101 protein-coding genes, 1 tRNA gene and 1 riboswitch (1 of these 103 cut by a window edge) are annotated in these 115,343 nt (G+C 60.7%); of the genes, 40 read left to right on the top strand and 62 right to left on the bottom strand.

Annotation, left to right across the window (positions count from 1 at the left end):
* Nucleotides 1-1,219, top strand: partial view of an MGH1-like glycoside hydrolase domain-containing protein gene (locus JK176_RS03905; protein ID WP_211586498.1) — the 3' portion only. Its footprint begins 1,007 nt before the window's first position; 1,219 of the gene's 2,226 nt are visible here — the last part of the coding sequence; the start codon falls outside the window, past its left edge; the stop codon is at nucleotides 1,217-1,219.
* Here the strand turns inward: JK176_RS03905 and JK176_RS03910 are convergent.
* On the bottom strand, nucleotides 1,192-2,178 hold the full coding sequence (locus JK176_RS03910) for a LysR family transcriptional regulator (RefSeq protein WP_211586499.1): 987 nt from the start codon (nucleotides 2,176-2,178) through the stop codon (nucleotides 1,192-1,194). The genes JK176_RS03905 and JK176_RS03910 overlap by 28 nt on opposite strands.
* A 113-nt stretch (nucleotides 2,179-2,291) precedes the next feature.
* Between JK176_RS03910 and JK176_RS03915 the strand changes: the two genes are divergently transcribed.
* Together JK176_RS03915 and acnA are read left to right on the top strand one after the other, a co-directional pair.
* Nucleotides 2,292-3,314 (top strand): isocitrate/isopropylmalate dehydrogenase family protein, encoded by a 1,023-nt coding sequence (locus JK176_RS03915; protein WP_211586500.1) that lies wholly within the window; start codon nucleotides 2,292-2,294, stop codon nucleotides 3,312-3,314.
* A 33-nt stretch (nucleotides 3,315-3,347) separates the two neighbouring features.
* A complete protein-coding gene (gene acnA / locus JK176_RS03920) occupies nucleotides 3,348-6,038 on the top strand; it encodes an aconitate hydratase AcnA (protein WP_211586502.1) in 2,691 nt (896 codons plus the stop codon).
* 42 nt (nucleotides 6,039-6,080) lie between these two features.
* On the opposite strand, the gene JK176_RS03925 is transcribed toward acnA, so the two are convergent.
* From JK176_RS03925 to ahpC, 3 genes are all read right to left on the bottom strand, one after another.
* Nucleotides 6,081-6,713 carry a LysE family translocator gene (locus JK176_RS03925; RefSeq protein ID WP_211586504.1) on the bottom strand — a complete coding sequence of 211 codons (633 nt, stop codon included), beginning with the start codon at nucleotides 6,711-6,713 and terminating at the stop codon, nucleotides 6,081-6,083.
* Between the two features lie 46 nt (nucleotides 6,714-6,759).
* A complete protein-coding gene (gene ahpF, locus JK176_RS03930) occupies nucleotides 6,760-8,331 on the bottom strand; it encodes an alkyl hydroperoxide reductase subunit F (RefSeq protein WP_211586506.1) in 1,572 nt (523 codons plus the stop codon).
* Nucleotides 8,332-8,455: 124 nt separating this feature from the next.
* Nucleotides 8,456-9,019, bottom strand: a complete 564-nt coding sequence (gene ahpC, locus JK176_RS03935; RefSeq protein WP_194261289.1) for an alkyl hydroperoxide reductase subunit C — start codon at nucleotides 9,017-9,019, stop codon at nucleotides 8,456-8,458.
* A 246-nt stretch (nucleotides 9,020-9,265) separates the two neighbouring features.
* Here ahpC and JK176_RS03940 point away from each other — a divergent pair, with 246 nt between their 5' ends.
* Nucleotides 9,266-10,195: a hydrogen peroxide-inducible genes activator gene (locus tag JK176_RS03940; protein ID WP_211586507.1), complete on the top strand. Its 930-nt coding sequence runs from the start codon at nucleotides 9,266-9,268 to the stop codon at nucleotides 10,193-10,195.
* Between the two features lie 7 nt (nucleotides 10,196-10,202).
* Nucleotides 10,203-11,702 carry a hypothetical protein gene (locus tag JK176_RS03945; protein ID WP_211586508.1) on the top strand — a complete coding sequence of 500 codons (1,500 nt, stop codon included), beginning with the start codon at nucleotides 10,203-10,205 and terminating at the stop codon, nucleotides 11,700-11,702.
* 31 nt (nucleotides 11,703-11,733) lie between these two features.
* Here the strand turns inward: JK176_RS03945 and JK176_RS03950 are convergent, their stop codons facing one another.
* The 8 genes from JK176_RS03950 to JK176_RS03985 form a co-directional block, all read right to left on the bottom strand.
* A complete protein-coding gene (locus tag JK176_RS03950) occupies nucleotides 11,734-12,192 on the bottom strand; it encodes a hypothetical protein (protein ID WP_211586509.1) in 459 nt (152 codons plus the stop codon).
* Between the two features lie 105 nt (nucleotides 12,193-12,297).
* Nucleotides 12,298-13,572 (bottom strand): sodium:proton antiporter, encoded by a 1,275-nt coding sequence (locus tag JK176_RS03955; protein ID WP_211586808.1) that lies wholly within the window; start codon nucleotides 13,570-13,572, stop codon nucleotides 12,298-12,300.
* A 287-nt stretch (nucleotides 13,573-13,859) separates the two neighbouring features.
* Nucleotides 13,860-14,027: a hypothetical protein gene (locus tag JK176_RS03960; protein WP_211586510.1), complete on the bottom strand. Its 168-nt coding sequence runs from the start codon at nucleotides 14,025-14,027 to the stop codon at nucleotides 13,860-13,862.
* Nucleotides 14,009-14,656 carry a glutathione S-transferase family protein gene (locus JK176_RS03965; protein WP_211586511.1) on the bottom strand — a complete coding sequence of 216 codons (648 nt, stop codon included), beginning with the start codon at nucleotides 14,654-14,656 and terminating at the stop codon, nucleotides 14,009-14,011. The genes JK176_RS03960 and JK176_RS03965 overlap by 19 nt, the downstream gene beginning before the upstream one ends.
* On the bottom strand, nucleotides 14,656-15,741 hold the full coding sequence (gene mnmA / locus JK176_RS03970; RefSeq protein ID WP_194261282.1) for a tRNA 2-thiouridine(34) synthase MnmA: 1,086 nt from the start codon (nucleotides 15,739-15,741) through the stop codon (nucleotides 14,656-14,658). The genes JK176_RS03965 and mnmA overlap by 1 nt, the downstream gene beginning before the upstream one ends.
* Nucleotides 15,742-15,746: 5 nt before the next feature.
* Nucleotides 15,747-16,061, bottom strand: coding sequence for a ferredoxin family 2Fe-2S iron-sulfur cluster binding protein (locus JK176_RS03975; RefSeq protein ID WP_062027361.1), 315 nt, complete (start codon nucleotides 16,059-16,061; stop codon nucleotides 15,747-15,749).
* Nucleotides 16,062-16,082: 21 nt separating this feature from the next.
* On the bottom strand, nucleotides 16,083-17,225 hold the full coding sequence (locus JK176_RS03980) for a cysteine desulfurase family protein (protein ID WP_211586512.1): 1,143 nt from the start codon (nucleotides 17,223-17,225) through the stop codon (nucleotides 16,083-16,085).
* 13 nt (nucleotides 17,226-17,238) lie between these two features.
* Nucleotides 17,239-18,339: a cysteine desulfurase family protein gene (locus tag JK176_RS03985; protein WP_249194180.1), complete on the bottom strand. Its 1,101-nt coding sequence runs from the start codon at nucleotides 18,337-18,339 to the stop codon at nucleotides 17,239-17,241.
* A 136-nt stretch (nucleotides 18,340-18,475) separates the two neighbouring features.
* Here JK176_RS03985 and JK176_RS03990 point away from each other — a divergent pair, with 136 nt between their 5' ends.
* From JK176_RS03990 to JK176_RS04010, 5 genes are all read left to right on the top strand, one after another.
* The gene (locus tag JK176_RS03990; RefSeq protein WP_194261353.1) at nucleotides 18,476-19,141 is read left to right on the top strand and encodes an alpha/beta hydrolase; all 666 of its coding nucleotides are present in this window, start codon (nucleotides 18,476-18,478) and stop codon (nucleotides 19,139-19,141) included.
* A gap of 169 nt (nucleotides 19,142-19,310) precedes the next feature.
* Nucleotides 19,311-20,561: a tyrosine--tRNA ligase gene (gene tyrS, locus JK176_RS03995; protein WP_211586513.1), complete on the top strand. Its 1,251-nt coding sequence runs from the start codon at nucleotides 19,311-19,313 to the stop codon at nucleotides 20,559-20,561.
* 109 nt (nucleotides 20,562-20,670) lie between these two features.
* Complete coding sequence (locus JK176_RS04000) at nucleotides 20,671-21,222, top strand: hypothetical protein (protein WP_211586515.1); 552 nt, start codon at nucleotides 20,671-20,673, stop codon at nucleotides 21,220-21,222.
* On the top strand, nucleotides 21,222-22,346 hold the full coding sequence (locus JK176_RS04005) for a sensor histidine kinase (protein ID WP_211586516.1): 1,125 nt from the start codon (nucleotides 21,222-21,224) through the stop codon (nucleotides 22,344-22,346). The genes JK176_RS04000 and JK176_RS04005 overlap by 1 nt, the downstream gene beginning before the upstream one ends.
* Nucleotides 22,343-22,948: a response regulator transcription factor gene (locus JK176_RS04010; RefSeq protein WP_062028613.1), complete on the top strand. Its 606-nt coding sequence runs from the start codon at nucleotides 22,343-22,345 to the stop codon at nucleotides 22,946-22,948. Before JK176_RS04005 ends, JK176_RS04010 begins: the two co-directional genes overlap by 4 nt.
* A 16-nt stretch (nucleotides 22,949-22,964) precedes the next feature.
* On the opposite strand, the gene JK176_RS04015 is transcribed toward JK176_RS04010, so the two are convergent.
* The 6 genes from JK176_RS04015 to rpe form a co-directional block, all read right to left on the bottom strand.
* Nucleotides 22,965-23,552: an LUD domain-containing protein gene (locus tag JK176_RS04015; RefSeq protein WP_211586518.1), complete on the bottom strand. Its 588-nt coding sequence runs from the start codon at nucleotides 23,550-23,552 to the stop codon at nucleotides 22,965-22,967.
* The gene (locus JK176_RS04020) at nucleotides 23,549-25,084 is read right to left on the bottom strand and encodes a lactate utilization protein B (protein WP_211586519.1); all 1,536 of its coding nucleotides are present in this window, start codon (nucleotides 25,082-25,084) and stop codon (nucleotides 23,549-23,551) included. Before JK176_RS04020 ends, JK176_RS04015 begins: the two co-directional genes overlap by 4 nt.
* Complete coding sequence (locus JK176_RS04025; protein WP_099285848.1) at nucleotides 25,081-25,824, bottom strand: (Fe-S)-binding protein; 744 nt, start codon at nucleotides 25,822-25,824, stop codon at nucleotides 25,081-25,083. Before JK176_RS04025 ends, JK176_RS04020 begins: the two co-directional genes overlap by 4 nt.
* A gap of 200 nt (nucleotides 25,825-26,024) precedes the next feature.
* Entirely contained in the window at nucleotides 26,025-27,170 is a 1,146-nt protein-coding gene (locus JK176_RS04030; RefSeq protein WP_211586522.1) for a glycosyltransferase family 4 protein, read from the bottom strand.
* Nucleotides 27,171-27,195: 25 nt separating this feature from the next.
* Nucleotides 27,196-28,851, bottom strand: a complete 1,656-nt coding sequence (locus tag JK176_RS04035) for a heparinase II/III family protein (protein WP_211586524.1) — start codon at nucleotides 28,849-28,851, stop codon at nucleotides 27,196-27,198.
* Nucleotides 28,848-29,525, bottom strand: a complete 678-nt coding sequence (rpe, locus tag JK176_RS04040) for a ribulose-phosphate 3-epimerase (RefSeq protein ID WP_099285643.1) — start codon at nucleotides 29,523-29,525, stop codon at nucleotides 28,848-28,850. The genes JK176_RS04035 and rpe overlap by 4 nt, the downstream gene beginning before the upstream one ends.
* A 156-nt stretch (nucleotides 29,526-29,681) precedes the next feature.
* Here rpe and JK176_RS04045 point away from each other — a divergent pair, with 156 nt between their 5' ends.
* Nucleotides 29,682-30,941, top strand: coding sequence for an AGE family epimerase/isomerase (locus JK176_RS04045; RefSeq protein WP_211575207.1), 1,260 nt, complete (start codon nucleotides 29,682-29,684; stop codon nucleotides 30,939-30,941).
* 1 nt (nucleotide 30,942) lies between these two features.
* Here the strand turns inward: JK176_RS04045 and JK176_RS04050 are convergent, their stop codons facing one another.
* From JK176_RS04050 to JK176_RS04060, 3 genes are all read right to left on the bottom strand, one after another.
* Nucleotides 30,943-31,518: a YdcF family protein gene (locus JK176_RS04050; protein ID WP_211586525.1), complete on the bottom strand. Its 576-nt coding sequence runs from the start codon at nucleotides 31,516-31,518 to the stop codon at nucleotides 30,943-30,945.
* On the bottom strand, nucleotides 31,518-32,756 hold the full coding sequence (locus tag JK176_RS04055; protein ID WP_211586527.1) for an MFS transporter: 1,239 nt from the start codon (nucleotides 32,754-32,756) through the stop codon (nucleotides 31,518-31,520). The genes JK176_RS04050 and JK176_RS04055 overlap by 1 nt, the downstream gene beginning before the upstream one ends.
* A 127-nt stretch (nucleotides 32,757-32,883) precedes the next feature.
* A complete protein-coding gene (locus tag JK176_RS04060) occupies nucleotides 32,884-34,311 on the bottom strand; it encodes a methyl-accepting chemotaxis protein (protein WP_211586528.1) in 1,428 nt (475 codons plus the stop codon).
* A 187-nt stretch (nucleotides 34,312-34,498) separates the two neighbouring features.
* Nucleotides 34,499-34,628, top strand: a riboswitch (TPP riboswitch).
* Between the two features lie 92 nt (nucleotides 34,629-34,720).
* Here JK176_RS04060 and JK176_RS04065 point away from each other — a divergent pair.
* The 3 genes from JK176_RS04065 to pnuC are packed head-to-tail and all read left to right on the top strand — an operon-like array spanning nucleotide 34,721 to nucleotide 38,888.
* Nucleotides 34,721-37,159, top strand: coding sequence for a TonB-dependent receptor (locus JK176_RS04065; protein ID WP_249194182.1), 2,439 nt, complete (start codon nucleotides 34,721-34,723; stop codon nucleotides 37,157-37,159).
* Nucleotides 37,160-37,161: 2 nt separating this feature from the next.
* Complete coding sequence (locus tag JK176_RS04070; protein WP_211586529.1) at nucleotides 37,162-38,316, top strand: phosphotransferase enzyme family protein; 1,155 nt, start codon at nucleotides 37,162-37,164, stop codon at nucleotides 38,314-38,316.
* Nucleotides 38,307-38,888: a nicotinamide riboside transporter PnuC gene (gene pnuC, locus JK176_RS04075; RefSeq protein ID WP_211586530.1), complete on the top strand. Its 582-nt coding sequence runs from the start codon at nucleotides 38,307-38,309 to the stop codon at nucleotides 38,886-38,888. The genes JK176_RS04070 and pnuC overlap by 10 nt, the downstream gene beginning before the upstream one ends.
* 49 nt (nucleotides 38,889-38,937) lie before the next feature.
* Here the strand turns inward: pnuC and JK176_RS04080 are convergent, their stop codons facing one another.
* From JK176_RS04080 to JK176_RS04095, 4 genes are read right to left on the bottom strand one after another with little or no spacing between them, the layout of a single operon-like run.
* On the bottom strand, nucleotides 38,938-39,285 hold the full coding sequence (locus tag JK176_RS04080) for a hypothetical protein (protein ID WP_211586531.1): 348 nt from the start codon (nucleotides 39,283-39,285) through the stop codon (nucleotides 38,938-38,940).
* Between the two features lie 12 nt (nucleotides 39,286-39,297).
* Nucleotides 39,298-40,764 (bottom strand): efflux transporter outer membrane subunit, encoded by a 1,467-nt coding sequence (locus JK176_RS04085; RefSeq protein ID WP_062108097.1) that lies wholly within the window; start codon nucleotides 40,762-40,764, stop codon nucleotides 39,298-39,300.
* Nucleotides 40,761-43,937, bottom strand: a complete 3,177-nt coding sequence (locus tag JK176_RS04090) for an efflux RND transporter permease subunit (protein WP_283091955.1) — start codon at nucleotides 43,935-43,937, stop codon at nucleotides 40,761-40,763. The genes JK176_RS04085 and JK176_RS04090 overlap by 4 nt, the downstream gene beginning before the upstream one ends.
* 6 nt (nucleotides 43,938-43,943) lie before the next feature.
* Nucleotides 43,944-45,155 (bottom strand): efflux RND transporter periplasmic adaptor subunit, encoded by a 1,212-nt coding sequence (locus JK176_RS04095; RefSeq protein WP_211586532.1) that lies wholly within the window; start codon nucleotides 45,153-45,155, stop codon nucleotides 43,944-43,946.
* Nucleotides 45,156-45,269: 114 nt separating this feature from the next.
* Here JK176_RS04095 and JK176_RS04100 point away from each other — a divergent pair, with 114 nt between their 5' ends.
* Nucleotides 45,270-45,950 (top strand): TetR/AcrR family transcriptional regulator, encoded by a 681-nt coding sequence (locus tag JK176_RS04100; RefSeq protein ID WP_249194184.1) that lies wholly within the window; start codon nucleotides 45,270-45,272, stop codon nucleotides 45,948-45,950.
* On the opposite strand, the gene JK176_RS04105 is transcribed toward JK176_RS04100, so the two are convergent.
* From JK176_RS04105 to JK176_RS04125, 5 genes are read right to left on the bottom strand one after another with little or no spacing between them, the layout of a single operon-like run.
* Entirely contained in the window at nucleotides 45,947-48,496 is a 2,550-nt protein-coding gene (locus JK176_RS04105; RefSeq protein ID WP_211586534.1) for a lipopolysaccharide assembly protein LapB, read from the bottom strand. The genes JK176_RS04100 and JK176_RS04105 overlap by 4 nt on opposite strands.
* Nucleotides 48,493-49,215 carry a MotE family protein gene (locus JK176_RS04110; RefSeq protein ID WP_211586536.1) on the bottom strand — a complete coding sequence of 241 codons (723 nt, stop codon included), beginning with the start codon at nucleotides 49,213-49,215 and terminating at the stop codon, nucleotides 48,493-48,495. The genes JK176_RS04105 and JK176_RS04110 overlap by 4 nt, the downstream gene beginning before the upstream one ends.
* A gap of 7 nt (nucleotides 49,216-49,222) precedes the next feature.
* The gene (locus JK176_RS04115; RefSeq protein ID WP_211586538.1) at nucleotides 49,223-49,711 is read right to left on the bottom strand and encodes a DUF6468 domain-containing protein; all 489 of its coding nucleotides are present in this window, start codon (nucleotides 49,709-49,711) and stop codon (nucleotides 49,223-49,225) included.
* Between the two features lie 14 nt (nucleotides 49,712-49,725).
* Nucleotides 49,726-50,829, bottom strand: coding sequence for a flagellar motor switch protein FliM (fliM, locus tag JK176_RS04120; protein ID WP_211575193.1), 1,104 nt, complete (start codon nucleotides 50,827-50,829; stop codon nucleotides 49,726-49,728).
* Nucleotides 50,826-51,299: a flagellar basal body-associated FliL family protein gene (locus JK176_RS04125; protein ID WP_194261257.1), complete on the bottom strand. Its 474-nt coding sequence runs from the start codon at nucleotides 51,297-51,299 to the stop codon at nucleotides 50,826-50,828. The genes fliM and JK176_RS04125 overlap by 4 nt, the downstream gene beginning before the upstream one ends.
* Nucleotides 51,300-51,404: 105 nt before the next feature.
* Between JK176_RS04125 and JK176_RS04130 the strand changes: the two genes are divergently transcribed.
* Both JK176_RS04130 and JK176_RS04135 read left to right on the top strand, forming a co-directional pair.
* Nucleotides 51,405-52,586 (top strand): transglycosylase SLT domain-containing protein, encoded by a 1,182-nt coding sequence (locus JK176_RS04130; RefSeq protein WP_408874180.1) that lies wholly within the window; start codon nucleotides 51,405-51,407, stop codon nucleotides 52,584-52,586.
* A 192-nt stretch (nucleotides 52,587-52,778) separates the two neighbouring features.
* Nucleotides 52,779-54,197, top strand: coding sequence for an amino acid permease (locus JK176_RS04135; RefSeq protein WP_211586541.1), 1,419 nt, complete (start codon nucleotides 52,779-52,781; stop codon nucleotides 54,195-54,197).
* Between the two features lie 80 nt (nucleotides 54,198-54,277).
* Here JK176_RS04135 and JK176_RS04140 read toward each other — a convergent pair whose 3' ends face one another.
* Genes JK176_RS04140 through pstC form a run of 7 tightly spaced genes read right to left on the bottom strand, consistent with a single transcriptional unit; the run spans nucleotide 54,278 to nucleotide 61,853 of the window.
* Nucleotides 54,278-56,386 carry a prolyl oligopeptidase family serine peptidase gene (locus JK176_RS04140; RefSeq protein WP_349291899.1) on the bottom strand — a complete coding sequence of 703 codons (2,109 nt, stop codon included), beginning with the start codon at nucleotides 56,384-56,386 and terminating at the stop codon, nucleotides 54,278-54,280.
* Between the two features lie 31 nt (nucleotides 56,387-56,417).
* Entirely contained in the window at nucleotides 56,418-57,713 is a 1,296-nt protein-coding gene (locus tag JK176_RS04145; protein WP_349291900.1) for an ATP-binding protein, read from the bottom strand.
* 3 nt (nucleotides 57,714-57,716) lie between these two features.
* On the bottom strand, nucleotides 57,717-58,439 hold the full coding sequence (locus tag JK176_RS04150; protein ID WP_099285662.1) for a response regulator: 723 nt from the start codon (nucleotides 58,437-58,439) through the stop codon (nucleotides 57,717-57,719).
* Nucleotides 58,436-59,170, bottom strand: a complete 735-nt coding sequence (gene phoU, locus JK176_RS04155; protein WP_211586542.1) for a phosphate signaling complex protein PhoU — start codon at nucleotides 59,168-59,170, stop codon at nucleotides 58,436-58,438. Before phoU ends, JK176_RS04150 begins: the two co-directional genes overlap by 4 nt.
* Before the next feature lie 6 nt (nucleotides 59,171-59,176).
* Nucleotides 59,177-59,965, bottom strand: coding sequence for a phosphate ABC transporter ATP-binding protein PstB (gene pstB / locus JK176_RS04160; protein WP_099285664.1), 789 nt, complete (start codon nucleotides 59,963-59,965; stop codon nucleotides 59,177-59,179).
* Between the two features lie 38 nt (nucleotides 59,966-60,003).
* Nucleotides 60,004-60,876, bottom strand: a complete 873-nt coding sequence (gene pstA, locus JK176_RS04165; RefSeq protein ID WP_206034154.1) for a phosphate ABC transporter permease PstA — start codon at nucleotides 60,874-60,876, stop codon at nucleotides 60,004-60,006.
* Complete coding sequence (gene pstC, locus JK176_RS04170) at nucleotides 60,873-61,853, bottom strand: phosphate ABC transporter permease subunit PstC (protein ID WP_211586543.1); 981 nt, start codon at nucleotides 61,851-61,853, stop codon at nucleotides 60,873-60,875. Before pstC ends, pstA begins: the two co-directional genes overlap by 4 nt.
* A gap of 365 nt (nucleotides 61,854-62,218) precedes the next feature.
* On the opposite strand from pstC, the gene dps reads away from it, so the two are divergent.
* Nucleotides 62,219-62,758, top strand: coding sequence for a DNA starvation/stationary phase protection protein Dps (gene dps / locus JK176_RS04175; protein ID WP_194261251.1), 540 nt, complete (start codon nucleotides 62,219-62,221; stop codon nucleotides 62,756-62,758).
* Nucleotides 62,759-62,821: 63 nt separating this feature from the next.
* On the opposite strand, the gene JK176_RS04180 is transcribed toward dps, so the two are convergent.
* From JK176_RS04180 to JK176_RS04215, 8 genes are all read right to left on the bottom strand, one after another.
* On the bottom strand, nucleotides 62,822-63,184 hold the full coding sequence (locus tag JK176_RS04180; RefSeq protein ID WP_211586544.1) for a hypothetical protein: 363 nt from the start codon (nucleotides 63,182-63,184) through the stop codon (nucleotides 62,822-62,824).
* Entirely contained in the window at nucleotides 63,171-64,418 is a 1,248-nt protein-coding gene (locus tag JK176_RS04185; RefSeq protein WP_211586545.1) for a glycosyltransferase family 4 protein, read from the bottom strand. The genes JK176_RS04180 and JK176_RS04185 overlap by 14 nt, the downstream gene beginning before the upstream one ends.
* 133 nt (nucleotides 64,419-64,551) lie before the next feature.
* Nucleotides 64,552-65,553 carry a hypothetical protein gene (locus JK176_RS04190; RefSeq protein WP_211586546.1) on the bottom strand — a complete coding sequence of 334 codons (1,002 nt, stop codon included), beginning with the start codon at nucleotides 65,551-65,553 and terminating at the stop codon, nucleotides 64,552-64,554.
* A gap of 183 nt (nucleotides 65,554-65,736) precedes the next feature.
* Entirely contained in the window at nucleotides 65,737-68,700 is a 2,964-nt protein-coding gene (locus JK176_RS04195; protein ID WP_349291901.1) for a glycosyltransferase, read from the bottom strand.
* A 5-nt stretch (nucleotides 68,701-68,705) separates the two neighbouring features.
* A complete protein-coding gene (locus JK176_RS04200; RefSeq protein ID WP_211586547.1) occupies nucleotides 68,706-70,478 on the bottom strand; it encodes a tetratricopeptide repeat protein in 1,773 nt (590 codons plus the stop codon).
* A gap of 94 nt (nucleotides 70,479-70,572) precedes the next feature.
* Nucleotides 70,573-72,036 carry an HlyD family type I secretion periplasmic adaptor subunit gene (locus JK176_RS04205; protein ID WP_194261246.1) on the bottom strand — a complete coding sequence of 488 codons (1,464 nt, stop codon included), beginning with the start codon at nucleotides 72,034-72,036 and terminating at the stop codon, nucleotides 70,573-70,575.
* Between the two features lie 2 nt (nucleotides 72,037-72,038).
* On the bottom strand, nucleotides 72,039-74,189 hold the full coding sequence (locus JK176_RS04210; protein ID WP_194261348.1) for a peptidase domain-containing ABC transporter: 2,151 nt from the start codon (nucleotides 74,187-74,189) through the stop codon (nucleotides 72,039-72,041).
* A gap of 316 nt (nucleotides 74,190-74,505) precedes the next feature.
* Complete coding sequence (locus JK176_RS04215; RefSeq protein WP_211586548.1) at nucleotides 74,506-75,279, bottom strand: SDR family oxidoreductase; 774 nt, start codon at nucleotides 75,277-75,279, stop codon at nucleotides 74,506-74,508.
* 119 nt (nucleotides 75,280-75,398) lie between these two features.
* Between JK176_RS04215 and JK176_RS04220 the strand changes: the two genes are divergently transcribed.
* Together JK176_RS04220 and JK176_RS04225 are read left to right on the top strand one after the other, a co-directional pair.
* Complete coding sequence (locus JK176_RS04220; RefSeq protein WP_211586549.1) at nucleotides 75,399-76,316, top strand: LysR family transcriptional regulator; 918 nt, start codon at nucleotides 75,399-75,401, stop codon at nucleotides 76,314-76,316.
* A 79-nt stretch (nucleotides 76,317-76,395) separates the two neighbouring features.
* Nucleotides 76,396-77,850 carry a YdiU family protein gene (locus tag JK176_RS04225; protein ID WP_211586550.1) on the top strand — a complete coding sequence of 485 codons (1,455 nt, stop codon included), beginning with the start codon at nucleotides 76,396-76,398 and terminating at the stop codon, nucleotides 77,848-77,850.
* Between the two features lie 18 nt (nucleotides 77,851-77,868).
* Here the strand turns inward: JK176_RS04225 and JK176_RS04230 are convergent, their stop codons facing one another.
* The gene (locus tag JK176_RS04230) at nucleotides 77,869-78,075 is read right to left on the bottom strand and encodes a hypothetical protein (protein ID WP_099285674.1); all 207 of its coding nucleotides are present in this window, start codon (nucleotides 78,073-78,075) and stop codon (nucleotides 77,869-77,871) included.
* A gap of 222 nt (nucleotides 78,076-78,297) precedes the next feature.
* Between JK176_RS04230 and JK176_RS04235 the strand changes: the two genes are divergently transcribed.
* From JK176_RS04235 to mdoH, 7 genes are all read left to right on the top strand, one after another.
* On the top strand, nucleotides 78,298-79,563 hold the full coding sequence (locus tag JK176_RS04235; protein ID WP_211586551.1) for an adenosylmethionine--8-amino-7-oxononanoate transaminase: 1,266 nt from the start codon (nucleotides 78,298-78,300) through the stop codon (nucleotides 79,561-79,563).
* A complete protein-coding gene (locus JK176_RS04240) occupies nucleotides 79,560-80,738 on the top strand; it encodes an 8-amino-7-oxononanoate synthase (RefSeq protein ID WP_211586552.1) in 1,179 nt (392 codons plus the stop codon). Before JK176_RS04235 ends, JK176_RS04240 begins: the two co-directional genes overlap by 4 nt.
* Entirely contained in the window at nucleotides 80,735-81,361 is a 627-nt protein-coding gene (locus tag JK176_RS04245; protein ID WP_211586554.1) for a biotin synthase, read from the top strand. Before JK176_RS04240 ends, JK176_RS04245 begins: the two co-directional genes overlap by 4 nt.
* Nucleotides 81,348-82,142: a methyltransferase domain-containing protein gene (locus tag JK176_RS04250; RefSeq protein ID WP_211586555.1), complete on the top strand. Its 795-nt coding sequence runs from the start codon at nucleotides 81,348-81,350 to the stop codon at nucleotides 82,140-82,142. The genes JK176_RS04245 and JK176_RS04250 overlap by 14 nt, the downstream gene beginning before the upstream one ends.
* A complete protein-coding gene (bioD, locus tag JK176_RS04255) occupies nucleotides 82,139-82,804 on the top strand; it encodes a dethiobiotin synthase (RefSeq protein WP_249194185.1) in 666 nt (221 codons plus the stop codon). The genes JK176_RS04250 and bioD overlap by 4 nt, the downstream gene beginning before the upstream one ends.
* A gap of 162 nt (nucleotides 82,805-82,966) precedes the next feature.
* Nucleotides 82,967-84,547, top strand: a complete 1,581-nt coding sequence (locus JK176_RS04260; RefSeq protein ID WP_211586556.1) for a glucan biosynthesis protein — start codon at nucleotides 82,967-82,969, stop codon at nucleotides 84,545-84,547.
* The gene (gene mdoH, locus JK176_RS04265) at nucleotides 84,523-86,709 is read left to right on the top strand and encodes a glucans biosynthesis glucosyltransferase MdoH (protein WP_211586557.1); all 2,187 of its coding nucleotides are present in this window, start codon (nucleotides 84,523-84,525) and stop codon (nucleotides 86,707-86,709) included. The genes JK176_RS04260 and mdoH overlap by 25 nt, the downstream gene beginning before the upstream one ends.
* A gap of 85 nt (nucleotides 86,710-86,794) precedes the next feature.
* Here mdoH and JK176_RS04270 read toward each other — a convergent pair whose 3' ends face one another.
* On the bottom strand, nucleotides 86,795-87,286 hold the full coding sequence (locus JK176_RS04270; RefSeq protein ID WP_194266898.1) for a DUF2501 domain-containing protein: 492 nt from the start codon (nucleotides 87,284-87,286) through the stop codon (nucleotides 86,795-86,797).
* Between the two features lie 196 nt (nucleotides 87,287-87,482).
* Between JK176_RS04270 and JK176_RS04275 the strand changes: the two genes are divergently transcribed.
* On the top strand, nucleotides 87,483-89,594 hold the full coding sequence (locus JK176_RS04275) for a S9 family peptidase (RefSeq protein ID WP_211586558.1): 2,112 nt from the start codon (nucleotides 87,483-87,485) through the stop codon (nucleotides 89,592-89,594).
* 107 nt (nucleotides 89,595-89,701) lie between these two features.
* On the opposite strand, the gene JK176_RS04280 is transcribed toward JK176_RS04275, so the two are convergent.
* The 4 genes from JK176_RS04280 to JK176_RS04295 form a co-directional block, all read right to left on the bottom strand.
* The gene (locus tag JK176_RS04280; protein ID WP_099285685.1) at nucleotides 89,702-90,652 is read right to left on the bottom strand and encodes an HlyD family secretion protein; all 951 of its coding nucleotides are present in this window, start codon (nucleotides 90,650-90,652) and stop codon (nucleotides 89,702-89,704) included.
* Between the two features lie 39 nt (nucleotides 90,653-90,691).
* On the bottom strand, nucleotides 90,692-90,892 hold the full coding sequence (locus tag JK176_RS04285; RefSeq protein ID WP_062027417.1) for a DUF1656 domain-containing protein: 201 nt from the start codon (nucleotides 90,890-90,892) through the stop codon (nucleotides 90,692-90,694).
* On the bottom strand, nucleotides 90,886-92,895 hold the full coding sequence (locus JK176_RS04290) for an FUSC family protein (protein ID WP_211586559.1): 2,010 nt from the start codon (nucleotides 92,893-92,895) through the stop codon (nucleotides 90,886-90,888). The genes JK176_RS04285 and JK176_RS04290 overlap by 7 nt, the downstream gene beginning before the upstream one ends.
* 167 nt (nucleotides 92,896-93,062) lie before the next feature.
* On the bottom strand, nucleotides 93,063-93,500 hold the full coding sequence (locus JK176_RS04295; RefSeq protein ID WP_194266906.1) for a hypothetical protein: 438 nt from the start codon (nucleotides 93,498-93,500) through the stop codon (nucleotides 93,063-93,065).
* 215 nt (nucleotides 93,501-93,715) lie between these two features.
* Here JK176_RS04295 and ykgO point away from each other — a divergent pair, with 215 nt between their 5' ends.
* From ykgO to JK176_RS04310, 3 genes are all read left to right on the top strand, one after another.
* The gene (ykgO, locus tag JK176_RS04300) at nucleotides 93,716-93,841 is read left to right on the top strand and encodes a type B 50S ribosomal protein L36 (RefSeq protein ID WP_007281615.1); all 126 of its coding nucleotides are present in this window, start codon (nucleotides 93,716-93,718) and stop codon (nucleotides 93,839-93,841) included.
* A gap of 17 nt (nucleotides 93,842-93,858) precedes the next feature.
* On the top strand, nucleotides 93,859-94,512 hold the full coding sequence (locus tag JK176_RS04305; protein WP_249194187.1) for a tetratricopeptide repeat protein: 654 nt from the start codon (nucleotides 93,859-93,861) through the stop codon (nucleotides 94,510-94,512).
* Between the two features lie 92 nt (nucleotides 94,513-94,604).
* Entirely contained in the window at nucleotides 94,605-94,847 is a 243-nt protein-coding gene (locus tag JK176_RS04310; RefSeq protein ID WP_211586560.1) for a hypothetical protein, read from the top strand.
* Between the two features lie 11 nt (nucleotides 94,848-94,858).
* On the opposite strand, the gene JK176_RS04315 is transcribed toward JK176_RS04310, so the two are convergent.
* Complete coding sequence (locus JK176_RS04315; protein WP_211586561.1) at nucleotides 94,859-97,099, bottom strand: primosomal protein N'; 2,241 nt, start codon at nucleotides 97,097-97,099, stop codon at nucleotides 94,859-94,861.
* A gap of 33 nt (nucleotides 97,100-97,132) precedes the next feature.
* Between JK176_RS04315 and JK176_RS04320 the strand changes: the two genes are divergently transcribed.
* Complete coding sequence (locus tag JK176_RS04320) at nucleotides 97,133-98,098, top strand: tyrosine recombinase XerC (RefSeq protein ID WP_211586562.1); 966 nt, start codon at nucleotides 97,133-97,135, stop codon at nucleotides 98,096-98,098.
* The gene (locus JK176_RS04325; protein WP_211586563.1) at nucleotides 98,095-99,009 is read left to right on the top strand and encodes a retroviral-like aspartic protease family protein; all 915 of its coding nucleotides are present in this window, start codon (nucleotides 98,095-98,097) and stop codon (nucleotides 99,007-99,009) included. The genes JK176_RS04320 and JK176_RS04325 overlap by 4 nt, the downstream gene beginning before the upstream one ends.
* Before the next feature lie 15 nt (nucleotides 99,010-99,024).
* On the opposite strand, the gene JK176_RS04330 is transcribed toward JK176_RS04325, so the two are convergent.
* The 5 genes from JK176_RS04330 to JK176_RS04350 all read right to left on the bottom strand — a co-directional run bounded on the left by JK176_RS04330 (nucleotide 99,025) and on the right by JK176_RS04350 (nucleotide 103,397).
* Nucleotides 99,025-99,612: an NMCC_0638 family (lipo)protein gene (locus JK176_RS04330; RefSeq protein WP_211586564.1), complete on the bottom strand. Its 588-nt coding sequence runs from the start codon at nucleotides 99,610-99,612 to the stop codon at nucleotides 99,025-99,027.
* Between the two features lie 191 nt (nucleotides 99,613-99,803).
* A complete protein-coding gene (locus JK176_RS04335) occupies nucleotides 99,804-100,349 on the bottom strand; it encodes a hypothetical protein (RefSeq protein ID WP_211586565.1) in 546 nt (181 codons plus the stop codon).
* Nucleotides 100,350-100,422: 73 nt separating this feature from the next.
* Nucleotides 100,423-101,697, bottom strand: a complete 1,275-nt coding sequence (locus tag JK176_RS04340; RefSeq protein ID WP_211586566.1) for an ammonium transporter — start codon at nucleotides 101,695-101,697, stop codon at nucleotides 100,423-100,425.
* Entirely contained in the window at nucleotides 101,697-102,035 is a 339-nt protein-coding gene (locus JK176_RS04345; protein ID WP_174694216.1) for a P-II family nitrogen regulator, read from the bottom strand. The genes JK176_RS04340 and JK176_RS04345 overlap by 1 nt, the downstream gene beginning before the upstream one ends.
* 138 nt (nucleotides 102,036-102,173) lie before the next feature.
* The gene (locus JK176_RS04350) at nucleotides 102,174-103,397 is read right to left on the bottom strand and encodes a mechanosensitive ion channel family protein (protein WP_194261225.1); all 1,224 of its coding nucleotides are present in this window, start codon (nucleotides 103,395-103,397) and stop codon (nucleotides 102,174-102,176) included.
* 267 nt (nucleotides 103,398-103,664) lie between these two features.
* On the opposite strand from JK176_RS04350, the gene JK176_RS04355 reads away from it, so the two are divergent.
* From JK176_RS04355 to cysE, 3 genes are read left to right on the top strand one after another with little or no spacing between them, the layout of a single operon-like run.
* A complete protein-coding gene (locus JK176_RS04355; RefSeq protein ID WP_211586568.1) occupies nucleotides 103,665-104,342 on the top strand; it encodes a hypothetical protein in 678 nt (225 codons plus the stop codon).
* Between the two features lie 54 nt (nucleotides 104,343-104,396).
* Nucleotides 104,397-105,614, top strand: a complete 1,218-nt coding sequence (locus tag JK176_RS04360) for a UbiH/UbiF/VisC/COQ6 family ubiquinone biosynthesis hydroxylase (RefSeq protein WP_211586570.1) — start codon at nucleotides 104,397-104,399, stop codon at nucleotides 105,612-105,614.
* Nucleotides 105,611-106,390, top strand: coding sequence for a serine O-acetyltransferase (cysE, locus tag JK176_RS04365; RefSeq protein ID WP_211586571.1), 780 nt, complete (start codon nucleotides 105,611-105,613; stop codon nucleotides 106,388-106,390). The genes JK176_RS04360 and cysE overlap by 4 nt, the downstream gene beginning before the upstream one ends.
* 43 nt (nucleotides 106,391-106,433) lie before the next feature.
* On the opposite strand, the gene JK176_RS04370 is transcribed toward cysE, so the two are convergent.
* Entirely contained in the window at nucleotides 106,434-107,594 is a 1,161-nt protein-coding gene (locus JK176_RS04370) for an aldose epimerase family protein (RefSeq protein WP_211586574.1), read from the bottom strand.
* 316 nt (nucleotides 107,595-107,910) lie between these two features.
* Between JK176_RS04370 and JK176_RS04375 the strand changes: the two genes are divergently transcribed.
* Together JK176_RS04375 and JK176_RS04380 are read left to right on the top strand one after the other, a co-directional pair.
* Complete coding sequence (locus tag JK176_RS04375; protein WP_211575164.1) at nucleotides 107,911-108,729, top strand: VacJ family lipoprotein; 819 nt, start codon at nucleotides 107,911-107,913, stop codon at nucleotides 108,727-108,729.
* 10 nt (nucleotides 108,730-108,739) lie between these two features.
* Nucleotides 108,740-109,333, top strand: coding sequence for a phospholipid-binding protein MlaC (locus tag JK176_RS04380; RefSeq protein WP_194261220.1), 594 nt, complete (start codon nucleotides 108,740-108,742; stop codon nucleotides 109,331-109,333).
* A gap of 47 nt (nucleotides 109,334-109,380) precedes the next feature.
* Here JK176_RS04380 and JK176_RS04385 read toward each other — a convergent pair whose 3' ends face one another.
* From JK176_RS04385 to JK176_RS04400, 4 genes are all read right to left on the bottom strand, one after another.
* Nucleotides 109,381-109,713: a pilus assembly protein N-terminal domain-containing protein gene (locus tag JK176_RS04385; RefSeq protein ID WP_211586578.1), complete on the bottom strand. Its 333-nt coding sequence runs from the start codon at nucleotides 109,711-109,713 to the stop codon at nucleotides 109,381-109,383.
* Nucleotides 109,714-109,835: 122 nt separating this feature from the next.
* Nucleotides 109,836-110,333 (bottom strand): GNAT family N-acetyltransferase, encoded by a 498-nt coding sequence (locus tag JK176_RS04390; RefSeq protein WP_194261219.1) that lies wholly within the window; start codon nucleotides 110,331-110,333, stop codon nucleotides 109,836-109,838.
* 75 nt (nucleotides 110,334-110,408) lie between these two features.
* Nucleotides 110,409-112,088, bottom strand: coding sequence for an energy-dependent translational throttle protein EttA (gene ettA, locus JK176_RS04395; protein ID WP_141350458.1), 1,680 nt, complete (start codon nucleotides 112,086-112,088; stop codon nucleotides 110,409-110,411).
* Between the two features lie 78 nt (nucleotides 112,089-112,166).
* Nucleotides 112,167-112,240, bottom strand: a tRNA-Ile gene (locus tag JK176_RS04400).
* A 218-nt stretch (nucleotides 112,241-112,458) separates the two neighbouring features.
* Here JK176_RS04400 and JK176_RS04405 point away from each other — a divergent pair.
* Together JK176_RS04405 and adhS are read left to right on the top strand one after the other, a co-directional pair.
* Nucleotides 112,459-114,627, top strand: coding sequence for an FUSC family protein (locus tag JK176_RS04405; protein WP_211586580.1), 2,169 nt, complete (start codon nucleotides 112,459-112,461; stop codon nucleotides 114,625-114,627).
* A gap of 146 nt (nucleotides 114,628-114,773) precedes the next feature.
* Entirely contained in the window at nucleotides 114,774-115,175 is a 402-nt protein-coding gene (gene adhS / locus JK176_RS04410) for an alcohol dehydrogenase subunit III (protein ID WP_011252329.1), read from the top strand.
* Nucleotides 115,176-115,343 lie beyond the last annotated feature (168 nt).

A 115,343-nucleotide genomic window follows, 5' to 3' on the forward strand; every position in this document is an offset into this window, starting at 1 on the left:
ATTTCTCGAATGCCATTACGAAGCTTTGTCCCGCAACCACACCTGGTGGCGCAGTGAGCGCGACCCGGATGGGATGGGGCTTGTCTCGTGCGGAACATCCAATGTCGGAGAGGCCTTGTACAAAGGCACTCACTTCGGAGCCCGCAATGAGACGGGGATGGACAATTCCCCAACCCATGACGAAGCACTCTACAGCCCCGAAACACGCACGCTGTCATTGCTCGATGTCGGACTCAACTGCTCTCTGGCGCTTGATGCGGAATGTCTGGCGCATATTGCGCGGGAGCTGGGACACACTGAAGACGCACAGACTTTCAATACACTAGCAAACGACACGCGTAGCAAAATCCGGGAACATTTATGGGATCATGAACGCAGCATTTTCGCCAATCGCCAACGTCATGGCGGGTTCGTCAACAGTGTCGGACCCACAAGCTTCTTCCCGCTGATCTGCGGTGCTGCCACGCCGGAACAGGCACAGTCCCTGATCAGACATTTCTCTGATCCGACCCGCTTCGATGGCCCCTATATGATCCCGAATGTCAGCCGGGATGACCCTGCCTCTGCAGATAACGTCTACTGGCGCGGCCGTATCTGGCCAAATGTGAATTATTTTGTGTGGCATGGTCTGCGGCGCTACGGGTTCGTCGCAGAAGCATCCCTGCTCGCCGAGCGCAGCATGGCGCTGTTCAACCAGTCATGGACGGACCGTAGAATCGCCGCAGAAAACTACTCGGCCACAACCGGCGAGGCCAACGACCAACCGGATACGGACCTGTTCTATTCCTGGGGCGCAATGCTGCCCATGCTGGGTGTTGCAGACGTTATGGACATCAACCCCTGGGCGGGCTGGGAACTGCATAATACAGGCGCAGACGTTACACTTGGCCCGATCCACACCCCAATCGGAAAAGTCATCATGACTGTTACGAATGGCCGCATGACGCTCTCCCGTGGGCAGGAAGAAATCCTCTCCTGGACCGGAACAGGCCGCCTTACAGAACTCAAAATCAGCGAAGGGCTCATGAGTTGCTGCATCCATGCTCATGGAGGCCAACAGGGAATTCTGACACCCGGCCCAACCTACGCCGCGCGGATTGTAGAAAGCCGTCTGGATGGCAAACCTCTTCCCGCCGCCCCAAACCAAAACATAGACCTGTCCGATAGTCATTCGGGGCAACGTCTCGATCTTTATCTCGCCCCATTACCCGCGGCATAACCATTCAGACATGGCCCGACTGGCAGACGAGGTTGATCAGAACTTCCATCCACATAAGTCTGCCTGATGCGCCGGGCCTGATGAATGAAATAAAGCTTGGCCCCCGTCATGCGGACAGAACGAAACACCAGATAAAGCGGTGCCGTCAGGGCCGTGCGAGAGGATAGCGGGATATAGACCACCTGTCCGGCATGATGCTGCTGCATGGACTGCGGGACGAGAGAGATTCCCAGTCCCCCGGCAACCAGATTGAGAGCCGCCAGAAGCTGCGGCCCCTTCTGATGGACCCGTGGCGTGAAACCCGCTCCCAGACAGGCATCCACGATCGTTTTGTACAGGCCGTTATTGTATTGGCTCTGATACAGAATGAAGTCCTCATTCTCGAGGTCTGTCAGTTTCAGCCCTGACGCCGGAGCGTCTTTCGCCAGACGGTGCGTTCGAGGAACCGCCACCACCATAGGTTCTTCCACGATCAGTTCGACCACAACATCCGACACATCGGGAATGGACGTCCGCACAAAAGCGACATCCACCGTATCCTCCCGCAAACCTCCCAGAAGCTGGCTGGAATTGCCCTCCGTCAGCGTCAGACCAACATCCGGCCAGGTTTCGCGGAACTGCCCCAGCATGTCCGGCAGACTGGGATGACACAGGGCGGAGTTGGTGAACCCGATCGACAGTTCCCCAGTCTCCCCCCGCACGATCCGGCGGACATCTTCGACGGTCTCATCCATACGCGCGATGACATCATACGCCCCTTTGAGCATGCTCCGTCCTGCGGACGTTAGCCGCATGCCCTTTGCATGACGCTCGAAGAGTTGCACCCCCAGTTCTTGCTCCACTCCCTTAAGCAGCCGCGTCAGCGGGGGCTGCTGAATGCCCAGCCGCTCGGCAGCCCGGGTAAGATTGCGCTCCTCGGCAATGGCGATAACGGCATGGAGGTGTCTGAGTTCGATCATTCCATACCTTTAAAGTATGATGAAACCCCTCTGCAAACATTGGTTCAGACACGGAACTTCTTTAAGGTCCGCCGCGTCACAGACACACCTCTTGCCCCGAACAGGAACGCGCCATGACCAAGACCATTCCCGCCACACTCATCGCCGGTGATGGAATTGGCCCCGAAATCATGCAGTCGGTCACGACCGTCATGGACGCCCTCGACGCCCCCTTCCTCTGGGACCACCAGAGCGCAGGCGTCGGCGCGTTCGAGCAGCACGGAACCGCTCTCCCCGAGGCTACGCTCGACAGTATCCGTCGCACTGGCCTCGTGCTGAAAGGCCCGCTGACCACCCCCGTTGGCAAGGGCTTCCGTTCTATCAACGTCACGCTGCGTCAGGCCTTCGATCTGTACGCCAATGTCCGCCCAACCCAGACGATCGTGCCCGGCGGACGGTATGAAAACGTCGATCTGGTCGTGATCCGCGAGAACATTGAAGGCCTGTATGCCGCGATGGAGCATTACATGGCCGTGGACGGAGACCCAGAAGCTGTGGCGTATGGCGCAGGCTTCAATACCCGCGCGGAATGCAACCGGATCGTCCGTTTCGCCTTCGAATACGCCATCAAGAACAACCGCAAAAAAGTGACGCTCGTCCACAAGGCGAACATCCTGAAAATCCTGAGCGGCCTGTTCCTGCATGAAGGCCGAAAAGTCGCCGCGGAATATGAAGGTCGCGTGGTGCTGGAAGAGCGTATCGTCGATGCCTGCGCGATGGAACTCGTCATCCGCCCGGAGAATTACGACGTCATCGTCACGACCAATCTGTTCGGCGACATCCTGTCCGATCTGACGGCAGGTCTCGTAGGTGGCTTAGGCATGGCGCCGGGCGCGAATATCGGCGAGAAAATGGGTATCTTCGAAGCTGTCCATGGCTCCGCGCCCGATATCGCCGGACAGGGCATCGCCAATCCGCTGGCGCTGATGATGGCGGGTAGCATGATGCTCGCCCATGTCGGACGGCTGGACCTCTCCGAACGGCTTGACGGTGCGATGAAGCAGATCCTTCAGGTCGAAGGCCTCCGCACCCGCGATCTCGGTGGCAAGGCCACCACGCAGGACGTCACGCAGGCCCTTCTGCGCGCCATCAACTAATTTCCTGACAGCCCTCCAAGGACCATTCCCATCATGAAACAGGTTGGACACGACCTTCTGGACTGCCAGCGCGACCTCTCGATCGAGGGGCGCTCGTATCGCTATTTCTCCTTGCCTGTGGCGGCTGAAAAACTCGGCGACATTTCGCGCCTGCCCGTCAGCCTGAAGGTTCTGCTCGAAAACGTCCTGCGCTTTACGGATGGCACGACCTATCGCGTTGAAGATGCACAGGCGATTGTCGACTGGACGAAAGCTGCACACTCCACCGCGGAAGTCCCGTTCAAGCCCGCGCGGATATTGATGCAGGATTTCACCGGCGTTCCGGCCGTGGTCGATCTCGCAGCCATGCGCGACGGCATCGTCTCGCTCGGCGGTGATCCGCAGAAGGTCAATCCGCTCGTCCCCGTCGATCTGGTCATTGACCACTCCGTCATGGTGGACGTGGCCGGACGCAAGGACGCGCTCCAGCAGAATGTCTCGCTGGAATTCGAGCGCAATGGCGAACGTTATGCGTTCCTGCGCTGGGGTCAGGAAGCGTTCGACCAGTTCCGCGTCGTCCCGCCGGGAGCGGGCATCTGCCATCAGGTCAATCTGGAATATCTGTCGCAGGTCGTCTGGACGGGCACGATCGGTGACGTCACCTACGCCTATCCCGACACGCTGTATGGTACGGATTCCCACACGACCATGGTTAATGGGCTTGGCGTTCTGGGCTGGGGCGTGGGCGGGATCGAAGCCGAAGCCGCCATGCTCGGACAGCCGATTTCCATGCTCATCCCCGATGTCGTGGGCTTTCGGATGGACGGGCGGCTGCCGGAAGGCACGACCGCGACCGATCTGGTCCTGACGGTCACGCAGATGCTGCGCGCCAAGGGCGTGGTCGGCAAGTTCGTGGAGTTCTTTGGCCCGGCGCTGGATCATCTGCCGGTCGCGGATCGTGCGACCATCGCAAACATGGCGCCGGAATATGGCGCAACCTGCGGCTTCTTCCCGGTCGATGCGCTGGCGCTCGACTATCTGCGGCAGACTGGCCGTGACGAGCATCGCATTGCGCTGACGGAGTCCTGGCTGCGCGCACAGGGCATGTTCCGCGATGCCTCCACGCCGGAGCCGGTGTTCTCGGACGTTCTGACGCTGGATCTGGGCACGGTCACGCCCTGCATTTCCGGCCCCAAGCGCCCGCAGGACCGGATCGAACTCTCCGCCGCCACCCCGGCTTTCGAAAAAGCCCTGACAGACGCACTGGGCGTCAAGCCAGCCGATATCCACAAGACCGCCCCCGTCGCTGGCACGGAGTATGCGATCGGGCACGGCTCCATCGTCATCGCCGCCATCACGTCCTGCACCAACACGTCCAACCCCGCCGTTCTGGTCGCGGCCGGACTGGTGGCCCGCAAGGCCCGCGCGCTCGGACTGATGCCGAAGCCCTGGGTCAAGACATCGCTCGCGCCGGGATCGCAGGTCGTGACAGACTATCTGGATCGCGCCAATCTGAGCGCCGATCTGGACGCGCTGGGTTTTGAGACGGTCGGATATGGTTGCACGACCTGCATCGGTAATTCCGGCCCACTGGCGAAAGAACTGGTGGACGCGATCGAAGGCAATGGTCTGGTCGCAACCTCCGTCCTGTCCGGCAACCGGAACTTCGAGGGCCGGATTTCGCCCAACGTGCGCGCCAATTATCTCGCAAGCCCGCCGCTCGTCGTCGCCTATGCGCTGCTGGGAACGATGCGCGAGGACATCACGACGGCTGTTCTGGGGCATGCGCCCGACGGCACGCCGGTTCACCTGCGCGATATCTGGCCGACCAACCACGAAATCGCCGAGCTCGTCGGCTCCGCCGTCACACGCGAAGCCTTCGTCGAGCGCTACAGCCACATTACGGAAGGCACCAAGGAATGGCAGGCTCTGGCCTCTGCCGGAACCTCAGCCACCTATGACTGGCAGCCGGGCTCGACCTATGTGCAGAACCCGCCCTATTTCGACGGTCTGACCGCCGAACCCGCGCCGACGAAGGACATTTCCGGCGCGCGGATTCTGGCGCTGCTGGGCGACAACATCACGACAGATCACATCTCCCCGGCTGGTGCGATTGCGGCCTCTTCGCCTGCGGGGGTGTATCTTCAGGAGCATCAGGTTGCGGTGAAGGATTTCAATTCCTACGGCTCCCGTCGCGGCAATGACCGCGTCATGGTCCGGGGGACTTTCGCCAATATCCGCATCCGCAACGAGATGGCACCGGGAACCGAAGGCGGCGTCACGCTGCATCAGCCGGATGGCGCACAAATGTCCATCTATGATGCTGCCAGCCGCTATGCACAGGATAACGTGCCGCTCGTGGTGTTCGGAGGCAAGGAATACGGGATGGGCTCGTCGCGGGACTGGGCCGCGAAAGGCACGCGCCTACTGGGCATCAAGGCCGTCATTGCCGAGAGCTTCGAGCGCATTCACCGCTCCAATCTCGTGGGTATGGGCGTCCTGCCCCTGACCTTCGAACCGGGCACAACACGCAAAACGCTGGGACTGGATGGAACGGAGACGATCGCCATTCACGGCATCGAAACCCTGACGCCGCGTCAGACTCTGACCATGACAATCACCCGTCAGGATGGCAGCACGCAAGATGTCCCGCTGCTGTGCCGTGTCGATACGGTCGATGAGGCGGACTATTACCGTAACGGGGGCATCCTGCCCTACGTCCTGCGCGGAATGGCTTCAGCCTAAAAAAAATGGTGGGGCTTCGGCCCCGCCATTTTTGTTTGAAATTCAGGCTCTGCGGCTCAGTGCCAGCTTGAGGCTGAACGCCAGAAAAATACTGCCTGTCAGCCGGTCCATGCGGCGCACAACCGTCGCACTCGACAAAAACCGCCCCAGCGGCACCGTCAGCACAACGAGCAGCGCCAACCATGCAAACGACAGCAGCGCCTGAATGGCCGTCAGAAGGAGCGAAAACTCCTTCACGTTCACATGCGGCGGAATGAACTGCGGCATGAACGTCATGTAAAAAATGCCAACCTTGGGGTTGAGTAAATTCGTCAGCAGACCGCGCCGGAAGGCCGCTCGGGCATCGGCCTGTATCGGCACTGCATCCGCTGTTCCAAGGGACGTCCGGGGGTGCAGGATCAGCCCGATCCCAAGCCACGCCAGATACAGCGCACCGGCCCATTTGACGACCGTAAACGCCGTTTCCGACGCGGCCAGCAGGGCCGTCAGGCCAAATGCTGCCGCGAGCCCCCAGATCCCCAGCCCAAGACAGATCCCCACAACCGCGGCCAGACCGGCCTTCCAGCCGGAGGTTGTAGCAGTTCGCAGCGTCATGGCCGTATCAAGGCCCGGCGTAATCGTGAAAACAGCAGCCGCAGCCGCGAAAGTGAGAAGGGGGATCAGGTAAGGGTGCATGATCAAAATCTACACCCCGCTCTGAAAATCCCCAATCCCCTTTTCCTTATCCGGCTTTTGCAGCCACAGGCAGACGGATCAGGTAATCAAATGCGGACAAGGACGCCTTGGCTCCCTCACCCATGGCAATGACGATCTGCTTGTACGGGACCGTCGTCACATCTCCCGCTGCAAACACGCCGGGGACAGATGTCGCGCAGTGGTCATTGATGACGATCTCGCCATACGGGCTGAGTTTCAGCGCGCCCTTCAGCCATTCGGAGTTGGGCAGCAGACCGATCTGAATGAACACGCCATCCGTCTTGACGTGATGCAGACCGCCATCGCCGTCGCTATAGGTCAGACTGGTAACTTCCTTACCGTCACCTTCGATCTTGGTGGTCAGGGCATTGGTCAGAACCGTGACATTCGACAGGCTCAGCAGCTTGTCCTGAAGCACCTTGTCCGCCTTCAGATGTGCGCCACGCTGAAGCAGGGTGACGTGCGACACAATCCCCGCAAGGTCAATTGCCGCTTCCACACCGCTATTGCCGCCACCAGCCACCACAACCGGGCGTCCCTTATAGAACGGACCATCGCAATGCGGGCAATAGGCCACGCCCTTCGTGCGATACTCGTCCTCACCCGGAACCCCCAGATGCCGCCAGCGCGCGCCGGTCGCGATGATGACCGTCTTCGAACGGAGCGTCGCACCGCTTTCCAGAACGATCTGGTGCAGACCACCGACGTCCTCAGCCGGGATCAGCTTGGCTGCCAACTGCGAGGCGATAATCTGGACGTCATACTGCCGCACATGAGCCTCAAGTGCTGCTGAAAGCTTCGGCCCTTCCGTTTCCTGCACGGAAATGAAGTTCTCGATCCCGGCCGTATCCATGACCTGACCACCAAACCGCTCCGCCACAATACCGGTCCGCAGGCCCTTCCGGGCGGAATAGATCGCCGCCGCATCACCAGCAGGCCCGGCGCCAAGCACCAGCACATCGAACGGCGCCATGTCGTTCAGCTTTTCCGCCGAACGGGCGACCGAAGCCGTATCCAGCTTGGCCAGAATATCCGCTACTTCCATCCGGCCAGACGCAAAAGGCTCGCCGTTCAGATAAACCTGCGGGACCGAGCGGATGCCGAGGCGCTCCACTTCTTCCTGAAAATCCGCGCCATCAATAGCAGTATGATGGATCTTCGGATTCAGCACGCTCATGGCATTGAGCGCCTGCACCACGTCCGGGCAGTTCTGGCAGGACTGGGAGAAATACGTCTCGAAATGGAACTCCCCGTCCAGCGCGCGGATCTGTTCGACCACATCCGCCTCGATCTTCGGCGGATGGCCGCTGACCTGAAGCAGCGCCAGAACCAGAGACGTAAACTCATGCCCCATCGGCAGACCCGCAAAGCAGACCTGAATATCCGTATCCGGACGGCGGATGACGAATGACGGCGTACGGGAACCCTGCCCCTTGTCCGAAAACGTCACCTTGGGGGACAGGCTGGCAATATCTTCCAGCAGGCCACGCACTTCTGCCGAACGGGCATCCGCGCCGAGGGTCGCCTCAAGCACGACCGCATCACGCAGGTACTCCATATAGGCGCGCATCTGGGTTTTCAGGTCGTCCTGAAGCATCTTTTTTCTCCGGATTACGGGACTGAATATTTGGAACCGGAAGACTGTCCGGCGCAGGCGCCTCCCTCAGGAGGCGGAAGCGGGTGGAGCCCGAAAGCCCCACCCTGATCAGATCCGGGAGGGATCAGATCTTGCCGACGAGGTCGAGAGACGGCTTCAGCGTCTCGCCGCCTTCCTTCCACTTGGCCGGGCAGACTTCGCCCGGATGGCTTGCGACATACTGCGCAGCCTGAATCTTCTCCAGAAGTTCGGTCGCACTACGGCCGACACCACCGGCGGTGATCTCGATGTACTGGATCTTGCCTTCCGGATCGATCAGGAACGTGCCGCGATCGGCCATGCCAACTTCTTCGATCAGCACATCAAAGTTGCGTGCAATCGCGCCCGTCGGATCGCCCAGCATCGTGTACTTAATCTTGCCGATGGCTGGGGACGTGTCATGCCAAGCCTTGTGCGTGAAATGCTTGTCCGTGGAGACGGAGAAGATTTCCACGCCCAGCTTGTCGAAAGCGGCCTGGTTGTCGGCGAGGTCTTCGAGTTCCGTCGGGCAGACGAACGTGAAGTCGGCCGGATAGAAGAAGAAAACGGACCATTTGCCGCGAACGTCGGAGTCCGTGACCGTGAGGAACTCACCGTTGCGGAAAGCATCGGTTGAGAAGGGCTTCAGCGGGGAGTTGATGCGTACCATCAGACTGTCTCCTGACCTTGGGTTGGTGTTGTGTTGCGGACTCTGTGTCACACAGAAAGAGAGGGACAGGAAACAGTTCCTGTCAATATGACTGATCGCTAAAACCGAACTTATGAGATGAAGATATCAAGACTCCCGATCATGATATGAACCCTGCCCGCAGGAAGCAGCCTCTTCCGACGTTATTTTTCTTTAACAGGCAGAACCGCACTTCCCCATAACGTTATTCGGTCCTATTTATGGAACATGAGCTATGTTCCACTTTCCGGCCTGTCCCTGCGCGATATCGAATATGTGGTGGCGGTCGATGACCTGCGCAACTTCTCCCGCGCTGCCGAACGCTGCGGCGTCAGTCAGGCCGGACTGTCCGAACAGGTCCGCAAACTCGAACAGCTTCTGGACGTCACACTTTTCGAGCGTTCCCGGCGTCATGTGGCGCCGACTCCTGATGGCGAGCGTCTGCTCGCTTTAGGGCGGGAGGTTCTCGCGGCGGCGCGTAACCTGCTCGAAGTCGCCCGCGCCCAGACTGGCCCGATGGAAGGCGCACTCCGGCTCGGCGTCATTCCCACGCTCGGACCGTATTACATTCCGGGCCTTCTACCCCGTCTGCGCGAGCATTATCCAGCACTCAGCCTGCGCCTGCGCGAAAGCATGACGGACACTCTGGTCCATGCCCTGCGCAACAGCGAACTGGACGTCGCCCTGATGGCCCTGCCCGCGCCCTCAGAGGCTCTGGAAAGTGCACCGATCTTTGAGGAATCTTTTCTTGCCGTGTTTCCGAGCACGCATGAACTGGCGCAGAAACCGAAACTTTCCCTCAGTCAGCTTGGCCGCCCGGACCTGCTGCTTCTGGAGGACGGACACTGCCTGCGCGATCAGGCCCTGTCCATCTGCCCGACCGTTCCGCGCGAGGGCGAACCGCGTCTGGCCACCAGTCTTGAAATGCTGTGGTACATGATCGGAGCGGGCGAAGGATTTTCCCTCATTCCCCAGCTTGCACTTCGCAACCGCGTGGACTTGGAAGATCTCATCACCGTTCGCCCCCTTCCCGAACCCGAAGCGCGCCGCACGATCGGTCTGACATGGCGCGCATCGGACCCGCGAGCCCCCGTTTTCCGTGACTTTGCGACTTATCTTCGCAGCATCACGCCAGAACACTGCCACGTCTGTCGCTGACTCCCTCATGACGCCTCCCCGATCATCAGCCTTGCGCTCCGCTGAACCCACCATCATGGGGACAGCCTATGGCGTCGTCCTGTGCGTGATGCTCCTTGTCATCGCCTTACAGACCGCCATACTCCCGGCTTCTGTCTGGCAGGGAGACGAATATGATTATTTTGCCAATATCCGGGAGCATGGTCTGGCATTCCTGTCAGACAGGCTTTTGCACTGGAGCCCGCGTCCATTTTCAGAAATTGTCATCTTCGCCTACGGAACAGTCGCCAATGCCGCACATAAGCCGCTGGCCTGGATCTTTCTGGCCCTGACATGGCTGTTTTGCGCTGCGGTCGCATTCGTACCCTTCCTGCGCCGAAGCGACGCTCCTGTCTCGGCACGACTGCTGATTGCAGTATCCGTTGCCGCCATTTTCATGCTCGGTCATCCGTCCGCAGATTTTTTCTACTGGCCGATGGGCACCGTCGCTCATCTTCCCGTCCTTGCCGCCGCCTGCGGACTGACCCTGCTAAAGATCAGTCAGATCCTTTCTGCTCGGGCGGAAGCCCTGTTGCTGTCTCTTGCACTGACATCAAGCGAAGCGGGAGTATTTTTCGGAATGCTCTGGTTGGGAATGCGTGGGTTTGGGCTTCTATATAATCGCCGTATCGCCGCATTTGGGCGCGCCAGATGGCTGCTTTTGCCCACAGCGGTTGGACTTTGCGTTTCTGCCGAGATGCTTCTCAACCACAGAATGGGCGGGGGTGGATTTCCATTCACGCCCACACACGGACATATCAAAGCCAGTCTTGCCGCAGCCTTTGGTCCGTTCCTGAAGACTCTGATCGCCCTTCAACCGAACGAAATGAGTTCAGGTGGTGGGTTTACAAAACAGGCCATGGCCAGCGGACTCGCATTAAAAATCATTCTGACCGGCGCCTTTACGACACTCTTCATGACCTGCGACATTCGCCCTGCCTTACGGACGCTCATAGCGCCCGCCATTGCACTTGCAGGCACGATGTATCTGACGATCGCCGCCGCCTTCTACGCGTTTGGTTTTCTATGCTGCCAGCGCCATGAAGCGTTCCGGCTGGACCTTTCAGTCCTTCTGGTTTTGCTGCTTTCCGCAGGTCTGAGCACGATTTTATCGGAGAAGCTCAAGAGATTTTCCGACGCCCCAAAGAGAGAAACACGCCTCCAGATCTGCGCCCTGACGGGACTTCTGCTATTTACAGGATGGACCATGCGCTGGCGCACGTCCGACCTGTCGCTCGCCCTCGCAGGTCTTCCGCTGGAAGAAACCGCTCACAATCGTGTCTGGGCATCCGGACTGTCAGCCGGAACCGATATGACCTATGCGCAAGGCACGGCCTCACCCGCATTCTATTACTGGCACTGGGAGCCAGGCACCTATCATGCGGGTGGCACCGGGTGGGAAGTTCAGTCCGCCATGCGGTATTTCGGCAAGACGACGCTTCATGTCTTGCCGCCCGTCAGCCTGACCACCCTTCCCACTACACCCTGATCGGGAAGGGATCGGTACTGGAAATCAGAGCTTATTCAGCAGCGTTGCACCGATGGGTCGAGCCGGGGAAATCCGAGCATTCGCCCTTCACGGAATCCCAGCGGAAATCCATTTCATCACCCGCCATACCGTTCTTCTGGAACTCGGTCGTCACCGCGCTCACATTCGTTACATGGCCTTTGGTGTAAACCAGTTCCACATAGCCGTTATAGAAACCCGGGATCTTGCCCACACCTTCGAAATAGGTCGGTTTTCCGTCTTTACCCGGCACTGCGAACAGCTTGACGACCTGAGCCGGGGTTGCATGTTCCAGCTTGCGCAGGAACTCTGGTGACAGGGTCTGACAGCTTATTTCCGGGCGTGGGTCCTCGCCCACATTCGACTGCCAGCAGGCCGTCTGACCCGGCAGCGGCGTCGCGGACGCCAGATGCGGCGCAACGAGCGACGCCCCAAAAACTGCGGCCATCGTGACATGCTTCAAACGTATCATCTGTAAAATGCTCCAGCAGAATTCTCTGTTTTCCGAACCTATCACAGCCCTCTTCCGGAACCCACAGACCCTGCCGAACACCTTTTACGGAAATACCCACCCCCATCAGGCCGGAGGCACTTCAACTGCGGAAGGCTTCTCGGGATACAGCCAACGCGCCACACGCCCCATACTCAGGCCCTGAACAATGATCGTGAACACCACAACACCGTAGCACACAGGCAGAAGCGTATCGCGCAGTTCCCCCGCCGGGAGCCCCAGCGCAAGCGCAACGGAAATACCACCCCGCAGCCCGCCCCATGTCAGAAGGCCCAACGCACGCCCCCGCTCTCCGGGCTGCAACTGAACGGGAATGGTGCACAAGAAAACACTCGCCCCGCGCACCAGAACAGAGAGCGGGATGGCCACCACCATCATCAGGAACGGCGCGAGATGGGGCCTGATTTCCAGCAATTCAAAGCCGATCAGAAGGAACAGCAGAGCGTTCAGGATCTCGTCGATCAGGTTCCAGAACCCTACCATTTCCGCGCGGGATTGCGGCGTAATGGCGCGATGCCCTGCTTTACTGGCAAGACTCATTCCGGCCACCACAACTGCGATCGGCCCGGACATATGCAGCCCGTTCGCAAGACTGTAAGTACCCGCCGCCAGCGCCAAAGAGCCCAGAAGATCAATCTGTGCATCCTCCACGCCGCGAAGCAGCAACAGCGCCAGCCAGCCGGTGAATGCGCCGAACAATCCGCCCCCCACGGCTTCAACCAGAAAACGCATGATGAAATCACTGGCCGAGACGGACGCGATATCTCCCGTGGCCATCCCGATCATCGTTCCGTAAATGACAACCCCTACGCCGTCATTGAACAGACTTTCCCCCGCGAATGTCGCCTGAAGCGAGGGCGGCAGCCCCAGACGTCGCAACATGCCCACAACCGAGACCGGGTCAGTAGGTGCCAGCATCGCGCCCAACAGAACGCACCAGCTGAAGGGGACGGCAAGCCCGAATACGGGAAAAATGAACCACACCGGAACGGCCATCAGCGCTACGGCCAGCGACGTTCCTACGATCGCCAGCGCCGCGACCGCCTTACCGCGAGAGACGATCATTCCCAGATCGACCTGCATCGCCCCTGCAAACAGCAGGAAAGACAGCGCCCCGTCGAGTAGCGTCCGGGGCAGGTTGATCGTGCCCAGAAGGCTCTGAGGAACCTGCTGGAGGTCATAACCCGGAAATAGCGGGTTCAGGAGCATGACGACCAAAGAAATCAGCATCGAAAACAGCAGGATTCCGATGGCCAGTGGAAGTTTCAGGGTCCGGTAATTGATGATTCCCAGCAGCGTTGCCACGGCCAGCAGCAGAGCAAACAGCCCCAGAGAATTCATGACCGCATTGCCCCTTCCCGATCTCTGATCCCGCAGCCACTTACGCCATGACAGACCAGCAGCAGACAGATCCATCCTGCTTAACTACGCGGAGCACCCGGAAGTTTCTTTTGAAAGACGGCACGCTTACGCTTCCTTACCGTTCCTGACATGACAGGAGTTACAGCAGCACGCATTCTTCGGCGGAACAGCAACCGGAGGAAACGGATTTCGTGAAAAAGGTCTGCACCGTAACCGTTTTTCTCCTCCTCGCAGCTTGCGTCTCACACGCACCGGCCGATATGGCATCAGCCGCCAATGACGGCGATGACCCCGGTTACACAGTCAAAAGTGATCGCGGGCACGGTGGTGGTGGCATGGGCGGTAACGGCAGCGTCTGGGGAGAGGTTTTCAGAACTGCTCTTCAGACCGGCATGGGCTTCGTCCACCACTAGTCTCAGTAAAGCAGTCGCCATTCCGCCGGTTCGGCCTCCGCCAGCGCATACCATTCCTGCATCAACGGCTGATCGAGCATCGTCTGCACCCAGAGCTTCACGACCGGATCAACGGCCAGTTCGAACGTGTGAATCCGAATGGCGACCGGCGCATACATGCAGTCCGCCACCGTCATCCGGTCTCCGAACAGGAACGTCGTCGGCTGACCCGAGCGCAGGAGCGCGTCTTTGAGTGTGCGGCTCAGCAGCGCCACATCGGCCGCCAGTTCCTCGCTGACTTCCGGCAGAGGCGCGGGAGTGCGCTCGACATCCATGGAGCAGTTCTGGCGGATCGGACGGAAACCGGCATGCATCTGCGCGCTGATGCTGCGGGCATGGGCCCGCACGATCCGGTCTTCAGGCCACAGAGACGGTGCGATTTCCGCGCAGTATTCGCAGATCGCCAGACTTTCCCAGACATCCGCGCCGTCATGCTGAAGATACGGCACCATCCGGTTGGGGGAGCGGACATGGATCTCGGTCGTCCGGCCACCGCCCTTGAGCGCGATAACCTCTTCCGTCACGTCCAGCCCGGCCAGCCGCACCGCCAGCCAGCCCCGCAGAGACCACGACGAATACCGACGCGATCCCAGAAGCAGCATTCCCCCCATCAGGCCTCTCCCGCAGTAATGAAGCCGCCGCCCAGCACGCGGCTTCCATCATACAACACACAGGCCTGACCGGGCGCGGGCATCGCGGCCTCGTTCAGTTCCACCAGTGCGCCACCATTCTCCAATGGCTTTACAACAGCCTCGCGCAGCTTTTCGCGCGCGCGGATCTGCACGCCACAGCGCACACCCTCAACAGGCGCGTCGATCAGCCAGTTCATGTCCCGCAAACGCACCGTCCGGCGGCTGTCAGCTTCCGAAAGCTGCACGCGCGGCCCGACCACGATGCGCCGCTTGGGCACATCAATGCGCGTCACCATCTGGCGCTCGCCCGTTGCGGTATGGATGTCGCCCAGACGTTTGCTCTGCCCGACTGTATAGCGCGCCACGCCTTCGTGACGCCCCAGAACCCTGCCGTCCTCGTCCACGATCTCGCCCTCGCCCCGCACTTCCGGGCGCAGCTTCTCGACCAGTTCGGCATAGGAGCCGGTTGGGACGAAGCAGATGTCCTGACTGTCGGGCTTGGCCGCAATCGACAGGCCCAGTTCTTCGGCCAGCGCACGGACATGCGCCTTGTCCGGCATCTCGCCCAGCGGAAAGCGCAGATAGTCGAGCTGATCTTTGGTCGTGGCGAACAGGAACCAGGTCTGGTCCCGCTCGGCATCGACGGGACGGTGCATTTCCGCCCCGTCCGGCCCGTCGACACGGCGGACGTAATGCCCGGTCGCCATGGCCTCGCAGCCCAGATCCCGCGCCATGCCCAGAAGATCCGTGAACTTCACGCCCTGATTGCAGGCCACGCAGGGAACAGGTGTCTCGCCACGCGCATAAGCGTCCGCAAAGCTCTCGACCACACTGTCACGAAAGCGCGTTTCCGCATCAATGACATAGTGCGGGAAGCCCAGACGGTCCGCCACGGCGCGCGCATCCATGATGTCACGCCCCGCACAGCACGCGCCCGGCTTGGCGGCCTGTCCGTGATCGTAAAGCTGAAGCGTGGCGCCAATCACCTCGTGGCCCTGCCGTTTGAGCAGCGCGGCCACTACGGAACTGTCCACGCCTCCCGACATGGCAACGAGGATCCGCATGGTGCTCAGCCCGCCTTCGGAAGGCGGACGGTCAGGCCATCCAGCGCGTCCGTCATGACGATCTGACAGCCCAGACGGGACGTCTTTTCCAGACCGAACGCCAGATCGAGCATGTCTTCCTCATCATCGGTCGGCGTGCCCAGCTTGGCGGCCCAGTCCGGATCGACGACCACATGGCACGTCGCGCAGGCCAGCGATCCTTCGCAGGCACCTTCAAGATCGATGTCATGCTTGTGCGCGATTTCCAGCACCGACAGTCCGACAGGCGCGTCCACGTCACGACGAGTTCCATCACGCTCGATAAAGGTCATCTTGGGCATAGGTCGTCCGTTTTTCCGGTTTCAGTTGGGTTGGCACGTCCGTGCGGCTGCGATCAGAAGTTCAGCCGCACGGTCAATATCGGCCTTGGAGGTAGAGCGTCCGACCGACAGGCGCAAGCATTGCGACGCCTTCTGTGCAGAAAGTCCCATCGCCGTCAGCACATAAGAGGGCGCAATCTCCGCTGCCGTACAGGCCGATCCGGTCGAAGCGGCAACATCCGGGCAGGCTTCCAGAACGTCAAGCGCCCGGAGTCCCTCAGGCAGACAGACATTCAACGCCCCCGCCAGACGCGGCGCCCCACCCCCATTCAGCGCGATCCCCGGCAAACTATTTTGAAGCTTTGCCCACAAAACGTCCCGCAACAGGCCCAATCGCGCGGCCTCATCCGCCATGTTCGCAACAGCCAGTTCCGCAGCCACCCCGAACCCGACAACAAGTGGTGTCGGCAGCGTTCCAGACCGGAATCCGCGCTCCTGCCCGCCCCCCGAAAACAACGCCGCCAGCCGGACACGCGGTCGTCGGCAAACATAAAGCGCGCCGATCCCTTTCGGCCCGTACATTTTGTGCGCGGACACGGACGCCAGATCCACATCCTTCAACGACATCGGCATTTTCCCGGCCATCTGCGCCAAATCAACATGCATCAGCGCGCCCGCCGCCTTCACCAGCGCCGCAAGCTGCGGAATATCCTGCAACACGCCGGTCTCATTGTTCGCGGCCATGATGCTCACGAGCAGTGTCGGCACCTTCAGCGCCTCTCGCAGAGCCTCAGGATCAACTCGCCCGTCAGAATCCACGCCGAGCGCAACCGCCTCAAAACCTTCAGCCGCCAGCGCCCGCAGCGATTCCAGAACGCATTTATGCTCCGTCGCGACCGTGATGATCCGCCGTCGCGGATCGCCCAGCCGCACCAGATGCCGCGCCGCCCCCTTGATGGCGAGGTTGTTCGCCTCCGTCGCACCGGACGTGAACACAATCTCCCGCGCTTCCACGCCCAAAAGCCCAGCCACGCCCTCCCGTGCCCGCTCCACGGCCTCCGCCGCCTTCCGCCCGGGCCCATGCACACTGTGCGGGTTGCCGAAATCTTCCCCGAACCACGGCAGCATGGCAGCTACGACAGCCGGATCACACGGCGTCGTCGAAAGATAATCGAGATAGATCATGCCCGTTTCCCGATCATTTCCTTAAACGGCGCGCCATCGCCTCATACGCCTCGCAAAACGCCTCGACCTGAGCCTCCTGCACATTCCAGGGAAGCGAAACACGGATGGCCTGCGCGGCACCCTCCGTCTCCCCCATCGCCCGCAACACATGCGAAGACGACACTTTCCCCGACGAGCAGGCCGACCCCGCAGAGACGCAGAATCCTGCCAGATCCAGCGTCATAAGCTGCACCTGTGCTGCCACACCGTCCAGAATCAGACAGCTCGTATTCGGCAGCCGCGCCACCGCTTCCCCGGCAACCCGCGCGCCAACAGTTTTCGCCACAGCTTCGACCCGGTCCCGAAGACGTTGCACCGGCCCCCAGTCCTGCACACGCGCCGCATCAAACGCCGCCGCCATGCCCAGAATGGCCGGAAGCGCCTGCGTTCCGCCCCGGCGACCGCGCTCCTGACCGCCCCCCGCCACAAGAGCGTCCATAGGCTCATCTTCCGCCAGCAGCAGCGCGCCAGCCCCTTTCGGGCCACCCATCTTGTGACCCGAAACCGCAACACTGCACCCGGCCAACGCAAACGGCACCCGTCCCGCGCTCTGCACAGCATCCACATGCAGATGCGCGCCCGAGTCGCGACACACCGCCAGCACATCCTCCAGTGGCGAAAGCACCCCCGTCTCGTTATTGGCGGACATCACACAGACCAGTGCCGGACCACTCTCCCGCAGCCGTGCGCGAAGGTGTTCCACATCCAAAATTCCATCCTTGTTTACGGGCAGAATCTCAGCGTCCGGCGCAGCCTTGAGAACAGCATCATGTTCCGTAGTCCCAACAAAAATCCGACGCCCCTGCCCGAAAGCGTGAACCGCCATCGCATCGGCTTCCGTCGCGCCGGACGTGAACACGCAAGCGCCGGAAATCCGCCCGAAACCCGCTGCCATCCGGCTGCGGGCGTTTTCAAGGAAACGGCGAGCCTCCCGCCCTTCAGCATGAACCGAAGACGGGTTTCCAGACAGCATCATCCCCTCCAGCGCAGCGTCCCGCGCACAGGGGCGGAGCGGCTCGGTGGCATTAGCGTCCAGATAGGTCGTCGCGGGAACGGTTTTCAGCGCAGTCATCATGTTTTCCAGATTGGGCAAACAGGCGGAAATCGCAATGGCATGTCGATTTTGGTGGAAATCGGCTTTTGCGAATCGGTATACACAGCACCACCGGACGGCAGAGTTCCAATCCTGCCTGACACAGCGCGAGAGTATTATGCCTGAAGTGATGTTCGCCGGCCCAGACGGCCGGCTTGAGGGTCGTTACCACCACTCCAGCGAACCCAACGCTCCGCTCGCCCTGGTGCTGCATCCCCATCCGCTCCACGGCGGCACCATGAACAACCGCATCACCTACACGATGTATCGCAGCTTCGAGAAAATGGGCTTCTCGGTCATGCGCTACAATTCGCGTGGTGTCGGCCGCTCCCAGGGCCGTTATGACGGCGGTATCGGCGAAATTTCCGATGCGGCCGCAGCCCTGGACTGGATGCAGATGGTCAATCCGAACTCCAGCGAACTGTGGATTTCGGGCTACTCCTTCGGCGCGTTCGTCGGCATGCAGCTTCTGATGCGCCGCCCTGAAATCAGCGGCTGGATCAGCGTGGCCCCCCCGGCCAACGACTATGATTTCGGCTTTCTGGCCCCCTGTCCCTGCGGCGGCCTCATGATTGCCGGCGGCAAGGACGAAATGGCCCCCGAGCCCGGCATCCGCAAGCTGGTAGACAAGCTGAACACCCAGAAGAACGTGACCGTCGACTACCGTATCTTCGACGACGCCGACCACATCTTCGCCAAACAGGCCGACCGCGTCGGCGAGGCGCTGGAAGATCACGTCAATACGATGCGTGGCCGCAAGGCACTGGCTCTGGCCGCAGACTGATCCGGGACAAACATCCCGACAGACACCTTCAAAAAGGCTCTCCTTCGCGGAGAGCCTTTTTGATTCCGGCTCCACAAATCCCTGTCAAACGCCGAAATTTCCGCTCCCGCGCCGGTCATGCTAGGGTCCGCGTCCCTTCTTTTCAGCAGCAGCGTAGCAAGACCGACCCATGCCAAAGAGTCCGTTCCTCCTCGAAGCCCAAGCGCGTGGCCTGATCTTCCAATGCACCGACCTCGACGCCCTCGACGAGGCCATGCAGGCCGGACCGATCACCGCCTATGTAGGTTTCGACCCGACAGCGGACTCCCTGCATGTCGGCAATGCGCTCTCCATCATGGCACTGCGCCTGCTCCAGAAGCACGGCCATCGCCCGATCGCCCTGATGGGTGGCGGCACGGCCAAGATCGGCGACCCGTCCTTCCGTGACGAGGCCCGCTCTCTGATTACGAACGAGACGATCGCGCACAACATCGCCGGGATCGAGAAATCCCTGCGCCAGTTCATCACCTTCAGCGATGAAGACCCGTCCAGCGGCGCCATCCTGGCCAACAACGCGGACTGGCTGGACAAGCTCTCCTACATCAACCTGCTTCAGGACGTCGGCGCCCATTTCTCCATCAGCCGCATGCTCGCTTTCGACAGCGTGAAGCAGCGTCTGGAGCGGGAACAGGGACTGACATTCCTGGAATTCAACTACTCCATCCTCCAGTCCTACGATTTCCGCGAACTGAACCGCCGCCACGGCGCCATCCTTCAGATGGGCGGCTCGGACCAGTGGGGCAACATCGTCTCCGGCATTGATCTGGCCCGCCGCACTGATGGCAAGCAGATTTTCGGTCTGACCACGCCGCTCGTCACCACGTCTTCGGGTGCGAAGATGGGCAAGTCCGCCAACGGTGCCACATGGGTCCGGGCGGAGCGTCTGCCCGCCTTCGAATACTGGCAGTTCTGGCGCAACACCGAAGACGCCGATGTCGGCCGTTTCCTCAAGCTCTTCACGGATCTTCCCGTCGAGGAGTGCGAACGCCTCGGCGCGCTCGAAGGCGCGGACATCAACGAGGCCAAGAAAATCCTCGCCACTGAAGCCACCGCCATCTGCCACGGCCGCGCGGCAGCTGAAGACGCCGCCGAGACGGCACGTCGCGTGTTCGAGCAGGGCTCCACTCAGGCTGCCCTGCCGGAAATCGACCTGCCCGCCACCCTGATCGCCGAAGGTCTGCCCGCATTCCGCGTCTTTCAGGAGGCCGGATTGGCCGCAAGTGGCGGAGAAGCCCGCCGCCTGATCCGCGGCGGCGGCGGTCGCGTCAACGACGTGGTAGTTTCGGACGAAAACCAGACCTTCACGCTCGACGACCTGCGCGACGGTGTTCTAAAAGTGTCGTCCGGCAAGAAAAAGCACATCCTGCTCCGTCCGGTCTGACATCCGTCATGACCGATGTCATCCGCGACTCCTGACACTGCACCCTGTTTTTTCTTCGCCGGAACGGGCATCCTCGCCGCAGGTTGCCCCCAACGGAGACGCAGCGCGGATGATGACGGAACGCAAAAACTGGCGTGGCCTGCTGACTGACTGCGCAGGACTGGCCTTCGCCGCCGTCTGGGCTGCGCGCGGCGCACAGGCGGGCAAACTGCCCATAGCCTTGACCGTCGCACTCATCGCCATCCCGACGCTCCTTCTTATCCTCGGCTTCGCCCGCCGCGACCTCATCCTGCGACGCCCCGAAATCTCTGTTGACCCGAAACTGACGCGCCGTATCAAAATCCTGCGTTTCGTAGGGATTTTTGCTGCCGCATCATGGACCCATTCCCATCATCGACTGGACCTGTTCTATCCGATGCTCGGAGCCATCATCGGCCTGTCCTACGTCCCGCTGGGCCGCGCCCTGCAAGAACCGGTGCATGTGTTCATGGGCGGCGCCATCGTCCTGATTTCGGGCCTTTCCATGCTTCTGCCCGAACCGCACCATCTGGAAGTCGCAGGTTTCGGCACGGCCCTCGCCATATGGGTTGGCAGCGCGGTACGACTGTGGCGGTCCGGCCTGTTCCTGCCTGCCGAACCGGCTTCCATCACCCTCACCTGATGGCCGCAGATTCCCTCTCCCGCCATCTGGCGGATCGCAAAACGCCCTGGCCGCACTTCAATCACTATCTGGTGGCCTATCTGAGCTACCTGCTGTTCTATCCGATGCCCTGGCTGCTGGGCTATCACCGTCCCACGCTTCCGGGCGTTCTGTTTTCGGCAGCGGCCATGCTGCTGTTTCTGCTGGTGTATTTCGCGCCCTACCGCAAAGACCGCTATTACGGCTACGGCGAAATCATCCTCACTGACCTGATCGGCCATGCCTGCGCCTGGACGCATGGCGACTGGGAAATCTACAGCATGTTCGCCTCTGGGATGTGCGCCCGCCTGCCCGAAAGGCGACAGTCCATCACGATGGTCATTCTGTTGCAGGTCGTGCTCATCATTTCCGGCCATTTCCGGCACAAAACCACACTCGAGGTCATCCCCGGGGCCTTTTTCAGCATGATCACCTATATGAGCACGCTCATGCAGTGGCAGCTCGGCATCCGCAATTTCGAACTGCGCGAAGCCCAGAACGAAATCCGTGCGCTCGCCACCACAGCCGAGCGCGAACGCATCGCCCGTGACCTGCATGATCTTCTGGGTCATTCCCTGACCGTCATTTCCGTCAAGGCAGAACTCTCCGAGCGTCTGTTCACGGCCGATCCGCCCCGCGCCCGGCAGGAACTCAACGAAATCAGCCAGATCGCCCGCACGTCCCTGCGCGAAGTCCGCGAAGCTGTGTCCGGCATGAACGGGGCATCCCTCCTGCGCGAACTGGAACGAGCCCGCAAAGCCCTGCACACAACAGGCATCACGCTTGTTCTCGAGGGCCGCGAGCCTCCTGCCGATGCCCCCCCAAACAGCGTACTCGCCCTCGCCCTGCGTGAAGCCGTTACGAACGTCATCCGTCATTCCGACGCACGAACCTGCACCCTGACTTTCCTGTACGACGCCAGCGGGCACATCCACACCTTCACCCTCGAAGACGACGGCCCGCTTCAAGCCGAGCAACCCGCCCGGACCATCGTCGAAGGCAACGGTCTGCGCGGCATGCGCGCCAGACTCGCCGCTTCAGGCGGCACCCTGACCATCTCTCCCCGCCCCCGGGGCTTCACACTGACTGCGACGACCCTGCCATGATCCGCCTCATCCTTGCCGAAGACCAAACCATGCTCCTCGATGCCTTCGAGGCCTTGCTGCATCTTGAAGACGATATCCAGATCGTCGGACGCGCCACGGACGGGCGCGAAGCGCTCGATCTGATCCGCGAGCACCGCCCTGATGTGGTCCTGACCGACATCGAAATGCCCCATGTCACGGGCATCGAACTTGCCGAGAAAATCCTTCAGGAAAATCTTCCCAGCCGCGTCATGATCGTCACGACCTTTGGACGCTCCGGCTATCTGCGGCGCGCGCTTCAGGCGGGAGTGCGCGGCTACATGCTCAAGGACGCCCCCATCACGCAGCTTGCCGCCGCCATCCGCAAAGTCGCCGCGGGGGGGCGGGCGATCGCACCCGATCTGGCCGAAGCCGTCTGGGATGCCCTGCCCGATCCGCTTTCCGAACGCGAACGCACCATGCTCCGTCTGGCTGAAGCCGGGCGCACAAACCGCGAAATTGCGGAAGAACTGTCCCTATCCTCAGGAACAGTCCGCAATTATTTCTCGGAAATCGTCCAGAAGCTGGACGCCCGGAACCGCATAGAAGCCGGCCGCATCGCCCGCGCGAACGGTTGGCTGTAAGCAGCCCGCCGTTTTATCAGGGCTGAAGCAGAACGCTCAGAGACCGCACGCCCTGGGCACCATGCACCAGCACACCCTCGATATCCGCCGTCGCTGACGGGCCGCTCTGGAACACGGCATAATGGGTTTGCAACCATTCCGGACGCTGATAGGCATTGTGCAGATTGTAAACGATCTGGGCGGGGTCCAGCAGGACGATCAGATGCTGCGGCAGAAAGCCCGTCGTGTTCACATGAAGCTGCTTTTCCGTGAAACATAGCGACCCGGTCTCCGCTACGCCGAATGCCGCGCGCAGAACGGCGTATTCGACCGGCGCGATATCCGTGGGCTTCGTCTGGGGCGTGATTTTCATATCCCCCTCAAACTCCGGCACGCAGGATACAACAGGCCCCGGCTTAACGATGGCCTGCCGCACGGGCGCCATCGGGTCAGCCGCATCCGGGATGAGCATTTTCCCGCCCATGCGCTCCAGAGACTTCTGGAACAGAACCTTCAGATCGGCTGGGGCTGCCTGATCAAACAGCGGCACGACAGGCCGGGGACGTTCTCCCTGAATATGATTGTTCCGGATTGCGCCCAGAATGGCGTCGCGTGAGCCGCTCATGAGTTTTCTCCCTCGCCCTGCGACTTTTCCTGCGACTTCCGGTTCTTGCGGTACCACTCATTGAACGTCTGTTTGGGCGTTTCGGGAATGTCGCGCTTGCGGCCCCAGGTATTGAGCTTGTTGTACAGCATGAAATGCGGCAGATGCCGCAGCGCGCTCCGCCCCAGAGGCAAACTCGCCCGATAGACCACAGGCGACGCCAGAACCTCGCCCGCCGCCTTCATCATGACCTTCTTGACCGGGGAGATTTCCCCCTCGCCCGCCAGCGTCTTGCGCCAGTCCGCAATCTGTTCGTGAATATTGATCTTCACCGGACAGACATTGGTGCAGCTCCCGTTCATCGTCGAGGAGTACGGCAGGTTGCGATATTTATGGATGTTGAAAGTCGGGTCTATAATCAGCCCGATCGGTCCGGCGTAAGTCGCGCCATAGCTCAGACCGCCGCTGCGCCGGAAAACCGGGCAGGTGTTCATGCAGGCGCCACAGCGGATACATTTCAGCCCCGGCCAGAACTTCTCCATTCCGAGCCGCTCAGACCGTCCGTTATCCACGAGCACGACATGCATCTCGCCACCCTCACGCGGGCCGCGGAAATGCGACGTATACTGCGTAATTGGGGAGCCCAGAGCGCTCCGCGACAGCAGCCGGATAAAGACAGGCAGCTCGTTCAAACCGGGAATGAGCTTCTCGATCCCGATGGACGCGATATGCAGCGGCGGCGTATTGGCGGACAGATCCGCGTTGCCCTCATTGGTGCAGACAACAAACGTCCCCGTTTCCGCAACCACGAAATTACCGCCCGTCATCCCTGCCTGCGCCGAGAGGATCAGCGGGCGCGTGGCCTCGCGCTGACATTCCGTCAGGTAGTGTGCATCGGCGTTGTCAGGGTCGGAGCCGATCGTTTTGGCAAAAACGCTGGCGACATCGGTGCGCAACTTGTGCACGGCCGGAACCACGACATGGCTGGGGGCTTCATCATCCAACTGCTGGATGCGTTCGCCCAGATCCGTCTCGATAACCTCGACATGATTGTGGGCCATGAACTCCCGGAAGCCACATTCTTCCGTCAGCATGGATTTGCTCTTGATCAGCCGTTCGACGCCCCTGCTCCGCAGGATCTCCAGAACAATGGCGTTATGCTCGGCCCCGTCCTTCGCCCAGTGAACCTTGATCCCGTTAGCCGTCGCATTTTTCTCGAACAGTTCGAGATAGTAATCGAGCTTCGAAAGCGTGTGTTCCTTGATGCCGGAGGCGAGGTTCCGGAGCTCTTCCCATTCCTCGATCCCATGCATTTCCTTGTCGCGCTTCTGGCGCAAATCCCACAGGCGCGCGTCATGCATGGCTTCGTGTTCGGTCGCGGCCATGAAGCGGTTCGCGGCTTCGGACTGGTCAACGGGCCGGTTGCCACGGATTTTCGCGCCCCGCGGCTGGGGTTCCGAAATCCGGGACTTCAGAGGCCGGGACGAGGCGGCGCCGTGATCGAGTTGCTCGGCATGCGGGTCCGTCAGCTCTTCATGCAGTTCGGCGGTCATGCGCGTGCTCCGTTCAGGATCTGGGCGATGTGGATATATTTGAGATTGGCGCCCATCCGACGCGCACAGCCTTCCTGATGCATCATGCAGGAACTGTCGGACGACGTGACATATTCCGCCCCGGATTTGAGCTGGTCCGTGACCTTGTCCTGACCCATCTTGGCCGACACACCCTCCTCGAACACCGAGAACGTGCCGCCAAAGCCGCAGCATTCATCCGGCCGCGTCAGATCGGCGAATTCAATGCCCTTAACCATTCCCAGCAACGCCTTCGGCTTGGAAAACGGCTCTTCCCGACGTTCGCTCATGCTGGCGATCCGCAGGTTCCGCAGTGTGTTGCAGTTGTTGTGCAGGGCAACACGATGCGGAAACTCGGCCCAGGGGAATGCATCGACCTTGAGAACGTCGTGCAGGAACTCAACCAGTTCATAGGTGCGACTGCGGACATGTTTGACGGCATCGGTCTGTTCGATGGCCGTCATGTTGTTGCGCACCTGATTGGTGCAGCTTCCGGACGGCGTGACGATATAGTCGTATTTTCCGAAATTGCGGACGAACAGTTCTTCCGTCTTGGCGGCCTCGCGCTCGCAGCCGGTATTGGTCATAGGCTGGCCACAGCATGTCTGATCGACCGGATATTCAACGGACAGTCCGAAACGTTCCAGCAGTTCCAGAGTCGCAATTCCTGTCTCGGGATGAAACATGTCCACATAACAGGGAACAAACAGACCGACCTTCATGGGAGTACCTTTGCCTTCAATCAACGCGTGTGATCACAGTCTCATGAAAACAACATAAAAACAAAAGACAAGTTTACGGGAGAATCGAAGTCATCATAACCAGAGTATTTTAGTCCTGATAGTAATACCAATATCTGATCGTGATTTGAAAAGATGATTTTCAAGTATTCATCGAAGAGAATTAGGAAAACAAAATAGTCTCAGGCTCTCTGACCGCCGACAGCATGCCCGGACGCCGTCTTTTCCATCAGAGCCACGACATGCCGGAGAATACGGCGTTCGTCATAATTTTCCAGCGCCAGCCGTCTTGCGGCATTACCCATGGACTCTCTCAACGCCGCGTCCTGCACCAGAAGACGCAGGGCGCGGGCAAGCGGAGCAGAAAGCCCCGGCGGCACCAGAAATCCGGTTACCCTGTCCACAACCTGCTCTCTGGGTCCGCGAACATCCGTCGCCACGACCGGCAACCCGCTCAGCATCGCTTCGATGACCGACATGGGCAGACCTTCAAAATGGCTGGGCAACGCGAAAATATCCGCTGCCATCAGAAGCTCGGCCACATCCTCCCGATATCCAAGCATCCGCAGACGTGGCCCCAGATGCTCCCCCGCGCGTTTGAATGGCACCGTCAGATCCACCCCGTGATCCGAAGCCAAACGCTCGCCAACGACCCAGAGTTCGGCATCCGGAACATCTTCCATCGCCCGCAGCAACTCGGGATGACCCTTGTGCCGCACCAGACGCGACACCACGATAACCACCGGTCGATCCTGCGGAACCCTAAGTTCCTCGCGTATCTTGGCCCGGACGGCCGGATCGGGGTGAAAGCGTTCCGGGTCCCGGCCGTTGCCGATGGCAATAGGGTTGCGGTTCAGATGCAGCCGACGCGCATCCCGCGCTTCCTCGCGCGAAACGGTCATATACAGATCCGTCATGCGACCCGCTGCCCATTCCAGTATCAGGGATAGCATCCGACGGCGCCATGATCCCGGCTGGTTGAACAGAAAGCCGTGGCAGGTATAGGCCACGATCCGTACTCCACAGAGTCGGCCGGCAAACCGTGCCAGAATACCGCTAATGGGCATATGGCCATGCACCAGATCCGGCTTTTCACGCCGGATCAGCCGCAGTAACGCAACAAAAGCGCGATACTGGGCAACCGGCGAGAGCGATCGCGCCATCGGAACGCCATGCACCGTAAAGCCCTCGGCCCGCACGGCCTTGAGATGGGCACCTTCGGCGCAGGCTCCCTGAACATCATGCCCGGCCTCGCGCAGTTCTCGCATCAGCGGCAGCAGAAACTGCCTGAGTGCAAAATCCACATTCGTGATTTCGAGGATCTTCACGTCGGCATCCTGAACACGAGACGGCTTATTCCGGAATACGTTCGAGCAGCCATGTCACGCTCTGATGGGTCCGTTTGACGGGCTTCTGCGCTGCGGGCTTTTCAGGCTCGGGGGCACTTTCGCCCTCAGACAGGGCAGCGACCTCGGCAACCGGCTGCGGCGTGATGATGATCTGGCGGCAGATTTCGCGTTTTCCACGCCCCAGATACACGTCGTTTTCCAGACGCACGACGCCGTCTCGCTGCCTGAAACGCCAGATCGTCCCGCCGACCTGAAGAATGATATCCTCGTCATCCTGCGTCACCGTCACATCCGGGTGGATATGAAAACGGATGGCGAAATCGATATTACGTTCGCCGTCGATCAGTTCCTGCCCGCGCAGGTCTTCACCATCAGCACCGAAATACAGACGCCGCGTCCATTTCGCGCCCAGAGGCGCGTGATAGCCGTCATGCGACAGGTCCAGCCAGTGCGCGTTTCCATCTGTCTGATGGTCGCAGGAAACAGTGACCGGACGGCGCGTCATGCCGCCATCAGGTCCGAAATCCGCGGACGACAGACCATCCGCGACGAGAACCGTATGGGCCGCACTGCTCCGCATGGCGTCACGCCACGCCCCGATCACGGCACTGCCGCAATTGACGAACAGACGGTGCCGCTGATGCGAGAACTCGAACGACAGCGTTCCGGCATGGGCGGTTTTATCGAAACCCGCCGGAGCAGGTGGTCCGCTATCGACAATCAGCAGCGATTTGCCGAGCGCAAGCCGCGTAAAGCGGCCCTGCGGCAGGGCTGGCGCAATCAGCTTCTGGCGCGACCCCTGCGCCAGAACATCCTCCACAGCCGCACTATGCCGTTCGTTCGCCCCATTAAAGACCGCAAGCCCTCCATCTCCGTGCCGCATGGCCCGCAAAACAGGGCAGACCTTGTCCAGGGCCCGGTCGATGAACGGCGGCACACTCGCATGGGCCGTGCGAAACATGACGGACATTTCCGCCAGCTCACGCGCCACCAGAAATTGCGCCTCCGGGCTGCGCTCAATCACGGTCCCATCCGCGAGAACAAGGCGCTCCAACTCCGCCGGGAGATAGCGCAGAAAACGCGACATGAATCCCGTCTGCTCCGGCATTGCCATCGCAGCAGCCAAAAGCCCCCGAAAGGCCATCAACCCACGCGCACCCTGCGGCGGCAGCGGCAGAAGGGCCGCAATGGTGCGCCCCTCCACCAGCATCCGCTCCATCAAACGCTGCTGAAGTCGCGGATCAGCGGATGCCAGACAGAACTCATGGTTCGACAGCCACGACGCCAGACGCGATCCCGTCACACAGGCATCACGGACCAGAGGATCTGTCGGCGGGTGCGCCAGCCAGTCACTAACGAGTCCGCGCGCAGTCAGGCGTGCCCTGTCGCTCCCGAGCGTCCTCAGGTCCCGCAGCCAGCCGAACCCATGCAGCCATTCCCGCGCTGGTTCGGGCCAGGGGCCCCGCTCCCAGTTGCCGCTGGGCAGGACATAATCGTGCCGGTCGAAACGGAACTTCCCGCCAATCAGGCGCGCCCCCTGCTCCGCATCCCCTTTCCAGGGATCACGGAACACATGCACCGGCCCTTCGGGGGCAGGCGCGCCAAACGGCAGACGGGCAAGAGAGAGACGCAGACCGCGAAGCCAGGGACTGCCTGTCATCCGGGCGTCTGTTCCACGAACGGTCCTTCAAGCGCCCGGATCGCCGCGTCCCGGTCTTCTTTTCCGAAAATCGCCGAACCTGCGACGAGCATGGTCGCACCGGCTTCGACAACGCGCGGCGCCGTGCGTGGGTCTATGCCGCCATCCACGGCCAGAATGATCTCACGGCCGCTCTTGCGGATCATCTCCGCCAGCGTTCTGATTTTGGCAAGCTGACTATCGAGGAAGCTCTGTCCGCCAAAACCGGGATTGACGGTCATGACGAGAATAATGTCCACCAGATCCATGACTTCCGACAACGCCACCGCAGGCGTCGCCGGGCAGATCGCCACACCCGGACGGCATCCCAGCGCGCGGATGGTCTGAAGCGAACGGTGCAGATGGGGCGCGTTCTCGACATGGACCGTAATATGGTCGGCACCGGCTTTTGCCGTCGCTTCCAGATACGGATCGACCGGATCAATCATCAGATGCACGTCGAATTTCGCGTCCGTATGCTTGCGCAATGCCGCAATCACCGGGGGACCGAACGAGATGTTCGGCACGAAATGCCCGTCCATCACATCAAGATGGAGCCACGGCGCACGCGCAATGGAAGCAATCTCTTCCCCGAGGCGGGAAAAGTCAGCAGCCAGAAGGCTGGGGGCGACAATGATCGAAGAACGCTCAGTCATACACTCATGTATCGGCAAACCCATCGCGCGACGCAAGCCACATCCGCATCGATGCGCATCTTCGTGAGGTTCATGTCTGCGTGTTCGCCACTTTGGAACCCCGGCCCGTCTGAAACGTCCTGATGCCCAAATCCGCCGATCTGCCCGGAGTGCCTCATGACCGATCGCCTTTCGCCTACCCTGCTCAGCCGCGATAGCTGGATCCGCCGCCCCTCGCACCGGGCCTGGCTGGAAATGCAGGGCCGTCGCCTTTTGGACTTCAGCAAAGGTGGATGCGTGGACGGAGGCTTCGCGGGACTGGATCTGGAAGGCACCCTCCCCGAAAATGCCAAACCCGAAGCCACCCTGACCGCACGCTGCGTCCATGCCTATGCCTTAGCCGAGCTTCAGGGCCTGCCCGGAAGCGCACCGCTGGTCACACACGGTATTCACGCCCTGCGTACGCACTTCCGCGATGATGCCCATGGCGGCTGGCAACATTTCGCGGACAAGGACAATGACCGCAAACAAGCCTACCTCCATGCGTTCGTTGCCCTTGCCGCCTCTTCCGCCGTCCTGATCGGAGCGGAGGGCGCAGGCGAACTGCTCAAAGACGCCACCCATCAGATCGACACCCATTTCTGGAGCGAAAGCGAAGGCGTCATGCGCGAGAGCTTCGCGCCGAACTGGTCGGATGAAGAAAACTATCGCGGTGCAAACAGCAACATGCACTCCACCGAAGCCTTCATGGCCTTGGCGGACGTCACCGGAGACGTGAAATGGCTGCACCGCGCCCGGCGCATCGTCACCCGCTTCGTGCACGAACTGGCCGCCGGGCAGGGTTTCGCCATGCCGGAGCATTTCGATCGCGACTGGACCCTCATGCGCGATTATCACAGCAACAAACCCAATGACGACCTGCGCCCCTATGGCATGACGCCGGGGCATTTCGTGGAATGGGCGCATCTGACCTTAAAGCTCGAAGCCGCCCTGCTCCGTCATGGACTAGAGGCCCCAGACTGGATGCTGCATGACGCGCAGGCGCTGTTCGAAACGGGCATGAAAACCGGCTGGAACGCCGATGGTCGGCCAGGAATGCTCTACACGATCAACTGGGAGCACGCTCCACACAATCGCAGCCGCATTCACTGGGCTCAGGCCGAAGCGCTGACAGCCGCCATCAATCTCTACAAGCGGACCGGAAACCCCCATTACGAGCACTGGTATCGCACGATCTGGGACTATATCGACACAACCCTGATCGACCGGGATTTCGGAAGCTGGTTCAACGAAGTCAGCCCCGAAGGCGAACCCACCGAAACGATCTACAAAGGCAAGGGCGACCTGTATCACGCCTATCAGTCCACACTGGCCCCCATGATGCCTCTGGCACCTTCTCTTGCCACAGCCATCGAACAGATCGGCGTTCCCTACTGAGTCAGCCGAGCGGCGCTTTCGTCAGCACATAAACCGGAAGCGCCACGGAATCCCGAAACAGATACCAGAGTTCCGCCAGCCGGAACCGTGACGGGGCCGCACCCGAAACCGGCGACACGCCCGCCCGTTCGAGCGCCCATTCCGCGCGCAGGACATGAAACCACTGCGTGACCACGACTGCGCCCTGCGGATGCAGGCGCGCAACATGCAGGGCCGTCAGCCAGGTGTTGTTCCCGTGCGAGTCCACAATGATGGCGGCTTCCGGTACACCCCGCTCCATCAGCCAGTTCGCCATGATCCGGGCTTCGTCACGACGATTGCCGCTCTCGATCGCACCGCTCACCATGACCGTCCGGACAAGGCCGACGCGCCACAGCCGCAGCCCCTCTTCCAACCGTTCACGCAGCGCCGGGCGGGGCTGCCCTTTCGCAGTCACCGCCGTCCCGAAAATAACCGCCATTTCAGACCGCTCCGGAACAGCCGACACTCCCCGAAACGCCACGAATCCCATCCAGAGCAGAAACAGACCTGGGAAAACCGCACCAAACGTCAGCCCGCTCACAACCCAGCGCCTCATCAGGACACCGTTTCCTTATCCGTCTGCGTACGGTGCAGATAAAGCAGCGCCACCCCTGCCGCCAGAATCCCTGACAAAGACCCCACACCCAGCGCCCAGCGCGGCCCCAGCGAATTGGCCACCATCCCCACCAGCGGCGCGCCCAGCGGTGAGGAGCCCGCGAAGACTGCAAAACGGATCGACACCACGCGCCCGCGCATGCCCGGATCGGTCGCAAGCTGCATGTAGCTGTTACTCACCGCCGTAAACGTGAGGGACGCCATGCCGGCCATGACCAGCGTGACCGCAAAAGCCCAGTATCCAGGCGAAAGCGCGCCCAGCAGACAGGCCAGACTGAACACAATCGCCCCCTGCGGCAACGCCGAGAACTTCATGGTTTTACGACTGGCGGCAATCAGCGCGCCCGTAATCGTCCCCACCGCCATCGCCGAATTGAGAACCCCGTACCCATGCGCCCCGACATGAAAGACACTGACGGCCATGGTCGAAATATAGATCGGGAAATTCAGTCCGAAGGCGCCGAGCAGAAACAGCATGAACAGGATGGTCCGCAGGTCATCGCGCTTCCAGACATACCGCACCCCCGACAGCAGATCCTGCTTTTCCTGATGCGCGCTTTCCGGCTTTCGGGCCGAAAGACGGTGCAGATCCTGCGTCCGCAGAGACAGGAGCGACATCAGCACACCATAGAACGAAAATCCGTTCAGGATGAAGGACCATCCCGAACCGAGTTCCGCAATACAGAATCCGGCGACCGCAGGTCCGATCATGCGGCCTGCATTGTAAGACACGGAATTGAGCGCCACCGCATTCGGCAAGTCTTCCTCGCCCACGAGTTCACCCGCAAAAATCTGCCGGACCGGACTGTCAAATGCCGCAACACATCCACTCAGAAAGGCGAACAGATCCACCTCCCACAACCTGACCATCCCCGTCACCACCAAAGCCCCGAGTGCGATGGCCAGTGTACCGAGAGCAGCCTGTGTCAGAAGCAGGAAGCGATGTTTCTCTACCCTGTCAGCGATTTTTCCGGTCCAGAAAATCAGGAGAAGCGGCGGCGCAAGCTGAAGCGCAGTAACAATCCCGACTGCCGTTGCGTCATGTCGGGTGAGTTCCGTCAGGACCAGCCAGTCCTGCGTCGTCATCTGCATCCAGGTTCCGATATTCGAAACCAGTGCCCCCATGGCCCAGACGCGGTAATTCCGCCGCCCCAGAGATCGGAAGGCCCCGCCCATCATGGGCAGGCCCCGTCATTCAGCGCAGAAAGAAAGAGCGGACTGACAACCATGGGCGTCAGTGTCGGGAATATCGGCTCCGATGTCGAGACATGTCAGGAAAATGCGTCTTTCACTTTCCTGAAAAGCCTCAGAAACCCGCCGGAGCCAGTTCACGGGGTATGGACCCCGGTCTCCTGCCTGCGGCCTGTGCCGGGCTGAAACGGAATTTGGACAGTTCGGCGAACAGATCCTTCGCCTCGTTGCTCAGATTCCGGCAGGCCACATTGACCTCTTCCACCATTGCGGCATTGCGCTGCGTCATCTGGTCCATTTCGTTGATGGCCTTGTTGATCGTCTCAAGACTCTCGGCCTCACCCGTCGTGGAGCGGGAAATGTCTTCAAGCAGCAACGTGATGCCGTCCACATGCTCACTGATGACCTTCATCGAGCGGTCCGCGTCCCCGACAAGCTGGACACCCTCTTCCACCTGTCGGCCCGAAGACGTGATGATGTTGCGGATATCCTGCGCCGATTTGGCCGAGCGCTGCGCAAGCGCCCGGATTTCCTTGGCCACAACGTCAAAACCCTGACCGGCCTCTCCCGCGCGGGCTGCTTCGATCCCGGCATTCAGCGACAGAAGATTGGTCTGGAACGCGATTTCCTCAATCAGGCCCAGAATGCTCTCGACCTGTCGTGACGACGTCCGGATTTCGCCCATAGCCCGGTTGGCCGAATGCATGATCTCCGAAACCACGACCGTCTGCCCCCGCGTTTCAAGAGCCGTTTCACGCGCCCTCACCGCAGAACGCGCCGTTTTGCCGACCGTCTGGGTAATGCTGTTAATGGAGGCGGCAGACTGGGCCAGGGTAATGGCCTGACGTTCCGTCCGTCCGCTCAGTTCCGTCGAAGCCGAGGCAATTTCGGCGGTTCCGTTAGCGATGACGGAAGTCGCATCGGAAATCTTGGCGATCGCCGTCCGGTAGATCTGGATGAGCGTGTTGAAATTCTGCCGGAATTCCTCGAACCGGTCCTGAAAACCGTCGCCGAACATGAAGGTCAGATCTCCTTCCTTCACAATCTCCAGCCCGGCACAGATGGTTCCGATCGTCTCATCCTGCACACGGCGAATCCGCTCGCTGCGGCCGGACAGTTCCTTCTGGATCTGCGCCGCATCGCGCGCTTCTTCCGCCGAATTTTCCTGAAGGGCCAACTGCTTCTGACTGTTCTCCCGGAACAACTGGAGAGAGCGTGCCAGCCGCCCCGCACAGTCACGATGATGAAGGCACGGAATGGTGATGTTGAGAGCGCCACTCGCAACCTTCTCCGTCGCAGCGGTAATCTGCTCGAAAGGCACGGCAATCACATGAATGGCGAACCGGGCGATCAGAAGTGTCAGTCCAACCTGAAACAGCAGCCCCATGCACTGCGACAGCATCTGTTCATGCTGGTAATGAACAAACAGACGGTCACAAAGCTGTTCGACCACAAACTGTACTACGGCGATCAGAACAAGAAGCGCAAACAGCACCTTGATTTTCTGCCGAACATAGGCCGTTTTTTCAATCCAGTTTAGCATGATCGCCTTTATTGACCTCAGGTCTCACGCCCCGTTCAGGCACTGGCGTGATGTTTTTTGAAAACTATACATGTCGTTATTAATAAAGAATGAAGAATACTCTCGAAATTGTTTGCAACACTTCCCCTGCACGGCCCTGACAGAATCTGCTCATATTGACAATTTTCCGTCCCCGGAGGATTGCTGAGGTTTCACCGTGGGGAGCCCCGGCAAGGGGCTGAGATTCTGCTGGCATGACGCTTGTTCGTCATAGGGCGCAGTGACCCATTGAACCTGATCCAGTTCACACTGGCGGAGGGATGGTGGTCGCTGCCTGCCGGACGCATTCTCACGATCCCGCCAGCCAGCAGCTTGACCCTTTCCTGTCAGCGCTGAACACCCATTGCTTGCAGGCGAGGCGTTTTCCATCATGGCCCACGGACACCCCGGAGACTCTGCTGCGTCCCGCCTGCGGTATCATGGCATCCTGCCCGCCCTGATCGGCACCACGGTCTGCCTGTCCGTCGCCCACGCGGCCGATACGAGGAAACCGCAAGCCCATCACACAGCCCCGGCCCCTTCAGCCGCGACTGCACAGCACCCTGCCACTGCATCTGGCCCTGCCGAGCATATTGTCGTCCACCGAATTCCAGACACCGCTTCCGGAAACCAGCCGGGAGGCGGGCTGATCCATCCGCAGGACGGCGTGAAATCCGTCAGCACGGTCAGTCAGGATTTCATTTCCAAACAGGCTCCCATGGCCACGGCCTTCCAGCTTGCCGCCATGCTGCCCGGCGCCAATGTGTCATCGTCCGACCCGATGGGATTTTCTCCCAATACCGACATCACCGTCCGCGGACTCGATAACAGCGCCATCGGTTATGTGCTCGAAGGCATGCCGCTGAACGACGTCGCCGCCTATTCCGGCACGCCTAGCCAGTTCGCAGACAGTGAGAACTATCAGGAAATCGCCCTGTCGCAGGGCTCGGCCGATCTGGACAGCCCGGTCCTGAACGCCGCCGGGGGCCTGATGAACCTGACCTTCCGCGACCCCGCCAAAAAAGCAGGTGGAGACGCCAGCGTGTCTTACGGATCCTACAACACCAACCGCGAATTCATCCGCCTCGACACCGGCGACATCGCCCATACCGGCATCCGTGGCTTCGTGTCCTACTCCCACGGCGCGACCGACAACTGGCGCGGACCGGGACGCGACGAAAAGCAGCATGTCGATTTCAAATTCCTCAAGGAATGGGGGCAGGGCAACCGCGCCAGCCTCATCGGCACCTTCAACACGACCATCACAAGCTGGTATCCCGAACCCACGATGGACACATGGAAATCGGACGGGATCAAAGGCCAGAACAACCTGCTGGCCCATTATGACAGCAGCAATCCGGAAAACGGCGCGAATTACTGGCGTCTGTGGCGGGACGGAGAGCGCACGCTTTACGGCGGCGCGCCGGTCCATCTGACGCTGACCGACCATCTGACGCTGGACGTCACACCCTACGCGCAGCTTGCATATGGTAACTGGCCGGGCGGAAGCACCCTGTCCGAAACCGGGCTTTACCAAGGCACACAGGCCCTGTCCGACACGCTGAACCTTCCCGGCGCGCAGGACGGCGTGGGCGTCGTCCGCGCGGATTACACCCAGCGCAGCTACCGCTCGGGCTTTACCAGCGCGCTTCACTACAAAACCGGCTGGAACGATTTCGTCCTCGGGTACTGGTACGATTACGGTGACGACAACGAGCAGCAGCCCTTCACGGCGGTCCAGACCAACGGCTATGCGCCGGACATCTGGGCGCAAAACGGCCGCGACGTGATCCGCCTGTCCAACGGCGAACGCCTTCTGGGCGGCAGCTTTCACACTATTTCACAGACCAACGCGCTATTCGTCGGCGACCACATGTCCCTGCTGCATGACCATCTGGCCATCGACCTCGGGTTCAAGGCCGTCATGATGAGCCGCGATGGCACGAACAGCATGCCGGGCCCGCAATACCATGTCGGCTCCAACAGCATGGAGCCCCTGCCCCGCCTCGGCGTGCGCTGGCGCATTGACGCGGAAAACCAGATCTTCTTCAACGCCACGACCAATTTCCGCGCCCCGGACCAGAGCGCGCTGTACAACACCTATGACCCCTCTTCGGGCGAAATGTACGGAACCGGATCGGCCGATGTCCGCAACGAATATTCCCTTTCCGAAGAGCTGGGATACCGCCGCACGGGACGCTGGATCATCGGCAGCCTGACGCTGTTCAACTACAACTTCACCAACCGCCAGATCTCCACGCAGGCCGTCCAGAACGGCTCCGTCGTCAGCACGACGATGAACGCGGGTGGCCAGACCTCACGCGGCGTGGACGTGGAAATCGGTCTGCGCCCCTGGCATCATTTCAGCCCCTATGTCTCGGGCGAGTACCTGCATGCCACGATCGACAACGACCTAATGTCGGGCGGCGACCTGCTGCGCACCCGTGGCCGCATCGCCGTGCGCAGCCCGACGCTTCAGGCCGCGGCCGGGCTGAGCTACGATGACGGGCATATCTTCGGCGTCGCCACCGTGCATTACACCGGCCACCAGTACGCGACCTTCATGAACGACGAGCGCGTTTCGGATCACACGACCGGCGATCTCGCCATCGGCTACCGCTTTTCGGACCATATCCATCTGCATCAACCGACCCTGCGGATGAACTTCATCAACATCACGAACGAACACTACCTTTCCGGCGTGGCAAGCCCGACCATGAATGCGAAAGACACGACCGGCGTGTATGGTACCACCATCGCCGGAAGTGCCCCGAGCTACTTCATCGGTGGCGGGTTTGCAGCCCTGTTCACCGCTTCGACGGGGTTCTGAGCATGGCGGAGGCTTCCGGACAGTTCGGCGTCAATGGTCCCGAAAGCAGACGGGACTGGCCCGCCCTGTCGAACGCCGAAGCCCACGATGTCCTCTCCCGTTTTCCGCTTCCTTCCCCCGCGCGGCAGGTCATCTGGCACGGACGACGCCCCTTTTCCTCCACGGGCGTTGTCCTTCTGGAAGATGAAAGCCAGGTTTTCCTCAAACGCCACGATCATTGCCTGCGCGATGCAACAGCCCTTGCGGAAGAACACCGCTTCATCACACATCTGGCTGAACAGGGGGTTCCTGTCGGCCACACATGGCGCACCAAAAGCGGGGAAGCCGCGCTCGATCTCAACGGATCGGCCTACGAAGTCTTTTCCATTATGCCCGGCCATGATCTGTACGAAACCGTGCAGTCCTGGGAACCATTCCACAACGCCCGACACGCCTTTTCCGCTGGCCAGCGTCTGGGCCAGCTTCACGCGGCGTCCAGAGGCTTCGACGCCCCTGCGCGCCCTTCCCGCCGCCCGCTTCTCTCTACATTCGAGGTCATCACATCTTCCGACCTGATGACCGGGTTGGAACGCTGGATCCCCCATCAGGCCGGGCTTGCCGAAGCCCTGACACACCACCGCTGGCGCGACGATCTCCCGCAGGCCCTCTTGCCCTTTCATGAACGACTGAAGCCACATCTCGGCACAATCCAGCCGCGCTGGGGACATGGCGACTGGCACCCGTCAAACCTGTTCTGGGACAGTACCGGACCGGAAGCGCAGGTCTGCGGTATTCTCGATTTTGGCATGTCGGACCGCACCTGTGCCGCCTACGATCTCGCCGTCGCCATCGAGCGCACCGCCATCGCGTGGCTCGATCCCGAAAACAACTGCCCTGTCAGTCTCGACTGCCTCCAAGCCTTCCTGTCAGGCTATCGGACACACTATGCCCTTTCGGCGGAAGAGCGTCGCCTGATGCCGCTTTTCCTGCCTCTCGTTCACGTCGAATATGCCCTGTCCGAAGTCGCGTATTACGAGACCCTGGTCCATGACAGAGCCGGAATGAACGCCGCCTATACGGACTATCTTCTGGGTCACGCCCACTGGTTCTCGTCTCCTGCGGGACAGCAGTTCCTGCACAAGCTGACGCATATTCTCCAGACAGCGCCATGTCCCTGATCGAAATTCTGGGTGCCGTTCTCAGTGCACTCGCCGTCTGGCTGACATCGCGGCGCAGCATGATCTGCTGGCCCGTGTCTCTGGCCGCAGCAGGGCTATATTCCTGGATTTTCCTTCAGGCCCGGCTTTATGCCGATGCCGGACTTCAGATCGCATTCTGTCTGTATGTCATCTACGGCTGGCAGCACTGGCGCCAGATGGCGAAACCGGATGGTAGGATCCACGTTCGCCGTCCGACACGCCCCACACTTCTGAAAGGGCTGCTCTGCGGCGCGACGGGAAGTGCTGTCTGGGCGTTCGTCCTTGCCCGCTTCACCAACGATCCCACCCCCATCATGGACGCCACTCTCACGGCCTACAGCATTCTCGCCCAGTACTGGGATACCATGCGCTATCGCGAAACCTGGCTGCTATGGATCGTGGTGGACAGCGCCTATGTGGCCCTGTTCATCAGCCGTGGCCTTTATCCGACAGCCCTGCTCTATGCCGGTTTTGTCGTTCTGGCGGCAAACGGATACCGGCTCTGGAAACCAGAAATCTCTGCCGGGGCGGCATCCGGTCCGCACTCCTGAATAAAAAAGCCGCCCTGAGTTTTCAGAGCGGCTTTTATCAAGACAGCATTCAGTCGACGGGTTCATCCTCCGGCAAAGGCTGGATCTGACGCAGCTTGCCGTAACGGTCGTAATAAAAGACTGACGTTCCCCGCCGTTCGGCATAGCCGTCCGGCTGACCGTCCTTCGTCTGGAACAGCAGCCGGAAAGCATCCGGCTGCTCGATCACCTTGTCCCCCGGCGGACGATACCGATATCGGCTAAAATCCGCATGGCTCTTGGGCAGCGACGAGTTGTGATACAGGTCATGCATGCTCGGCCTCTTGGGACCGTCATCCGCATCCTGCGCCACGGCCGTACCAAGGGCCGCGCCTGAAACGGCAAGAACGGCCAGTACTGGGACAATCAACCTGCGCATGATGCTCTCCGGTCAGTGCGTTTGTGCGGGCACCTTAGGCGAAACCGTCTTCTGGCTCCACCCACCACCGAGCGCGCGATACAATGTCACAATATTCTGGAACCGCGCGGCCTTGACCATGATGTCGTTCTGCTGCGCCTGATAAAGAGTGCGCTGCTGCGTCAGGGTGGTCAGATAGCTGTCAATGCCTGCCTTGTAGCGCATGTTGGCCAGATCGAACGCCTGCTGCGACTGCGCCACCAGCTCGTCCATGTGGCGCTGCTGAGTCGTGTAGGTTTCCCGTGCCGTCAACGCATCCGAAACTTCACGGAACGCCGACTGTACGGTTTTTTCATACTGCGCTGCATTCTGACGGGACTGCGCCTTGGCCATCATCAGGTTCCCTTCGCTCTGCCCCCATGTCAGCAGCGGAATGCTGATGGACGGGGAGATGCTCCAGGTTTCGGCACCCGGCGTAAACAGCTTGCGGAACTGAAGCGAACTGGTGCCTTCCGAAGCCGTCAGCGTAAAGCGGGGGAAGAACGCCGCGCGCGCTGCACCCACATTTGCATTGGCCCCGAGCAAAGTATGCTCTGCCGCACGGACGTCCGGCCGCTGCTCCAGCAGATCCGAAGGCAACCCCTCCGGCAGATCCGTGATCATGGTCTGCGATCCGAAAGGCGCCGGTTCCGGCAAAGTCGAAGGCAGCGGCGAGCCGACGAGAAGCTGAAGCGCATGCTCGTCATCCGCCAGAGCGCGCGTATATTGCGCCTCGTAGGCGGAAGCCTGCTCGACCTGTGTCTTGACCTGCGCCAGCGTCAGCGCATCCGTTTCGCCATTGTCATAGGAAAGCTGGGTCAATCGCAACGTATCGCGCTCGGACGCCAGCGTGGCACGCGTTACCCGGAGCTGCTCGCGATCAGCCAGCCACTGGATGTAGGTCGTCCCGATCTGCGAGACCGTCGTGATGAGAACGTTCCGCGCGTTCTCGACGTTGTTCAGCACCGTTTCCTTCTGCTGACGCGTCAGATTGCGGATGCGACCCCACAGATCGATTTCGTAAGACGAGAACCCGATCGACGTCTGATACAGACGCAGGGTCGAGATATGCTCACCAACGCCAGGCGCAAACGAGAAACCTGCCGTGTCGGATGGCGCCATGAACATCCCCTGCCCACCGGCCGAGATGATCGGGAACAGCGAGGCATTCTGGATCTCGTACTGGCCGCGCGCGACGCCCACAGCATCAAGCTGCGCTGCGATGTCGCGGTTGTTTTTCAGAGCCAGCGCCACGAGCGCCTTCAACCGCGGGTCGGTGAAGAAATCCTCCCACCCGAGATTGGACGCAGCCTGAGCCGCAGGCGTGTTCTTTGATGCCGTATCTGCAGGGTAGCTGTTCTGGATGGCCTGCGTGGGCCGGTGGTAAACCGGCGCCATGTTACAGGCCGAGAGCATCAGCATCCCGGCAAATCCGGAAGTCAGTCCGAGACGGGCCTTCATGCGCCGTGCTCCCCTTCGGCGACAGGTGCCGCCTTGTTGTCCAGATGGGCGTACGGGTCCTTGCGGTCCCTGATCCGGCTGACCCGGAACAGACGCAGCACCACCACGAAGAAGACCGGGACGAAATAGACCGCCAGCAGCGTTGCCGAGAGCATGCCACCCACGACACAGGTGCCGATCGCCACACGCGCCGCAGACCCGGCACCGGTCGCGATCGCCAGCGGAAACACACCGCAGACAAAGGCGATCGATGTCATGAGGATCGGACGCAGACGCTCGCGTCCGGCTTCCAGAACCGAATCTTCCAGACTTTCACCACTTTCAAAAAAGGCTTTGGCGAATTCCACGATCAGGATCGCGTTCTTCACCGAAAGACCCACCGTCGTGAGCAGTCCGACCTGGAAGTAAACGTCGTTGGCCAATCCGCGTCCCAGCGTCGATGCGATGGCACCCAGCACGCCGAGCGGAAGCACGAGCAGCACCGCGAACGGAATGGCCCAGCTCTCATAAAGCGCCGCCAGACAGAACATGATGACCACAACGGCCAGAGCATAAAGCGGCCCGGTCGATCCACCCGAAGCAAGCTGTTCGAACGACAGACCCGTCCACTCATAACCAATGCCGCGCGGCAGCTTGGCCAGAAGCTTCTCCATTTCCGTCATGGCCTGCCCCGAGCTTGCGCCTACGGCCGGCTGACCCTGGATTTCGTAGGAGTTCAGACCATTATAGTCCTCGACCTTCTGCGGCCCGTTGACCCAGTGCCCGGAGGCAAAGGCATTAAACGGCACCATCGTCCCCATCGCATTGCGGACATACCAGCGGTTCAGATCCTCCGGCGTCATACGCGCCCAGGCTTCACCCTGGATATAGACCTGCTTGACGCGGTCATTCCGCATGAACTGGTTGACGTAGATGGAACCCAGCGCCCCTTCGATCGTCGTGTTGATGTCCGCATTCGTCAGACCGAAAGCATTGGCGCGCTCACGGTCGATATCGAGCTTGAATTGCGGCGCATCGTCCATACCCAGCGGGCGGACAGCCATCAGAAGCGGATTTTTCGCCGCTTCGCTCAGGATCTGGTTTCGCGCGGCCAGCAGCGCTTCATGGCCCAGATGTCCGGTATCTTCCAGCTCCAGATCGAAGCCAGTCGCATTGCCCAGTTCCATCACGGCAGGCGGATTGACGGCGAAGATCTGCGCTTCCGGGTCCATCCAGAAATGCATCATGATCTCACGCGACACGGTCATGGTCGTGTGCGCAGAACCCGGACGCTGGTCCCACGGCTTCATACGGATGAAGAACGCACCCGCACTCTGCCCCTGACCTGCGAAGCTGAAGCCCGTCATGGTGAAGACGGATTCGACATACGGACCATAGGTTTTGAGAACGTAGTCGGTAATCTTGCGGTTGACGGCCGCCGTCTGCGCTTCGGTCGCCCCGTTGCGCATTGTGACCTGACCGAAGATGATCCCCTGATCCTCGTCCGGCAGGAACCCACCCGGCACGCGCATGAACAGGAACCCGACAAGCGCCGTCAGAAGAACGAACCCGATCATACTGACCACCGGCACGCGGATCAGCCATTTCACGCCGCCGATATAACCGTTCGTCATACGATCGAACGTCCGGTTGAACCAAGCTGCGGGCCCACGATCATGCCCCTTGTGGGTCGGCTTGAGCATGGATGCACAGAGGGCCGGCGTCATGACCATCGCCACCAGAACCGACAGCCACATGGCCGCGACGATCGTGATGGAGAACTGGCGATAGATCACACCCGTTGAACCACCAAAAGCCGCCATCGGAAGGAACACCGCCGTCAGCACCAGCACGATGCCCACAAGCGCGCCCGAAATCTCGTCCATGGAGACGCGGGCCGCTTCCTTGGGTGACAACCCCTTGTCCGTCATCACACGTTCGACGTTCTCGACCACCACGATCGCGTCATCGACCAGCAGACCGACCGCCAGCACCATGGCCAGCATGGTCAGCGTGTTGATGCTGTAGCCCACAATGGACATCAGCCCGAACGTTCCCAGAAGAACGACCGGCACGGCAATGGTCGGGATCAGCGTGGCGCGGAAGTTCTGAAGGAAGATCAGCATCACGATGAAGACGAGGACGATCGCCTCGATCAGCGTCTCGACCACTTCATGGATAGAGAGCGTGATGAACGGTTCGGTATCCAGCGGATAGACGAGTTTCAGACCCTGCGGGAAATAGCGGCTCAGCTCACCCAGACGCGCCCGAACGGCAGCCTCGGTCTTGAGCTGGTTCGCCCCTGGTGCCAGCTTGAGCGCCATCGCGGCGGCCGGATGGTTGTTGTAAGACGATCCCAGAGCATAGCTCTGCGCCCCAAGCTCGACCCGCGCCACGTCCTTCAGACGCACCTGACTGCCATCCTGCTGCACCTTGAGCAGGATTTCCTTGAACTGGTCAGGCGTACTCAGACGGGTCGGACCAATGATCGTGGCGTCGAACCCGATGCCCTTCTTGGCCGGAAGACCGCCAAGTTCACCCGAAGAAACCTGGATGTTCTGCGCCTGAATAGCGGACTGGACATCGCCGACCGTCAGGCCGAAATTGTAGAGCTTCGACGGGTCCAGCCAGACGCGCATCGCATATTCGGAACCAAACAGCGTATGATCGCCCACCCCCGAAACACGCGACAGCGGATCGGAAATATTGGACGCGACATAATCCGAGATGTCCTGCCCGGACATGCTGCCATCTTCGGAAATGAAGGCCACGACCATCATGAAGTTCTTGGTCGCCTTCGTGATGCTCAGACCCTGCGCCGTGACTTCCGCCGGCAGACGCGGCTGGGCCAGCTGGAGCTTGTTCTGAACCTGAACCTGCGCGATGTCAGGGTTCGTCCCCTGCTCGAACGTCAGGTCAATCTCCATCTGTCCGCTCGCATAAGACGAAGCCGACAGGTATTCGAGATGATCCAGACCATACATCTGCTGAAGGATCGGGCGGACAACCGTGTTGTTCACCGTCTCGGCAGATGCACCCGGATACATGACCGAAATGGCAATCTGGGGCGGCGCAATGTTCGGATACTGCGCAATCGGCATGCGCGTGATCGCGACACCGCCGACGAGCATGATGATCAGACCGATCACCCACGCAAAGATGGGCCGGTCAATAAAGAAGCGGGACAATGACATGCGGGGTTACTCCGCCTTTCCCGCAGGTGCTGCGGGCGGCGCTTCATGAGGCGATACTTTCGCACCCGGCTGCACTTTCTGCAGGCCGCTCACCATCACCTTCTCGCCTGCCTTCAGACCGTCCGAAACGAGCCAGGACTCGCCGACCGTCCGCAGGACCTGAATGGAACGCTGGCTGACCTTGTTCTCGCCGTCCACGACCATGACATAAGGATTGCCCTTGGCATCCCGTGCCACCGCAACCTGCGGCACCAGCATACCGTGCGGATCAATGCCTTCCTGAATGTGGGCATTCACGAACATGCCCGGCAGAAGCAGATGATCAGGGTTCGGGAAAACGGCACGCATGACGAGCGTTCCGGTTGCCGGATCAACCGTGACTTCGGAAAGCTGGAGCTTTCCTCGCACCGGATATTCGGTGTTGTCTTCCAGCCGCAGACCGACCGCCGCATCCGTGCCATTCCGCTCCAGCTGCCCATCCGCCAGTTCACGCTTCAGGCGCAACATGTCGGTGGCGGCCAGATTGACGTCCACGTAAATCGGGTCGAGCCGTGTCACAACCGCAACCGGCTGGGTCTGCCCCGCCGTCAGAAGCGCACCCGCCGTATAAAGCGTACGACCAATACGCCCACTGATGGGCGCACGAACATGCGTGTAATTCAGATTGACAGCCGCCGCTTCCAGCGCTGCCTTCGCCTGTGCCACCTGGGCCTCGGCCTCACGCGCCGTTGCCAGCGTATTATCGAAATCCTGCGAACTCACAGCATGAACCGCCACCAGCGGACGATACCGCTTGAGCTGCCCGTCTGCCCGCGCCGACACGGCCTGTGCGTTCAGCAGCTGCGCCTTTGCCTGGTCGTAAGCGGCCTGATAAGGCGCGATGTAGATCTGGAAAAGCTGCTGCCCAGCCTTGACGTCCGCACCCTGCTCGAAATCACGCGAGACAATGACACCATTCACCTGCGGACGGATCTGCGCCTGTTCGTAAGCATCCGTCCGTCCCGGCAGGGACGTCTCAAGCGTGACCGGCTGGGTCTTGAGCGTGACCACATCGACAGGCTGGGGCGGCATCTGGGGAGGGGGCGTTTTTTTCTGACACCCTGCCACCAGCAGCGGGAGCGCCAGAAGCGGCACCAGAAAACTGCCCCTCCCACCCCACGAACCGACCGGAGACAGGGCAGCAGAACAATTCAAAGACATTTTCTGAAAAGAAGGCATGATACGGCCGCTATCCTGTGATACAGAAACCCGCTAGTTTCCCGCGAGGACGGAAACTAGCGGGTTTCTTTGACAGACGTCAATTCGGTCTGTGAAATAATATCGGAGTTCATCTTGCCCAGTCAGTCGAGCAGCCAGTCCGAAGACCGGAAACAGTCCTGCTGTGGCCGCCCAGCGCAGCTCGACGAAGCGGAAAGACGCAACCGGATTCTCGACGCCGCCAGTTCGGTCCTGATCACCCATGGCTATCACGCCACGTCGATGGACAGCATCGCGTCCTGCTCGGGAATGTCCAAAAAAACTCTCTACCAGTTTTTCGACTCCAAACAGGTCCTGTTCGAAACGCTGATCCTCGAGCGGCTGTTCGCTCCCATAAACTACACGCCCGTCCCCACAGACTCCATGGAAAAACAGCTTCTGGGCCTCATGACCAGTATTGCTGCCTGCATGTTCTGTGATGAGCGTCTGAGCCTGCTGCGCTCCGTCATTACGGAAACGAGCCGCAACCCCGCTGTCCGGCAACTGGTCGCAGATCTGTTTCAGCTCTCGGGGCGCGTTCTGCCCATTCAGAACTGGATGACCATTCAGTCCGAAGCAGGCAGACTGGACATTCCCGACATCACAGAAGCCTCGGACCTCCTTTTCGGCATGACACTCGGCGGCCCGACACTGGGACGCCTCACACATTGCAAACCGAGCCGTTCAAAAGAAAAGCTCGAGGAATTCATGGCTTACGGCATCAGGGTTTTTCTCGAAGGACATCGTCCCGTCCCCCCTCCCCCGAAAGGGCATTAACCACCAGCCGAGACGGGTGGCGTCGCGGCGCCATCCTTGCTCCCTGTCAACAGACTGAAAACACCTTCAGAAGCTGTCCCTTTCATCGACGGACCAAACCGGGTCTGAAGATTTCTGAGCGTCTGCTGATCCTGCGCTCTGGACGCATCTCCGCCAATCCGAAGAATGAGAGCCTGCTGGTCAGGAGAAAGCGGCACCTTCGCCGCCTCGCCAGCCCCGGGCAGCGCGTCCAGCATGGGCGTCAGGGCCTCCACCGCCCGGGACCACTCCCCTGCCTTTTCAGCCATCTGGGCCCTCAGCGTCCAGGCTCGCGGATCCCGAATAGTGGCAAGCTCGCCCGCTGCTTCATCCGAACGATGATCGGCCAGCGCAATCTGCGCACGCAAAAGCGCAACCTCCACGGACTGACTGCTGCTCCCTCCCGGCAGAGCCAGCGCCGCATCAGGAGAGCCTTCGGCAAACGCCGAGAGATCCTGCCGTGCTGCCTTGGCATCTCCCATATCGAGTTCAAGCCTAGCCAACCGGGTCCGGACCGCCATACCCTGCGCACCACTCTGAAGGTCCACAAGTTTCCTCAGAGCATCCCGTTCCTGATCCGGCAGCCCCATGGCTTCATAACGACGCGCCAGACCATCGAGAATATCCCGCTGTAAGGGAACGTTCTCTGAAGCTCCGTTCAGCGCATCCTTCAGAAACGCAACTTCATCCATATTCTGCCTTCCCCCTGAAGAAGGCGCCTGCGCCATACGGCGGATGATATCCGCCTTCTGGGACTCAACCTCGGACCTATCGTCAGGATAGAGGCGATTCCATTCCTGAATCGCCGCAGCAGCACCTGCGAGATTGCCACCCTTCATCAGCGCCTCAATCTGCAAAAGCCGGGCATTCTTTTCCCGACCCGCGATCCGAAGTGCCGGCAGAATGCCATCAACCTGATCGGCCACAGCCTGCGACGGCAGGGTTTTTCTGTCCAATGCCTGTCGAAGCAGCGCTTCTCGCGCCACCGGCCAGACCAGGGGCGACGTTTCATGTGACAGCGCCTTCAGCTTCTCTTCTGCATCCGGTGCATTCCGGCGAGCCGCCAGAAGCGCTTTCGCAAGAGCCACCTGCGGCTCATCTGGAAACTGCTCAAGAATTTTCGTCGCGTTTTCATTGCCATATCGCGCCACCCACTGGGCGGCAGACGGCATGAGACGGTCTCGCAAAGGGGCCGCATATGCCTGAAGAACAGGCAAGCCAGTCGCAATCAGGTCCGCCGTATGGCTATGGTCGCTTTCCAGCGTCCCTGATGCAGTCTGCCCAGCCCGACTGGCGGACGGCATAAGCATACGCATCATTCCACGCCAGAGCTGATCCTCAGGAGTACTCCCTCCATCTTCAGTCAGATAGGATGAGACTTCGCGCTGGTTAAGCACGGCCGAAATCTGTTGCAACCGGCGCGTCTCAGGTTTTTCCGCACCTTCCGGCCAGTCCTGCAACGCCACCTGCATGACTTCGCCCAGAAGCGGTCCATTTCCCGCGCGCGCTGCCGCCTGAGCAACCCGCATACGAGCCTCAAACCGGTCAGCCGACGAAGCCAGAGCGGCAGCATTCACACTCCTTCTAAGCGCCTCGCGAAGTTCTTCTGGTGCTCCGGCTCCCAGACTGACGCCACTCAGGGAGGAGCCATAGGGTTGAAGCCGGTTGGACGCCATCAAAGGAAAACTGCCCGGCCCCATCGTATCCAGAACCAGCTTTCCTGCCGCCTGACGCAATTCGATCTCGTCAGAATCAGCCGCAACCACCACACCCATCAGACTGCTTCGAACTGCAAAGCCGCTTCCCTGACGGCGCATGGGCTGTTCGATACGTCCCGATCGCGTCATTCCCAGCAGCAGCCTCCGACCCGAAGCCGGATCATCCAGTGCCACGACCTGTGGCAACCCATCCTGAACAGGCGATGTGAACGTCAATGCGTTTCCGTCCTGCCCCAGCAGCATATCAGCCTGAGGCTTTACGTCAGAAGCGATCGAAACCGTCCACCCCGCCCCCACAGGACGCAAAACCGGATCACGATCATCAGACACTCCGATGGTGATAACCGTTACATCAGGGAGAAGTCTGCTGGAGACGGACGTGAAAGGCCCGACGCCAGACAGGCCTGCCGTATCAAGAGCATGCCGTCCGGCCGCCACAAGGACGATATTCTGGCCGTTCCGAAAGGCTGCGACAGGCGTCAGTTCTCCAAGCGGCAGCCAGAGCCCGGTCGCGTCGGGAATTTGCATGGACGCTACGGGAGGCGCATTCACAACTTGAGGCCGAGGTTCGGATAGCGGAGCAGAATCGGCCGAAATCCGTTTCTCCTGCATCGCTTTTTCCGGGTGCGGGAAAAGCGGTGCAGGATCGTTCAGAAACGACCATCCAGCAGGCAACAGCTTCTCATCTGTTGCAGGACTGACATGGCCTTTCTCTGGTCCGGATTTTACACTGGACGTTCTGGTCTGCGCGGCGACTTCTCCTCCAAAGGAAGAAAAACCCAGAACTGCGGCCAGGATCGCCCTTTTCATCCGTTGCCACCCATCCGGGAGACAGGTCGTGCGTGGGAATTTGCCAACAGCTGCGTCGCCAGAATGGCGCGCTGAGGCGACATTGCTTCCATGATGGCTGAAGCCTTGCGAGGGTTCATCCTGTTGAGGAGCGCCACACCAACGCGCAAATCAAGAATGTTGAAGATCGCAGCAGCATCTTCCGGCCTCATCGTCTGATAGATTTTGACGAGCCGATCCGCGTCATCGTTCCGCAACTGGTCCGTATGTTGCTCGCTGCTTTCAAGCGCAGTTCGGGAATTTTCCAGCGCAGTCATGCGGCGCTGGAGTTCTTCCTCAGCAGCATCAACAAGACGTTGACGGTCATTCAGAGCCGCATCCCGGCGATCCAGTTCTTTCTCCCGTGAAGCAAGTTGCTCAGCAAGAGCAGGATCAGCTGGCTGGACCAAAGAAGGCACATCTGCGGGTGCAGGCCCCTTGCATCCCCCTTTGGCACACAGATCATCGGTTTTCGGAGAAGCCACAGTGGCAGAAGGAACGGTTTCAGCAGGCTTGGGAGGCTGAACCTGAGGAGGCGCCACTACAGGCACAACAGGTTGAGGTTGAGCCATGGCGACAGTGGTCAGAGCGGACGATGGGGTGTCTGTATCGCCCATCAGATCGCCCGCAATCGCGTAAACCTTAACCCCGAGAAGAACAATCATCAGGCCGCAGGCGAGATGTAGAATACGGAAAAACATGCCCTAGTTATCCCTGCTTCTGACGCAGAGCGCGCAGAAGCTCACGCTCGGCCGCGCTCTTGCTGCCACTGGGCTTCATCGTCCGCACTTCCTCCGGCTTCAGACGAAGCGCTGAACGAAACGACGTTTCTTCAGGCATTTCTTCAACCCGAGGCGCGGCTTTAGCTGCGACACGCCCGGCGGGCAGCAGGGATTCCAACTGCTGGGCAAGAGTTTCTGAGCGCTCACAGAGCATAGCCAGGTCCCGTTTCAGGCTCTTGCCGGACTCAACCGTCTTACCCAGAGCACGACCTACGAGTTCCGTGGTCTGACGCAGATGATCAATGCCGGACTGAGCCTGAGCACTGCTGGACTGAAGGCTGGAAATCAGGGCGTCGAGCTGACCCCGGTCACGCCGCAGCACGGACAGGGCCCGCCCCAGATAAAGGCTGTAAAAAATAGTCACCAGAAGCAGCACTGAAAGGGCAATTTCGATCCCAAGCTGAAATCTGTCCATGAAATATGCTCCGATCAGCTATAGGATGCGGCACGATCAGTACCGGGTTTCTGGTTAAGAACTTCTTCAATCTTGACGGCCACCTGTCCCTGCTTTCGCCCGACACGCCCTTTAAAAAGAACATGTTCACCACACCGCAGAGTGACGGGAGCGTCAGGTTTTCGGCGGAGAACCAGTTGATCTCCCGGGGCGAGCTTCATGATTTCTTTCAGACCCACGGTTTGCTCCTCCAGAACGGCATCGAGGGTCAGATCCGTTTGCCAGAGCTCCTCCGCCAGATGGCTCTCCCACATCCCGTCATGGCCGAATTTCTCTCCCATGAACTGCTGAAGCAGAATGTCCCGAACCGGCTCGAGTGTAGCGTGCGGCAGAACAACGTCTACGTCCCCGCCGCGACCTTCCATATCAATGCCGAACCGTGCGGTAATCACACCGTTCCCGGCCCGGCAGATCATTGCGAAACGTGAGTTCATTTCGAGACGCTCGAAATGAAAATTGACCGCACAGAGCGGGCTGAAACTTGTTTCCAGATCATCAAGAATAATTCTGACCATAGGCTCGATCAGGGCGCGTTCAATGGCTGTGTGATGTCGGCCCGTCTGTCGGGCGATCGCCGGACCATCGTTTCGGACATGGCCGCCGAGCAGTGCATCGACAATGCTGTAGATCAGAGAAGAGCTCAGTACGATGATACCGTAGTTGTCCCATTCTTCCGCCTTGAAGACCGCGAACATGGCCTGCCCCGGAACATTTTCGAGATAGTCTCCAAAACGTTGGGAACCCAGCCGGTCCATGGACGCTTCAACATTGTCGCTTGTGAAATTCCGCAGGCTGGTGGTCAGGATCCGCGTGAAACGGTCAAAAACAACTTCGAGCATGGGCAGGCGCTCGGACGATATGCCAGACGTACTGACAACACGTTCGATTCCGCTGCTGTGCGAAGGGCCGCTGACTGCCGAATCGTTCCCAAAAAAGCTGTCGATTTCGGCTTGGCTGAGAACCTGATCGCTACCTTGTTCAAAAGCAGAAAATCCGTTTCCGGCGAGCGGGAAAGCCGCCGCAGGTATCCCGGGATCCTGATCTGCAAACGTGGTGTCGGCCTGTTGGTCGTCGCTCACTGAACCAGCACCTCTACGAAAAAGAGATCCCTGACCCGAAGAGGCGCCACGATATTGGTGATCTGGGCCAGCATTGTTTCCCGCAAACGATAGATGCCGCTTCCGGAAAGCTCCGAGGGCTGCATCCCATGCAGGCAGGTCTGGAAAGCATCCTGAATCTGAGGCATCAGGGCGGCGACATTTTCGGCATTCTTCCCGTCTTCAACCTCCAGCCGCGCGCCGATCCGGACATACCGTGTCCGATCAGATCCGGAGTCGAGATTGGAGAGAATGGTCGGGATGGTGATGGTCGTCCATTTCACGGGCTGGGCAGCAGTCTTGGCGGCCGGGGTTGCCGCGTGATGAAAATGCTTCCATGCAAAGGCTCCACCACCCGTCAGAAGCAGGCATGCGAGCACTGCAAGGATGATGATCTTGCGCTTACCCCCCTTCTTGACCGGGGTTTCGTTTTCCGGAGTCTCCGTCGTCACCGTTTGCCTGCCTTCTCTTTCGGACAGTGCTCATCATCTGCGTAAAAGATTAACAGTGGGTTTATGATGCTCAGGAAAAGGCAAGTCTTCCTTCAGACGGGAACCATGATCCTGAGCCTCACGGCCCTTGCAGGCTGCGCGTCCCAGCGTTCTCCTTATAACCGCTATTATTCTTCAAGCGGGGCCTACCGCGCACCGGGACCGGCCGGAGATCCCTGGCGGCCTTACATCCTACAGGCCGCCAGCCGCTTCTCGATTCCGCAGGACTGGATCCGGGCCGTCATCCATCAGGAATCGGGAGGCCACCAGTTTCTGGACGGACGGCCCATCACCTCCCATTCCGGGGCCATGGGACTGATGCAGCTCATGCCACAGACCTACGCCGACATGCGCTCGCGCTATGGTTTGAGGTCGGACCCTTACGAACCTCATGACAACATCATGGCCGGCACCGGCTATATCAGCATCCTCGCGAGAAAATACGGAGCCCCGGCCTTTCTTGCGGCCTACAATGCAGGGCCGCAGCGACTTGAGGAGTACCTTTCCGAAGGACGCCAACTCCCCAACGAAACCGTCAATTACGTTGCGAGCATCACCCCTCATCTGGGCACGCAGATTGCCATGACAGGCCCCTTGGCCGCCTATGCCAGCGCCGATCAGTTGAACGCCTCCCAGTCCGGAGCCTCCTATGCCGGACTGCCAATGGCCCAGAGCACTCCTGCGCCCGTCGTGACGGCCTCGCGCAGTGTCGAGCAGGTCTGGGCAAGCCGACATGTCACGAGCGCTGCGGCCCAGACACCGATTGCAGAACCGATCGCCGCTCCCAGTGCCGTGCCCTGCAATCCGGACGACGCCTACGATCCGAACGTCCCCTGTGCCATCCAGCCTGTTGGGGCCTCTCAGCTCCCTCCGCCCTCTGCCACGGTCGCGTCCCGTCCTCTCCCTGCGCCTCCCGTCATGCAGACGCCGCATACGCTTCCGGTTCAACCGACGGAATCGACCACAGTGGTCGTGGGCTATCACCGGCCAGGAAGCTATGGGTCCTGGGCCGTTCAGGTGGGGGCCTTTGGCAGTATCGGACAGGCGAGATTCGCCGCGACCATGGCACGGCAGGCAGCTTTCACACCGCTTCAGTCTGCTCGAATCGAAGTCCACCCTACACCAAGTCATGGCACCACTGTCTGGCGCGCGCGCCTGACAGGGATCAGCCGCGTTGGAGCCGCCGAAGCCTGCTCAACTCTTTCCGGACAGGGAATGGCCTGCATGGCCGTTCCGCCGGGGCATTGACGGCACAGTCAGCAGCCCAGTTTCACCCATGCAATCAATCCGCGTTGGCAATGTGGCGACTTTCGCCTATGTTTCCATGCATGAGACACATAGCTGCCGCGCATGAAGCGTAGGCCCACCGGGCCTCCGCCTCTCGTCACGCCCTTTCAGCTTCACCGAACACCCTTCCAGACGACTTCTCAGGACGCGCAGATGACGACAAGCCCGGCTCCCGATCACACCCCGACCCATCAGACAGGGGCCATCAGCGAGGAAGGCTATCACAAGGATCTCGGACGCCGTCATGTCCAGATGATCGCTATCGGGGGTGCCATTGGTACAGGACTGTTCCTTGGAGCAGGCTCACGCCTTCAGATGGCTGGCCCCTCTCTTGCCATTATCTACGCAGTCTGCGGCGTTTTTTCGTTCCTGATCCTGCGCGCACTGGGCGAACTGGTCATGTATCGCCCGACCAGCGGCAGCTTCGTGACCTATGCGCGCGAGTTCCTCGGTGAGCGTGCCGCTTACATGGCAGGCTGGCTGTCCTTCCTGAACTGGGCGATGACCGGCATCGTCGATATCACGGCCGTTGCCCTCTATATGCATTACTGGGCGGTTTTCCTGCCGATTCCACAATGGGTTTTCGCTCTTGTAGCACTGACGATCGTCGGCACCATGAACATGATCGGTGTGCGCTACTTCGGCGAGATGGAGTTCTGGTTCTCCCTTATCAAAGTCGTAGCGCTAACGCTTTTCCTGATTGCAGGCGCTCTCATTCTTGGCACGCGCATGCCGGTTGCCGGCCACACGACAGGCTTTCACCTGATTACCGAAAACGGCGGTATCTTCCCGCATGGACTGTTTTCGGCCCTCATGCTGCTTCAGGGCGTGGTGTTCGCCTATTCCGGTATCGAACTGCTGGGTACCGCCGCAGGCGAATGCGAGGATGCCCGTGAAATCCTCCCGCGCGCTGTCAACAGCGTGATCTGGCGCATTGCCCTGTTCTATGTCGGCTCGGTTATCCTACTGGTCTGCCTGCTGCCCTGGACCGAATATCACGCCGGCATCAGCCCGTTCGTGACGTTCTTTCAGGCGCTTGGCATTCCGGGCATCGGTACCATCATGAACATCGTGGTGCTGACGGCGGCGCTTTCCAGCCTCAATTCCGGCCTGTACTCCACGGGACGGGTGCTGCGCGCCCTGTCTCTCGGTGGCTCCGGCCCCCGTGCCCTGAGCAAGCTGAACAAAAGCTCCGTGCCTTATGTCGGCATTCTCACCACACTGGCCGTATATCTGGTGGGCGTGATGCTGAACTATCTCATCCCGTCCCGTGTGTTTGAAATCGTCCTGAATTTCTCGGCGCTGGGTATCATCAGCACATGGGGCTTCATCCTGCTGTGCCAGCTCCGGCTGCGGGCCGCGATCAATCGCGGGGATATCATGCCAACGGGCTTCAACATGCCCGGCGCTCCTTATACGACATGGGCGACGCTGGGTTTTCTGGGCTTCGTTCTGGTCATGATGGCTTTCGACTACCCGGACGGCACGATCACGATCGGCGCCATCCCGCTGATCGGCGCCGTGCTGATCGGGGGCTGGTGCCTGCTGGACCGCAGCCGCCGCCACGGCTGAGATTCCGTTTTTCCGGCTTTTGGCATTAAAAAAGGGCGCTCTGTTGAGCGCCCTTTTTCATGTCCGCATGATGCGAAGACTTATTTCGCCTGCCCCAGTTCGGACCACAGATACGCATAGCTGAGTGCCTGCGTCTGGGCGATTTCCTTCTGGCTGGCCCCGAAACCATGACCGCCCGCGACCTGCTCCCAGTAATAATAGGGCAGTTTGAGTTCGCTCATCCGCCAGGCGAAACGCCGTGCATGAACCGGGCCGACGCGATCATCCTTGGTCGTCGTCTCAATGAACGGTACGGGATATTTCACATCGGGCCTGAGGTTCTGAAGCGGCGAAATTCCGCGCAGGAACGCCTTCTGTTCGGGGATGGAGACCGTTCCATATTCCCCGACCCACGACGCCCCAGCGGACATGTGTTCGTAGTTCATCATATCCAGCAGCGGCACTTCAATATCGACGGCCTTCCAAAAATCCGGATGCTGCGTGAACTCCACGCCCATCAGCAGACCGCCATTGGAACCGCCCTGAATCGCCAGATGCTGCGGCGACGTCACTTTGCGGTCCATCAGGTCCTTCGCCACGGCAGCAAAGTCGTCATAAATCCGCTGGCGATTGGTCTTCAGACCCGCATCGTGCCAGGCCGGTCCAAATTCTCCACCGCCGCGGATATTCGCCAGAACATAAACCCCGCCGCGCGCCAGCCAGTTATTGCCGATCCCGGCCGAATAGAACGGGAAAAGCGGCACTTCAAACCCGCCATAAGCGTAAAGCAGTGTCGGGTTGGTTCCATCCAGCGTCATATCCCGGGGATGGACGATGAAATACGGAATGCTGGTACCGTCTTTCGAGCGAACCTCCTGCTGCTCCACTGCCATCTTCGAGGCGTCGAACTGCGCTGGCAGCGTATGGAGCTTCTGGACCGAAGCCGTATCGCTGTTGATCTCCCAAAGCGTGGTGGGGCTTAGAAATCCGGTCGAGACGGCATAAGCCATCGGGCTGTCTTCGTCAGTACTGGCAAGTTCAACAGACATGTTCTGCGGCAGAGGCAGATCCCGGTGTGTGAAGGTCGCCCCCGCAGGCGTGTAGATCGAAATCTTGCCCCGCACATTGTCATAGAGCGTGACGATCAGATGGCCATGGCTCGTGGACGCCCCCTCAATCATCTGACGGCCCGTCGGTGCCACCAGAAGCTGGGGTGCCACCGTTGCCGCAGCCGGATCGACCAGCACCACGCTGCCCTGTGGGAAGGTCTGCGCCCCGACCTTCCAGTCTTCCTTAAGCTGGATCACCAGCCGGCCATTGAACAGCCCGGCAACATCCGCCTTCAGGGGAATGGCGACCTGCGTCACCTGACCGTCCCGATACAGGAACAGCTTCGACGAAAACGCATCCAGCCCTTCGCGGATCAGCGTGACCTGGTGTCCTGCGCCGTCATGCAGCACTTCCGGTCCGACTTCGACGTCCTTCCGGCTGCCGGTGAAGACCGTCTGCGCCTGATCGAGGGACTGGCCGCGCTTGAGAAGCTTCACGATGTACGGGTAGGACGATTCCGTCACATCGGCAGACGTCCAGGGATAGCTGACCAGAAGCGTGTCACGGTCCAGCCAGCTCGAATCCTGCTTGGCATGCGGAAGGTTGAACCCGCCCTCGACGAATTTTCCAGTCCGCAGATCGAATTCCCGCACGGTCTTGGCGTCCTCGCCACCGTCGGAGAGGTGCAGCAGGCAGAGATTCTGCTGGCTGTGCAGGCAGTCCACCCCGCCATAAACCCAGTTACGCTTTTCCTTCGCCGCCAGCGCATCCAGATCCAGCGCGACAGTCCATTCCGGATGATCGGTCGCATAGGAATCCGGTGTCGTCCGGCGCAGGACACCCCGCAGATGTCGGTCATCCCGCCAGAAATTATAGATCATCCCGTCGATCTGGATGGGAGAGGCGAGGCGATCATGCGTCTGAAGCAGTTTCAGGGACGTCGCATACAGGCTCTGGTAAAGCGGACCATGCCCCAGAAGGCGCAGGGTACGATCGTTCTGATCCTTCACCCAGGCCATCGCCTGCGCGCCATTAATGTCGCTCAGCCAGGCAGGAATAGTGTCGGGAACATCCGCCGCATGAAGCGGCGTGAACATGCTGCCCGTCAGCAGAGCGGCCAGACCGGCCCGGCGAAAACTGCGGAAAACTGTCACAGTCACAATACCTTCTGATTGTTTCAGAAAGAAACTGTCATTCCACCAGCGAAACCGCAAGTGTCGCCCCCGCAGCGGGCAGCCAGACCAGACAGGTCGTACCCTTGCCCGGCGCGCTCGCAATCCGCAGACGCCCGCCATGCCGGTCAAGAATATGCCGCACGATGGACAGACCCAGGCCCGTCCCCTGCCCGGCTCCATCAGTCGGCGCACCCACACGATAGAAACGCTCGGTCAGGCGCGGCAGATGATGCGCCTCCATCCCGCAGCCATTGTCCTCGATCCCCAGAATGACGCCCCCATCCGCAGGCCACCGATCATCGGGAATGACAGCACGCCGCGCCGACAATGTGATGGTCAGGGGCTCGTCTTCCTTTGCACCATAGCGCAGGGCATTTTCGATCAGGTTGAGCAGCACCTGGACCATTTCGTCCTCGTCGGCCCGCACCATGAGGTCGTCTTCGATTTCGAGAGTCAGCGTGCGTCCTTCCCGCTCGAAACGCGGCGCGACCTCCCCGAGCACAACCGCCATCAGATCCGCCACATCCACCAGATCGCGCGGGCGCTGATGCTCGTGCGCCTGAACGCGCGACAGATACAGAAGGCGGTCGATCAGCCGCTTCAACCGCTCGGATTGCTGACGCATGATATCGAGAAACTGCTGTCGCATGACCGGATTTTCCCCGGCCGCGCCCTGCAATGCGTCGATAAATCCGCTCAGCGACGCCAGCGGCGTACGCAATTCATGGCTGGCGTGCGCCACGAAGTCCGTTCGCGTCCGGTCCGCAGCCCGCGCCTCGCTATGATCGTTCAGAACGACCAGAACACGCTTGTCCTGCCCCTTGCCGCCCGGAAGACGACGCAGCATCAGATGAAGCGTCCGCGGAACCGGCACATCAAGCGTGAACGTCGTGGAGCAAACGGGCGGCAGGTCGCCACGGCTGTTACCCTCCGCTGTGCCGGATGGTGCCGGAACGCGCAAAGCCGCAGACAGGGCCGAGCGGGCCGCTGGATGACGCAGGATCGCGCCCACCGTTTCCCCGAACTGGGACGCTGCCTCTTCATTGACCTGCACGATCGCTCCCAGCCCGTCCAGAACCACAGCACACGCTGGCAGCGGATCGACCGGCAGATCGGCTGGCGAGACAGGTTTCAGATAATCGTCAGGAGGCGACGTCGGAACGCGCGGCTGCCGCAGCAGGAGCCAGACCGCCAGCACCCATCCCGCGAGCGCCACACAGACAAGGACCATGCCTACCTGCAACGGCAGCGTGTCCGCTACAGACGGAAGTCCTCCTCCCGGCAGCGCTCCGGAAAGTGCTCCCGACGACACCCGTCAGGCGCCGTCCGTCGTCGGGCCGTCATCCAGCGCATAACCAGCCGCACGCACGGTCCGCACCAGATCCATCTCGCCGGGCCCATTGATGGCCTTGCGCAGACGCCGGATATGGACATCGATCGTCCGGATCTCGACATGAATGTTCTGCCCCCAGATCCGGCGCAGCAGATCCTCGCGGGAGAACACCTTGCGCGGATTGCGGATCAGCAGGTCCAGCAGGCGATATTCCGTCGGCCCCAGAGACAGCATCCGACCGCCACGCTCCACGCGGTGCGTTTCGGGGTCGAGTGTGATATCCGCGAAGGACAGACGGTCATAAGAAGACTGGTGCCGCCGCAGCAGAGCGCGCAGACGCGCATCAAGCGTATCGACACTGCACGGCTTCATCAGATAATCGTCCGCACCCGTGTCCAAGCCACGGATCGCATCCTGCTCGGCCGAACGCGCCGTCAGCAACAGCACCGGCACGTCACGCAGCGCAGGATTGGCCCGGATGCGACGGCACACATCCAGTCCGGACAGACCCGGAAGCATCCAGTCCAGAACAACGGCATCCGGACGGGATGTCTCCAGCGCCAGAAGCGCCGCTTCTCCGTCTTCCGCCGTCTCGACGCGATAGCCGCGCTGTTCGAGATTGTAGCAGGTCATCAGCAGCAGGGCAGGATCGTCCTCGACGAGAAGAACGAGCCCCTTGGCACGTGCGGGGGATGGGCTCTTCACCGAACGTCCGGCTCCTGCATCGTTTCCGTCACCGTCAGGGCGGAAGCCGGACCACCGCGCGGACGCAGGGACGGCAGATTATCGCCGGTCACGGCGTAGAAAACGCGCTCGGCGATATTGGTCGCATGATCGCCGATCCGCTCAAGGTTCTTGGCGATGAACAGCAGTTCCGTGCAGGCGCGGATGTTGCGGGCATCTTCCATCATGTACGTCACGAGTTCACGGAACAGAGCCGTGTAATATTCGTCCACCGCACGGTCCGAGTGCCAGACTTCCATGGCCCGGTTGGAATCCTGCTGCGTAATCGCATCAATCGAACGGCGCAGGTTTTCCTGCACGAGGCGTCCCATGCTGCGTAGACCCGAGAGCGAAATCTGGTTTTCCGGCATCCGGATCCGCAGCGAACGGCGCGCGATGGAAGACGCATAATCGCCAATCCGCTCCAGATCGCCCGTGATTTTCAGCGCCGCCACGATCTCACGCAGATCGCCCGCCATCGGGCTTCGCAACGCCAGAAGACGGATCGCGAGGCTCTCGACCTCACGTTCGAGCTGGTCCACTTCCGGGTCCTGACGCGCCGCTGCATCGGCAGCTTCCTCGTTACGGTCCGCAATGGCGGACAGCGCGAGGGCGACCTGATTTTCCACGATGCCGCCCATCTGCGCCATCATGGAGCGGAGCTGGCCCAGCTCCTGTTCGTAGCTTTTGACGATGTGAGATCTGTCAGCCATGACGCGTTATCCAAACCTGCCGGTGATGTAGTCCTGGGTCTGCTGCTGCTTCGGATTGGTGAACATCCGGTCCGCGCTGTCCACTTCGATCAGACGCCCCATGTAGAAGAACGCTACCTGATCCGCACAGCGTGCAGCCTGCTGCATGTTGTGGGTCACGATCGCAATCGTGAACTCTTCCTTAAGCTCGTCAAGCAGTTCTTCAATACGCGCTGTGGAAATCGGGTCGAGCGCCGAGGTCGGTTCGTCAAGCAGCAGAACTTCAGGCCGCGTTGCAATAGAGCGTGCAATGCACAGACGCTGCTGCTGACCGCCGGAAAGACCGGAAGCAGGAGCGTTCAGACGGTCCCGAACTTCGTTCCACAGCGCCACACGCGTCAGGACGTCCTGAACGCGCGCATCCATGTCCGCCTTGTTCAGCTTTTCATGCAGACGCACACCGAACGCAATGTTGTCATAGATCGACATCGGAAACGGCGTCGGCTTCTGGAACACCATACCCACACGCGCACGCAGGATATTCAGGTCCAGATCATGATCCAGAATATTGCGCCCGTCGAACATCACTTCGCCAGTCGCGCGCTGGCCGGGATACAGGTCATACATGCGGTTGAAAATCCGCAACAACGTGGATTTACCACAGCCGCTCGGCCCGATCATGGCCGTTACCCGACGGGCCTGAAAATCCACCGAAATGTCATGCAGGGCGTGGTTTTCGCCATAATAGAAATTCAGGTTGCGAACAGCCAGCGCCACTTCAGGGCTCTTCGCCGCCTGCGGATCAGTCTTGGTCATCATGGAATCCTGTGTCATCCCCTGCGATGTTCCCGGGGTCATCCGCGTCGCGCCGAGACACGGACGGCAATATTGATGGCCAGCACACCCATCGTCACCAGAAGCGCACCGGCCCAGGCAAGCTGTACCCAGTCTTCATAGGACGCACCGGCATACTGGTAGATCGTCACCGGCAGGCTCGCCATCGGGCGGGTGAGGCTGAAAGACCAGTTCTGGTTACCCAGCGACGTAAACAGCAGCGGCGCCGTCTCACCGCTCACGCGGGCCAGCGCCAGAAGAATACCCGTCAGCACGCCCGTCTTGGCTGAGCGCAGGCACAGTGACAGCGTCACCCTCCAGCGCGTTGCTCCCAGAGCCGCACCCGCCTCGCGCATGGCGGTCGGGACGAGGCGCAGCATGTCCTCGGTCGTGCGAACAATGATCGGGACAGCCAGAATGGCTAGAGCAACGGAACCGGCCAGCGCGGAGAAATGTCCGAACGGCGCCACCATGACCTGATAGACGAACAGACCAACCAGAATGGACGGCACAGACATCAGCACGTCCGAGACGAACCTAACGCAGGATGCGAATTTGTTCGTATCCGTCCCGTATTCCGAGAGATAGATCCCGCACCCAAGCCCGAGCGGCGTCGCCATCAGCAGCGCCAGAAACGTCTGGATCAGACTGCCCACGATGGCATTCGCCAGACCGGAAGACGAGCCCGGCGGCCCCATCGGCTTCATGATCGCCGCAGCGGACAGTCCGGCAAGCCCGCGGGACAGCAGGGTCCACAAGATGGACGCCAGCACCAGCACAAGGATGCCTGCCATGACCATCCCGAAAGCGGTCGCCACATGATCGGCGCTCCGACGACGGGCCGCACGGGGGTTGGGCTTCCAGCCGTTTGTGGAGACGACGCTATCGCTCATTTCGTATTCCCCCGCAGCATCCGCGCCAGCGCTAGACTGGCGAATGACAGCAGCATCAGGATGAAGCCCAGCGCCAGAAGCGCCGAAAGCCGAAGAGATCCAGCCGGACTTTCCGGGAACTGAAGGGCGATCAGGGACGCGACCGTGCTGCGCGGGGCAAATAGCGACCAGCCGACAGCCGTCACGTTCCCGATTACGAAGGTTACAGCCATGGTCTCGCCCAGCGCGCGGCCCATGCCCAACACGATCGCACCGATCATGCCAGAGCGGGACCACGGCACCACTACCTTCCACATCACGTCCCAGCGCGTGGCCCCAAGGCCATACGCGCTTTCACGCAACATATTGGGCATGGCCGCGAAGACGTCACGCATCACGGCCGTCATGAACGGCGCAATCATGACAGCCAGAACCAGACCGGCCGTCATAAGACCCGTTCCGAACGGCGCACCATGAATGATGAATCTGATGCCCGGCACATGCTTGAAATGATGGGTCAGGAAAGGCTGGACCGTCCGCGCCATGAAGGGAACGATCGTAAAAAAGCCCCACATGCCAAAGATGATCGACGGCACGGCGGCCAGAAGCTGGACCGCAGTCCCCACGATGGCGGCAATCCGGGGCGGCGCCATCGCCGTTAGCCAGAATGCCGTGCCAAACGCCAGCGGCAGCGCAATCGCCACACCGATCAGCGTACTGACAATCGTTCCGAACAACGGCGCCCAGGCACCATAGAGATCCGCGACCGGATTCCAGACATCACTGAAGGCAAAGCCCAGACCAAACGTCCGAAACGCCTGGCTTCCCCCAATGCCCATGAGGACCACAAGGCCGCCCAGCACCACGAGAACCAGCAGCGCCGATACCGCCACCAGAAAATGGAAGGCGGTATCAGGACCGCTGCGGCGGCTTCCACTTTTGGAAGCACCGGCCGTGTCGCGGGCCTCTTCGGACGGCGTGGCTGTGGCAAGGGTCATGCGTGAGAAGCTCTGACTTGAAAAACGGGCATTATCCGGCGACCGAAGCCACCACATCAGTGCATTAGCCCTCCTGTCAGGGAAGAACAACCGGAACAGGAACGACACCGGATGAAAGATTTATGTCATCACCGCACCAGATGCCTGAAACAGGCCTTGGCAAACCTTAAGAAAAGCCGGGGAAGAGGGGCTGTTCCAAAACAGAAAACCATCAGATCAGAAATGGGAACACCTTCAACGGAACCTCCCTAAGGATAACACGTTTGGAACACTGACAGCCCCGCACAAAGCGGAGTGCCAAGATATCTCAGCGGCTTTGACGGCCCCCTGAAACGGGCCGCGGGCCAATGCTCAGGAGTATTCCCATGGTTTCCAGAACAGACCGTCACGTGACGCAGAACAACACTGCGGACAACACCAAAAATGTTTCCATCGAAACGCTGAACGCCCGCCTGTCGGACCTGATCGATCTGGCGCTGATCACCAAGCAGGCTCACTGGAACCTCAAGGGCCCGCAGTTCATCGGCGTTCATGAGATGCTTGATGGCTTCCGCACCAGCATTGACGGCTATTCCGACACAGTTGCAGAGCGTGCCGTACAGCTTGGTGGAACAGCGCTCGGGACCGTGCAGGACGTTTCCAAAAACAGTGCCTGCACGCCTTATCCGAACAACATCTATCGCGTTGCGGACCACCTCGCAGCGCTGATCGATCGCTATGCGACCGTGGCGAACAACGTGCGTGAGTCCATCAAGACGACGGACGAAGCAGGCGATGACGACACGGCCGATATCTTCACGGAAGTGTCCCGCGGCCTCGACAAGCATCTGTGGTTCCTTGAAGCCCATGTTCAGGAGCCGACAGGCCAGATGCGTGATGGCGACCACAAGGGCAGCCGCGGCTGATCCGAACGGTTTGGCCGAAGAATGAAGAACGCCCTGCAGGCTTCCTGCAGGGCGTTCTGACGTTCAGAAGCAGCGTTCGAGATGCTCCCGCGCAAAGACGAGTTTTTCGTCTTCATGACACGATTGCGCATCTGAACATGACGGGGCAATCAGAGTCGCAAGATATTCAAAGTCGCGGTTCTGCAACGGCTCCGGAATGGCGTCCGGTTCTTGCTGCACAATCCAACCCTTCGTTAACTCCCGCAGATTTCCCCATTCCCGTACGCCCTCCGGACATGGCGGAGGCACCATGCCTGCTTTTGTCGCCACGGCCAGGTCGTGAATATCCGGCTCCGTCAGCAGGGCAGGTTTAGACAAAGAGTCTTTTTTGCAAACCCAGCTCCGCAGAGCAGTTTTCAAAACTGAAATGACTTCATTGTCCATCATCCCCGGCTCCTTTCCTGTTTGTGATCCTGCTCACAAGGTCGTCATACCGACTCAGATAGTCATCCAGACAGAGCTCCGCTTCGGCATAACGCCGCGCCTCCTGCCCCAGTCGGCGTGCGGTTCGACGGTCCTCCAGAAGCTGGAGCGTGGCCTCGGCAATTGCCGATGAGTCCAGAAACGGCACCAGCCGGCCCGTAACATCATGCGTGATGAATTCCCTGACCGGTGCCGTGTCGCTTCCGATGATCGGGCATCCTGTCGCCATGGCTTCGCGCAGGGACCAGGACGCGACGAACGGATAGGTCAGATACAGATGGGCGTCCGACCGCCGCAGCAAAGCCCGAAAATCATCGTACTCGACCTTGCCGACAAAATGGACGCGATCAAGATCCAGCTTGCCTTCCAGTTCGCGCAGCATGAACTCGCGCCAGCTTCCGCCGCCAGGAGGAAGCGTGCCGTAGCTGACCCTGTCTCCACCCACGAGAATGATCTGCACGTCTTTGCGTTCGGCCAGAATGCGGGGCAGCGCGCGCATGACGACGTGAAAACCGCGATAAGGCTCAAGATCGCGGGCGACATAGGTGACGAGCGCGTCTTTCGGCGTGATCCGCACCCCGTTGATGACAAGATTGCGCCGTCTGGCCTGCGGCTCGGGAGAGCAGAGGTCCAGATTGACGCCTTCCCGCAGCAGAGAAATCTTTTCCTGCGCCCATCCGGGATAGGTGCCGCGCTGGAATTGCGTCGGACTTTGACCATATCCGTTTTTCAGGCAGAGGGCCTGCAGATTGATTGAATTCTTGACCCGAACCGCGGCCGCCAGTTCCGGCGACGGCGGGAATTCGGGATCGAACCCCACGTCATTCTGATCCGCGTGGTAGAAAAACTCGAAATAGCCGAGGATCGGGCAGTCAGGAAAAACATCCCCCAGATTGAGCAGTTCGCCCCAGCCGTGATGTCCGACGATGATATCCGGCTCATAGCCCAGCCCCTTGAGCGTACGCGCCGCGGTTGCGACGGCTTCGGCACGGAGCAGGCCATATTCGAACTCCCTCAGATGAGGGTGCGTCTCCATCGAAGGCAGACGCGGCACGCGGTAGATGGCGCGTCGGACGCCAGGAATATGATTGTTGTTCGCCTCCGAAATGAAGACGATCTCATGATCCTGCGCGAGAAGATGCCGGACAAAATGCAGGAACTGTCCCGGGAAATTCTGATGGACGAAGAGATAGCGCACGACGTCTCCGGAGCGACTGAAAGCCTCCGTGAAGTCCTGTTCGCGCACGGAGAAGACAGCAGATGGCGGCAGTTTTCAAAAAATCCGGGAAAGAAAATCTTCTTCCCCGGTCACTGTGTCAGACCTGAACGGATCAGGAGGCCTTGACTGATTTGCGCTTTCTGGGCGTGGCAGGCTTGGCCGGAGCATCAGCCGCTTTTGTAGCGCGGGACTTGGGCGCAGCCTTGGTGGGGGCCGTCGGTGCTGGTGCCTCTTCTCCTGCGGGCACGATCTCCAGCAGAAAGGCTTCCAGAGGGGCGAGGCTTTCAGCTTCCAGCGCTTCGGTTCCATCCACGGGGCCAAGACGCGTCCCGTCGATGAAAGATGCGGTAAGACGGATCTTGGACGTCTTTGCAGACTCGCCCTTCAGACGGACGCGCAGTCCAAGGATCGGCAGAGCCATGCCGCGCGATCCACAATACTGACCACCTTCAGCCCAGGGAGACAGCCAGCCTTTGCCCAGAACGGCCTGATATTCGATGTCCGACGCAGGAACGCCCGTCTCGGGAGCAATGCTGAAACCTTCGATCCAGCCCTGACTGCCCGGAACGCCCATCCAGTGTCCGATACCGCTCGTTACGTCACCACGACGCTGGATATGCGCGGAAATGTCTTTCGAAACGGCGGCTTCGACAGGAACGGCCACAGGCTCGGCCGCGGCTTCCGGCGCCTTCGGAACTGGGGACACAGGCGCAGAAGACACAGGCGCAGCTTCCGAGACAGCCGACTGCGCCGGGGATGCGGTGATAGGGCCAGCCAATTGTGCAACCTGCAAGCGTGGGGCGGCGTGTGTGCTGCCCGGTTCCTGATAGGTTGTCACAAGAACGGCGGCCGGACCACGCATGACCCGAACGAGCGCCGCGCCGTTCGAACCGCCGATCCAGCCGTCCTCTTCAAAGGTGCTGACGGTCACGATCCCCGGGGGGGTTCCCGGCGCGCGAGAAATTCTGACGCCCGGCAGTCCGGCGGGGCCGGCAGGAGCCTGACCGGCTGCATGGAAAATGCAGAAAATCCCTGCATCCAGCACCATCATATGTGCACCGGCCTTAAGGTCGATGACCCGGTTCTGTCGTGATGCTTCGGCGGCGTTAGACATTCCCTACTCCCAATTGCGTCCGTTCTTGCGGGCAATAATACTGGCATGTTCCATGAACTGTCACGAATGGTCGTCACAGTTATGAGCGGTATCCCGACGATGTGTTACAACAGTCTTCGACAAATACCGGTTCCTGTTCAAACAACATAATGGACTGTTTCGTTAGAAAAGGTAAACCACCCCTCACCGCGCATCTCCCCAGCGTCTGAGCAGCAGCATGGCAAGCTGAAATGGCGGCATTCCAAGCGGTACGGCCAACCCGGTTCCGCTGCGATTGACGCGCTCTCCCTGTGCGCCCAGATCGAAGCAGACAGCCTCCAGACCGCTGCGCCAGATCTGTCCCAGGGCGTAGCACCAGGTCTCGGGCGCAATGGAAGGAATCAGCCCGACATCCGGCTGCTGCTGGCAGATGAGAGCCTGCACCTCGTCTTCGCGATATTCCCCCGTCACCCGCACCCCGAGCGCCATCAGGGTATCGTCGTCATGTGTGTGCCCGACCAGTGAGAGTTCAATTGGCAGGCGATGTATCTGGATTTCCGCCGCAAGTGCGAGCAGTGCGTCATATCCCTTCCACTGGCTGATTCCGCCCACCACACACACACGGAGCGGCTGTGCACTGACAGAGTGACGGCCTGTCCGAATGAATTTACGGAGCGCGGTGTCATCTTCCAGCGCAACAGCCTCAATCGTCAGGCCGGGGAAATGCCGCCGGATCCGCCGCACGGTGTCCTCACACGGCGCCATGAGCCGACGGGCGCTGGACAATTCCCGCCCTGAACGGGCCACGAGATCGGAGACTGAAATGTCTTCCCCAAGATAACCGCCCCAGCGTGTCACACACTGTTCACATCCGGCGATGTCAGGTTCACCGCAATAACGGCCTTCTCCATCGCAAAGCGAAATACGCGGGCAGAACCAGACGTGATCGTGAATGAACACGTCATACGGCACGCCCAGCCGCTCATGCAGCGTTCTGATACAGGGCGCATGACCGATCAGATGATGCCATTCAACGGATTCAACATGCACGTCCCGGAGCACGTCCAGCAAAAGCGGCAGTTCGTCGGGAAGGCGAAATTTCAGGTTGGGGAAGCGCTTGCTGTCCAGAGCATCTTCCACACAACAGCCCTGTTCATGGGGACGCAATGCCAGCGCAAATCCACCCTCGGCTTCAAACGCTTCCGAGCGCTCACGCACCACGCGCCCCACGCCGCCTCCGGCGTCATGCTGCACCATCAACATCGTAGCCCTGTCCCGAGCCACACGGATCAGACGGGCAATATCCAGCCTGCGTCGCGTGTCGTGCAGCGGATCGGCCTCAATGAAGCGCTGCACCAGCCGGTCATAGCCGGGATGCAGAGCATTGAGAATCTTCAGGTTGCGAGCGCCAAGAGACTTCCGTGCCGTTCCGAACGACGCCGACCCGACATGCGCGACAAACAGTTCAGGCGCGACGACATGCCGGAACCCCTTCGCAGACGCCCGAAGGCAGAAATCGTTTTCCTCGCCATAGCCCTGCGCGAACAGATCTTCCCGGAACAGGCCGATCTCGGCCAGACACTCCGCAGAAATCGCCATGCAGAACCCGTGAGCCGTCGGCAGATCCGGCACGTTGCGGGATGGCGCATCATCGTACCTGAACGTCGCCTGACACAGCCGGTCCAGAGCCCGCATCTCCACAAGCGAAGGGACCGGATTGGGACGGTCCACGGCGGGATAGGACAGGATTGTCGCATCATTGGAGAAGGGGGTCACTGTCCCGACATCCTTCAAGGCCAGCCTCGCCCGCAATCGCTCGACCCAGCCTGCGGGAACGAGCGTATCGCTGTTGAGCAGAAGAATATCCCGCCCCTCAGCCGCCCTCATGCCGTCATTGGCGGATATCGGAAAACCGCAGTTCCGGGAGTGACGGATCAGAGTAATCCGCCCCTGCTCTGCCAGTTGGTCGAGCTCTCGCGCCAGAAGGGGTTCTGGAGTAGCGTCATCTACGACAATCACCGGGACATCAACCGGACACGTCGACAGCACGCTGCGCAGACAATCCATCGTTCGGCGCAGATCCGCATAAACCGGGATCACGACCGCACAGCCGGGGCTGGCACGGGGCCGATGTGGGCGCATCTTCCACGCTCTGACCTTTGTGGGACGTAACCCGATGGGGAGAGTGTCAGTAAGTCCTGAAACCAGTTGCCCCACGCGCGGATCGACGGGGGCACCCGTCAGAAGACGTCCGTTCTCGTCACGCAGTTCCAGAAGATCCATATCCTTTTCGGGGAGGCGGCTGGCCGGAACATGAAAGACCCTCGTGCGCGCCAGAGGAATATCGCTGTCCACGTCCTCCGAAAACACCTTAGCCCAGACAGTGGTGCCATCCCAAAGCAGGATACGAGGACTGTATTCGGGTTCAGCGGGCGTCCAGATCCAGCCTCTCAGTCCGTCAGTGGCAGCTTCAACAAAGGCTTCACACCGCGTCAGGGCGGCAATATCCAACGGACTGCCCAGAACCTGCCGACGTCCCACCCTGATTTCCAAAGAACGGGCCGAGCGCCAGCCTTCCGGCAGGTCGTATGTGCCGCTGCCCGCGCCCTGAAGATGCTCCTGCCCATCCAGAAACAGCCTGAATGGTCGGGAAGTCTCGACAAAGACGGAGCCTGTATTGGATGCCGTCATCCAACCCGGACGCCCTGCCGCAGACGCGATCTGTCCTGCCAGCGGATATGTCTGCGGTGTAGCGTGAAAGCGCGAGAGGGCCGCCTGCATCCTGCGTGCGGCGTCCTCCATCCGCTGAAGTCGTACGAGACAGATGACTTCCAGAAATGCCGCTTCCCGCAGATCGAAATCCTGTCGCAATTTCTCCATTCGCATGAGGCAATCAAAGACGCGCCCCGCAGACAGGCAGGCCAGACCGACAGACCATTTCAGATTGGGATTATGCCGGGACATTCTCTCGGCGCGCTCAAGCCAGAACAGGCCGAGGGATGTATTGCCGACCTGAAGTGCCGCCTGCCCCCGGGCGAAAGCATCCTGTGCCCGGCGGCTCATGGCCTCCCGCCACCGGTGCCGGTCTTCTGCACTGACAATCCGGCCAAAACCCGCGAAGGATGCGTCCGGTTTGCGTCCGCTGGACGCGGGAGGATCAGAAGACACGCAGATCAGTCATCGTCGTCAGGCTGCGCTTCGTCCAGAAGGGCCAGTTCCGCTTCGGCATCCTTGATGTTCTGCGCTTTCGCCCGTTCCAGCCAGATGCGTCCCTCTACCGGGTCCGTCACGCCTGCCAGCCCACGGCAGAGATAACGACCCAGCATCATCTGGGCCAGACCGTTGCCGCGCTGGGCGGCCTTACGGAACCATATCTGTGCCTGAGGCCGGTTCTCGGGAACATCATGACCGCCGCCGTAAAGCGCAGCCAGCGAGAACATGGCATCCACATTGCCGCTTTCCGCCGCCCTGCGATACAGTGTCAGGGCTTTTTCATGGTCCCGGCGTCCATTGATGTTTCCGTCAACCAGCAGCCCGGCAACCATAACCTGAGCTTCGGCCATGCCGGCATCCGCCGCTTTTTCCATCCAGTACAAGGCCTGTGTCGGATCCGGCTGAACGTCACGACCTTCCAACAGCATCCTGCCATACCAATACTGGGCATTGACCACACCATCCGCGGCCTTCTGCATCCAGCGCGCAGCCTCACGGCCATTCTGCTCACCAGTAACACCTTCGGCGTAGCAGACGCCGAGATTGTAAGCTCCGATCAGATCACCTTTTTCCGCTGCTTTCTCAAACCGGGTATGCAGAGCCTGCTTCTCGTCAGGGGTCGCGGAAGCGCCTGCAAGGATCAGGTTTCCAAAATCGGCATCGGCGTGCGCATCGCCTGACTCGGATGCAATTTTGAACCAGTGCGCTGCGACATCCGGGTCCTGATGCACCCCGTTCCCTGTCAGATACAGCAGCCCCAGAGCCCGCGCCGCGCCCGCATGTTTCTGTTCGGCTGCCAGACGATACCACTTGGCCGCTTCAACAAGATTGGGCGGCAGATCGCCCCCGTTGGCACACAAATCGCCAAGGAGGGCCGCAGATTGCGTATCACCATTCGTCGCAGCGCGCTTCAGCCAGGTTTCCGCACGCCCGTAATGTCGGCGGATCCCGGTCCCTTCCAGAAGCATCAAACCGTAGCGGGCTTGCGCGGTGACGATATTGCGCTCGGCCGCTTCATGGAAATATGTTGCGGCCTTGCCAAGATCGCGCGGCACACCCGAACCCGACTCATACATCCGGCCAAGAATGTCGAACGCTGTTCCAAGACCGCCTTTCGTCGCTTCCGTCAGATGTTGGGCAGCAGAGGCAAGCGCCTCACCTGTCCGCGCATCATCAAGAATGGCAAGCGCTACCCCCAGATGACCCTGCGAACATCCGGCGGCGGCAGAACGGTCATACCAGGAACGGGCCTGTGAAAGATCGCGCAGATCGTCTGGCCCGTTCGTCAGGATATAGCCCAGCAACGCCTGTGCGTCGGGCGATCCGGCCTCGGCAGCGATCCGGGCCCAGTGAAGGCCGAGGTGAAAATCCGGGCGTCTGGGGCCTGCTGAGGGAACGTGAGAGAGATCAAGCCCTGCCTGCGCAGGCCGGATTTCAAATCCTTCCGGCAGCCCGACCGTATAGAGCGTTGCCAGAACGAAAGCTGCTTCGATATGCCCCGCCTGTGCCGCCTGATAGATCCAGCGTGCCCCTTCTTCCAGGCTGGGAGGCACCCCAATCCCATCCAGATAGGCCCGCCCGACACGGAATGATGCTTCCGCATCGCCTGCCGCGGCGAGGCGGCTGAGAAGAGCAAATCCCTGAACAGCCTTGCCGGTTTCCGTCAGACGGATGGCATGATCCAGCTTCCCTTTCGAAGAAAACAGGGCAGCAAGGCGAGATTTGAACGACATGGGCAGCGCGGATCCTGAATGACTGTCGTGCTGGAACGCCCGGACTTTAGCAGGCGTTCCCCTTGAGCGTTTTTAGGAACGCTCCATGTCTTTGTTATGGCTCCCTCATGCCATTGGTGAGCGCGGGCGTAATCTTGTTGAACAGATACTGCAGCACAGTCCGTTTTCCGACATCGATATCGGCAGTCAGGGACATACCCGGCATCGGATGGAAGAACGAAGGCTGACCGTGCAGCGTGTAACGATCAATCCGCAGACGCACGCGATAGATACCCGACGCAGTGGAATCTTCGGAAGACTGGCTTGCATTACCACCAGCGCCATTGCCCCCCTGCGATGAAGGCGTGAAGGCATCGGCACTGATGATACGAACCGTCGCTTCCGCACCACCATACTGGTCATAGGGGAATGTCGCGAATTTCAGGAGCGCATGGTCTCCGACCTGAACGAAACCCACGTCCTGCGACCGCATTACGGCTTCCATCTCCAGCCCATATCCCGTGGGAACGAGGGTGATGAACTGACCCGCTGACTGCAGCACAGAACCAACCGAGCCCTGCCCGATGGTCAGGACGATACCGTCTTCCGGCGCCCGCAGGAGAACGAGATCCTGACGCAGACGGGCTTTTTCAAACGAGCTGCGATACTCCGCCAGATGGTGACCGGCTTCCGTCAGTTCCGAATAGATCTTGGCCTGCCAGTTACCGATATAGCCTTCACGTTCGGCCTTCATGGCGGCCAGCTTTTTTTCGGCCGAGTTGGCGCTCTGCTGGGCAGCGATTTCCGAACGCTCGGCTTCCATCAGATCGGTCTGGGCCCCGAGGGTCGACAGGCGGGAACCAACCTGATCAGCCTGTTCGCGCTGACGCATCTGCAGGACTTCGGACGCAACGCGCATCTTGCTGCCATACATGGCCGCATTGGCGCGATAACCCTGAATATCACTTTCAAGACCTGCGATCTGCTGATCGTAATTGTCGACATGGCCCTGATATTCCGCCTTACGACGCAGGAAAGCAGCACCCTGCTCCACGGATGCCGGATCGTTCAAATTGACTTTGTACTCCTGCCCGGCAGCTTCCGCTTTCAGACGGTCATATTCAGCCTGATAGGCATCGCGCTGCACCCGCATGTTCGTGATATCGGCTTCGGTCACGGTCGGATCGAGATGAGCAAGCACCTGACCCTTCTTCACGAAATCGCCAACCCTGACGTCAATCGAGCGGATGATCGCCGTCTCAAGTGGCTGCACGACGATGGTTGGCTGTGTGGAAATCAGGCGACCGGGCGTTGAGACAACACGGTTGATCGGAAAGAACGCCATGGCGGCCAGGGACGCCATAAACAGCCCCCCGATCAGCAGGATGATGTAACGCGCCGAGGGTGTGGCCGGAAGATTGACCAGCCCTGCCGTTGGCGAATGGAATTCCAACAGCGCCAGCGGAGTATCATCAGGCGCGAAGGGGTCCGTGGCAGAGCGCGGAATGTGCTGGTTGAAGTCTTCGTCGGACTGTCGGGGGCCCCGGTCATCCTTCGGAATCATGTCGGAAGAGCTCATGATTACTCTCCTTCAGTCAGTTGCCCGGCAGAGCCAGGAACGTCGTTATCTGTCATGTGCCGGTTCTGCTGGAGCCAGAGCATCCGGTAGATCTCGCAGCGTTCGAGCAGAACCCGGTGCGGTGCGATATCGATCAGCTTGCCCTTGTCCATCACGGCGATCTGATGACAGTTCACAAGCGAGGACAGACGATGGGAGACAATCACCATCGTTCGACCCTTGCCGATCCGCTGCAGGTTGGCGTTCACGAGCGCTTCGGATTCCGGATCCAGAGCCGAAGTCGCCTCGTCAAGGATCATGAGCTTCGGATCGCTGATGACCGCACGGGCGATTGCGAGCCGCTGCCGTTGTCCGCCCGAGATGTTGGTCGAACCTTCTTCAATCCATGTATCGTAACCGGCAGGCATGCGCTCAATGAACTCTTCGGCCCCCGCAAGACGTGCAGCCCGGATGGCGTCATCGATCGTCAGCCCCGGGCGCCCCGCCGTAATATTGTCGCGGATTGTGCCCCGAAACAGGAAGTTGTCCTGAAGCACCACACCGAACGAACGGCGCAGATGCGTCAGGTTGATTTCCCGCAGATCCACACCGTCAAGACGCAGATAGCCAGTATAGTTGCGGCTCACACCCTGCAGGAGGCGGGTAATCGTCGACTTGCCAGACCCTGAACGTCCCACAAGGCCGAGCATCGTGCCCGCCGGGATATCGAACGTCACATCATTCAGGGCTTTGCTGGTCGATCCCGGATATGTGAAATCAACATTCATGAAAGATAGAGCCCCTTTAATAACGGGGCGCATGCCGGTTGTCAGGGCCTTGGTTTCCGTTGGCTGGTTCAGCACCAGACCGGCCTCGCCAAGGGAAACACTAACTTCGTTGAAGGCTTCCATCAGCCTGGCGAGATTGACCAGAGGACTGGCGACACGGCCACCCAGCATCATAAAGCCCATCAGCGCACCCGCCTGAATCGAACTTGCGTTCGTCAAAATCAGGTAGGCGCCGATCAAAATAATGCCGCGATTGATGAAGATTTCGAACGGCATGGCAAGGGTCTGCGGCCAACTAGCCATGCGTCCGGCAGCCAGTTTCCAGCGCACCACTTCGGCTGTCCGCTCATCCCATATTTCACGCCGCGTGGCTTCCAGAGCAAGCGTTTTGACCGTCCGGATACCAGCGACCGTCTCGTAGAGGACGGAGCCACGCTTCATGTCCGCAACAACCTGTCGGCCCATGACACGCGTCACAGGGGGCAGGAAAATCACCACGATAAGGCCGATGCAACCGGCGGCAGCCAGCGTCATCCAGGCCAGCGTAGAGCTGATCACGAACAGCACGGGAAGAATTACGACAAGCGTGAAAAGATCCAGCAGGGTTGTCATCAGCTGGCCGGTCAGAAAATCCCTGACCTTGAAGACGGACATGAACCGCCCCAGAATCTCACCCGTCTGCTCGCGTTCGTAGAATTCGAGCGGAAGAGCAAGCAATCTGTTGAAGGCATGCAGCGAAATTCTGGCGTCCAGACGCGTAGACAGGATCAGGGACAGTTCGCGCCGGGCATAAGTCAGCAGGATTTCGTAAAACGAAAGAATGATAACAAAGCCACTCAGCGAGATGAGGGTCGCCATGGAATGGTAGTTCACCACCCGGTCAATAACCTGCATCACAATCAATGGTGGAAAAATCTGAAGAATACTCAGCACCATCGACCCGAAGGCGATGTCTCGCATGATCTTCTTTTCGCGCAACACCATCTTGACGAACCACAGCAGGTCGAACTTGGCGTCAGCCTCGGACTCATCACGACGGCGTTTGACCAGCAGGACATCACCAGTCCAGACCTGCATGAGCCGCAGTTCATCGACCGGAACCGGCGCGTCTCCATCGCCACCCATCGGGTCACGCAGCCAGACCACGCCTTTTTCAGCATCGGCGCGGACCATAAGCCCAGCCGATCCATCCTTGAACATCAGAACAACAGGCGGGGCATTGCGGATTTTGACCAGATAACGCCAGCGAAGACGCATACCTTTGGCGACAGCGCCCTGGTCCGTCAGCCATCTTGCCAAAGTGGCAGGGGACGGTGAATCCTCCCCCGGCTCGGCCGCAAAATCGCGGATATCCAGTTCCAGACCGTGATAACGGGCTGCGGCCAGCACGGCATAAAGCCGAATGACGGTCGGACTGACTCTTCCGCCCGGGCCTGACAAGCTCTGGGTATGCTCCACGAAATGTCCTCTATGCTGTTGTCGCGCCAAAGGCGGACCAAAGGGCGGCACCAAAGGCAGGAACGCCAGTTCGTCTTCTCATGAATAGAGAAGACTCTCTTTTCCGTCACCACCCCTACAGGCCGGAACGGAAAAATACCTGATGCCAGCATAGTCCAGAAGGATCAAAAACTCATTAACAGCTTCAGGAACAGTTCCGGCATTGCATGCGTATTTTTCGTACGCCTGCAATGCTGGGAACCCATTACTTCGTCGTATAGCCACCATTGACCAGAATGGTTTGTCCGGTCATCCACCAGCCATCCGACACCAAACAGCGAACGATCGGGACGATGTCTTCGATATCGGTCAGGCCGGTCCGGCTTAAAGACGACAGCGCGGCTGCGGTTTTGTGATAGGCCACCGCCTCAGGCGCTTCCTGACCATAAAAGAACGGCGTATCCATCGGGCCCGGTCCAATGGCGTTGACGGAAATACCGCGGCTTCCGAACTCCTTCGACGCCGCGCGCGTCACATGTTCGACGGCAGCCTTGGACCCGGCATAGGTTGAATAAAACGGTGTGTAGGCACCCAGCAGGGACGTGACGATCGTGAGCAGCTTGCCGTTGTCGTTCAGATGACGTCCGGCTTCCTTGATAAAGAAATAAGCCGCCTTTGCATTGACCGCGAACATCTCGTCATACTCGTCCTCGGATGTCTCGAGAATGGGCTTCTTGAGAACTTTTCCGGCCGTGTTAATGGCAATATCCGGCTTTCCGAAAGCCGCGACAACCGCTTCGAACAGTCGGGAATTCGCTCCGGCAGTCGTCAGATCGCCCTGAAACGCCTGTGCCTGAACACCGAGCTTCGTAAGCGCCGCCACTGTTGCGTCCGCCTCAGCTTTCGTGGCGGCGCTGTTGTAATGAATGGCGATGGCAGCCGCGCCCTGAGCGGCGAGATCCAGAGCGATCAGCCTACCGAGATTTTTGGCGCCTCCCGTAATGAGAGCGGTTTTTCCCTTGATGCTGTGATCGGCCATGAGAGGATGTCCTCGCAATGATGGATGATGACAGGGACTATGATTTGTCGATAAATCCGGAAAAAGTCTGAAATTCTGACATCATCCGTCAGATTTTCCGAACAAACACGGAAGACATCATGGACCGGATCGACCTGCTTCGTATTTTCATCCGGGTTGCGGAAAGCGGCAGTTTTACGCATGCGGCCGATACGCTTCAGATGCCCCGCTCCACGGTTTCGACCGCCATTCAGGAACTGGAAAACCGGCTCGGCACGCAGTTGCTGGCGCGGACGACGCGTTCCGTACGGCTCACCGATGACGGACAGAGGTTTCAGCAGACAGCCCTGCGGCTTCTGGGGGATTTCGAGGAAGCCGAGAGCCAGTTCCGGCTGCACAGTTCGGAAACGCGCGGTCATGTGCGGGTCAACCTGCCCAGCCGGATCGGGCGACTGGTGGTGGCTCCCGCCCTGCCCGCGTTTCTGGAACAGTATCCAGGGCTCGATATCGAGCTCGGCATGACGGATCGCAGCATCAATCTGGCCGAAGATGGAACAGACTGTGTGCTCCGGGTCGGCCCCTTGCAGGATTCCAGTCTGATCGGGCGCAGGCTCGGCCTCTTGCCCGTCTTCAATGTCGCAAGCCCGTCCTATCTGGACCGTTTCGGCACTCCCCTAAAGCCTGATGACCTGTCAGCCCATCAGGCCGTTCTCTATGCCTCCCCCTCCACCGGGCGGATCGAGGCATGGGAATGGGAGCAGGACGGCCGGGAAGAAAGCCGCGCGGTTCAGGGGCGTGTGACGGTGAACAGTGCGGAAGGATTGGTCGCCTGCTGTCTGGCCGGGCTCGGCCTCGCGCAACTGCCAGCTTATGACGTCCTGCCCCATCTCCGTTCTGGAGAACTGGTGGATGTCCTGCCGCAATGGCGGGCCGCGGCCTTGCCGATGACACTGCTCTTCCCACACAGAAAGCATCTCTCCCGCAGGCTCGAAGTCTTTACGGAGTGGCTGACGGGGCTTCTGGAACAACACTGCTTTCCCCATGAACTCCGGGACTGAACAAAGAAGAGAGGTCTTTCCTTTTGGTCTTTAGTGAGCCATCTAAAGACAGACTTTTCCAGTCCTGATTGGATCTCCGATGCAGCTTTCCCGCATCTATGCGTCCCTGCCCGAGCAGTTTTCCGCCCCCCTCACCCCGACGCCGCTCCGCAATCCGCAGATCGTTGCACTGAACGAGCCTCTGGCGCGGGAACTGGGACTGGACCCGGACTGGCTCCGCAGCCCGGCAGGGCTTGCATTTCTGGGTCACGGAAGCCGACCGGATGGCACATCTCCGGTGGCAATGGCCTATGCGGGGCATCAGTTTGGGCATTTCGTTCCAAGCCTTGGCGACGGCCGGGCGATGCTGGTCGGAGAAGTGACGGATCGGGCGCGGCGGCTTCGGGACATCCATCTCAAAGGCTCCGGGCCGACGCCGTTTTCACGACGCGGCGACGGACGGGCCGCTCTGGGGCCGGTCCTGCGGGAATATGTGGTGAGCGAGGCCATGCACGCGCTCGGCATTCCGACCACGCGCGCATTGGCCACCCTGACAACGGGCGAGAGCGTGATGCGCGAGACCATGCAGCCCGGCGGCGTCATTGTGCGGATTGCGTCCAGCCATGTGCGGGTCGGGACGTTCCAGTATTTCGCGGCACAGGGCGACACGCAGAGCGTCCGCATTCTCGCGGATCACGTCATCGGGCGTCTGTATCCGGAGCTGTCGGACGCCGAAAACCCCTATCTGGCGTTGCTTGAAGCCGTGACGGCCCGACAGGCGGACTTGGTGGCGCGATGGATGCTGGTCGGATTCATTCATGGCGTCATGAACACGGACAACATGTCCATTGCGGGCGAAACCATTGATTTCGGCCCCTGCGCCTTTCTGGACGCTTATGATCCGGCAAAGGTTTTCAGCTTCATTGATCAGAACGGCCGCTATGCCTACGGGAACCAGCCCGACATGGCTCTGTGGAATCTCGGCCGACTGGCGGAAACCCTCCTGCCGCTCTTGGACTCCAACCATGAACGGGCGGTTGAACAGGCCAAAAGCGCGCTGATGCGCTTTGATGGCGTCTTCAACGAGGCCTATCTCGGGGGCTGGCGCAGAAAGCTGGGGCTGGCTTTGAACGAAGACGGGGATGCCCGATTGGCGGGGCGTCTGCTGACGGCCATGCATCGCGGAGAGGCAGATTTCACGCTCACATTCCGCAGACTTGGGGACGCTGTTCAGAGCGGACGGACTGAGGACGTCGTGTCGCTGTTCGGGCCGGGATCGAAGATTGAAGAGTGGATCAGGGACTGGCAGGCACGACTGGATCGGGAAGAGCGCTCCGCAGAAGCCTGTCATGCCGACATGCAGGCCACAAATCCGCGCATCATTCCGCGCAATCACCGGATCGAGGAGATGATCCGTTCTGCCGTGGCGGGCGACTATGCGCCGTTCCATCGTCTGACCGAGGCGCTGTCGCGTCCGTTTGAAGGTGGAACTGACGGTTTCGAAGCCCCGCCGACTGCTCATGAACAGGTAAAAAATACCTTCTGCGGCACCTGATGCGCCGCAAAAACAGGATCAGGCTGGCTGCGGCGTCAGCATACGGCTGCGGTTGAACAGGCTTTTGACCTGGGCATAAAGCGCGCCAAAGTCGGACATGCAGGCATTGTGCAACGCGCGCACACTCTCATGCGTCGCATAGAACCGCAGGGTGTTCAGGCTTCCCGTCATGATGGCTGTCCCCAGAAAGACGCCATCGACATGAATGACCTTGGAACTCAGCATTGGTCTTCAACCTCGTCAGAGCTCCCACACCGGGAGCACAGAATGTTTCCACGTTCTTTTAGGAACGCGTCACTAACGGGGCTCATGCCACATCGTTGCCTGACAAAACGTGACCCTTTTATGATACGGCGTCCCGCCTGCGGAACGATCCCGCCTTTCTCTATGACGTCACAGGAGACAGGGGGATGGACTCACCCCAAACCATGCGGGAAAACGCAAACCATGCCTCGCACCCCTCATACCGCCGCTGACCTCTCCCATCTGTGGCTGCCCTACACCCAGATGCAGACTGCCTCCTTCCCCGTGCAAGCCGTCCGCACATCCGGCAGTCGGATCACGCTTGCGGACGGGCGCGAGCTTGTGGACGGCGTGGCCGCGTGGTGGACGGCGTGTCACGGCTACAGCCACCCACATATTCACGAAGCCCTGGTCCGACAGGCCGGGCAGATGCCGCATGTGATGTTCGGAGGCATGGTCCACGAACCCGCCATCCGTCTGGCCGCGCGGCTGGCCGCGCTGCTGCCGGATGATCTTGAGCGCGTGTTTTTCACCGATTCCGGGTCGGTCGCGATGGAAGTCGCGATCAAGATGGCCGTGCAGTACCATATCAATCGCGGAACCACGGGCCGGACGAAAATTCTGTCCTTCCGCGGCGGCTATCACGGGGATACGCTGGGCATGATGTCCATCTGCGACCCCGAGGAAGGCATGCACAGCCTGTTCGCAGGCGTGTTGCCCGAGCAAGATCTGGCCGATCTCCCTGTGGATGCGGACAGCTTAGCGCGGCTTGAAGCCCTGCTGGCGGAACGCGGCGACAGCATCGCGGCCATGGTCACGGAGCCTCTGGTTCAGGGGGCAGGTGGGATGCTGTTCCATGACCCGGAGGTTCTGCGCCGTCTGCGCGACCTGTGCGACCGGCATGGTATCCTGCTGATCCTCGACGAAATCTTTACCGGCTTCGGACGTACGGGAACAATGTTCGCCTGCGAACAGGCCGGGATCGTGCCGGATATCGTAGCCCTTTCGAAGGCTCTGACGGGCGGCACCATGGCGCTGGCCGCCACCGTAGCCCGGCGACATGTCTTCGAGGCGTTTCTATCCGACAACGCCGGGCACGCCCTGATGCACGGGCCGACTTTCATGGCCAATCCGCTGGCCTGCGCGGTTGCCAACGCCTCGCTGGACCTGTTCGAATCCGAGCCGAGACTGGAGCAGGTCGCGGCGATCTCGGCCCAGCTTGCGCGGGAACTCGAACCCTGCCGCACACTGCCCGGCGTGAAGGATGTGCGTGTCCTCGGCGCAATCGGCGTGGTGGAGCTTGAGACGCTGGACAACCCGGATGCCCTGCGCCGCGCCTTCGTAGAACGTGGCGTGTGGATCCGGCCCTTTCGTAACATCGTCTATCTGACGCCCGCCTTCACCATCACTCCCGACGAACTCACGCGCCTGACGACGGCGATCACGGACGTGTTGCGGGAGGGCGCATGAGCCTGTTCGACAGCCATTTTGCAGCAGTTCTGAGCGAGCGCGAAGCCGCAGGGACGCGGCGGACCCTGCGCCCGGTGCTCCGACAGGACGGGATGATCGTCCGCGACGGGCGGCGGATGCTGGATGTGTCGTCCAACGACTATCTGGGGTTGGCGGATCACCCGCTGCTGCGTGAACGAGCTGCCGACTGGGCACTGCGTTTCGGGACAGGTGCGCGGGCTTCCCGGCTGGTCAGCGGAACGCTGGACCTGCACCGGCAGGTCGAGACGAAAATGGCAGCGTTCAAAGGCTGTGAGGACGCGATCCTGTTCGCCTCGGGCTGGCAGGCCAATGCATCCGTCATGCCTGCTTTGTGCGCCCTGTCCGTCGCGCGGACGGGCGCGCCGATGCTGGTGTTTTCGGACCGCCTGAACCATGCCAGCCTGCATCACGGCTGCGCGGCGGCAGGCGTGCGTCAGATCCGGTTCCGGCATAACGACCTGTCCCATCTGGAAAGCCTGCTGAACCGCGAGGCCGAAAAACCCGGCCTGCGGATGATCGTGACGGAGAGCGTGTTCTCCATGGACGGCGACCGCGCCGATATTCCGGCCCTGCGCACGCTGGCGGACCGGGCGGGCGCGTTCCTTTATATAGACGAAGCCCATGCGACCGGCGTTCTAGGGCCGAAGGGTCGCGGCCTGTCCTGCGGGCTAGCCGATCTGACGATGGGCACATGCAGCAAGGCGTTGGGCGGCATGGGCGCTTACGTCGCGGGCTCGAAACCGCTCTGCGACTATCTGGCGAACCATGCGTCAGGCTTCATCTACAGCACAGCCCTGCCCCCTGCGGTTTTGGGCGCGATTGATGCAGCACTCGATGTCGCGCCCGGTCTGGACGCAGAACGCGCCCGGCTGCTCGGACAGGCGGAACGGCTTCGGACCATGCTGCATGGCGCGGGGCTGGCTACGGCGGACTCCACGACCCAGATCGTGCCCGTGCTGATCGGGGAGTCCGAACGCGCAATGACGGTGGCTGCCCGACTTGAGGACGCCGGGTTCCTGACCGTGGCCATTCGCCCGCCGACGGTCCCCGCAGGAACCGCGCGGCTGCGGCTGGCACTGCATGCCGGGCTGAACGATGATGCAATCGATCGCCTCGGACAGGCCGTCATCGCTTTGACAAGAGACGTTGCATGACACGCGCGCTCTATCTCGTTCACGGCTGGGGCTTCGATATGTCCTTCTGGGAGCAGCTGCTGGCTCATCTGCCGGATGTGAGGGCGCAGGTCGTGGATTGCGGGTATTTCAGCTCCGAACATCGTCCTGCGCTGCCCGACACACCTTATCTGGCGATCGGGCATTCCGCCGGATCGCTGGCGCTGCTGGGGCAGGATCTGCCGGGATGTGAGGGGCTGGTGTTTTTCAACGGCTTTCCGCGCTTTATTGCTGCACCCGACTTCCCGAATGGCACACCCGAACGGGTTCTGGTCCGGATGCGCGCGCGCCTAAAACGCGATCCGGCTGCTGTGCTGCACGATTTCCGGGCCCTTTGCGGAACGGAAGCGCCCCTGCCCCATACGCCGAATATAGACGCACTAGATCAGGGGCTTGAGGCGCTTCAGCAGCAGGACCATCGGGCGCAGGCAGCCGACTGGGGAAACAGGCTGCACTGGATGACCGGCACGGACGATCCGTTCGGGGCCGCGCAGGTCGGGTTTGCATCACCGGGCGAACGGGTCGCGGGCGGCCATCTGCTGCCCCTCACCCATCCCGGACTCTGCGCGGACTTTGTACGACGGAGGCTCGATGACGCAGGCTGACGACACCCTGCGCCGGACCAGCATCGCCGCGCGCTTCGACGCGGCGGTGGGCTATGACGCCGCCGCGCATATTCAACGCCGCTGCGTCACCGCGCTGATGGAGCGCATCCAAACAGCAACGGCGGAGCAGACACCCGCCTCCATTCTGGAGTTCGGCTGTGGAACGGGGTTTTTAACGGCCCAGCTTACCGGACATTTCCCGCAAGCCGGTCTGCTGGCGAGCGATCTGGCCCCCGCCATGGTCGCTCGAGCACGCCAACATCTCTCCGATACGAACATCCACTTTCACGTCATGGACGCCGAGCATCCGGACATATCCGGGCCGTTTGACCTGATCGCTTCCAGTCTGTGCCTGCAATGGTTTTCCAACAGGACAGAGGGATTACGCAGGCTCTGCCATCTGCTCGCGCCACAGGGGCGACTGATGGTCGCAACCCTCCTGCAAGGCAGTCTGGACGAGTGGAAACAGGCCTGTCTGGCGGAAGGCGCGCCCTGCGGCGTGCCGGATTATCCGTCCGTCCCGACCGTGGAAGCGGACTGGCCCAGCAGCGGTACCGGATCGTGGGAGGTGCTGACCCTGCACGATCCTGTCGGCAGCGCGCGGGAGTTCCTGCGGGGTCTGCGGCAGATTGGGGCGTCCCTGCCTCGTCAGGACAGCACTCCCGCCAGCAGCGCGGCCCTGCGCCGGGCCATGCGGCATTTTGACCGCGCACAGTCCAGCGTGGCCTATCAGATCGGCATCGGCACATTTGTGAAATCCGGGGAAGGACCACAGTTATGAGGGATATCTCGACGCACTGGCAACGCGGCGTCTTCGTCACGGGAACCGATACCGGAATCGGAAAAACGCTCGTCAGCGCCATTCTGTGCCGCGCCTGGAACGCCACCTACTGGAAGCCGCTTCAGACCGGCCTTGCGGACGAAGATGGCGACACGCCGACCGTGCGCGATCTGGCCGGTCTGGACCCGTCTCGCATCATTCCCCCGGCTTATGCGTTTCAGGCCCCGCTCGCTCCGCTGGCGGCAGGGGATCTGGAAAACGTGATGGTCAATCCGGGGCGGCTCGTCCTGCCACAGGTGCCGGGGCCGCTTGTCGTAGAAGGCGCGGGCGGACTGATGGTGCCGGTGCGTGAGGACATGATGATCGTGGACCTGATCGAGCGTCTGGATCTGCCGGTCGTTCTGGTCACACGCAGCGGGCTGGGGACGATCAATCACACGCTTCTGAGCCTTGAGGCTTTGCGACGACGCGGTGTTCCGGTTCTGGGTGTGGTTCCGGTCGGACCGCCCAATCCCGGAAATGAACGCGACATTGCACACTTCGGAAAAACGCATATCCTGTTCAGGGTTCCGCAATTCGATGCAATAATGGAAACGGTCGTCTCTGAATTATCGGGTCACGTTCCGTCACTTGATGTCTTGCAGCAACAGATTTCACAATAATGTGTCATCTTGGGCGCATGCCATAAAAAGGCCGCGTCAACCCTTGTGAAATAACGTCCTCGTCATAGAAGGGCTCTTCGCAACGCAAGGCTTCCGGCGTATCGCTGGAACGTCGGGCTTCGTTGCGGAGATGCCGACAGAAACAGGGATATTGGGAAAAGTATGAGTATCCTGCGCCGTGATCTGGTCAAGCTTGGGGCCGGACTGACCCTTCTAGGAACAGCCTCCCGTATGGCCCATGCCCAGTCCACTGCTCCTCTGGCCACAGCTCCTCTGGCTGCCAACAAGCCCGCTGCCCCCCCTGCACCGCAGGCGACCCCGTTTGACGACGGCACGGTTCGGCTTGTAGCGCAGCGCCTGTCGAAAAAGGCTTATTCCCCCCCGTCCCAGACGCTTCCCAGTGCCATTGCGAACATGGATTTCGACCAGTTCCGCAGCATTGCCTTCAATCCCGACAAAGCCCTGTGGCACGGCCAGAATCTGGCGTTCGACGTAGAGTTCTTCCCGCGCGGCTTCCTGTACAAGCCGCGGATCGGCATGAACGAAGTTACGGGCGGACAGTCCACCCCCATTCCCTACGACCCTGACGCCTTCACCTATGCCAACCCCGTTCTGCGCGTCACGGACGATCTCGGCTACGCCGGGCTGCGTCTGCGCTATGCCATCAACACGGCAGGCATGATGGAAGAATGTGCGGTCTTTCTCGGCGCATCATATTTCCGGGCCGTGGCCAAGGGTCAGAATTACGGTCTGTCGGCCCGCGCTTTCGCAAACGGCACCGGCAACCCCAAAGGCGAGGAATTCGCGCTGTTCCGGGAGTTCTGGATCGAAAAACCGGAACCGGGCGTGGAGTCCATCGTCATTCACGCACTGCTCGACAGCCCGTCCCTGACCGGTGCATTCCGCTTCACCATCCGTCCGGGCGATACGACCGTTTTTGACGTTCAGTCTTCGCTGTTCCCGCGTCAGGACATTACGGAATCCGGCATCGCCCCTTTGACGGGCATGTTCTATTTCGACGCGAACGCCCGCAATCACGTCGATGACTGGCGTCCCGCCGCGCATGACAGCGAGGCCCTCCAGATCTGGACGGGCGCTGGGCAGCAGCTCTATCGCCCCCTCACCAACCCGACCGACCTCCAGTTCTCGGCCTTCGCAGACAGCAGCCCGCATGGTTTCGGTCTGATGCAGCGCAAGCGCTCGTTCCATGATTACGAGGATCTGGCGCTCAACTATCAGAAGCGCCCATCTCTCTGGATCGAGCCCATCGGTAACTGGGGCGACGGCGCTGTCGACCTGGTGGAGATCCCGACCCCCAACGAGGTAAACGACAACATCGTCTCGTTCTGGCGCCCCAAACAACCCATGAAGGGCGGTCAGGAATACAGCTACATCTACAGAATGTACTGGGGCTGGGACACCCCCTGGCCAACCCAGATGGCGCGCGTTGCCGCAACGCGGATCGGAAGCGTAACCGACCATCCGGACGCCCGTTTCTTCGCGATCGATTTCACGGGCGCCCCCTTCCAAAACGTGCCACCGGGTACGAATTTCCATCTGATCACACAGGCCAGCCCTGGCACGATCCGCAATGTCGTCGTGGAACCGAACCCGGAAATCCAGGGCTGGCGCGCGACCTTCGAATTCGTGCCGGGCGATGCGAAGAGCTGCGAACTTCAGGCCCAGCTCGCCAATGATCAAGGTCCGGTTTCAGAAAAATGGATGTATCGTTGGACGCCGTGACCGAATTGTCTTCTCACGCCACTCCGGAAGCCGCCCCCTTCCTGCCGCCTGAAGCGCCGCTGGCAATGAAGCCGCAGAACCTTCAACAGCAGCCGGACCGTCATGGCCGGCCCTTCGATCCGCTGCCGACGACGCCTTCGTTCCTCTGGGCACGCCGTCTGTTCGTCTTCGGTGGCGCGATGCTGCTGACGGGCTATGGCATTTACAGGATCAATCAGGTTTTCAACTCGCTGGGCGTCTCGGCTCTCGGCGTCATCATCCTGATCCTGTTCGCCATTCTCGCCTTCTGGATTGCCCTGTCCTTCATGTCCTGCCTCGGCGGCTTCGTCTCGCTGATCCGGCGGGGTGGGCTCGGGCTTGGCATCCACCGGACGGGGCCGCTGCCGGAGCTGAAAAACCGCACCGCCGTCCTGATGCCGACCTATAACGAGGACCCGACGCGCGTTCTCGCGGGTCTGCGTGCCATTCATGACAGCATTCTGGCGACGGGGCAGATCGACGCTTTCGATTTCTTCATCCTGTCCGACACGACCAATCCGGACGTCTGGGTGCAGGAAGAGCGCGCCTTCCTTGAGTTCCGCAAAGCCAAGAACGGCGAAAAGCGCGTCTTCTATCGCCGCCGCCACAAGAATACGGACCGCAAAGCGGGCAATCTGGGCGACTGGGTGACCCGATTTGGCGCCTCCTACCAGCAGATGCTCACCCTCGATGCAGATAGCGTGATGGATGGCAGCCTGATCGTCCGGATCACGGCGGCCATGGAACAGCATGAGGGCGTGGGACTGATCCAGACGCTTCCGGTCATTGTGGGCGGTCGTACGCTTTTCGCCCGGATGCAGCAGTTCGCAGGCCGCGTCTACGGGCCGCTGATCGCGCATGGCATTGCCTGGTGGCACGGCTCGGAGGGCAATTACTGGGGCCATAACGCCGTCATCCGCACACAGGCCTTTGCTGAACAGGCCGGACTGCCGCATCTGAAGGGCCGCCCGCCTTTCGGCGGCCATATCCTGAGCCATGACTTCGTGGAAGCCGCCCTCATGCGCCGTGGCGGCTGGGCCATCCACATGGTGCCGGGACTGTTCGGCTCCTATGAAGAAAGCCCGCCATCATTGACGGACGTCGCCATCCGTGACCGCCGCTGGTGTCAGGGCAATCTGCAACACAGCAAGATCCTCGGCACGAAGGGCATGCACTGGGTCAGCCGCGTTCATATGCTGACGGGCATCGGCTCCTACATCATGTCCCCACTCTGGCTGCTGTTCCTGCTGTTCGGCATCCTGATTTCGCTCCAGTCGCATTTCTATCACCCCGAATATTTCGGCTCGACCCCGACGCTCTATCCGCACTGGCCGCGTGTTGATCCGGTGCAGGCCAAGCTCGTCTTCATTGGGACGATGGGCATTCTGCTCGCACCGAAGGCTCTGGCCTTCATTGCCATGATGTTCGATCGCGCGGCCCTGAAGGGTTCTGGCGGCGTTTTCCGGCTCGCGGTGTCTATCGTGCTCGAAACCCTGATCGGCGGCCTGATTGCGCCGATTGCCATGCTGATCCAGACGTCCGGCGTTATTTCGATCCTTCTAGGCCGGGATTCTGGATGGAACGCGCAGAACCGCGACGATGGCCGGGTTTCGCTGAAAGACGTGGCGCATGGCTACTGGATCTACACCGTGTTCGGCCTGCTTCTGGCCGTGGCGGCATGGTCGGTCTCACAGGCGCTGTTCCTATGGATGACGCCGGTGCTGCTCGGACTGGTGCTCGCCATCCCGCTGGCAGCGCTGACCGCAAGCCGAGACGTTGGTCTGGGGTTGCGTCGGGCCGGGCTTCTGTTGATTGAGGAGGAAACCGCCCCTCCCCCGATCCTTCAGCTCGCCGCCGCAAATGACGCCGCGCGTGAACGCGCTGCCCATGCCCCCGATGCGCCGCCGGAAGAAGCCTTTGCCGCCCTCCGCCAGAACGCGGCCCTTCTCAACGCCCATGAAGGCGCGCTTCCTCCGGCCCGTAGCCCCGGCAGTCCGATCGACGCGCATCTTCTGGTCGGTCTGCTCAAACTACGGGAGGCTCCGTCGCTTCAGATCGCGCTGGAACGCCTCTCCCGTCAGGAAAAAGCCGCGGTTCTGGGCAGTGCCGAAGGTCTGGCGCTCATGGAAAAGCTCGCGGCCTGAAGAACTACAGGACGTCACGACACAAAAAACGCCCCGGCCATCATAGCCGGGGCGTTTTTCATTGCAGACCTGTAAGCCGGAGCAATTATTTGAAAGACTGGGCCTTCTTAACAAGGTCGTTACACGTCGTGACGCGCTTGTCCTTGGAGAGGGTGCCGATATCGAAGACGTTTCCGTCCGTCATCTGAAGCAGACCCTTACCGCCCAGCGAGTAGAACTCGTCACTGTGGACATCCGGGCGCTTGGCGATTTTGCGGGCCGCCACGATCGGCGATGTTCCGAGCACCAGCTTGTGATGCGTACAGTAATAAGTCAGACCGGCAATATTGCCAGCCTGCGCGCCCTCGATGGACGGGAGGCCATCAGCACCCAGAACGCCCGGTGACGCAGCACTCAGGACATTCTTGCCACCTGCGACAGCCTGAACATGAGCGCCGGGCAGTCGGGCCTGCGTTCCGGCGGGGATGGTCACCACAGGGCTGCTCTGCGGAACCTGCGGGACGGTCTGGGCGACGGCAGCACCGGAAATGCTCAGGCCAGCAGCGGCAAGAACAGCAAAATACTTGCTTGAAATCATGATACTCTTCTTTCCACATCACAGGATGTTCTGTTTGCACCCCAAAAGGAGAAACAGAATTCATCCGGTCTGGAGCGTCCTGAAGAATGCTCCGTTGCCCTGAATAACACTTGAGACCAGTCGCAGTTTCTTAGGAGGCTTCTTTTCCAGTCAAAGTCCGATTGAATGCCGGACGTTTCTGCGTCACAGTTTGGTCATGTCACAGCGCCCCGATGCCCCTTCCGCCGCACCCCTTCCTCCCATCGCCCGTCGTGAGCCACTGAGCACCACGCAGCTTGGTCGGCCCCGCACGGATTCCTATGCCTGGATGAAGGACGAGAACTGGCAGCAGGTCCTGCGGGACCCGTCCGTTCTGCGCGACGATATCGCCACGCATCTGAAGGCTGAAAACGCCTATGCGGAGGCCGTTCTGGCCGGAATGGAGCCGATGCGCGAAACACTGCTTCAGGAAATGATCGGCCGTATTCCGCCCGCGGAATCCTCGGTTCCGGTTCCCGACGGCCCGTGGGAATATTCTGTGCGTTTCGAAGACGGTGCCCAGCATCCACTGCGGGTGCGTTACCCACGCGGGGGCGGAGCGGAGCAGGTTCTGCTCGATGCCGATGCGCTGGCCAAACAGCATGACTATTATGCGCTCTCACAGACGGACCACTCGCCCGATCACCGCTATTTCGTCTACGCGGAAGACATTCAGGGCTCCGAGGTCTATCGTATTCAGGTCGCGGATTTGGAAACAGAAACGCTCTGCGCCGATCCCGTGCCCAGTACGACGGGCAGCTTCGCCATTTCACCGGACAGCCAGTGGCTGTTCTGGATTTACCGCGACGATAATGGCCGCCCTTCGAAGATCTATCGCCGCCCTCTGACGGGGGGCGAGGATGTTCTGGTGTTCGACGAAACCGATCCGGGGTTTTTCCTGAGCATCGGCGTCAGCGCTTCCCGCAAATGGATCGTCATTGAGCGCGGCGATCACGATACGAACGAGACCCTGCTCATCCCGGCTTCCGATCCGACGGCCCTACCCGTCGTGGCAGCACCCTTGGTACGGGGCGAGCGCTATTCCCTGACGCACTGGAATGACCGCTTCATCATCCTGACCAATGCCGGTGGCGCGGTGGACTTCCAGTTCATGCAGACGCCAGACACGGCCACGGGACGCGAGAACTGGACGCCGTTCGTCCCCTACCGCGAGGGCCACTATCTGCTAGGCGCCAGTGCCTCGCGCGGGCATCTCGCCTGGGCCGAGCGCCGGGACGGAAATATCCATATTCTCGTGGTGCCCGAAGGCACGCAGGGCGATGTCCGGGCGCAGGCGAAGGCCATCGGGATGGACGAAGCGGCCTATGACCTGACGATGCTGGGCACGCTGGAATATGATGCCACGATCCTGCGCTACATCTACCAGTCCCCCACCAATCCGGCACACTGGTACGATTACGACATGGCCAGCGGCGCGCGCACCCTTCGCAAAATCCGCGAGGTTCCGTCCGGCCATGATGCCTCCCGCTACGAGACGCGGCGCCTGTTCGCAACATCGCCAGACGGCGCGCAGGTTCCCATTACGGTCCTGATGCGCAAAGGTCAGGCTCTGGACGGCTCAGCACCCCTGCTTCTGTATGGATACGGCTCCTACGGCATTGCCATGGACGCGGATTTTTCCACAACCGTGTTCAGTCTGGTGGACAGGGGCTGGATTCACGCCATCGCCCATGTCCGCGGCGGCTCCGAAAAAGGCTGGAACTGGTTTCTGGACGGCCGCGGGACAAAGAAGCCCAACACCTTCATCGACTTCATCGCCTGCGCCCGGCATCTCGTCTCGAAAGGCTATGGTTCGGCAGGACGCATCGTCGCGCAGGGCGGCTCGGCCGGTGGTCTGCTGATGGGCGCAATCACGAACATGGCGCCGGAGCTGTTCGCGGGCATTGCCGCGCAGGTGCCGTTCGTGGACATGCTCAACACCATGTCCGACGTCTCCCTGCCGCTGACACCGCCGGAATGGCCGGAATGGGGCAACCCGCTGGAAGACCCGGACGCGTATGACCTGATCGCCAGCTACTCGCCCTATGACAACATCACCGCCAAAACCTATCCGCCGGTTCTGGCAATGGGAGGCCTGTCCGACCCGCGCGTAACGTACTGGGAACCTGCGAAATGGATCGCCAAACTGCGCGAAGTCACGTCCGGCGGCCCGTTCCTGTGCCGCATCAACATGGAAGCCGGGCATGGCGGCTCGTCAGGCCGCTTCAAGCGTCTGGAAGAAGTCGCCCTCGTCCAGGCCTTCGCCATCTGGGCCATCGACCGGGCCTGAAAAGACCCTACGAATAAAAGTTTTTGGGTTCCGCCTTTTTACAAAAAGGCGGAGAACGCCGAAGCTTTTTGTAAAAAGCTTTACCAGAAACTTTTATTCCCCAATCCTTATCGATGCCCGAACAGATGCCGGATGTCGTCGCCGAAATGCTGAAAGGCGGCGTGGGTGGAGCGGTGGCGGCGGTTGCCCTCTTCTGACACGACGGTCACGGTGGCGGTCATCCCGGCGGCAAGCGTCAGGTCATCCGGGATCTTGTCGATCTTCACGCGCACTGGGATACGTTGGGCCAGCCGCACCCATGTATAGACCGGGTCCACTTCCGGCAAACCCTGCTTGTTCACCTGCGCGTTGTTGCTGGCGATACCGCGCGTGATGCTTTCGACATGCCCGAACAGCGGATCATGATACCCCATCAGATCCATGCGGACGAGATCGCCCACGTCGAGATCATGGACCTTGGTTTCCTCGAAATAACCGTCCACCCAGTAGGAACTGGTGTCGATGATGTGGATGTTGACCACACCGGCGGTCGCGAAATCACCGGGCCGCATGATGAGGTTGGTCACGATGCCGTCGATGGAACTGCGGACCTGCGTTCGCTCAAGGTTGATTTCGGCCTGATGCTCCGCGGCTTCGGCTGCGGCGTACTGGGCCTGCATCTGCTGCGACAGCGCTTCGTACTGCCGTTTTTCCTCAACTGAAACGGCAGTGCCGGGAATGGCCTTGCGCCACTGGGACTGCACGAGGCGGAATTCCAGATCGGCTTTACGCTCGGCCACATGGGCCTTGGCCGTCTCCAGCGCCACTTTAAAATCGAACGGGTCGATGACGTAGAGCACCTCCCCCTTGTGAACGAACTGGTTATCCTTCACCAGAACCTCGATGATCTGTCCCGAAACGCGCGGCGCGATATTGGCGACCTGCGCACGCACCTGTCCGTTCCGCGTCCAGGGCGAGGCGGTGTAGTAATCCCACAGAATGACGACCACGAGCGCCGCCACTGCAAGAATGCAGAGCGTGATGGTCAGGCGGATCAGGCGATGGGCACTGGAAAGCACGGGACGGTCACCTTGGGTTCGATTCGAAACAGGAAAAGGTCAGAGGATCAGGGTGTAAAGGCCGATCAGACAGATCAGGATGCCGAACTGGGCCAGAGGCGGATCCCAGACGAAACGCCACAGATCAAACCAGGCCAGAATCCATCGCAGAACGGCCAGTGTCAGCAGGGCCAGCGCCAGATTGATGACGAAGGCCGACACCAGCACGCCATCAAGGTCAACGACCTGTGTCGTCACCATCGCTTGCGTCCTATTCCATAGTGATGCACGGCCGAGCGATTCAGACGCACCATGGTCCGCACCGATTCCAGGCCGCCGATACAGTTGATGATCATGGACTGCTCCTCGCGGATGCCGTCTGAAAGCCGCTCGTAAAACATGGCCTGAAGCTCGGGGATTTCAGCTTCCAGAAGACCGAGCCTGTCATGCGCCAGCAGACGCCGCACATGGCGGACCATGGGTTTGAGGCCGGGAAGATGCCCGGCTTGATCCAGATAATTCCGGACGCGGGCAATGGTGCTGGAAAAATCCTCCAACGCGACGAAACGGTTGAAAACCCGACGGGAACGCAGTCCCGGATCGTGCAGCCGGTCCGTCCACATCAGGAACTGGCTGAGGCGCTCGTATTTCCGGCTCAGCAGCGGCGGCCCCATCCGCTCGCCGTGCCCGGCAAGCTGCAGTTCCAGATCATGGGCGATGGAGACCGCCAGCCGGAACCGATGCCGTCGCGCGGTCGGTGGCCAGAGCAACACCAGCAATACGAAAGAAAGGACGGCCGCCATCGCATAGAACGTGTTGCGCGTGATGAACGCCAGCGGATCGTAGTTGTGATGGTTGCCGAGCGCGATGAACACCAGAAAGAACACACCATAATTAAAGCCGATGGCGCTGGTTTTCGGGTTCATCAACAGCAGACAGGAAATCACGGTCTGCGGCAGCAAAACGAGCGCAAGACTCAACATGCTGCCCACATGCGGCAGGATCATGAAATCCAGCCACGCCGCCACGAGAATACCGGCGGGCATCCCGATAATAGCGCCCTTGCCGAACTCCGCCGTGTCGATGGCGGTGGAGGCCAGCGTCAGGACCAGCGCCGTCTGGGACAGGGATGTCACGGAGGCCGGAATGCTGGAGGCCAGACACAGAGCGGCCGCAACGCTGAAGCCCAGCAACACGCGCATGGCGTTGATGAAGGCCGTCACGTAATCCGGATTGCTTGCAAGATGCGCAAGCTTAAGCGCATCGCCCGCCGGTGTGGCGCGCAGAAGCGTGTTCATGCCGGTGCGGATATGCAGACGGTTGCTGAGAAGCGTCGAACACCGCTCCAGAAACCACGCTTCGCGGGCGGAGGGCACGAAATCCGGGTCTTCCGCACGGATTTTATCCAGAATCGTATCCATCGTCTCAAGACGGGTCGTGCCGTCCTCGGAGCGCTCGTGCCAGGCCCGAACGTGACGGATCAGCAGGTCGGAAATGCCGCCGGTCTCCAGCAGCCATGCAATCGCACGGCTCGTGGTCAGAACCGTGAGCATGCCAATAATGCCCAGCCGCGCGCCCGCCATCCGCAAACGCCCGCGCTCGACTTCCGTTCTGGCGTAGGAAATCTGGGTCATGAGCGCGAGGATTTCGCCGCTCAACCCGATCATTTCCTCAGGCGTAGCAATCGGATCGCCCATAATGGCGGACTTGCCCGTCTGTCTCACGCGATGCGACAGCGTCTCCATGGCTTTCGAAAGCCTGCGCCAGGCTTCGGGGGACCCGGAGAGAATGTTCACAACCGCAATAGACGCAACGCCGATGGCGATATCAGACGCGCGGGCGATGCTGACGGGATAGATGTTCTGCGGATCATCCATCGTCGGGAGCGCAACCAGTGCGACGGTATACCCCGCCAGCAGCGCGCCATAGGAGCGGAAATCGCGTTCAAGCGACCCCACGAACGCGCAGGCCGCAATCCACAGGGCCGCGCCGCCGAGAAACAGGGCGCGCTCCTGATTGAACATCGCGACGAGAATGATGGAAACGCCGACACCAAGCACAGTCCCGGCCAGACGGTAAAACGCCTTGGACAGCGCCTGTCCCCGCAGAGGCTGCGCGAGGATCATGACCGTCACGCCCGCACTGGCGGGTGAATCAAGCTGGGACCAGAAGGCCGTTCCCAGCGCCAGCACAAGTGCAGACCATGTTCTGAGACTGAACTGGACCCATCCGGGGCGGAAGACTGACTGTAGTGCAGCGGTCAAGAGCGCTGCTCCCCACCCGACACAGACTTTATCAGAAACAGTCCCACAGCCCTCATTACCAGAATCAGACTTCCGACCTTAAGAGCAGCGGACCGGAAAAGTTAGTCCTCGAATCTTCTGGACATGTTTTGACAGACGGACCCGATCCCTCTGCCAGAGCGCGCCACTCAGTCTTCTTCGGCAGGCAGGGCGTTGCAGGCCGCTGTCAGCTTGGGGTCCGGATGATCGGTGGCTTTGCGGCAGTAGGTCCGTGCATCGGCACCACACATATTCGTGACATCCTCCATTTCAGAGGACAGAACGTCGCGCGCAACGCCGATATCCTGATTGTGTTCGGGGTCGATGCCCTCTTCCTTGCCCAAGGCCGTCTGGGCCTGATGCATTTCCTTGAGCGCGTTGATGCAGGAGTCGCCCGCGGCATCCGGATTGGTCTGGAGCACCCGGAGGATCTTGTTGATGGCGAAACCCTGCTGGTTGATCGTCGGATCGTCGTCGTTGGTCTTGGCTTCTCCGTCATCCGCTCTTGCGGCCACAGGCGCGGCAAGGGCGACGGCGAGAGGAAGAAGAGCCAGCAGCAGGGCGGGGCGGGAATGGCGCTTGATCATGAAACTGACGTTAGGAGAAAATCCCGGCCGGACAAAGACCCTGAACGACGCTGTTGCAGGTTGTTGCAAATCGGCAGCATCAAGGAATTCCGCCACACGGATGGCTTGTCAGCTTGACTCTACAGGGCGGGATGGGTAATCGGGGCCATTCTTTCGCGGGCGTTCTGGCCCGCTGTCCGGTCCGCAAGGGCCTTACCCGTCGAGAGCCTGCAACCATGAAGATCCGCAACAGCCTGAAGTCCGCCAAGGTCCGCGACAAGGACTGCCGCGTTGTCCGCCGCCGCGGCCGCGTTTACATCATCAACAAGAAGAACCCGCGCATGAAGGCTCGCCAGGGCTGAACCCCTTGGTCTGCCGGATGACGGACGGGCGGCGCTGGCTGATGGCTGGCGCCGTTCTGCTTTGTAGCCCGGCCCTGACTTTTCTGCCAGTTCAGGCCGCGCCCGCCGCAAATCCTGCTGCGCCCGGCCCCGCAGTCTCTCCGACTGCCAAACCGCCCGCCTCCGCGCCCCGCCCGCCACGCAAAACGCTCCACGACCGCCTCATGGACGCGGAAAAAGCGCTCGCCATGGCCGGGAACGAGAAGCAGGCTGGTGAGATTTCCGAACGTGCCGAAGGCCTCCGCAGCCGCGCCCTGACCGGCAGCGTGCAGATGCTCATTACCGATTCGCACGATGCGCTGGAAAAACATGATTTCCAGCAGGCTCAGGACGACCTGACCGCCGCCATCACCATTCAGCCCGACCAGCCCATTCTCTACCGTCAGCGTGCGGCCATCCGGCTGGCGGCGGGCGACAATAATGGCGCGATCTCCGATCTGGGCGTCACCCTTCAGGCCGATCCCGGCGATCCCACGGCATGGGGGATGCTCGCAGAAGCCGAACATGACCGGCATGAGCCCGAAGCCGCCCTTCAGGCTTTCCACCAGATGCTGCTTCTGAACCCGAAAACCCCCGATTCCGACACGCAGCTTAAAACACTTGAAAAGGCCCGCGACGGCCAGCAGGACTAACGTCTCTGCGCTATGGCTTGCACGTGCTGCTCTGGCAACCCCTTGTAATGTCGCGTGTTGATCCCCTGATTCCATTTTTCAGGAGATCCCGTATGACCAAGCCATCCCCCGCCGCCGAAACCGCCATCGCAGACGTCAGCTCAAAGAAGGGCTGCTGTTCCAAGATGAAGACCTGCTGTCAGAAGGCCACGCGCGCCCGTGAAATCGGCCTCGCTGGCATGACGGCCATGGCGACGTTCGGACCCAAGCGTTTCCGCCCGTATTTTCAGCAGATCCTGGCTGTCATCGCAGTCGTGACCGCCACGGTCGAGTTCTTCCGCAAGCGTAAGGGCTGATTTTTCCAGCCCTAAAGGAAGGAAATGGGGTCGATATCGATATCGACCTTTGCTCCGCCCGTGGGTTTGATATCTCCCAGCCACTGACGCAGGATCGGCTGTACGGCAATGCCGCGCATCGTCCGTAGCAACAGTCTGCGCCGGTGCCGTCCGCGCAGGACGGCAAGCGGAGCGGGAGCCGGTCCCAGAACCTGCACCCCTTCCCGCTCTGGCGCGCAGAGCGCAATCTCACGCGCCAGCGCATCCGCCGCGTCCGCACTCGGCGCGCTCACGATCAGCGCCGCCAGCCGCCCATAAGGCGGCCAGAACGAGGGCCGTCTCTGCTCGGCTTCCTGCTCCATGAAGGTCTGGAAATCGTTGGAGACCAACGCCGTCATGACCGGATGCTCGCCCACATAGCTCTGGAGCAGCACGCGCCCGCGATGCTCCGCACGCCCGGCACGGCCCGCGACCTGATGCAGAAGCTGCACCGTCCGCTCCGCCGCCCGCAGATCCCCACCCCCAAGCCCCAAATCGGCATCCACAACGCCCACAAGCGTCAATTTCGGGAAATGCCAGCCCTTGGCCACGATCTGCGTGCCAATGATGAGATTAACCTCTCCGTCCGAAATTTTCCGCACCGCCTCCGCCGTGGCGGCCGGGGAGCCGAGCGTATCGGACGACATCACCAGCAGTTTTGCTTCCGGGAACCGCAGCTTGGCCTCTTCCGTAATGCGTTCGATTCCCGGCCCGATGGGCACGAGCGAATTCTCGGCGTGACATTCCGGGCAGTCCTTGGGAATCCGCTCGTTATGCCCGCAGTGATGACAGGTCAGGATACCCCGCGCCCGATGCTCTACCAGCCAGGCCGAACAGTTCGGGCACTGCATCCGGTGTCCGCACGCCCGGCACAGTGTCAGCGGCGCATAGCCGCGCCGGTTGAGGAACAGCATGGCCTGCTCCCCTTTCTCCAACGTCTCATCAATAGCGGTGCAGAGTTTGGGCGATAGAAACAGACCGCGTTCCGGCGGGTCGGCCCGCATATCCACCAGAGACACATCCGGCAGGGTCGCCCCACCATGCCGCGCGGTCAGAAGTTCGTGCCGATAGCGGCCGCTCTCCACATTCGCCAACGTTTCGAGCGATGGCGTGGCGGAGACAAGAATGGCGGGTGCATCCGCCAGACGGGCGCGCACGACCGCCATGTCCCGCCCATGATACATGACGCCTTCTTCCTGCTTGAAGGCGCTTTCATGCTCCTCGTCCACAACGATGAGACCCAGATCAGCAAACGGCAGGAACAGAGCCGAGCGAGCCCCCACCACAACGCGGGCGCTCCCTTCCGCCACGGCGCGCCAGGTCTCGCGCCGCCGCTTGGCTCCGAGATCGGAATGCCAGACAGCAGGTTCGGCCCCGAAACGCCGGATAAAGCGGTCCGTCCATTGGGCGGAAAGCGCGATTTCCGGCAGCAGGACCAGAACCTGCTTTCCCTTGGCCAGACACGCGGCCACGGCCTCGAAATAGACCTCCGTCTTGCCCGATCCGGTCACACCCTCCAGCAGCGTGACCTGAAACCGCCCGGCATCGACGGGGCTGCACAATTCCTGCGCGACCTCAGCCTGCTCTTCGGAAAGCTTCGGCGCGCCATGCGCCGGGTCTGGCAAACCGAACGGAGCGGCCGGAGCAATGACAGCCTCCCGCAGCAGACCGGCCGTAGCGAGACCGCGAATGACGGCCGCACTCGCCCCGCTGCGATCTCCCAGTTCGGCAGTGCTCATGGGTGTGGAAGACGCAAAATTCAGCACGGACCGGCGCGCGGGCGTGATCCGCAGATCGCCTTCCGGCGCTTCCGTCCGCACCCAGCCCAGAGTGGGCTTGGGCGCATCCTTCAGATGAATGCGCGTCGCCATCGCCAGAACCAGCCCCGGCGGCGTGAGCGTATAGGCCGCCACCCAGTCGATGAAGCGGCGCAGGCTCTGCGGGAGCGGGCGCACATCCAGCTTCCCGACAACGGGACGCAGACGTTCGAGTGGAAGTTCACGCCCGACCGGCAACGCGAAATCGGCAGGCAGCGTGCGATCGGTTTCCCACACGCAACCCACGGTTTCACGACGCCCCAGCGGGACCGTCACGAGATCTCCCGGCTCGAGCGGCATGGGGGCCAGATAGTCGAGCGGCCCCGGAAACGGCAGCGGCACGAGCACCGAAACGCGCGTTCCAGTGGAAGGTGGCTTTCGCCGAGGATCAGGCTTGGATAGGCTGCTGGATGCCATGACCGTGTCTAACCTCCCCCGCTGCGAAATGCCATGACCGCATCCCTAATGGCGCTCGATGCCCTGCGCGACTGGACCGAGTGGCTGACGCATGAAAAACGCTCCAGCCCGCGCACGGTCGAGGCCTATCGCCACGACATTCTTCTGGCGCTGACGTTTTTCCAGCAGCATCTGGGCGGGGAGGTGGCGCTGTCGGATTTGGGGAAACTCTCCCTCGCCGACCTGCGCGCCTGGCTCGCCCATGAAACGGCCCGCAGCGAAAAACCGACCCGTCGCGCCACCAGTGCCGACTCGCGGGCCCGCTCGCGGGCGCGGCATGTCTCGGCCCTGCGCTCCTTTTTCCGCTATCTGGCTCTCCGACATGATCTGTCCAATCCCGCACCCTCCTTGCTCGCCACGCCGCGCATGAAGAAGCGACTGCCCCGTCCTCTGGGGCAGGAAGCGGCCCTTGCCGCGGCCGATGGCATTTCCGATGATGCCGAAACCAGTCAGGCCGCCCTGCGAGACCGGGCACTGTTCACCCTGCTTTACGGCACAGGACTGCGGATTGGCGAGGCGCTCTCGCTCGACATCCGGGACCTGACGAATGCAGGGCAGAACATGCTTCGCGTGGTTGGCAAAGGTGGCAAGGAACGGCTCGTACCCCTGCTTCCGGCGGTGATCGAGGCGCTCGAAAGCTGGAAAGCAGCCCATCCTTCCCCCGCGCCGGATGCGCCGCTGTTCTGCGGCGTGCGGGGCGGCCGCCTCAATCCCGGCGTGGCCCAGCGCGCCATGCGGAACTGGCGCAAAGGCGAAGGCCTGCCCGATTCCGCAACGCCCCATGCCCTGCGCCATTCCTTCGCCACGCATCTGATGGAAGGCGGGGCGGACCTGCGGACCATTCAGGAACTGATGGGCCACGCCAGCCTGTCCACGACGCAGGCCTATACGCTGGCGGACGAAAAACACCTGCTGGATGTGTGGCGCAAGGCCCATCCCCGCGCGGATCAGGAGTCATGAAACGCCTCCTGTCCGCTGCTCTGATTCTGGGTCTTTGCACGACGACCGCCCCGGCGGCCCCGGTCTGCGAGATGAGCCGCGCCGTCGTGCTGCCACTGCGCGATGATGGCGGCTATCTGAGCGTCCCGGTGACAGTGAACGGCCATGATGCCTCGATGATCGTCGATACGGGCTCCGAAGGCAGCCTCATGACTCCGAGGGGCGTCGCAGCCTTCCACCTACCGCCCGATCCCCAGCATCGGACAATGATGCAGGGTCCGAACGGTGCGCCGCGTGTCGTACCGAACGTCCGGATACAGGATTTGAAACTCGGCACACCCCGTTCGGGAGAACTCGCGCTCGGGGCCGGAACGATGGCGGTTGGCGCTCTCCCCGGCTCTCCCATGATCACGCCGCCCGTTTTCGGGCTACTGGGTGCGGATGTGCTGGCGGATTACGATCTGGAATTCGACGTCCCGCACCAGCGTCTGACATTATGGCGCGTCCGTCTGGGCTCCCATGCCTGCCAGCCCCCACCCGTCTGGAGCGGCCACTGGAAAAGTGTGCCTGTCCGCCGGATCTCAGGCCGCCTGACGGTGCCTTTCACACTGGACGGATTAAGCGGAACGGCGCTTCTGGACAGTGGCGCGCGTTCGCATATCGTCAGCACGGATTTTGCCCATCGCCTCGGCCTGACGGACGACCAGCTCGCCCTCGATCCCGGCGGCATGACCTCGGGCGTGGATCTGCACGAACGCGCATATCACTGGCACCATTTCAAACGCTTCGAACTGGGCGGTACCGTCTGGCCCCATCCCGTCCTGACCGTCGCCCCGGTCCACGATCAGGCCGACATGCTGCTGGGCTCGGACTGGTTCGCCCATCACGACATCTGGCTGTCCTACGCCAGTGGGCGGTTGTTCTTTCGGTAGATTCTGCCGACGATATTAAGACCCGTTACCGGCTGGCGCAGGAGATCGCGCTGGCGGGTCTGAACTCTCGGGAGGCAATGTCGATGTCAGAACAACTTCTGCCACAGGCCCGGAAATTCCATGAGCCGTGATGGAAAGCTGAAGATGCACGGCACCTTGCTCATAGGCAAAAATTTTCTGAGCCGCACCACGCTGCGGATCCTGCTGCTGCAGGAGAAGGTTGAGCGTGGCATGGTGGGCCAGAAGCTGATCCCGCAATTCCGTCTGAACGTTCGCGACGCTTCCCTGCCGCATCACGACCTGACAATACCCTTTGTCGAGCGACACAAGAGCCATCTGTCCATAGACCGTACTGGCCACATAAACACGTCCCTGATTGCCGTGCAGAAACCCCTTCCGCGTCGGGGGCGGTCCTTCAGGAAGGTGATAGCGTGCAGCCCATTCCCGCAAACCGGAAGGGTTACCCGTAAAGGAAAGACAGCTCTGACCAAATAGACCCACAGCATTCGCCGCGCCCAAATCGCGGGCTGAGGCCGGAACGCAGAACAGAAGAGCGACAAGAACGGAGGTCGGCCCGATTATTCCGCAAAATCGTAATGTCATGGTCCCTCTTTCTTTCCTTCACCACTGACCGACATGTTACACTCCGAAACTGTTCACCAGAAACCCGGAAAACCTTGCGGAAATTCCATAAATCAGCTGGGCATGCCTTGAACTGACCCTCAGAAATAAAAAAAAGCTCCTCCCGCAAAGGAGGAGCTTTCAGGCCGATAAGGCTCGACTAAGGTGTCAGATTATTCACCCTTGAGGCGGGAATTGCACTGCGACCAGTAGCCGCCGCCTTTCTGGATCCATTTCAGCGACCCATTGCCGCCATTCGCCTTATTGGCGTTGTACTGGGCGACGCAGGTCTTCTGACGGGCTCGGCCGGCGGAGAGTTTGCTGAACTCGGGGGAAATGGCAGTCGGGAACACGACATTGCCCGAGGACGCAACGGCAGCCTTCGGAGCAATCGGGGCTTTTGTACCGGCCGGAGACGAGTCCGCAGGCGCGGCGCTTGCAGGGGCGGCCGGGACCGTCGTGGTCGGAGCCGTTGTTGGGGCAGCAGCGGCAGGCGTTGTGCTGGCTGCGGCAGCCGGGGCGGCGGCCTTGGCCGTATCGCCACAGGAAGCGGCCTTGAATGCCTTATAGGACTGGCCGTTCAGGGAGCCATTCTGCTTGGCCGTCTTGAACGCGGCATGGCATTCCTTGGCGGTCAGGGCGTGAGCGGGTGCGACGCTCAGTCCTGCGGCCAGCAAGGCGGCGAGGGAGAGGCCGGAAAAGGCTTTTGTAAACGTCATGCAGAAAGAACCTTCATTCTGAAATCGGCGGGAGATAAAAGCCCCCCGCAGCTTGAGCGTCAGAGAAGCGCGATCAGTTGATGCGCTCACCGTGCAGAACCATGTCGAGACCTTCACGCTCCTCGTCCGGCGAAACCCGCAGGCCCATCGCTAGATCCAGAACCTTCAGGATCACGGTTGTCATGATAACACACCAGACAATCGTCACCCCTACGGCCTCGGTCTGCGCGATGACCTGATGAACACTGGCGACCGTTCCTTCCGGGTTGGACGCCGTGGCCGAGAGCGGGCCATAGGCAAACGCACCCGTCAGAATGGCGCCGATGATGCCACCTGTTCCATGAACGCCGAATGCATCGAGGCTGTCATCATAGCCAAAACGATGCTTGAGCCATGTGGCGCTCCAGAAGCACCCTGCCCCGGCGATCAGGCCAATAACGACTGCACTTCCCGGCAGTACGAAACCCGCCGCTGGCGTGATGGCGACCAGACCGGCCACCGCACCTGAAATGATGCCCAGAGCCGTCGGCTTCCCCGTCCGCGCCCATTCGACAACCATCCACGCCACACCGCCCGCAGCTGCCGCGACCTGCGTCGTCAGCATCGCCATACCCGCACGGCCATTGGCGCCCAGAGCAGACCCGGCATTGAAGCCGAACCAGCCCACCCAGAGCAGGGACGCGCCGATAATGGCGTAAGTCAGGTTGAAGGGCGAAAAGTCTTCATGCCCCAGCCCCTTGCGACGGCCGAGAATGATGGCACAGACCAGACCGGCCACACCGGAATTGATGTGAACGACCGTCCCGCCCGCAAAGTCCACCGCACCAAGCCCGGCGACCCAGCCAGTCGGGCTCCACACCCAATGCGCGACCGGGGCATAAACGAGCAGAAGCCACGCCACGCTAAACAGGCACATGGCGGAGAACTTCATACGATCCGCATAGCCGCCCGTAATCAGCGCCGGGGTGATGACGGCAAACGTCATCTGGAACATCATGAAGACGCTCTCAGGGATCGTCATCGTCACGGCGGCGGGCGTTCCAGCGCCCAGCGTGAAGGCGGAATCGACGCCTGCGCGGAAATTATCCGCCACGCCATGCAGCATGACGCGCGACAGATCCCCGATCCACGGCGAGCCGGTCGAGAACGCAAGGCTGTAACCCGCGACCATCCAGACGAGGCTGGCAATGCAGCAGATCATGAAAGACTGGATCAGCGTCGCCAGCACGTTCTTCTTGCGGACCATGCCGCCATAAAAAAGTGCCAGACCGGGAATGGTCATCATCAGCACGAAAGCCGTACTGACGAGCATCCAGGCCGTATCGCCCGTATCGATGGGCGCGCGCATCAGAGCGCGCCCTCGCCGGTTTCTCCCGTGCGGATACGGATGAGCTGGTCGAGGCTGGAGACCATGATCTTACCGTCACCGATCTTGCCGGTGCGGGCTGCGGTCATGATGGCTTCGATCACGTCCTCGACGATCGCGTTGGAAACGGCGACCTCGATCTTGAGCTTGGGCAGGAAGCTGACGTGATACTCGGCGCCACGATAGATTTCGGTCTGGCCTTTCTGGCGACCGAAACCCTTGACTTCGGTAACTGTCAGACCCTGAACACCCAGCGGGGTCAGGGCTTCGCGGACGTCATCAAGCTTGAAGGGTTTGATGATGGCAGTAACGAGCTTCACGAACGGCATATCCTCGTTGCGATCGGGTAATCTTTGTCAGAGTATGCCTCAGATCATGCCAGTCTCATAATGATATTGGCAGCCCGATCATGCCGTTCATGTTGAAATTCCCATGACGCGTTGCCTGAACGCTTCGCCTCAGGCACGTCCGGGCATTGCGGCGGGTGGCGAGCCCGGCATATCGGGGCCGCGATAGGGACCATCCTGCGGCCGGTTGACCGGCGGGGCAACCAGAGCATCCGGCCAGGCGTTCTGATCCGGCGCACCGGAGACAATGGCCGTGCGACCACGCGGCAGACATTCCGGCATTTCCAGACGCAGGCGACGCAACATGCGCTCGCGAATGTCGCAGGCCAGATTCCACATCGAGTCCGCATCCGGTGCCCCTGCGATCAGACGGATGGACATGACCTGCGCATTGCTGTCCGCGATCTGACAGCCGATGGAGGTCTTGTCCTGATCCCAGTCCGGGCATTTGGCCAGTTCCTCGAAATACATCTCCCGCAGGCGGTCCACCGGCGTCTGGTAGTCCAGCCACAGGAACAGCGAGGCGATCAGGGACGGCGAACTGTGCGTCCAGTTCTGGAACGGATTTTCAAGGAAATACGAGATCGGCACGATATAGCGGCGACGATCCCACGTCCGCAGAACAACATAGGTCGCGTTGATTTCCTCCACCCACGCCCAGTCTCCGTTGAGGATCAGCATGTCTTCCATGCGGATCGGCTGAGTGACGGCAATCTGGATGCCCGCGATCAGGTTCGTCAGGGCCGGACGGGCCGACAGACCGACGATCAGGGATGCCGCACCGGCGGACGCAAACAGCGATACGCCGAATTTCTGCACCGAGTGAAACACCATCAACGAGGACGCGACCGTCAACACACCGAAGGAAATTTCGATCAGGCGACGCAGAACTCGGATCTGCGTCTGGTGCGAACGGACCGAGATATCATCCATATGCTCCTTGGCGCTGATCCTTGTCAGATACTGATCTGTCAACAGACGGAAGGTCCGGATGATGCCAAAGCCAAGATTAAGAATGAAAAGGCAGATGAAGACCTGTTCCAGAAACGAGGTCGTTGCATCCGTAAAGCCGATCGTGGCCTGAAGGGCGGCACTGGCGGCAATGATCATCAGACCATTGCGGATAGGCGCCCGCAGCCGCGCAATAATGGCATGAATGAACTGGACACGCCGCAGCCCCGGCAGCCGCGGGAGGGCATCCGTAATGATGCGGCTGGACAGCAGCGCGATACCCGCCGCGAACACCAGAATCAGAATCGAGCCCAGCGGAGCCGGAAGCCAGTCCAGCAGATGCCCGATCCGTCTGATGGACCTGACGTAAGAGTTTTCAATCATGCGTTCTGCGGTTCCTTATCTTCTTGCTGTCTGGCGCGGGCCTCCGCAAGACAACATCATCCGCTGCAGATCGTTCCCGAATCGCGTACGCGGATTGAAATCATTCAGGAGCGTGCCTGTCGAATTCCCTTCCATGAAAGCACAGAAGCCTCACATGGAGGACCACAACACCCATTTTTCACATGAAGAAGACAGTTTGACTATGGACCACAGATCCGTTTTCAGTCTGTCTTGAACGTTATAGTTCAGCAATTCAAGGATGCCTCCATGGGGTACAATCTAGAGATTACGCGCAACCCCATCTGGTCTGGTAGGCCCGGCACCCCCCTGTTGCTGGAAGAGTGGTTCGACGTCATCCAGAAGGATGACGAACTCCAGTTCGCTGTATCGAGCGAACCCAGAAAATATCCAACACAGGACGCGGAATGGCTCAATCATCCCACCGCCTCCAAAAAGCCGGAAGACACATTATTCTACTGGGCCGGAAACGCCATCAGTTGCAAATATCCCGATGAACAGCAGATGGCCAAAATGGTCCAGATCAGCCGTCGCCTCAAAGCCGTTGTCGTTGGCGACAATGGCGAACGCTACGATCTGGACCCGAACGGCAAGGTCGTGGTCGACGAGAAAGCGCCTGCGGACCTTCCGCGACCCATGGTTTACGGCGCAGGGGCGCGGTCCTGCGCGGATTTCACACAGGCCATCACCGACGCAGCATCCCCCGTCAGCGTGATTTTCTACAACTGGTATCTCGGGTTTGTAACGGCCATCAACGCCGCCCGCCATCAGGACGGAAAAAGCGTGATGACCCTGAATCTGACGCCCGAAGTGGTGCGCGAGGATCAGGCCTTTCTCATCCAGTACTGCCGGGAACATCCCGAACGCAGTTTCCATCAGGCTGCCCTCACGCTGCTTCAGATGCGTCTCGCCCGCTGCCCTCCATAAGGAAAGCGCCCCCTTCCGCTCGAACCCTCGCAGGAGTAGGACAGGGGCAGGGAGATGAGTACGATGAAAAAAACCCATTACGACCTCTGCATCAACGGCGCCGGCCCTGTGGGCGCTACGCTGGCGTGTCGTCTGGCAGCAGAGGGCGTGCGCGTCCTGCTCATCGACCGCAATGCCCTGCCCGGCATGGAAGATCCTGCTCTGGACGGGCGGGCCTATGCCATCGCGGAAGGCTCCCGCCGGATGCTCGCGGACGCAGGCATCTGGGACAATCTGCCCAACGTAGCCCAGCCGATCCACGAAATCCGTGTTGCGGACGGACGCCCACATGAGGCCCCTTCCCCGCTGACGCTGCATTTCGGCCCGGAAGACGCCCCCGAAGGCCAGAGCTTCGGCTGGATGGTCGAAGCGCGGGACCTGCGGCTTGCGATCAACCAGACGCTGAAGCAGTACGACACGCTTGATGTGCATGCGCCGGATCTGGGAACCTTCACGTTCCATCCGGATCATGTCTCCATCCGTCTGGCCTCAGGCAACACCGTGACGGCAAAACTGGCCGTCGCTGCGGAAGGACGCCGTTCCCCGCTGCGTCGTCAGGCGCGGATCGGCCTGACCAAAATTCCGTATAACGAGTACGGTATCGTCGCGACGATCGCTCATGAAAAGCCGCATCATGGCGTGGCGCTCGAACATTTCCTGCCGGAAGGCCCGTTCGCACGCCTGCCCATGCCCGGCACCGCCGAACATCCGCACCGCTCCGCTATCGTCTGGGCCGAAGGCGAAGGCCGCGCCCAGCGTTTCCACGACCTGCCGGACGAGATTTTCGCGCGCGAAATCAAGGCCCGCATGGCGGACGAGGATCTGGGCGAGATCACCCCGACCGGTCGTCGCTGGATCTATCCGCTCTCCGCGCAATACGCCCACAGCTATATCGGCCCGCGCCTCGCTCTGGCGGGTGACGCCGCGCACGGCATCCATCCGATCGCAGGGCAAGGCCTGAACATCGGGTTCCGGGACGTGATCTCGCTCGCAGACCTGCTGATCGAGGCGCATCGCACGCGCAAGGACATGGGCAGCCGCGAGCTTCTCGTCCGGTATCAGCGCAACACCCGCCCCGGCAATATGGCGATGCTGGCCGCCACAGACGCGCTCGAACGCCTGTTCGGCAACGACAACCCGGTCCTGCGCCGCCTGCGCGATATCGGCATCGCGGGCGTTCAGCGCTTCCCCGCCCTGCGCCGGGCCTTCGTCCGAAAGGCCATGGGCGTATGACGGAAGCCATCATCGAAACGCCTCCCGAAAGAACATCGGATCTCACGGCCTTCTGGCGGGACATGCAGTCACAGGCGTGCAGTTGCCACGATCCGCTGATTCAGGACGTGTTTTCCACCAATATCGGAGACCATCCGGATTTTGCGTCCGCGCTGGCCTCCCTGCTGGGCACAAAACTCGCGGATCGCTCCATCCCGGCCACGACGATCACCCGTCTCGTCGCCTCAATCCTGAGCGCCGACCCCGATATCGCCGAAGCGGCCGCCGCCGATATTCTCGCAACCTATGACCGCGACCCGGCCTGCCCGGACCTCGTCACGCCTTTCCTGTTCTTCAAGGGATGGCAGGCGCTTCAGGCCTACCGGATCTCGCATCATCTCTGGACGAAGGGCCGTCAGCATCTGGCCCATCATTTCCAGAGCCGGATCAACGAGCTTTTCGCCATCGATATTCACCCCGCGGCCCGTCTCGGACGGCGGCTGAGCATCGACCATGGAACAGGCATCGTCATTGGCGAAACCTGCATCGTCGAAGATGACGTCTCGCTGTTTCAGGATGTCACGCTGGGCGGCACGGGCAAGCTGAGCGGCAACCGTCACCCCATCGTGCGGCGCGGGGCCATGATCGGCGCAGGCGCCAGAATCCTCGGTCGTCTCGTGATCGGAGAATATGCCCGGATCGGCGCAGCTTCGGTGGTTCTGGAAGATATCCCGGCCTATTCCACCGCCGTCGGCAATCCGGCACGGATCGTGGGCACCACACCCCGCCCGGCATAAAGCACTCAGGGTCCGGAGCCTGCGCCCCGGACCCTGATGTCTCTTACTTGTTCGAGAACTTGAAAATCGTCGTGTAATCGAACGTCTGACCCGGCTTGAGTTCAGTCGTCGGGAAAGACGGATGGTTCGGGCTGTCGGGATAATGCTCGGCCTCGAACGCAATCGCATCGCCCTGACGATAGGCATGGCCGGACACCCCGGCATAACCACCATCCAGCGAGTTGGATGTATAGACCTGAAGCCCCGGCTGGTTCGTCAGGATTTCCATGCTGCGGCCCGAACGCGGATCATAAACCTTACCCGCCAGACGCGGCGCCTGACCGGACGGCCCGTTGACGACCCAGTTCATGTCATAACCACGCGCATACATCATCTGCTGGTCGTTGCTACGCAGACGATCGCCGATGACGGTCGGCTTGCTAAAATCAAGCGGCGTCCCGGCGACAGGCGCAATCTTGCCAGTCGGAATGGACGTTGCGTCGGTCGGCGTGAAGCCATCGGCGTTGATCTGAAGGATTTCCGGCTCAATGGAGCCCGAACCCTCGCCGTTCAGGTTCCAGTAGCTGTGATTCGTCAGGTTCAGAACCGTCGGCGCATCGGTCGTGGCGACATAATGCAGCGACAGGGCGTTGTCTGTGCCCAGCGTATAGGTCACATGCGTCGTCAGCTTGCCGGGAAAGCCCTGATCGCCGTCCGGGCTGACCAGCTTGAGGGTCACATACGCACCATTGTCGTTGGTGCCGGTCTTCTCGATCGTCCAGACGTTCTTGTCGAAGCCCTTCTTGCCGCCATGCAACGCATTCGGCGGGGCCGTCACGTCCGTATGATAGATCTTGCCGTCCACGGGAAAGCTGCCGCCGGCGAGACGGTTCGCGTAACGACCGATGATGGCGCCGAAGAACAGACCACCCTTCGCGCTATCAACCGTATAGCCCTTCAGATTGTCGAACCCGAGAACCACGTCCTGAACATGTCCTTCGCGGTCCGGCGTCTCGACGGACTGGATGATGCCGCCATAGGTGATGATGCGGGCCGTGGTGCCGAGACCGTTCTTTAGGGTCACGATCCGCACGGGCTTACCATCCGGCGTGTTGCCCCAGGGCTGATTGGCCACGGTGGGGTGCGCCTGCGCCACACCGGCACTCAGGGCCAGAGCTGCGACAGTGGCGAGAAACGTACCCTTCGAGCCGAAGAATCTGGACATTGGAAACCTCCCGGGTGTTGAGTTGAGGCCACACTGATCCCAAAAATCTCGAAGGGTCAAAGGCCCGAAAGCAGCCGGAAAGCATCTGGATCGTTAAAGCATCTGGCCTCTTCAAACGAGCAGCATTTGCAGACATACAGGGATGCACGCTATCGGAGGATACGTTATGACTACGCCCCTCCGCAGTTTTCCGCGACGGATGGCGCGTGGCCGATCGGGGTTCATGGAGTCCTTCAGGGAACGGATTACGAAAATTTCCGTTTTCCGGTGACTTCTTCGTGAGCACTGGGCCGGGAAGGGTATTTTGGGGATGGTTATGGACTTTCGGCAGGACGACAACGCAATCCGGGAGACGCGCTCACGCCGTGTGTCACGTCGCAGCAGAGCTCTCGCAGGTACGCTCGCCCTGCTGGCGCTGGGCGCCTGTGGCTCACTCCGCCAGCCGCCCCCGACAGATCCGGATGATCTCGCGGATTACAAAGCCGCAAACGATCCCTACGAGCCCCTGAACCGCAAGATGTACAACGTCCAGATGTGGGCCTATCACAAGGTCCTGCGTCCGGTCGGCAAGGCATGGATCTGGGCCATTCCCAAGCCCGTGCGTCACTCCATTGCGAACATCAACGAAACCTGGCGCGAGCCTGCGGTATTCTTTTCCGACGTTGGTGCAGGCAAGCCGCGCCGCGCGGGCGATGCCTTCATGCGCTTTGCAATCAACATGAGCGCAGGCGTTGGTGGTTTCTTCGATGTCGCAGGGCTAGTCGGCTACAACCAGCATGAAACCGATCCGGGCCTGACAATGGGCACCTGGGGCGTGGCGAGCGGGCCTTACCTGTTCATCCCGTTTGTCGGCCCGTCCAATTTCCGTGATGGTGCCGGTTACGGCATCGGCCAGGGCCTGACGCCGATCAACTATGTGCCGCGCGGCTATGATCTGCTAACCTTCAACTGGGCTTACAACGTGGCCGGGACCATGGAAGGCTATGCCAGCTCCATCGACCAGATCGACCATGTCGAACAGGACAGTCTGGACCCGTACTCCTATATCCGGAGTGCATGGCAGCAGAACCGCCAGAGCCAGATCGACACGATCAAGAACGACGACCGCGCCACGACCCCCGACTGGTACAACTGAGGACAACGACATGTTCAACGTATTTTCGCGCCGCACCATTCTCGGGGCCGTTGTCTCCCTCGCCGTCGCCACCGGAGCTGCACACGCCAACCCGGCGACGGACTTCGTAAACTCTTTCGGGGGCCGTCTGGCAGGCGTGGTCAACTCCAAGGAGCCGCTTGAGCAGAAGAAGAAGGAAGTTCTTCCCCTGCTCAAGGAGAATGTCGATATCGCCGGGATTGGCCGCTACTGCCTCGGCAAATACTGGCGGACCGCAACGCAGGCCCAGCGTGACAAGTACCTCTCCCTGTTCGATCAGGTCTTGGTCAACACCATCACGGACCAGATCGGCAGCTATCAGGGCGTGAGCTTCCGCGTCACATCCACGACGACCACGCCCGAAGGCGAACGCGTCAATGCGCTGATCGACCGTCCGGGCCAGCCGGAAGTCAACATGCAGCTGGTCATCGGCGGTAACCCGCCCAAGGTCATGGACATGTATGGCGAAGGTGCCAGCCTGCGCATGAACCAGCGCGGCGACTACAGCTCCTATCTCGCGCGCCATAACGGTGACGTCGATGCCCTGAACGCCGCTCTCGAACGACAGCTCTCAGCCCACAAGTAAGACATAAGGCAGGGCCGCCCGACACGGGCCGGTCCTGCCGGTGCGGCTCAGCGTACAGGGCGCTGCACCGTGACATGATAACGATAGATCGTATCCCGACCTGTAAACAGGACGTCTGTCCGCCCTTCCCGTCGTCCCATGATCTCCGCGACCTGATGGGACACGAGATTGATACTCAGAATATCCGGAAGCGGCGTCGAAGCTGACTGGACGTTTGGGGGAAGCGCCACAATCTCGCTCGCACCTGCCTGAAGCGCGATGGTCCGGTCCATGATATGCACGCCATTGACCACGCTCTCAACGGGCTTTGAGATCTCGGCAGAGGCCTGAGAAGCAAAAGTCAGGACGACAAGTCCCAGACCTCGTGTGCAGACACTCATAAATCTCACGACAAAACTCCCGCCCCAATTGTAACAAAATTTTTCGATTTGTTATGGATAGGCAGGAGCATCTGAAAACACAACGGCCGCTTTGGCCGTCCGGAAAAATCGGTGCAGGTTTGTCAGTCCGCCGTGATTTCGTAGAGAAACATTGTATCGCCATCGCGGTCGAAAGTGGCCGTATGACGCAGTCCCAGACTACCCAGAACCGTGCGGGAGGCCAGATTGTCTTCCCTGGCCACGGCCACGATGCGCTTTTCGCCCGTATCCAGCACATAGCGCAGGGCCGCAGCCGCGGCTTCGCGAGCAATGCCGCGCCCGGCAGCCCACGGAAAAATGGAAAATCTCAGGCCAAGGCCACGCCCGTCAGGGCGCTCGTGTACGCCGGTAATGCCGACGAAGCGGCCATTTTCGCGAATGGCAAAAATTCCCACACCGCACCGTGCCCAGAAACTGACGTCTTCCGCCATTTCCTGTTCGGTCATGGTCCGGTTACGTACACCGCCCAACATTTTGGCGAAGGCACCGGCATCGCCCTTGAGCTTGATCATGTCTTCAAGATCCGGCCAGTTGACCGGAGTCAGGACAAGACGGGCGGTTCGGATTTCACGCCCCAGCACGCAGCTCTCCCCAGACCATCAGCAGAAACCTTCAGCGAACAGGGGTGTCCCGTCCACTGAAGGGAAAACGCCGGATCAGCGGGCCAGCGGACGATACTTGATGCGCCCCGGCTCGGTTGCATCCGGGCCCAGACGACGGCGCTTGTCAGCTTCGTAGTCCTGGAAGTTGCCCTCGAACCACTCGACATGGCTGTCGCCCTCGAATGCGAGGATATGCGTGGCCAGACGGTCAAGAAACCAGCGATCATGGGTGATGATCACGGCGCAACCGGCAAACTCCGCCAGAGCGTCTTCAAGAGCACGCAGCGTATCGACGTCAAGGTCGTTGGTCGGTTCGTCGAGCAGGATGACATTGCTGTCCTGCTTGAGCATCTTCGCGAGATGAACACGGTTGCGCTCACCACCCGACAGAATGCCCACGCGCTTCTGCTGATCCGCACCCTTGAAGTTGAATGCGCCCACATAGGCCCGCGACGGCACCGTGCGTTTGCCAAGCTGAATGACGTCCGTACCGCCAGAAATTTCTTCCCAGACCGTCTTGTTGTCATCGAGCGTGTTGCGGGACTGATCGACGTATCCCAGCTTCACCGTCTCGCCGATCTTGAGCGACCCGCCATCCGGCGCATCATCGCCCGTGATCATTTTGAACAGCGTGGACTTACCTGCACCGTTCGGTCCGATCACGCCCACGATGCCACCCGGCGGCAGCTTGAAGCTGAGATTGTCGATCAGCAGACGATCGCCAAAGCCCTTGCTGAGATTTTCGGCTTCAATAACCGTACCACCCAGACGCGGGCCCGGCGTAATTACGATATCCGCCGTGCCGCCGGCCTTTTCAGCATTGGCGGCCAGCATTTCCTCATACTTCGTGATACGCGCCTTGCTCTTGGCCTGACGGGCCTTGGGCGAGCTGGAAATCCACTCCTGCTCGGCAGCAAGAGCGCGCTGACGGGAGCTTTCTTCCTTCTCTTCCTGCGCCAGACGCTTGCGCTTCTGAACGAGCCAGGACGAGTAGTTGCCTTCGAACGGATAGCCACGACCACGCTCGAGTTCGAGAATCCAGTTCGTGACGTTATCAAGGAAGTAACGGTCATGGGTGATGACCATGACGGTGCCCTGATAGTCCCGCAGCGTCTTCTCGAGCCAGCTCACGCTCTCGGCGTCGAGATGGTTGGTCGGTTCGTCAAGCAGCAGGATATCGGGCTTTTCGAGCAGCAGGCGGCACAGCGCCACGCGGCGGCGTTCACCACCCGAAAGCTTCGTGACCGGGCTGTCGGCGGGCGGGCAACGCAGCGCATCAAGCGCGATTTCCAGCTTGCGGTCCAGTTCCCAGCCGTCGCCAGCGTCGATCTTTTCCTGAAGATCGGCCTGTTCGGCGAGCAGCGCGGTCATTTCGTCGTCCGACATCGGCTCGGCGAACTTCATCGAAATCTCGTTGAAGCGGTCCACGGCCTTTTTCAGGTCCCCGAAGCCCTGCGCGACGTTCTCGCCGACCGTCATGCTCTCGTCGAGCTTGGGCTCCTGTTCGAGATAGCCGATGCGGACGCCCTCGGCAGCCCAGGCCTCGCCGCCATATTCCTTTTCAATGCCCGCCATGACCTTGAGCAGCGTGGACTTACCCGCGCCGTTCACACCCAGCACACCGATCTTGACGCCCGGCAGGAAGGACAGCGTGATGCCCTTGAAGACTTCGCGCCCACCCGGATAGGCCTTCGTAAGGTCCTTCATGACATAGACGTACTGGTAGGCGGCCATGGGAGGTCTCCTCAATCGGTGGATGGGCGGGGAAGACGCGGAACACATCCGTTCCACGCAGATCAGATCGGCACACCGTGCGCCCGGAGGGACTCGAACCCCCAACCAAGCCGTTATGAGCGGCCGGCTCTAACCAATTGAGCTACAGGCGCGCGGGTGCAGTCCGCAATCGCCCAACTCGGGTCTTTTTGCAAGGGCTGACATGGTGGAATGTGTCTTTTTAAGTTAGTGTGTCACGCCTTCCCGTTCCCTAAAGGCCGTTCAGGCGACCTTTGCTGCCGTTGCGAGATGGCCTCACTGGTCCGTATTGCCCGAAGGGATGTCCGATGCCTGCAAATATCGCGAAAATACCCAGCAGTACTCCGCAGACATGATACAGACCGGGCCGGTCGCGCTTATCCGCAAACTGCGCTGGCTCTACGCTCCCGATCCGGTCATGGCCGGATATGCGCTCCGGACGACGTTCACCTCGCTGCTCGCACTCGGAATCGCGCTGCGGATGGAGCTTGGCAGCCCGCAATGGGCCGCGCTGACCGTCTGGATGGTGGCACAGGGCACACGCGGACGCAGCCTTGCGAAAGCCAAATGGCACCTGTTCGGCATGGTGGTCGGCGTCATCAGCGGAATCATACTGGTCGCTTCCTTTCCGCAGTCGCCTCTGATGTTCATTCTCCTGCTGGCAGGCGGAATCGGCGCGTTCTGCATGATCGGCACATTCATGCCCGGTCCGGCATCGATGACGAACTACCGCATCCACGGTATGCGGGCCTCGGGCTTCACCTACGCCATCGTCTCCCTCGACGGCATCGCGGACCCGCACCACATCTTCGCCATCGCCATGGCGCGCGCCACCTACATTCTGCTGGGCATCGTGCTCGAAGCCTCGATTTCCGGGCTGTTCCAGCTCGGTCTAACCAAACGCACGCGCCACCAGCTCGCCAGCACGTTCGAAGACACGCTCAAACCCGCCCTCACCGCCATCGCGGACATCCTGATCGGCAAGGACGGGGCAATGCAGAACGTGCAGGGGATCTTCACCCAGATCACGACGCTCGGCGATCAGGTGGAGTTCGCGGAAGTCGAGCTTGGCCGCCGCGACCATGCCGGAGACCACGCCCGCGCGGCGCTGGCGGATATCGCCGTCCTCCTCGCCCGCGCCCTCGATCTGGCGACCCTCATGCGCCTGCCGCTCAGTCAGGACGACACGTTCCATCAGGAAGCCGAGGCCATCCGGGACGTATTTCTCAAACTCCCCGCCCGACTGGATGGGACGGAGCCCATGAGCGCCATTTTGGCCGATCTGCTGACCCTGCGCCGCCAATGCCGCCAGAAGGTTGTGATCGATTTCAACACCGCCCAGCCGGACGATGCCGCGCGCGAAGCCGTCCTGCGCCACGGCATGCTTCAGCAGGCCCTCGTCGAACTGATCGACGCACTCCGCATGGCGTTAAGCCAGTTCGAGGCCAGCCGACACCCCGAAGCGCACGACCATTTCCATGCGCCGATCCGCTCCTACCGCGACTGGCAACAGGCCATTACCAACAGCCTGCGCTCGTCCGTTACAGTCTTCGGAGCGGGCCTCATCTGGATCTGTACCGCCTGGCCCAGCGGACTGACCTTCATCATGTTCGTCTGCATCGTGTGCAGCCTATTCTCGACACTGGAGCGCCCCGCGCTGGCCACGCAGGCGTTCCTGCGCGGAGCCTGCTGTGCGGTCGTCGCAGCGGGCATCCTCAATCTGGCCCTGATGGGCAAATCGACGACGTTTGAAATGCTGGGCATGTGGTCGGGCCTTGCGATGATGATCGGTGGACTGGCCTTTGCCTACCCGCCCCTGACCCTCCCGGCCGTATCGTACAACCTGTTCCTGCCCATCCTGATTGGCCCGTCCAATCAGGCCAAAACCGACGAAATTACCTATTTCAACACGGCTATGCCGCTCATTCTGGGTCTGCTCTACGCCTCATGGATGTATCGCGTCTTTCTGCCCTACGACCCCGCCCATCAACGCTGGACCATGCGCGAAAACATCCTGCGTGACCTGCATCGGATCGCGGATGGGAGCGCCCGCGAAACGGTGGACAGCGTGGTCTCGCGCAATGTGGACCGCTTCGTGCGGCTCATGACCAATTCGGGCTCAACCCCGTCGCCCGTCATTCAGGCCTATCTGACGGGAATTCTGTCGGGCATGCGCGTCATGCTCAATCTTCTGCGTCTTCAGGCCATTCGCCGCGATACGCGGCTTGTCGGGGATGCCAGCAAGGCGCTTTCCCTCGTCATGGGGCGCATGAGCCATTTCAGCGGACGCTATCACGGCCATTACGGCCGCACCCTACGGGCGACAAAGCTCGCGATCCTGCACTTGCGCACATGCGAGCGCAACGAGTCCCGCCCCCGCGAACGCTTCATCCTGATCGCCGCCCTAACCAGTCTGGACGTCATCGCCACAGAACTGGACACGAACCGCGTTTTCTTCGACGCGAACAGCCCGTATCTCGACCCGTCCGTCCGCTCCGAGGAACTGGAATCGACTGGCTGACACAATTCTCACGAACCGATCACGAAGAAATGTTCTGAAACACACTTCCCTTTTCCGGGAAACGGAGGAATTGTTCGTTTTCAGCCGCGGGATACCGCGGACGACAGGTTTAAGACCTACTGGGTTTCAGAACTAAGGATACCGTGATGTTTCGTCGTATCGTGCCCGTCCTCGGCCTCGCCCTCGGGCTCGGTCTGGCTTCCCAGGCCGCCATGGCGCAGGAACAGTCCCCCCCGCCCCCGCCGGCCGTTCAGGGTACGCCCGGCAAGGACTTCACGGGCGTTTCGCCCGCCAACCTCGCTGGCATCATGAACTACTGCGTCGAGCAGCAGTATGTGTCCTATGACGAAGGCAACCCGGTTCTTTACGGGCTGAGCGAGAAGTACAAGGCAACCGAACAGACAGTCGGCAATTTCGACTATGCGCTCGGCACCGCCGGTTACTTCGACAGCAACGGCAAGCGCTTCTACCTCGTGGCCTACACGAACGAAGACGACCGCCGCGCCGCCTGTCACGCCGCCGTCAAGGCCGCACAGCCGATGCTCTGAGCCCTGCCCGCAGGACCCGGATTTCGCAAAAACTCCCCTGCCCCACGGCACGGGGAGTTTTTTTTATGCCCACTTCCCGCCACCAGACCGGACTTCGCCCCTTTCCGCTCTGGGCAGGGGCCGCGGGCGCCGGTATTATCCCCGCCTCTCCAAACAGTTCAGGACATG

It is taken from the genome of Gluconobacter sp. Dm-73 (assembly GCF_018256215.1).
In the GTDB taxonomy this organism is placed as follows: domain Bacteria; phylum Pseudomonadota; class Alphaproteobacteria; order Acetobacterales; family Acetobacteraceae; genus Gluconobacter; species Gluconobacter cadivus.

Coding starts and splice junctions, on each gene's coding strand:
- JK176_RS04220 (WP_211586549.1), top strand. CDS start 75,399: ATGGACCGGATCGACCTGCTTCGTATTTTCATCCGGGTTGCGGAAAGC.
- JK176_RS04355 (WP_211586568.1), top strand. CDS start 103,665: ATGGGGTACAATCTAGAGATTACGCGCAACCCCATCTGGTCTGGTAGG.
- JK176_RS04050 (WP_211586525.1), bottom strand. CDS start 31,518: ATGAGGCGCTGGGTTGTGAGCGGGCTGACGTTTGGTGCGGTTTTCCCA.
- adhS (WP_011252329.1), top strand. CDS start 114,774: ATGTTTCGTCGTATCGTGCCCGTCCTCGGCCTCGCCCTCGGGCTCGGT.
- pstB (WP_099285664.1), bottom strand. CDS start 59,965: ATGACCAAGACTGATCCGCAGGCGGCGAAGAGCCCTGAAGTGGCGCTG.
- ahpF (WP_211586506.1), bottom strand. CDS start 8,331: ATGCTTCAGGACGACCTGAAAACCCAGATGCGCGCCTATATGGAGTAC.
- JK176_RS04115 (WP_211586538.1), bottom strand. CDS start 49,711: ATGGACAGATTTCAGCTTGGGATCGAAATTGCCCTTTCAGTGCTGCTT.
- mdoH (WP_211586557.1), top strand. CDS start 84,523: ATGGATGTATCGTTGGACGCCGTGACCGAATTGTCTTCTCACGCCACT.
- JK176_RS04015 (WP_211586518.1), bottom strand. CDS start 23,552: ATGAGCGGCTCACGCGACGCCATTCTGGGCGCAATCCGGAACAATCAT.
- JK176_RS04065 (WP_249194182.1), top strand. CDS start 34,721: ATGGCCCACGGACACCCCGGAGACTCTGCTGCGTCCCGCCTGCGGTAT.
- JK176_RS04315 (WP_211586561.1), bottom strand. CDS start 97,099: ATGGCATCCAGCAGCCTATCCAAGCCTGATCCTCGGCGAAAGCCACCT.
- JK176_RS04110 (WP_211586536.1), bottom strand. CDS start 49,215: ATGTTTTTCCGTATTCTACATCTCGCCTGCGGCCTGATGATTGTTCTT.
- JK176_RS04260 (WP_211586556.1), top strand. CDS start 82,967: ATGAGTATCCTGCGCCGTGATCTGGTCAAGCTTGGGGCCGGACTGACC.
- JK176_RS04230 (WP_099285674.1), bottom strand. CDS start 78,075: ATGCTGAGTTCCAAGGTCATTCATGTCGATGGCGTCTTTCTGGGGACA.
- JK176_RS03955 (WP_211586808.1), bottom strand. CDS start 13,572: ATGAATTCTCTGGGGCTGTTTGCTCTGCTGCTGGCCGTGGCAACGCTG.
- JK176_RS04335 (WP_211586565.1), bottom strand. CDS start 100,349: ATGACGTTTACAAAAGCCTTTTCCGGCCTCTCCCTCGCCGCCTTGCTG.
- JK176_RS04045 (WP_211575207.1), top strand. CDS start 29,682: ATGACCGATCGCCTTTCGCCTACCCTGCTCAGCCGCGATAGCTGGATC.
- JK176_RS03910 (WP_211586499.1), bottom strand. CDS start 2,178: ATGATCGAACTCAGACACCTCCATGCCGTTATCGCCATTGCCGAGGAG.
- JK176_RS04305 (WP_249194187.1), top strand. CDS start 93,859: ATGACGGACGGGCGGCGCTGGCTGATGGCTGGCGCCGTTCTGCTTTGT.
- JK176_RS04370 (WP_211586574.1), bottom strand. CDS start 107,594: ATGTCCAGATTCTTCGGCTCGAAGGGTACGTTTCTCGCCACTGTCGCA.
- JK176_RS04270 (WP_194266898.1), bottom strand. CDS start 87,286: ATGATTTCAAGCAAGTATTTTGCTGTTCTTGCCGCTGCTGGCCTGAGC.
- JK176_RS04035 (WP_211586524.1), bottom strand. CDS start 28,851: ATGACAGGCAGTCCCTGGCTTCGCGGTCTGCGTCTCTCTCTTGCCCGT.
- JK176_RS03950 (WP_211586509.1), bottom strand. CDS start 12,192: ATGATACGTTTGAAGCATGTCACGATGGCCGCAGTTTTTGGGGCGTCG.
- JK176_RS04310 (WP_211586560.1), top strand. CDS start 94,605: ATGACCAAGCCATCCCCCGCCGCCGAAACCGCCATCGCAGACGTCAGC.
- JK176_RS04010 (WP_062028613.1), top strand. CDS start 22,343: ATGATCCGCCTCATCCTTGCCGAAGACCAAACCATGCTCCTCGATGCC.
- bioD (WP_249194185.1), top strand. CDS start 82,139: ATGAGGGATATCTCGACGCACTGGCAACGCGGCGTCTTCGTCACGGGA.
- JK176_RS04205 (WP_194261246.1), bottom strand. CDS start 72,036: ATGAGCTCTTCCGACATGATTCCGAAGGATGACCGGGGCCCCCGACAG.
- pstA (WP_206034154.1), bottom strand. CDS start 60,876: ATGAGCGATAGCGTCGTCTCCACAAACGGCTGGAAGCCCAACCCCCGT.
- JK176_RS04375 (WP_211575164.1), top strand. CDS start 107,911: ATGGACTTTCGGCAGGACGACAACGCAATCCGGGAGACGCGCTCACGC.
- ettA (WP_141350458.1), bottom strand. CDS start 112,088: ATGGCCGCCTACCAGTACGTCTATGTCATGAAGGACCTTACGAAGGCC.
- JK176_RS04080 (WP_211586531.1), bottom strand. CDS start 39,285: ATGCGCAGGTTGATTGTCCCAGTACTGGCCGTTCTTGCCGTTTCAGGC.
- JK176_RS04380 (WP_194261220.1), top strand. CDS start 108,740: ATGTTCAACGTATTTTCGCGCCGCACCATTCTCGGGGCCGTTGTCTCC.
- tyrS (WP_211586513.1), top strand. CDS start 19,311: ATGCCAAAGAGTCCGTTCCTCCTCGAAGCCCAAGCGCGTGGCCTGATC.
- JK176_RS04250 (WP_211586555.1), top strand. CDS start 81,348: ATGACGCAGGCTGACGACACCCTGCGCCGGACCAGCATCGCCGCGCGC.
- rpe (WP_099285643.1), bottom strand. CDS start 29,525: ATGACTGAGCGTTCTTCGATCATTGTCGCCCCCAGCCTTCTGGCTGCT.
- JK176_RS04275 (WP_211586558.1), top strand. CDS start 87,483: ATGTCACAGCGCCCCGATGCCCCTTCCGCCGCACCCCTTCCTCCCATC.
- JK176_RS04240 (WP_211586552.1), top strand. CDS start 79,560: ATGAGCCTGTTCGACAGCCATTTTGCAGCAGTTCTGAGCGAGCGCGAA.
- JK176_RS03945 (WP_211586508.1), top strand. CDS start 10,203: ATGACGCCTCCCCGATCATCAGCCTTGCGCTCCGCTGAACCCACCATC.
- JK176_RS04105 (WP_211586534.1), bottom strand. CDS start 48,496: ATGAAAAGGGCGATCCTGGCCGCAGTTCTGGGTTTTTCTTCCTTTGGA.
- JK176_RS04225 (WP_211586550.1), top strand. CDS start 76,396: ATGCAGCTTTCCCGCATCTATGCGTCCCTGCCCGAGCAGTTTTCCGCC.
- JK176_RS04320 (WP_211586562.1), top strand. CDS start 97,133: ATGACCGCATCCCTAATGGCGCTCGATGCCCTGCGCGACTGGACCGAG.
- JK176_RS03960 (WP_211586510.1), bottom strand. CDS start 14,027: ATGGCGACTGCTTTACTGAGACTAGTGGTGGACGAAGCCCATGCCGGT.
- JK176_RS03940 (WP_211586507.1), top strand. CDS start 9,266: ATGAGCTATGTTCCACTTTCCGGCCTGTCCCTGCGCGATATCGAATAT.
- dps (WP_194261251.1), top strand. CDS start 62,219: ATGGTTTCCAGAACAGACCGTCACGTGACGCAGAACAACACTGCGGAC.
- JK176_RS04245 (WP_211586554.1), top strand. CDS start 80,735: ATGACACGCGCGCTCTATCTCGTTCACGGCTGGGGCTTCGATATGTCC.
- JK176_RS04070 (WP_211586529.1), top strand. CDS start 37,162: ATGGCGGAGGCTTCCGGACAGTTCGGCGTCAATGGTCCCGAAAGCAGA.
- mnmA (WP_194261282.1), bottom strand. CDS start 15,741: ATGCGGATCCTCGTTGCCATGTCGGGAGGCGTGGACAGTTCCGTAGTG.
- JK176_RS04325 (WP_211586563.1), top strand. CDS start 98,095: ATGAAACGCCTCCTGTCCGCTGCTCTGATTCTGGGTCTTTGCACGACG.
- JK176_RS04235 (WP_211586551.1), top strand. CDS start 78,298: ATGCCTCGCACCCCTCATACCGCCGCTGACCTCTCCCATCTGTGGCTG.
- JK176_RS03985 (WP_249194180.1), bottom strand. CDS start 18,339: ATGATGACTGCGCTGAAAACCGTTCCCGCGACGACCTATCTGGACGCT.
- JK176_RS04215 (WP_211586548.1), bottom strand. CDS start 75,279: ATGGCCGATCACAGCATCAAGGGAAAAACCGCTCTCATTACGGGAGGC.
- pstC (WP_211586543.1), bottom strand. CDS start 61,853: ATGACCCTTGCCACAGCCACGCCGTCCGAAGAGGCCCGCGACACGGCC.
- JK176_RS04055 (WP_211586527.1), bottom strand. CDS start 32,756: ATGATGGGCGGGGCCTTCCGATCTCTGGGGCGGCGGAATTACCGCGTC.
- phoU (WP_211586542.1), bottom strand. CDS start 59,170: ATGGCTGACAGATCTCACATCGTCAAAAGCTACGAACAGGAGCTGGGC.
- JK176_RS04000 (WP_211586515.1), top strand. CDS start 20,671: ATGATGACGGAACGCAAAAACTGGCGTGGCCTGCTGACTGACTGCGCA.
- JK176_RS04350 (WP_194261225.1), bottom strand. CDS start 103,397: ATGATTGAAAACTCTTACGTCAGGTCCATCAGACGGATCGGGCATCTG.
- JK176_RS04330 (WP_211586564.1), bottom strand. CDS start 99,612: ATGACATTACGATTTTGCGGAATAATCGGGCCGACCTCCGTTCTTGTC.
- JK176_RS04385 (WP_211586578.1), bottom strand. CDS start 109,713: ATGAGTGTCTGCACACGAGGTCTGGGACTTGTCGTCCTGACTTTTGCT.
- JK176_RS04135 (WP_211586541.1), top strand. CDS start 52,779: ATGACGACAAGCCCGGCTCCCGATCACACCCCGACCCATCAGACAGGG.
- pnuC (WP_211586530.1), top strand. CDS start 38,307: ATGTCCCTGATCGAAATTCTGGGTGCCGTTCTCAGTGCACTCGCCGTC.
- JK176_RS03925 (WP_211586504.1), bottom strand. CDS start 6,713: ATGCACCCTTACCTGATCCCCCTTCTCACTTTCGCGGCTGCGGCTGCT.
- JK176_RS04405 (WP_211586580.1), top strand. CDS start 112,459: ATGATACAGACCGGGCCGGTCGCGCTTATCCGCAAACTGCGCTGGCTC.
- JK176_RS04360 (WP_211586570.1), top strand. CDS start 104,397: ATGAGTACGATGAAAAAAACCCATTACGACCTCTGCATCAACGGCGCC.
- JK176_RS04005 (WP_211586516.1), top strand. CDS start 21,222: ATGGCCGCAGATTCCCTCTCCCGCCATCTGGCGGATCGCAAAACGCCC.
- JK176_RS04085 (WP_062108097.1), bottom strand. CDS start 40,764: ATGAAGGCCCGTCTCGGACTGACTTCCGGATTTGCCGGGATGCTGATG.
- JK176_RS03965 (WP_211586511.1), bottom strand. CDS start 14,656: ATGGGGGGAATGCTGCTTCTGGGATCGCGTCGGTATTCGTCGTGGTCT.
- JK176_RS04200 (WP_211586547.1), bottom strand. CDS start 70,478: ATGTCGTTCAAATCTCGCCTTGCTGCCCTGTTTTCTTCGAAAGGGAAG.
- JK176_RS04025 (WP_099285848.1), bottom strand. CDS start 25,824: ATGAAGGTCGGTCTGTTTGTTCCCTGTTATGTGGACATGTTTCATCCC.
- JK176_RS03975 (WP_062027361.1), bottom strand. CDS start 16,061: ATGCCCAAGATGACCTTTATCGAGCGTGATGGAACTCGTCGTGACGTG.
- JK176_RS03990 (WP_194261353.1), top strand. CDS start 18,476: ATGCCTGAAGTGATGTTCGCCGGCCCAGACGGCCGGCTTGAGGGTCGT.
- ahpC (WP_194261289.1), bottom strand. CDS start 9,019: ATGGTACGCATCAACTCCCCGCTGAAGCCCTTCTCAACCGATGCTTTC.
- cysE (WP_211586571.1), top strand. CDS start 105,611: ATGACGGAAGCCATCATCGAAACGCCTCCCGAAAGAACATCGGATCTC.
- JK176_RS04340 (WP_211586566.1), bottom strand. CDS start 101,697: ATGCGCGCGCCCATCGATACGGGCGATACGGCCTGGATGCTCGTCAGT.
- JK176_RS04060 (WP_211586528.1), bottom strand. CDS start 34,311: ATGCTAAACTGGATTGAAAAAACGGCCTATGTTCGGCAGAAAATCAAG.
- JK176_RS04020 (WP_211586519.1), bottom strand. CDS start 25,084: ATGACCGCCGAACTGCATGAAGAGCTGACGGACCCGCATGCCGAGCAA.
- JK176_RS04295 (WP_194266906.1), bottom strand. CDS start 93,500: ATGATCAAGCGCCATTCCCGCCCCGCCCTGCTGCTGGCTCTTCTTCCT.
- ykgO (WP_007281615.1), top strand. CDS start 93,716: ATGAAGATCCGCAACAGCCTGAAGTCCGCCAAGGTCCGCGACAAGGAC.
- acnA (WP_211586502.1), top strand. CDS start 3,348: ATGAAACAGGTTGGACACGACCTTCTGGACTGCCAGCGCGACCTCTCG.
- JK176_RS03980 (WP_211586512.1), bottom strand. CDS start 17,225: ATGATCTATCTCGATTATCTTTCGACGACGCCGTGTGATCCGGCTGTC.
- JK176_RS04130 (WP_408874180.1), top strand. CDS start 51,405: ATGATCCTGAGCCTCACGGCCCTTGCAGGCTGCGCGTCCCAGCGTTCT.
- JK176_RS04285 (WP_062027417.1), bottom strand. CDS start 90,892: ATGGTGACGACACAGGTCGTTGACCTTGATGGCGTGCTGGTGTCGGCC.
- JK176_RS03915 (WP_211586500.1), top strand. CDS start 2,292: ATGACCAAGACCATTCCCGCCACACTCATCGCCGGTGATGGAATTGGC.
- JK176_RS04190 (WP_211586546.1), bottom strand. CDS start 65,553: ATGTCTAACGCCGCCGAAGCATCACGACAGAACCGGGTCATCGACCTT.
- JK176_RS04180 (WP_211586544.1), bottom strand. CDS start 63,184: ATGATGGACAATGAAGTCATTTCAGTTTTGAAAACTGCTCTGCGGAGC.
- JK176_RS04095 (WP_211586532.1), bottom strand. CDS start 45,155: ATGCCTTCTTTTCAGAAAATGTCTTTGAATTGTTCTGCTGCCCTGTCT.
- JK176_RS04090 (WP_283091955.1), bottom strand. CDS start 43,937: ATGTCATTGTCCCGCTTCTTTATTGACCGGCCCATCTTTGCGTGGGTG.